Annotated in this window: 106 protein-coding genes, 1 tRNA gene, 3 rRNA genes, 1 pseudogene and 1 other annotated feature (1 of these 112 only partly in view); of the genes and pseudogenes, 48 read left to right on the top strand and 63 right to left on the bottom strand. The window is 53.3% G+C overall.

Going from position 1 to position 115,343, the window contains the following annotated elements; all coding sequences use genetic code 11:
- The 4 genes from M4I31_RS06575 to M4I31_RS06560 form a co-directional block, all read right to left on the bottom strand.
- Positions 1 to 942 carry the 5' portion of a bifunctional tRNA (adenosine(37)-C2)-methyltransferase TrmG/ribosomal RNA large subunit methyltransferase RlmN gene (locus M4I31_RS06575; RefSeq protein WP_085049324.1) on the bottom strand. The gene continues 225 nt to the left of window position 1, outside the view, so only the first 942 of its 1,167 coding nucleotides appear in the window; the start codon lies at positions 940 to 942; the stop codon falls past the left edge of the window.
- Between the two features lie 250 nt (positions 943 to 1,192).
- The gene (gene ndk / locus M4I31_RS06570) at positions 1,193 to 1,624 is read right to left on the bottom strand and encodes a nucleoside-diphosphate kinase (RefSeq protein WP_003037710.1); all 432 of its coding nucleotides are present in this window, start codon (positions 1,622 to 1,624) and stop codon (positions 1,193 to 1,195) included.
- Between the two features lie 149 nt (positions 1,625 to 1,773).
- Complete coding sequence (gene pbpC, locus M4I31_RS06565) at positions 1,774 to 4,086, bottom strand: peptidoglycan glycosyltransferase PbpC (RefSeq protein ID WP_085049323.1); 2,313 nt, start codon at positions 4,084 to 4,086, stop codon at positions 1,774 to 1,776.
- On the bottom strand, positions 4,087 to 9,021 hold the full coding sequence (locus M4I31_RS06560) for an alpha-2-macroglobulin (protein ID WP_085049322.1): 4,935 nt from the start codon (positions 9,019 to 9,021) through the stop codon (positions 4,087 to 4,089).
- 206 nt (positions 9,022 to 9,227) lie between these two features.
- Here M4I31_RS06560 and sseA point away from each other — a divergent pair, with 206 nt between their 5' ends.
- Positions 9,228 to 10,079: a 3-mercaptopyruvate sulfurtransferase gene (gene sseA / locus M4I31_RS06555; protein WP_085049321.1), complete on the top strand. Its 852-nt coding sequence runs from the start codon at positions 9,228 to 9,230 to the stop codon at positions 10,077 to 10,079.
- 339 nt (positions 10,080 to 10,418) lie between these two features.
- On the top strand, positions 10,419 to 10,547 hold the full coding sequence (timP, locus tag M4I31_RS06550; protein ID WP_312027932.1) for a small toxic inner membrane protein TimP: 129 nt from the start codon (positions 10,419 to 10,421) through the stop codon (positions 10,545 to 10,547).
- Positions 10,548 to 10,583: 36 nt separating this feature from the next.
- Here the strand turns inward: timP and sseB are convergent, their stop codons facing one another.
- The 11 genes from sseB to trmJ all read right to left on the bottom strand — a co-directional run bounded on the left by sseB (position 10,584) and on the right by trmJ (position 19,261).
- Positions 10,584 to 11,360, bottom strand: a complete 777-nt coding sequence (gene sseB / locus M4I31_RS06545; protein ID WP_085049331.1) for an enhanced serine sensitivity protein SseB — start codon at positions 11,358 to 11,360, stop codon at positions 10,584 to 10,586.
- A 70-nt stretch (positions 11,361 to 11,430) separates the two neighbouring features.
- On the bottom strand, positions 11,431 to 12,714 hold the full coding sequence (pepB, locus tag M4I31_RS06540; protein WP_085049320.1) for an aminopeptidase PepB: 1,284 nt from the start codon (positions 12,712 to 12,714) through the stop codon (positions 11,431 to 11,433).
- A gap of 61 nt (positions 12,715 to 12,775) precedes the next feature.
- Positions 12,776 to 12,976 carry a Fe-S cluster assembly protein IscX gene (gene iscX / locus M4I31_RS06535; protein WP_003037694.1) on the bottom strand — a complete coding sequence of 67 codons (201 nt, stop codon included), beginning with the start codon at positions 12,974 to 12,976 and terminating at the stop codon, positions 12,776 to 12,778.
- Positions 12,977 to 12,987: 11 nt separating this feature from the next.
- Entirely contained in the window at positions 12,988 to 13,323 is a 336-nt protein-coding gene (fdx, locus tag M4I31_RS06530) for an ISC system 2Fe-2S type ferredoxin (protein WP_003037690.1), read from the bottom strand.
- Between the two features lies 1 nt (position 13,324).
- Positions 13,325 to 15,175 (bottom strand): Fe-S protein assembly chaperone HscA, encoded by a 1,851-nt coding sequence (gene hscA / locus M4I31_RS06525; protein WP_085049319.1) that lies wholly within the window; start codon positions 15,173 to 15,175, stop codon positions 13,325 to 13,327.
- Between the two features lie 15 nt (positions 15,176 to 15,190).
- Positions 15,191 to 15,706, bottom strand: a complete 516-nt coding sequence (gene hscB / locus M4I31_RS06520; RefSeq protein WP_038642626.1) for a co-chaperone HscB — start codon at positions 15,704 to 15,706, stop codon at positions 15,191 to 15,193.
- 74 nt (positions 15,707 to 15,780) lie between these two features.
- On the bottom strand, positions 15,781 to 16,104 hold the full coding sequence (iscA, locus tag M4I31_RS06515; RefSeq protein ID WP_003037681.1) for an iron-sulfur cluster assembly protein IscA: 324 nt from the start codon (positions 16,102 to 16,104) through the stop codon (positions 15,781 to 15,783).
- Between the two features lie 20 nt (positions 16,105 to 16,124).
- Positions 16,125 to 16,511: a Fe-S cluster assembly scaffold IscU gene (gene iscU / locus M4I31_RS06510; protein ID WP_002913991.1), complete on the bottom strand. Its 387-nt coding sequence runs from the start codon at positions 16,509 to 16,511 to the stop codon at positions 16,125 to 16,127.
- 26 nt (positions 16,512 to 16,537) lie between these two features.
- Entirely contained in the window at positions 16,538 to 17,752 is a 1,215-nt protein-coding gene (gene iscS / locus M4I31_RS06505) for a cysteine desulfurase (RefSeq protein ID WP_032939471.1), read from the bottom strand.
- 112 nt (positions 17,753 to 17,864) lie between these two features.
- Positions 17,865 to 18,356, bottom strand: a complete 492-nt coding sequence (gene iscR, locus M4I31_RS06500; RefSeq protein ID WP_003037674.1) for a Fe-S cluster assembly transcriptional regulator IscR — start codon at positions 18,354 to 18,356, stop codon at positions 17,865 to 17,867.
- Between the two features lie 173 nt (positions 18,357 to 18,529).
- A complete protein-coding gene (trmJ, locus tag M4I31_RS06495) occupies positions 18,530 to 19,261 on the bottom strand; it encodes a tRNA (cytosine(32)/uridine(32)-2'-O)-methyltransferase TrmJ (RefSeq protein WP_069324453.1) in 732 nt (243 codons plus the stop codon).
- A 118-nt stretch (positions 19,262 to 19,379) separates the two neighbouring features.
- Here trmJ and suhB point away from each other — a divergent pair, with 118 nt between their 5' ends.
- A complete protein-coding gene (gene suhB, locus M4I31_RS06490; RefSeq protein WP_003835237.1) occupies positions 19,380 to 20,183 on the top strand; it encodes an inositol-1-monophosphatase in 804 nt (267 codons plus the stop codon).
- A 104-nt stretch (positions 20,184 to 20,287) separates the two neighbouring features.
- Here suhB and M4I31_RS06485 read toward each other — a convergent pair whose 3' ends face one another.
- Both M4I31_RS06485 and M4I31_RS06480 read right to left on the bottom strand, forming a co-directional pair.
- Positions 20,288 to 21,268 carry a nickel/cobalt transporter gene (locus tag M4I31_RS06485; RefSeq protein WP_085049318.1) on the bottom strand — a complete coding sequence of 327 codons (981 nt, stop codon included), beginning with the start codon at positions 21,266 to 21,268 and terminating at the stop codon, positions 20,288 to 20,290.
- Positions 21,259 to 21,897, bottom strand: a complete 639-nt coding sequence (locus tag M4I31_RS06480) for a DUF1007 family protein (protein WP_085049330.1) — start codon at positions 21,895 to 21,897, stop codon at positions 21,259 to 21,261. The genes M4I31_RS06485 and M4I31_RS06480 overlap by 10 nt, the downstream gene beginning before the upstream one ends.
- A gap of 417 nt (positions 21,898 to 22,314) precedes the next feature.
- On the opposite strand from M4I31_RS06480, the gene M4I31_RS06475 reads away from it, so the two are divergent.
- The 6 genes from M4I31_RS06475 (at position 22,315) to M4I31_RS06450 (ending at position 29,098) form a co-directional block, all read left to right on the top strand.
- Positions 22,315 to 23,298, top strand: coding sequence for an autoinducer 2 ABC transporter substrate-binding protein (locus M4I31_RS06475; RefSeq protein WP_038642638.1), 984 nt, complete (start codon positions 22,315 to 22,317; stop codon positions 23,296 to 23,298).
- Between the two features lie 103 nt (positions 23,299 to 23,401).
- Entirely contained in the window at positions 23,402 to 24,910 is a 1,509-nt protein-coding gene (locus tag M4I31_RS06470; RefSeq protein ID WP_069324450.1) for a sugar ABC transporter ATP-binding protein, read from the top strand.
- Positions 24,903 to 25,892: an ABC transporter permease gene (locus tag M4I31_RS06465; protein ID WP_038642642.1), complete on the top strand. Its 990-nt coding sequence runs from the start codon at positions 24,903 to 24,905 to the stop codon at positions 25,890 to 25,892. Before M4I31_RS06470 ends, M4I31_RS06465 begins: the two co-directional genes overlap by 8 nt.
- A gap of 1 nt (position 25,893) precedes the next feature.
- Entirely contained in the window at positions 25,894 to 26,847 is a 954-nt protein-coding gene (locus tag M4I31_RS06460) for an ABC transporter permease (RefSeq protein ID WP_038642644.1), read from the top strand.
- Positions 26,848 to 26,864: 17 nt separating this feature from the next.
- A complete protein-coding gene (locus tag M4I31_RS06455; RefSeq protein ID WP_085049317.1) occupies positions 26,865 to 28,502 on the top strand; it encodes an FGGY-family carbohydrate kinase in 1,638 nt (545 codons plus the stop codon).
- Positions 28,499 to 29,098, top strand: coding sequence for an SIS domain-containing protein (locus M4I31_RS06450; RefSeq protein ID WP_085049316.1), 600 nt, complete (start codon positions 28,499 to 28,501; stop codon positions 29,096 to 29,098). The genes M4I31_RS06455 and M4I31_RS06450 overlap by 4 nt, the downstream gene beginning before the upstream one ends.
- Positions 29,099 to 29,291: 193 nt before the next feature.
- On the opposite strand, the gene M4I31_RS06445 is transcribed toward M4I31_RS06450, so the two are convergent.
- Positions 29,292 to 29,678, bottom strand: coding sequence for a hypothetical protein (locus M4I31_RS06445; RefSeq protein WP_161668411.1), 387 nt, complete (start codon positions 29,676 to 29,678; stop codon positions 29,292 to 29,294).
- Positions 29,679 to 29,741: 63 nt separating this feature from the next.
- On the opposite strand from M4I31_RS06445, the gene csiE reads away from it, so the two are divergent.
- Positions 29,742 to 31,019: a stationary phase inducible protein CsiE gene (csiE, locus tag M4I31_RS06440; protein ID WP_038642650.1), complete on the top strand. Its 1,278-nt coding sequence runs from the start codon at positions 29,742 to 29,744 to the stop codon at positions 31,017 to 31,019.
- On the opposite strand, the gene M4I31_RS06435 is transcribed toward csiE, so the two are convergent.
- The 4 genes from M4I31_RS06435 to M4I31_RS06420 all read right to left on the bottom strand — a co-directional run bounded on the left by M4I31_RS06435 (position 31,014) and on the right by M4I31_RS06420 (position 37,871).
- A complete protein-coding gene (locus M4I31_RS06435; RefSeq protein WP_038642652.1) occupies positions 31,014 to 32,162 on the bottom strand; it encodes a 3-phenylpropionate MFS transporter in 1,149 nt (382 codons plus the stop codon). The genes csiE and M4I31_RS06435 overlap by 6 nt on opposite strands.
- 88 nt (positions 32,163 to 32,250) lie before the next feature.
- The gene (locus tag M4I31_RS06430; RefSeq protein ID WP_085049315.1) at positions 32,251 to 33,093 is read right to left on the bottom strand and encodes an aldose 1-epimerase; all 843 of its coding nucleotides are present in this window, start codon (positions 33,091 to 33,093) and stop codon (positions 32,251 to 32,253) included.
- The gene (locus tag M4I31_RS06425) at positions 33,093 to 34,532 is read right to left on the bottom strand and encodes a sugar porter family MFS transporter (protein ID WP_085049314.1); all 1,440 of its coding nucleotides are present in this window, start codon (positions 34,530 to 34,532) and stop codon (positions 33,093 to 33,095) included. The genes M4I31_RS06430 and M4I31_RS06425 overlap by 1 nt, the downstream gene beginning before the upstream one ends.
- A 72-nt stretch (positions 34,533 to 34,604) precedes the next feature.
- The gene (locus tag M4I31_RS06420) at positions 34,605 to 37,871 is read right to left on the bottom strand and encodes a DUF5107 domain-containing protein (protein WP_085049313.1); all 3,267 of its coding nucleotides are present in this window, start codon (positions 37,869 to 37,871) and stop codon (positions 34,605 to 34,607) included.
- A 114-nt stretch (positions 37,872 to 37,985) separates the two neighbouring features.
- Here M4I31_RS06420 and M4I31_RS06415 point away from each other — a divergent pair, with 114 nt between their 5' ends.
- On the top strand, positions 37,986 to 39,179 hold the full coding sequence (locus M4I31_RS06415; protein ID WP_085049312.1) for an ROK family transcriptional regulator: 1,194 nt from the start codon (positions 37,986 to 37,988) through the stop codon (positions 39,177 to 39,179).
- 3 nt (positions 39,180 to 39,182) lie between these two features.
- Here the strand turns inward: M4I31_RS06415 and hcaR are convergent, their stop codons facing one another.
- A complete protein-coding gene (gene hcaR, locus M4I31_RS06410; RefSeq protein ID WP_085049311.1) occupies positions 39,183 to 40,076 on the bottom strand; it encodes a DNA-binding transcriptional regulator HcaR in 894 nt (297 codons plus the stop codon).
- Positions 40,077 to 40,211: 135 nt separating this feature from the next.
- On the opposite strand from hcaR, the gene hcaE reads away from it, so the two are divergent.
- Genes hcaE through hcaD form a run of 5 tightly spaced genes read left to right on the top strand, consistent with a single transcriptional unit; the run spans position 40,212 to position 44,429 of the window.
- The gene (gene hcaE, locus M4I31_RS06405; RefSeq protein WP_085049310.1) at positions 40,212 to 41,573 is read left to right on the top strand and encodes a 3-phenylpropionate/cinnamic acid dioxygenase subunit alpha; all 1,362 of its coding nucleotides are present in this window, start codon (positions 40,212 to 40,214) and stop codon (positions 41,571 to 41,573) included.
- On the top strand, positions 41,570 to 42,088 hold the full coding sequence (hcaF, locus tag M4I31_RS06400) for a 3-phenylpropionate/cinnamic acid dioxygenase subunit beta (protein ID WP_085049309.1): 519 nt from the start codon (positions 41,570 to 41,572) through the stop codon (positions 42,086 to 42,088). The genes hcaE and hcaF overlap by 4 nt, the downstream gene beginning before the upstream one ends.
- Positions 42,088 to 42,408, top strand: a complete 321-nt coding sequence (gene hcaC, locus M4I31_RS06395) for a 3-phenylpropionate/cinnamic acid dioxygenase ferredoxin subunit (RefSeq protein WP_038642667.1) — start codon at positions 42,088 to 42,090, stop codon at positions 42,406 to 42,408. The genes hcaF and hcaC overlap by 1 nt, the downstream gene beginning before the upstream one ends.
- Positions 42,405 to 43,217: a 3-phenylpropionate-dihydrodiol/cinnamic acid-dihydrodiol dehydrogenase gene (hcaB, locus tag M4I31_RS06390; protein WP_085049308.1), complete on the top strand. Its 813-nt coding sequence runs from the start codon at positions 42,405 to 42,407 to the stop codon at positions 43,215 to 43,217. Before hcaC ends, hcaB begins: the two co-directional genes overlap by 4 nt.
- A gap of 9 nt (positions 43,218 to 43,226) precedes the next feature.
- Positions 43,227 to 44,429 carry a phenylpropionate dioxygenase ferredoxin reductase subunit gene (hcaD, locus tag M4I31_RS06385; RefSeq protein ID WP_085049307.1) on the top strand — a complete coding sequence of 401 codons (1,203 nt, stop codon included), beginning with the start codon at positions 43,227 to 43,229 and terminating at the stop codon, positions 44,427 to 44,429.
- A 78-nt stretch (positions 44,430 to 44,507) separates the two neighbouring features.
- Here the strand turns inward: hcaD and glyA are convergent, their stop codons facing one another.
- Complete coding sequence (gene glyA / locus M4I31_RS06380) at positions 44,508 to 45,761, bottom strand: serine hydroxymethyltransferase (RefSeq protein WP_032939458.1); 1,254 nt, start codon at positions 45,759 to 45,761, stop codon at positions 44,508 to 44,510.
- A gap of 326 nt (positions 45,762 to 46,087) precedes the next feature.
- Between glyA and hmpA the strand changes: the two genes are divergently transcribed.
- A complete protein-coding gene (gene hmpA / locus M4I31_RS06375) occupies positions 46,088 to 47,278 on the top strand; it encodes an NO-inducible flavohemoprotein (RefSeq protein WP_069324438.1) in 1,191 nt (396 codons plus the stop codon).
- Positions 47,279 to 47,379: 101 nt separating this feature from the next.
- On the opposite strand, the gene glnB is transcribed toward hmpA, so the two are convergent.
- From glnB to purL, 5 genes are all read right to left on the bottom strand, one after another.
- Complete coding sequence (glnB, locus tag M4I31_RS06370) at positions 47,380 to 47,718, bottom strand: nitrogen regulatory protein P-II (RefSeq protein ID WP_000717694.1); 339 nt, start codon at positions 47,716 to 47,718, stop codon at positions 47,380 to 47,382.
- 60 nt (positions 47,719 to 47,778) lie between these two features.
- Positions 47,779 to 49,113 (bottom strand): two-component system response regulator GlrR, encoded by a 1,335-nt coding sequence (glrR, locus tag M4I31_RS06365; RefSeq protein WP_304441077.1) that lies wholly within the window; start codon positions 49,111 to 49,113, stop codon positions 47,779 to 47,781.
- Positions 49,113 to 49,856 carry a two-component system QseEF-associated lipoprotein QseG gene (qseG, locus tag M4I31_RS06360; RefSeq protein WP_085049306.1) on the bottom strand — a complete coding sequence of 248 codons (744 nt, stop codon included), beginning with the start codon at positions 49,854 to 49,856 and terminating at the stop codon, positions 49,113 to 49,115. The genes glrR and qseG overlap by 1 nt, the downstream gene beginning before the upstream one ends.
- Before the next feature lie 22 nt (positions 49,857 to 49,878).
- Positions 49,879 to 51,309, bottom strand: a complete 1,431-nt coding sequence (gene qseE / locus M4I31_RS06355; RefSeq protein WP_123261017.1) for a two component system sensor histidine kinase QseE/GlrK — start codon at positions 51,307 to 51,309, stop codon at positions 49,879 to 49,881.
- 599 nt (positions 51,310 to 51,908) lie between these two features.
- The gene (purL, locus tag M4I31_RS06350) at positions 51,909 to 55,796 is read right to left on the bottom strand and encodes a phosphoribosylformylglycinamidine synthase (protein WP_085049304.1); all 3,888 of its coding nucleotides are present in this window, start codon (positions 55,794 to 55,796) and stop codon (positions 51,909 to 51,911) included.
- A 257-nt stretch (positions 55,797 to 56,053) separates the two neighbouring features.
- Here purL and mltF point away from each other — a divergent pair, with 257 nt between their 5' ends.
- Positions 56,054 to 57,604, top strand: coding sequence for a membrane-bound lytic murein transglycosylase MltF (gene mltF, locus M4I31_RS06345; RefSeq protein WP_085049302.1), 1,551 nt, complete (start codon positions 56,054 to 56,056; stop codon positions 57,602 to 57,604).
- 40 nt (positions 57,605 to 57,644) lie between these two features.
- Here the strand turns inward: mltF and tadA are convergent, their stop codons facing one another.
- Genes tadA through murQ form a run of 4 tightly spaced genes read right to left on the bottom strand, consistent with a single transcriptional unit; the run spans position 57,645 to position 61,106 of the window.
- Positions 57,645 to 58,142: a tRNA adenosine(34) deaminase TadA gene (gene tadA / locus M4I31_RS06340; protein ID WP_038642688.1), complete on the bottom strand. Its 498-nt coding sequence runs from the start codon at positions 58,140 to 58,142 to the stop codon at positions 57,645 to 57,647.
- Positions 58,143 to 58,199: 57 nt separating this feature from the next.
- Entirely contained in the window at positions 58,200 to 58,835 is a 636-nt protein-coding gene (yfhb, locus tag M4I31_RS06335) for a phosphatidylglycerophosphatase C (protein WP_038642689.1), read from the bottom strand.
- 3 nt (positions 58,836 to 58,838) lie between these two features.
- A complete protein-coding gene (locus M4I31_RS06330) occupies positions 58,839 to 60,203 on the bottom strand; it encodes a PTS transporter subunit EIIC (protein WP_085049301.1) in 1,365 nt (454 codons plus the stop codon).
- A gap of 9 nt (positions 60,204 to 60,212) precedes the next feature.
- Complete coding sequence (gene murQ / locus M4I31_RS06325) at positions 60,213 to 61,106, bottom strand: N-acetylmuramic acid 6-phosphate etherase (RefSeq protein WP_085049329.1); 894 nt, start codon at positions 61,104 to 61,106, stop codon at positions 60,213 to 60,215.
- A 117-nt stretch (positions 61,107 to 61,223) separates the two neighbouring features.
- On the opposite strand from murQ, the gene M4I31_RS06320 reads away from it, so the two are divergent.
- Both M4I31_RS06320 and M4I31_RS06315 read left to right on the top strand, forming a co-directional pair.
- Positions 61,224 to 62,072 (top strand): MurR/RpiR family transcriptional regulator, encoded by an 849-nt coding sequence (locus M4I31_RS06320; protein ID WP_085049300.1) that lies wholly within the window; start codon positions 61,224 to 61,226, stop codon positions 62,070 to 62,072.
- A 55-nt stretch (positions 62,073 to 62,127) separates the two neighbouring features.
- A complete protein-coding gene (locus tag M4I31_RS06315) occupies positions 62,128 to 62,388 on the top strand; it encodes a YfhL family 4Fe-4S dicluster ferredoxin (RefSeq protein WP_038642696.1) in 261 nt (86 codons plus the stop codon).
- On the opposite strand, the gene acpS is transcribed toward M4I31_RS06315, so the two are convergent.
- The 12 genes and pseudogenes from acpS to rseD form a co-directional block, all read right to left on the bottom strand.
- Positions 62,385 to 62,765 carry a holo-ACP synthase gene (gene acpS / locus M4I31_RS06310; RefSeq protein WP_038642698.1) on the bottom strand — a complete coding sequence of 127 codons (381 nt, stop codon included), beginning with the start codon at positions 62,763 to 62,765 and terminating at the stop codon, positions 62,385 to 62,387. The genes M4I31_RS06315 and acpS overlap by 4 nt on opposite strands.
- Positions 62,765 to 63,496, bottom strand: a complete 732-nt coding sequence (gene pdxJ, locus M4I31_RS06305; RefSeq protein WP_003838383.1) for a pyridoxine 5'-phosphate synthase — start codon at positions 63,494 to 63,496, stop codon at positions 62,765 to 62,767. Before pdxJ ends, acpS begins: the two co-directional genes overlap by 1 nt.
- A gap of 11 nt (positions 63,497 to 63,507) precedes the next feature.
- Positions 63,508 to 64,236 (bottom strand): DNA repair protein RecO, encoded by a 729-nt coding sequence (gene recO / locus M4I31_RS06300; RefSeq protein ID WP_038642700.1) that lies wholly within the window; start codon positions 64,234 to 64,236, stop codon positions 63,508 to 63,510.
- Positions 64,237 to 64,247: 11 nt separating this feature from the next.
- Positions 64,248 to 65,153 (bottom strand): GTPase Era, encoded by a 906-nt coding sequence (gene era / locus M4I31_RS06295; protein WP_042306656.1) that lies wholly within the window; start codon positions 65,151 to 65,153, stop codon positions 64,248 to 64,250.
- Positions 65,150 to 65,830, bottom strand: a complete 681-nt coding sequence (gene rnc / locus M4I31_RS06290; protein WP_003037579.1) for a ribonuclease III — start codon at positions 65,828 to 65,830, stop codon at positions 65,150 to 65,152. Before rnc ends, era begins: the two co-directional genes overlap by 4 nt.
- A gap of 269 nt (positions 65,831 to 66,099) precedes the next feature.
- On the bottom strand, positions 66,100 to 67,074 hold the full coding sequence (gene lepB / locus M4I31_RS06285; RefSeq protein ID WP_085048974.1) for a signal peptidase I: 975 nt from the start codon (positions 67,072 to 67,074) through the stop codon (positions 66,100 to 66,102).
- A 15-nt stretch (positions 67,075 to 67,089) separates the two neighbouring features.
- Positions 67,090 to 68,889: a translation elongation factor 4 gene (gene lepA / locus M4I31_RS06280; RefSeq protein ID WP_038642706.1), complete on the bottom strand. Its 1,800-nt coding sequence runs from the start codon at positions 68,887 to 68,889 to the stop codon at positions 67,090 to 67,092.
- A gap of 270 nt (positions 68,890 to 69,159) precedes the next feature.
- The gene (gene rseC, locus M4I31_RS06275; protein WP_042306646.1) at positions 69,160 to 69,624 is read right to left on the bottom strand and encodes a SoxR-reducing system protein RseC; all 465 of its coding nucleotides are present in this window, start codon (positions 69,622 to 69,624) and stop codon (positions 69,160 to 69,162) included.
- The gene (gene rseB / locus M4I31_RS06270; protein ID WP_038642710.1) at positions 69,621 to 70,577 is read right to left on the bottom strand and encodes a sigma-E factor regulatory protein RseB; all 957 of its coding nucleotides are present in this window, start codon (positions 70,575 to 70,577) and stop codon (positions 69,621 to 69,623) included. Before rseB ends, rseC begins: the two co-directional genes overlap by 4 nt.
- Positions 70,577 to 71,227: an anti-sigma-E factor RseA gene (gene rseA / locus M4I31_RS06265; protein ID WP_008785497.1), complete on the bottom strand. Its 651-nt coding sequence runs from the start codon at positions 71,225 to 71,227 to the stop codon at positions 70,577 to 70,579. The genes rseB and rseA overlap by 1 nt, the downstream gene beginning before the upstream one ends.
- A 31-nt stretch (positions 71,228 to 71,258) precedes the next feature.
- Positions 71,259 to 71,834 (bottom strand): RNA polymerase sigma factor RpoE, encoded by a 576-nt coding sequence (gene rpoE, locus M4I31_RS06260; protein WP_003037573.1) that lies wholly within the window; start codon positions 71,832 to 71,834, stop codon positions 71,259 to 71,261.
- A pseudogene (gene rseD / locus M4I31_RS06255) lies at positions 71,831 to 71,996 on the bottom strand (rpoE leader peptide RseD). Before rseD ends, rpoE begins: the two are co-directional and overlap by 4 nt.
- A gap of 263 nt (positions 71,997 to 72,259) precedes the next feature.
- On the opposite strand from rseD, the gene nadB reads away from it, so the two are divergent.
- Complete coding sequence (gene nadB / locus M4I31_RS06250; RefSeq protein WP_085048975.1) at positions 72,260 to 73,882, top strand: L-aspartate oxidase; 1,623 nt, start codon at positions 72,260 to 72,262, stop codon at positions 73,880 to 73,882.
- Here nadB and trmN read toward each other — a convergent pair.
- Positions 73,867 to 74,604, bottom strand: coding sequence for a tRNA(1)(Val) (adenine(37)-N(6))-methyltransferase TrmN (gene trmN / locus M4I31_RS06245; protein ID WP_085048976.1), 738 nt, complete (start codon positions 74,602 to 74,604; stop codon positions 73,867 to 73,869). The genes nadB and trmN overlap by 16 nt on opposite strands.
- Before the next feature lie 132 nt (positions 74,605 to 74,736).
- Here trmN and srmB point away from each other — a divergent pair, with 132 nt between their 5' ends.
- Positions 74,737 to 76,065, top strand: coding sequence for an ATP-dependent RNA helicase SrmB (gene srmB / locus M4I31_RS06240; RefSeq protein ID WP_038642718.1), 1,329 nt, complete (start codon positions 74,737 to 74,739; stop codon positions 76,063 to 76,065).
- A gap of 18 nt (positions 76,066 to 76,083) precedes the next feature.
- Here the strand turns inward: srmB and M4I31_RS06235 are convergent, their stop codons facing one another.
- A complete protein-coding gene (locus tag M4I31_RS06235; protein ID WP_161668238.1) occupies positions 76,084 to 76,980 on the bottom strand; it encodes a LysR family transcriptional regulator in 897 nt (298 codons plus the stop codon).
- 102 nt (positions 76,981 to 77,082) lie between these two features.
- Here M4I31_RS06235 and eamB point away from each other — a divergent pair, with 102 nt between their 5' ends.
- Positions 77,083 to 77,670 carry a cysteine/O-acetylserine transporter gene (gene eamB / locus M4I31_RS06230; protein ID WP_038642722.1) on the top strand — a complete coding sequence of 196 codons (588 nt, stop codon included), beginning with the start codon at positions 77,083 to 77,085 and terminating at the stop codon, positions 77,668 to 77,670.
- 78 nt (positions 77,671 to 77,748) lie between these two features.
- Here eamB and grcA read toward each other — a convergent pair whose 3' ends face one another.
- On the bottom strand, positions 77,749 to 78,132 hold the full coding sequence (grcA, locus tag M4I31_RS06225) for an autonomous glycyl radical cofactor GrcA (RefSeq protein ID WP_005121223.1): 384 nt from the start codon (positions 78,130 to 78,132) through the stop codon (positions 77,749 to 77,751).
- A 317-nt stretch (positions 78,133 to 78,449) separates the two neighbouring features.
- Here grcA and ung point away from each other — a divergent pair, with 317 nt between their 5' ends.
- Complete coding sequence (gene ung / locus M4I31_RS06220; RefSeq protein WP_042306632.1) at positions 78,450 to 79,139, top strand: uracil-DNA glycosylase; 690 nt, start codon at positions 78,450 to 78,452, stop codon at positions 79,137 to 79,139.
- A gap of 33 nt (positions 79,140 to 79,172) precedes the next feature.
- On the opposite strand, the gene M4I31_RS06215 is transcribed toward ung, so the two are convergent.
- Positions 79,173 to 80,252 (bottom strand): tRNA/rRNA methyltransferase, encoded by a 1,080-nt coding sequence (locus M4I31_RS06215; RefSeq protein WP_085048978.1) that lies wholly within the window; start codon positions 80,250 to 80,252, stop codon positions 79,173 to 79,175.
- A gap of 207 nt (positions 80,253 to 80,459) precedes the next feature.
- Here M4I31_RS06215 and trxC point away from each other — a divergent pair, with 207 nt between their 5' ends.
- The 5 genes from trxC (at position 80,460) to M4I31_RS06185 (ending at position 86,181) form a co-directional block, all read left to right on the top strand.
- Positions 80,460 to 80,879, top strand: a complete 420-nt coding sequence (gene trxC / locus M4I31_RS06210; protein WP_003037559.1) for a thioredoxin TrxC — start codon at positions 80,460 to 80,462, stop codon at positions 80,877 to 80,879.
- A gap of 69 nt (positions 80,880 to 80,948) precedes the next feature.
- On the top strand, positions 80,949 to 81,647 hold the full coding sequence (gene tapT, locus M4I31_RS06205) for a tRNA-uridine aminocarboxypropyltransferase (RefSeq protein WP_069324430.1): 699 nt from the start codon (positions 80,949 to 80,951) through the stop codon (positions 81,645 to 81,647).
- Positions 81,648 to 81,683: 36 nt separating this feature from the next.
- Entirely contained in the window at positions 81,684 to 84,344 is a 2,661-nt protein-coding gene (pat, locus tag M4I31_RS06200) for a protein lysine acetyltransferase (RefSeq protein WP_085048979.1), read from the top strand.
- 114 nt (positions 84,345 to 84,458) lie between these two features.
- Positions 84,459 to 85,814, top strand: coding sequence for a CDP-diacylglycerol--serine O-phosphatidyltransferase (gene pssA, locus M4I31_RS06190; RefSeq protein WP_038642732.1), 1,356 nt, complete (start codon positions 84,459 to 84,461; stop codon positions 85,812 to 85,814).
- 31 nt (positions 85,815 to 85,845) lie between these two features.
- Positions 85,846 to 86,181 carry a YfiM family lipoprotein gene (locus M4I31_RS06185; RefSeq protein WP_201746028.1) on the top strand — a complete coding sequence of 112 codons (336 nt, stop codon included), beginning with the start codon at positions 85,846 to 85,848 and terminating at the stop codon, positions 86,179 to 86,181.
- Here the strand turns inward: M4I31_RS06185 and M4I31_RS06180 are convergent.
- From M4I31_RS06180 to rluD, 8 genes are all read right to left on the bottom strand, one after another.
- Complete coding sequence (locus tag M4I31_RS06180) at positions 86,178 to 87,476, bottom strand: MFS transporter (RefSeq protein ID WP_061382224.1); 1,299 nt, start codon at positions 87,474 to 87,476, stop codon at positions 86,178 to 86,180. The two genes, M4I31_RS06185 and M4I31_RS06180, sit on opposite strands and share 4 nt — an antisense overlap.
- Before the next feature lie 414 nt (positions 87,477 to 87,890).
- Positions 87,891 to 88,006, bottom strand: a 5S ribosomal RNA gene (rrf, locus tag M4I31_RS06175).
- Positions 88,007 to 88,104: 98 nt separating this feature from the next.
- Positions 88,105 to 91,009 (bottom strand): 23S ribosomal RNA (locus M4I31_RS06170).
- A 210-nt stretch (positions 91,010 to 91,219) separates the two neighbouring features.
- Positions 91,220 to 91,295: transfer RNA gene (locus tag M4I31_RS06165), tRNA-Glu, on the bottom strand.
- Positions 91,296 to 91,380: 85 nt separating this feature from the next.
- A 16S ribosomal RNA gene (locus M4I31_RS06160) occupies positions 91,381 to 92,920 on the bottom strand.
- Together the 16S, 23S and 5S rRNA genes with 1 tRNA gene alongside form the textbook arrangement of a ribosomal RNA operon.
- A 416-nt stretch (positions 92,921 to 93,336) precedes the next feature.
- Positions 93,337 to 95,910 (bottom strand): ATP-dependent chaperone ClpB, encoded by a 2,574-nt coding sequence (gene clpB, locus M4I31_RS06155; RefSeq protein ID WP_085048920.1) that lies wholly within the window; start codon positions 95,908 to 95,910, stop codon positions 93,337 to 93,339.
- A gap of 129 nt (positions 95,911 to 96,039) precedes the next feature.
- On the bottom strand, positions 96,040 to 96,771 hold the full coding sequence (gene yfiH / locus M4I31_RS06150) for a purine nucleoside phosphorylase YfiH (protein ID WP_085048919.1): 732 nt from the start codon (positions 96,769 to 96,771) through the stop codon (positions 96,040 to 96,042).
- On the bottom strand, positions 96,768 to 97,748 hold the full coding sequence (gene rluD, locus M4I31_RS06145) for a 23S rRNA pseudouridine(1911/1915/1917) synthase RluD (protein ID WP_038642740.1): 981 nt from the start codon (positions 97,746 to 97,748) through the stop codon (positions 96,768 to 96,770). The genes yfiH and rluD overlap by 4 nt, the downstream gene beginning before the upstream one ends.
- Positions 97,749 to 97,879: 131 nt before the next feature.
- On the opposite strand from rluD, the gene bamD reads away from it, so the two are divergent.
- From bamD to pheA, 4 genes are all read left to right on the top strand, one after another.
- Positions 97,880 to 98,617: an outer membrane protein assembly factor BamD gene (gene bamD, locus M4I31_RS06140; RefSeq protein WP_005130417.1), complete on the top strand. Its 738-nt coding sequence runs from the start codon at positions 97,880 to 97,882 to the stop codon at positions 98,615 to 98,617.
- Positions 98,618 to 98,887: 270 nt separating this feature from the next.
- Entirely contained in the window at positions 98,888 to 99,226 is a 339-nt protein-coding gene (gene raiA, locus M4I31_RS06135) for a ribosome-associated translation inhibitor RaiA (protein ID WP_003031244.1), read from the top strand.
- Positions 99,227 to 99,328: 102 nt separating this feature from the next.
- Positions 99,329 to 99,454: a sequence feature (Phe leader region), on the top strand.
- A complete protein-coding gene (gene pheL / locus M4I31_RS06130) occupies positions 99,330 to 99,377 on the top strand; it encodes a pheA operon leader peptide PheL (protein WP_100250063.1) in 48 nt (15 codons plus the stop codon). Its footprint overlaps the feature before it by 48 nt.
- A 22-nt stretch (positions 99,455 to 99,476) precedes the next feature.
- Positions 99,477 to 100,637: a bifunctional chorismate mutase/prephenate dehydratase gene (gene pheA, locus M4I31_RS06125; protein WP_038642743.1), complete on the top strand. Its 1,161-nt coding sequence runs from the start codon at positions 99,477 to 99,479 to the stop codon at positions 100,635 to 100,637.
- Positions 100,638 to 100,679: 42 nt separating this feature from the next.
- On the opposite strand, the gene tyrA is transcribed toward pheA, so the two are convergent.
- The gene (gene tyrA, locus M4I31_RS06120) at positions 100,680 to 101,801 is read right to left on the bottom strand and encodes a bifunctional chorismate mutase/prephenate dehydrogenase (RefSeq protein WP_038642745.1); all 1,122 of its coding nucleotides are present in this window, start codon (positions 101,799 to 101,801) and stop codon (positions 100,680 to 100,682) included.
- A 10-nt stretch (positions 101,802 to 101,811) separates the two neighbouring features.
- On the bottom strand, positions 101,812 to 102,882 hold the full coding sequence (gene aroF, locus M4I31_RS06115; RefSeq protein ID WP_042313300.1) for a 3-deoxy-7-phosphoheptulonate synthase AroF: 1,071 nt from the start codon (positions 102,880 to 102,882) through the stop codon (positions 101,812 to 101,814).
- A 215-nt stretch (positions 102,883 to 103,097) separates the two neighbouring features.
- Between aroF and M4I31_RS06110 the strand changes: the two genes are divergently transcribed.
- The 4 genes from M4I31_RS06110 to M4I31_RS06095 all read left to right on the top strand — a co-directional run bounded on the left by M4I31_RS06110 (position 103,098) and on the right by M4I31_RS06095 (position 105,860).
- On the top strand, positions 103,098 to 103,472 hold the full coding sequence (locus M4I31_RS06110; RefSeq protein WP_038642749.1) for a DUF2799 domain-containing protein: 375 nt from the start codon (positions 103,098 to 103,100) through the stop codon (positions 103,470 to 103,472).
- Positions 103,473 to 103,630: 158 nt separating this feature from the next.
- Positions 103,631 to 104,149 carry a YfiR family protein gene (locus M4I31_RS06105; protein WP_038642751.1) on the top strand — a complete coding sequence of 173 codons (519 nt, stop codon included), beginning with the start codon at positions 103,631 to 103,633 and terminating at the stop codon, positions 104,147 to 104,149.
- A complete protein-coding gene (gene dgcN, locus M4I31_RS06100; protein ID WP_038642753.1) occupies positions 104,142 to 105,365 on the top strand; it encodes a diguanylate cyclase DgcN in 1,224 nt (407 codons plus the stop codon). The genes M4I31_RS06105 and dgcN overlap by 8 nt, the downstream gene beginning before the upstream one ends.
- A 12-nt stretch (positions 105,366 to 105,377) precedes the next feature.
- Positions 105,378 to 105,860 carry an OmpA family protein gene (locus tag M4I31_RS06095; protein WP_038642755.1) on the top strand — a complete coding sequence of 161 codons (483 nt, stop codon included), beginning with the start codon at positions 105,378 to 105,380 and terminating at the stop codon, positions 105,858 to 105,860.
- 234 nt (positions 105,861 to 106,094) lie between these two features.
- Here M4I31_RS06095 and M4I31_RS06090 read toward each other — a convergent pair whose 3' ends face one another.
- The 3 genes from M4I31_RS06090 to M4I31_RS06080 are packed head-to-tail and all read right to left on the bottom strand — an operon-like array spanning position 106,095 to position 108,361.
- Positions 106,095 to 107,144, bottom strand: a complete 1,050-nt coding sequence (locus tag M4I31_RS06090) for a site-specific integrase (protein ID WP_213199226.1) — start codon at positions 107,142 to 107,144, stop codon at positions 106,095 to 106,097.
- Between the two features lie 23 nt (positions 107,145 to 107,167).
- Entirely contained in the window at positions 107,168 to 107,506 is a 339-nt protein-coding gene (locus M4I31_RS06085) for a DUF2511 domain-containing protein (protein WP_103014762.1), read from the bottom strand.
- Between the two features lie 9 nt (positions 107,507 to 107,515).
- Positions 107,516 to 108,361: a phage repressor protein CI gene (locus tag M4I31_RS06080; RefSeq protein ID WP_043991250.1), complete on the bottom strand. Its 846-nt coding sequence runs from the start codon at positions 108,359 to 108,361 to the stop codon at positions 107,516 to 107,518.
- Between the two features lie 113 nt (positions 108,362 to 108,474).
- Between M4I31_RS06080 and M4I31_RS06075 the strand changes: the two genes are divergently transcribed.
- From M4I31_RS06075 to M4I31_RS06050, 6 genes are all read left to right on the top strand, one after another.
- A complete protein-coding gene (locus M4I31_RS06075) occupies positions 108,475 to 108,828 on the top strand; it encodes a hypothetical protein (RefSeq protein WP_001278192.1) in 354 nt (117 codons plus the stop codon).
- A 50-nt stretch (positions 108,829 to 108,878) separates the two neighbouring features.
- Positions 108,879 to 109,388, top strand: a complete 510-nt coding sequence (locus M4I31_RS06070) for a phage regulatory CII family protein (protein WP_001550177.1) — start codon at positions 108,879 to 108,881, stop codon at positions 109,386 to 109,388.
- Positions 109,389 to 109,395: 7 nt separating this feature from the next.
- Positions 109,396 to 109,596: a phage filamentation protein Fil family protein gene (locus tag M4I31_RS06065; protein ID WP_213199228.1), complete on the top strand. Its 201-nt coding sequence runs from the start codon at positions 109,396 to 109,398 to the stop codon at positions 109,594 to 109,596.
- Positions 109,560 to 109,898 (top strand): DUF5347 domain-containing protein, encoded by a 339-nt coding sequence (locus tag M4I31_RS06060; RefSeq protein ID WP_000963462.1) that lies wholly within the window; start codon positions 109,560 to 109,562, stop codon positions 109,896 to 109,898. The genes M4I31_RS06065 and M4I31_RS06060 overlap by 37 nt, the downstream gene beginning before the upstream one ends.
- A 67-nt stretch (positions 109,899 to 109,965) precedes the next feature.
- Entirely contained in the window at positions 109,966 to 110,193 is a 228-nt protein-coding gene (locus M4I31_RS06055) for a DUF2732 domain-containing protein (RefSeq protein ID WP_193630162.1), read from the top strand.
- The gene (locus tag M4I31_RS06050; RefSeq protein ID WP_213199229.1) at positions 110,193 to 110,417 is read left to right on the top strand and encodes a TraR/DksA family transcriptional regulator; all 225 of its coding nucleotides are present in this window, start codon (positions 110,193 to 110,195) and stop codon (positions 110,415 to 110,417) included. The genes M4I31_RS06055 and M4I31_RS06050 overlap by 1 nt, the downstream gene beginning before the upstream one ends.
- Positions 110,418 to 110,438: 21 nt before the next feature.
- Here M4I31_RS06050 and M4I31_RS06045 read toward each other — a convergent pair whose 3' ends face one another.
- Positions 110,439 to 111,032, bottom strand: a complete 594-nt coding sequence (locus M4I31_RS06045; RefSeq protein WP_170973594.1) for a hypothetical protein — start codon at positions 111,030 to 111,032, stop codon at positions 110,439 to 110,441.
- Between the two features lie 175 nt (positions 111,033 to 111,207).
- Between M4I31_RS06045 and M4I31_RS06040 the strand changes: the two genes are divergently transcribed.
- From M4I31_RS06040 to M4I31_RS06020, 5 genes are all read left to right on the top strand, one after another.
- Positions 111,208 to 113,289 (top strand): replication endonuclease, encoded by a 2,082-nt coding sequence (locus M4I31_RS06040; protein ID WP_312257641.1) that lies wholly within the window; start codon positions 111,208 to 111,210, stop codon positions 113,287 to 113,289.
- Between the two features lie 113 nt (positions 113,290 to 113,402).
- On the top strand, positions 113,403 to 113,585 hold the full coding sequence (locus M4I31_RS06035) for a hypothetical protein (RefSeq protein WP_000232650.1): 183 nt from the start codon (positions 113,403 to 113,405) through the stop codon (positions 113,583 to 113,585).
- A 3-nt stretch (positions 113,586 to 113,588) separates the two neighbouring features.
- Positions 113,589 to 113,822 carry a DinI family protein gene (locus M4I31_RS06030; protein ID WP_001222154.1) on the top strand — a complete coding sequence of 78 codons (234 nt, stop codon included), beginning with the start codon at positions 113,589 to 113,591 and terminating at the stop codon, positions 113,820 to 113,822.
- Between the two features lie 195 nt (positions 113,823 to 114,017).
- A complete protein-coding gene (locus M4I31_RS06025) occupies positions 114,018 to 114,227 on the top strand; it encodes a hypothetical protein (protein ID WP_103014768.1) in 210 nt (69 codons plus the stop codon).
- Between the two features lie 257 nt (positions 114,228 to 114,484).
- A complete protein-coding gene (locus M4I31_RS06020; RefSeq protein ID WP_231912254.1) occupies positions 114,485 to 115,156 on the top strand; it encodes a hypothetical protein in 672 nt (223 codons plus the stop codon).
- Positions 115,157 to 115,343: the final 187 nt, after the last annotated feature.

Here is a 115,343-nt window from a genome sequence, read left to right as displayed (position 1 = left end):
CGGGATCAGGTTGATCTTACACGGCGTATCTTTCAGCAGTTCAGCCAGTTGATGCGCGTGTTCGGTACCGTCATTGATGTGATCCAACATGACATACTCAATGGTCACACGACCCTGGTTGGCGTTGGATTTCTCCAGATAACGACGCACTGCCCCGAGGAACGTTTCGATATTGTACTTTTTGTTGATAGGCACAATTTCGTCACGAATTTCATCGTTCGGCGCATGCAGAGAGATCGCCAGCGCAACGTCAATCATATCGCCCAGCTTATCCAACGCAGGTACAACCCCTGAGGTGGAAAGCGTAACGCGACGCTTGGACAGCCCGAAACCGAAGTCATCCAGCATGATTTCCATCGCCGGCACCACGTTAGTCAGGTTGAGCAACGGCTCGCCCATCCCCATCATCACCACGTTGGTGATAGGACGAACACCCGTTGCTTTTACCGCACCGACGATTTTCGCCGCACGCCAAACCTGACCAATGATTTCCGACACTCGCAGGTTACGGTTAAATCCCTGTTGCGCCGTAGAGCAGAATTTACACTCTAATGCACAACCAACCTGTGAAGAAACACACAGGGTCGCGCGATCGTCTTCCGGAATATAAACGGTTTCAACGCGCTGATCGCCAACCGCGATAGCCCATTTGATCGTGCCGTCAGAGGAACGCTGCTCTTCCACCACTTCCGGGGCGCGAATTTCAGCGACTTCTTTCAGCTTGTTACGCAGCACCTTATTGATGTCAGTCATGTCATCAAAGTTGTCGCTGCAATAGTGGTACATCCACTTCATGACCTGATCGGCACGAAACGGCTTTTCGCCCATTTCTTTGAAGAATTCGCGCATTTGCGGACGGTTCAGATCCAGCAGGTTAATTTTTCCATTTTTATTTGGAACCGCAGGAATGACGACTTCAGAGGTGTTAACTAATTCAGACATAATTTTTTCCGGCCTCGTTGTTACACGTTGTGGCCCGTGGAGGGTTAAAAAGAAACGCCCCGGCAAGCGGTCTGCTCTTCCGGGGCGTTGCATTGTACAAAGTCTGGCGCAGGGATGCCACGTTTGCACGAAGCATTAGCGAAAATAATATGTAAAGAAAGAACGTAGGCCTGATAATACGCCTCGCGTCGCCATCAGGCAAAGCAGAGCCGGATGCGCAAACGCTTATCCGGCCTACAGGACGAGCTTATTAGCGCGTACGCGGGCAAACCTCGCCCTCACCGAAGAAATAGGCGATTTCGCGAGCGGCAGATTCAACGGAATCAGAACCGTGAGTCCCGTTTTCGGTGAAGCTGTCAGCGTAGTCGGCACGCAGGGTACCGGCCAGCGCGTTCGCCGGGTTGGTAGCGCCCAGCAGATCGCGATGACGCTGTACGGCGTTTTCGCTTTCCAGAACGGAAACAACGATCGGACCGGAGGTCATGAATTCAACCAGACCGTCAAAGAACGGTTTGCCGTCGTGCTCAGCATAAAAGCCACGCGCCTGCTCAACGGTCAGGTGCAGCATTTTAGTCCCTACAATCTTGAACCCTGCAGCTTCAAAGCGCGCAAAGATGCTCCCAATAACGTTTTTTGCCACCGCGTTTGGTTTAATGATGGAAAAAGTACGTTCAATAGCCATTGATAACCTCTGTAATATGTTCTGTTGTTGTCTATATAGATGTACGACCTGGCGCGGATTATAAAGAGCATCCCGGCAATTGACTATTGATGAAGGTAACATTTCTTTAAAATAAGATGAGTTTTAGCAACAAATACTCACCAACTGGTCTACTGCACCGAAAATCTCACCGTCGCCACCTGTCCGGCGTCATCCATCACCAGCAGTTGGTAATCCCCTTTGACCGTCAGACGTAGCGTCAGCTGACGCCCGCGCTCGTCCAGACGTTGTCCGTTAAGAAACCACCAGCGATCGCCTGTTCCACCGCTGGTTTGCACCGGCAATGAAGCCTCTGGAGAACCAGGTAAACGCTTCACAATCGCGCCATCGCGCAGACCTGTCAACTGCAACGGTAACCCGGGATCCTGCCCCAACGGCGGACATGTGGCAGAAACAGGCGGTAATCTCGCCCCACGGCGCTCTGATTCCGGCAGCCATGGTTCAAGCGGCAAGGGCCAGACGATAAGCGTCTGTTCGCGCGCCTGCGGGCAATCCGCCGCCACGCGTTTGCCCCCTCCGTCCAGCCAGACAGGGAAACGAATGCCGTTAACGCCTTCCTGCTCAGGTAATAACAGTGTTGGCGGCTGACTGCCATCCAGTAGCCAGGTTGCCAGACGGCGGCGACAGTTACTGTCTCCAGCCGCAAGAGATTGCCCGCCCGGCCAACATACCACGCCGCGGCTAACGGATTCAGGGCGGGGGTCTTCCGGCTGATTCGTCCCGCGAGAGAGCAGCAGATTGTTGACCTGATTGAGCACAGGTACGGCGCTGGCAAAGCCAAACTGCCCCACCACCGGCGTACCGTCGGGCCTGCCGGTCCAGATGCCAATCACATAACGGGCGTTAATCCCAATCGCCCACGCATCGCGATAGCCATAGCTGGTGCCCGTTTTCCACGCAAGAGGAACCACTCTGCTCAGTGCGTTATCCGGTAGCGGTTGTGCTTCGTCAGCCATAATCCGGCGAATAATCCACGCCGCGCCTGCCGACATCAGCGGACGCTCCAGTAGCGGGTCTGCCGGCTGCAGACGCAATTTACCCGCCTTCCCGTGGCGGGCAAAGGCGCTATACGCCGCCGCCATATCATCAAGCCTTGCCCCCGCCCCGCCTAAAATCAGCGACAGATTCGGCGCAGCCCCTGCGGGCAGATATAGCGGTAAACCGACGTTACGTAACGATGCGGCAAAACGCTTCGGGCCATAGGCTTCCAGAACCTGGACCGCAGGTAAATTCAGCGAACGTACCAGCGCCTCGCTCATACTTACCGGTCCGTGAAAACCACTGTCAAAATTCCCCGGTCGATAATCACCGGTTCGCCGTGGTACATCCTGCAACAACGAAGCGGGATGAATTAATCCGTCATCCAGAGCCAGACCATAGATAAACGGCTTCAGCACCGATCCCGGCGAGCGGATCGCATTCACCATATCCACATGACCAAAGCGGGAGTCATCATTCATATCCACTGACCCCACCCAGCCACGCACGCTCATATCGGTGTGATCGACCACAATCATCGCCAGCGAACTGCGCGCCGGCAATCGCCCTTTCCAGTTTTGCGCCAGCTCTTCGAGTTGCCGCTGCAACCCGGCGTCAAGGGTAGTCACGATTTTATCGCTGCGGCTTTTTCCCAGCATCATGCGCGAAAATAACGGCGCTAACTGCGGCATCTGCCTGGGGGCCAGCCAGACCGGCTCTTCGCGTGACTCCTGCACCTGTTTTGCGGACCAAATGCCCTGAATTGCCATACGTTCGAGCACTTTATTACGCGCCGCTTCAGCGCGCTCCGGCCAACGGTCCGGACGCAGACGGCTCGGCGCCTGTGGCAGCACAGCCAGCAATGCTGCATCGGAGTAGCTCAGTTGTGCAGGCGATTTGCCAAGATAGGCCCAGCTCGCTGCGCCCACGCCTTGCAGCGTGCCGCCAAACGGCGCACGGTTAAGATACAGCGTCAGAATGTCGCGCTTGGACAGATGCCATTCCAGTTGCAACGCGCGCCAGAGCTGGCGAAACTTGCCGCCAAAGGTGCGCGGGTGGGGATCGAGTAAACGCGCCACCTGCATGGTGAGCGTACTGCCGCCCGAGACGACACGCCCTGAGGAGAGGTCCTGCCATGCGGCGCGCAGCACTGAAAATGGATTGACTCCGGGGTGTTTCCAGAACCAGCGGTCTTCGTAATTGATTAAGGCCTGAAGGTAGCGGGGGGATACCTCATCAATCGTCACCGGATAACGCCAGATACCGTCCGTGTCGGCGAAGCGCCAGAGAGGCGTACCATCGTGCGCCACCACGACACGCGCGGGATCCACCTCATGAAGCGGCAGCGGCCAGATTTTGTCTGCCGCCCAAATCGCCATCACAAACACTAGCGCAACGGCTGCCAGCCAGAGCCCGCAGCCGCGTTTACCCAACCCGCGCATCATTTATGGTCTGACAATCAAAAGCCCCTCTGCCGCACTGGTTGCCCGCCACTGCGGAACATACATTGATTCCACCTGCGGGACGGGAACCTGATACGTTCCCGGTGTTACTGCTCTCGCCAGATAGACCAGCGTAACCGGCTGTCCTTCATTGACCGCCACCGCAGCGACAAAGCGATCGTCACGGAACTCAATATGCTGGATATCCGCCTGCTGCATCTGATTGAGCAGGTTCGCCACTTCGCTACCGCTATCCTGCAGACTGGCGCTGCCGTTCGCCAGATTTTGGTTTTCCAGCTCCAGTCCGGCAGGCAGTAAGTCGACGACCAGCGCATCCGGCACGTTCTGGCTGGCTTTAACGTCCAGCCAGACCAGCACCAGTTCGCCGCTGCGCAGAGAATCCAGTGATTTGCTGCTCCCGTCGAGTCCCAGGATCTGACGTTCAATATGCAGGACGTTGCTGGCAGGCGTCGGTGCGGTTTGCGGATAACCACTGACATCCAGACGCAGCCACAGCGGCAGATTACCGGTATTCGTGACGCTCAGCGTGGACAGCTCGTCGGCATCCAGATTCCGGGTTTGCGATTTATCACCTGCTAACGGCTGTTCAGAGAGTGATGTTTGCGCCTGCCACGTGCCAGGTAAATCCTGTAACGTACGCGCGGCAAGGAACAACGCATTATTTTCCTGAGTAGAGAGCCAGCGCTGACCAAAGGCCTGTTCTGACAATGTGTTCAGCAACGTATTCTGCTCTTCAGGTTTGAGCTTGTTCTCTTCCAGCAATGCCAGCATCAGCGCGTTGTCGCGTAGCTGACTGCCGTAATCCGCCATCCACTGTTGTGCATCGCGACGCGGAGTATTCAGCGCCAACGTAAGCGCCTGTTCACTGCGATTAGCATCGCCCATGTTTTTCAGCGCGATCCCCAGTTGCAACAGCGGCAAACCAGAAGCCGCCTGAGCGCGGCGCTCCCAGATTTCACGCAGTGCGCCAAGCGGGGCTTTTTGCTGACGAGCCAACACCAGCGCGGCATAGGCCTGTACAGCAAACCGGCTTGCAGACGAGTCATCGGTATAACGAATCGACATCATCCCCGGATCCTGCAAATAACGCAGCAGCCGCTCGTTCCCCCGGTTAATCACCTCAACCGGGACGCTGTAGCCTTGTTCGTTCGCGCGGACGAGGAAATCCATTACGTACGCGGTCAGCCAGTACTCTTCCGGCCCGTTCTTATCCCACAGCGCAAAACCGCCGTTATCGCGCTGCATTTGCAGTAAACGGGAAATGCCAATCTCTACTGCCGCACGGCGTTTTTCATCACTGTCGCCCGCGATACCTAATGCCTTCAGTTGCGCGGCATTGGTGTATAAAGAGGGGAACAACCCGCTCGCCGTTTGCTCAAGACAACCGTAAGGGTAAGCTTTCAGTTCACGGATGTAGCGCGCCAGATTCAGCGGCGGCTTACCGCTGAACAGCAATTGTCCCTGCATTGTCACAGGAGAGAAATTAGCCAACTCTTCGCCTGGCAGCTGCCAGGTTGCCCCCGGCTGGAGCGCAACGCCATTATTGACAGTTTGCGCGGGAAACGCCGGGCGCACGCCAATCTTCCACTGTTTGTGCTGCACAGGCAGCGTCTCCCCTGGCAGAGACAGACCGCTAATCTGCGCCTGAATTTCCCCCTCGCCAAAGCCTTCCCGCGCGCGCACCGGAATAAACAGCGTAGTCCGTACGCCTGGCGCCAGATTCACAGGCGCAAGATCTTGCCCTATCAGTTCCAGTAAACCGCTGGCCGCGAGGTTAATATTCAGCGTCTGTGGTTTATCGGTCAGGTTGGTCACGTCCAGCGTCAGGCGCGAAGTATCTCCCCCGGCCAAAAAGCGCGGCATGTTCAGTTCAGCAATCACCGGCGCGGCGACAATCACTTTGCTTTCGCTGCTGCCAAAGTCATCCGCCGTCCAGGCCTGCGCCATGACCCGCAGCTCGCCGTTGAAATCACCAATCGGTAACGTCACCGTACCTTCGCCCTGCTCGTTAAGCGTGACCGGTAACGCCTGTTGCGCCACGATATTGACGTGATTAACCGGAGGCTTACCGCCACGCTTTAACTCATCGCCATCGCCACCAAAGCGCAGCGCCGCCAGACGACCTTGCCCTTCGATGACCTGACCGTAGATATCATAAATATCCGCACCATAGCGTTTTTGCCCGAAAAACGCCTGCCAGGGGTCGGGCGTAACGTAATCAGTGATGTTCAACACCCCGCTATCAACGGCAGAGACCAGTACGTTAACCTGTTTTGGCACGTCGCCATTTTTAACGCTGGCTTTGATCTTGACGGTTAACGGCTGATTTGGGCGTATTTTCGCCGGACTTTCCAGCACCAGTCCCAGACGACGATTTTCATCGCCCAGTGGTAAATGCAGCAACCCAACCGCCCGTTTTGGCGTCGCCGAACGGGATTTGTCGCCAGGACGAACCACCAGCGCACTGAGATACAAATCGTGGCGATTCCAGGTTTTATCGACTGGAATAGTGAGGTCCAGACCATTCGCAGGCACGTCTATTTCTTGCCACCACAACGGTCCTGCGCTGGATTCTACCATCGCATAACCTTTGCCAGCCGCGGGGGCGGCAATATGCAACTTCATGGTATCGCCAGGACGATAGCCGGGTTTATCCAGTTTCAGGGTCACACGATCGGGGCGAACAGAGCCGCTGCCGTCGCTATTATCCTGCCAGCTATAACCCGCCCAGAAGCGCACGCTGCTCACCGCATCATTCGGCGCTTTTACTTCCAGACGATAGGCGCCCCACTCAACCGGGAAGCTCACTTTACCGGTTTCATCGGCCTTAAGATCCAGAGTCTGCTCACCTTCGATCAGATCTTTTTGATCAAACTGCGATTGCCAGCCCTCGCCTTCAGTCCAGTTCCAGTAATAATCACGACGTTCGCGGATCAAACGCACCTGCAAGCCGGACACCGCTTTTTTATTGCCTTGCGCATCGGCATAAACGATATCGAAAGCAGCATTGCTGTCTTCATCGACGATAGGCTGATTCACCGTGGTGTCAGTGCGATAATCATAAACAGCTTTCGCCGCAAACTGCGGTCGAATCCCCGGCAGCGTATCCGTAGGCCAGATGGCTTGTTCAACCCGACGCGTCACCGGGCGGCCACCCGACTCCAGCAGGCTGGCTTGCAACACCACCTGTAACGGGGAATGCGTCTCCTGCCACTGGCTGTTGGCGGTCACTTCACCGCGACCGTGATCGTCCAGCGTGAGCTGAACTTCATCGAGACTGCGGGAAAGGTTTTCTTCGGCAATATTACCAAACTGAAACCCCGGCAGTGTCTGCACCGCTTCGCGTAACGGGCGCAGGAAAAGCTGGCCTTGCAGAGCGTTGCCGTTGGCGGGCGCGCCGTACAGGTAGTAACCCACCACCGAGAATTTCACTTCATCAGTTGGCGCTACCGGCATTTTGCTGGCGGTGAGATTGAGCGCCATCCGCTCTGGCATAAAATCTTCAACGTGGAAATCCCACATCCGCGACTGGTTGTCGCCAGTATTGGCGCGAATATGCCACATACCGGTCGGCGCGCTGCTATCCAGCGGCCAGCTAAAGCGGTACAGACCGTTCTCCGGCTGGCTGACAACCGAGCGTAAAACCTGTCCGTCGGGCTTGACCACTTCCAGCTTCACCGGCTGGTCGGGCAACGTTTTACCGTCGCTGTCACGTAGTAATCCATTGAGGATCACCGTTTCACCGGGGCGATAGAGATCGCGCGGACCAAACATAAAGAACTGTTTGCTGTATCCCGGTGCGCCGGCAATATCAAACTCAGCCAGATCCAATGCCGGAAGTTTCAGGTCAAGCAGCGTAGTCTGCCCGTCTTTGCGGGCCAGCAATAAGGCAGCTTCTTTATCAGTCTTAAGCTGTACATGCCCCTGCGCGTCACTGGTGGCTTGCGCCAGCGTCTGCCCTTTTTCGTTGAGTAATGTGACGTCAATGCCCTGCTGCGCTGCGCCGTTTTCCAGACTCTGCGTAAAGATATCCAGTTGATTATGGTAACGATGCGCTGACACACCAATATCGCTGAGCGTAAACAGCGTCGCGGCATTACTGTAGTTGTATTTTCCGGCCTGATTCATCACCGCGATGTAAACACCAGCCTGCTGCAACGGTTTGATTTCGCTCAGCGGCAGCAACAGCTTTTCGCGAGTGTTGCGCGCAGGGTTGAGGTCAAAGCGTCCGGTATAGACCAGTTCCGCCATTTTCAGCAGATTATCGGATTCCCAGTTCGACAACGAATTGCGGTATTCCCACTGGCTGACAAACGCGCCGAGCGACTCTGGCTTCACGCGATAAAAATTCACATCCACACTGTTAACGTTGAGCGCCATCACCGGCAGCCCTTCAATCACTTTTCCCGGCAGTAGCGAACCGCGACTGGCGAACCCTACGCTCGGCTGGACGTCACGTGTGGTGATATTTTTTTCATAATCGATACCAAACGTCGCTTTATTCAGCGCCAGTAAATCACGCTCAATGGTAACCACCAGTTCCCGGTTAGGTTCGAGGTGCCGTAAGCGTAGCTCTTTCAGGTTTGGCGCCAGCTCCCAGGCACCATCGACTTTGCCGCTTTTTTTATCGACAACGTGCACTACGCGGGAAAAATCCTGTTCCGGATCGAGGGGAATGGAGAAGGTCAACACGAGCGTTGCCGCGCCGTCGAGCTGGACCTCTGAGGCATCTAACAGCGTCAGCGACTTGCCCTGACTTTGTTGCATCAGCTTCTCTAACTGGGTCTTGTCTTTTGCGGGCGCAGTCTGCGGAGCAGGTGCATCCGGCTTCGCAGCCGTCGTCGATTTTTCGTTATTATTATCACACCCGACAAGTGCCAGCATCAGCATGCAGGCCGCTACGCGTAAATGTTTCATTTTTCATCCCTGGCCGTAGTGGCCCGTTAGCTACGTAGAACAACTATTATGCGTTAGTTTTCAGGCTGTGGAAGCCAGTAAATGAACAACGTTGTCCTAATTTTCGTGATTAATGTGGATTCGCCTGACAAATCAGCCTCTTTTACTTGTCGCTTTGCACTAAACGTCCGACAATTTGCCAAAACCTGGTAAAAATGGAGATGCCTATGACCACCGCCTTCTTTGTCGCTGCCGACTGGCTTGCCGAACACATTGACGACCCGGAAATACAAATCCTTGATGCCCGGATGGCACCTCCAGGTCAGGAAGATCGCGATGTTGGCGAGGAGTATCGCGCAGGTCATATTCCTGGCGCCGTTTTTTTTGATATTGAAGCGCTTTCCGACCATACCTCGCCCTTGCCGCACATGATGCCGCGCCCGGAAGCCTTCGCTGTCGCGATGCGCGAATTGGGTGTTCATCAGGATAAACATCTGGTTGTCTACGATGACGGCAATCTGTTTTCGGCGCCGCGCGCATGGTGGATGCTGCGGACTTTTGGCGTCGAGAATGTCTCCATTCTGGCGGGCGGTCTTGCTGGCTGGCAGCGCGATGAGCTCATGCTGCAGGAAGGAAACGAGGAGTTACCCGAAGGCGAATTTAACGTCGCATTTACGCCTGAAGCCGTGGTGCGCGTCACCGATGTGCTGCTGGCAAGTCATGAAAAAACGGCGCAGATCGTCGATGCCCGCCCGGCTGCGCGTTTTAATGCCGAAGTTGACGAGCCGCGTCCAGGCCTGAAGCGTGGTCATGTACCCGGTGCGCTTAACGTTCCGTGGACAGAGCTGGTTCGTGACGGCGAACTCAAAACTACCGATGAGCTGGATGCTATTTTCTTCAGCCACGGCGTGAGCTTTGACCGCCCCATTATCGCCAGCTGCGGCTCCGGCGTAACGGCTGCCGTGGTGGTACTGGCGCTTGCCACGCTGGATGTTTCGAACGTCGCACTGTATGACGGGGCGTGGAGCGAATGGGGAGCGCGCAACGATTTACCGGTAGAACCATCTGAGGCTAAATAAAATCTGATTTACTCATCTTTTTCGCCCACAAAAAAACCGCCCAAATGAGCGGTTTTTTTGTGCCAGTCCGGTTCGCGGCCTTTCCAGCAGGCTATGTCACCATAGCAATGCAAGCGCGTCTCAGCAAACAAATACTCCCTTTTAAGGGAGCGAAAGTCAAGTTGATTAGCAGGGAAACTATTCAATATTTAGCGTATTATCTTCCCCGGCCCTTTCCGCCGTCTCGCAAACGGGCGCTGGCTTCAGGAAAGGATGTCCCATGGCCGTTTATGCAAGCGCGTCTCAGCGCTTGCTATCGCGGCATTATCGCCAGTGGTGCTGTCGTGATGCGGTCTTCGCATGGACCGCGCAATGAAGATACGATACTTCTGTATCGTGCTTGTTGTTTCTGGCGCGTTGTGTCTTCACGGGGATCGGGATTACCCAGGTAATTCCATACACGTGACGCTCAGCACCCAGGGCAAGTAAGCCTGGTAGCCGCCCTTCGGGGCGGCTTTCCTTCACTCAGATAATCCGGTTTTGTTTAAAGTCGCGCAGGAACCCGCCCCAGCGGCGTTCGTAGAACGGTGCGATATGCTCGGTGATAAAGTGGCTGACACCCTTCTCGCCTTTCTTCACCTGGCAAATATCAATCGGTTCATCGCCCGGCAATGTGTCGGTCGCGACGCTGCCCGCAGCGTGGATGATCTCTTCAATATCACCGTCAGCTTCAATCCCGATCAACAGGTTTGGCTGAGCTTCCGCACTTTCTTTGATTGAGCAGAGAAACGCGCGTTTTACCGGCTTGATGGTTTTAAACAGCGTGGTCAGCGAGTCGATCATCTGCGCTGGCGGTTCAGCGACTTCAGAGAGGATCAGCGATTCGCCGCCTTCCAGTACCTCTTGGGTGCTTAGCGGACTCCCCTCTTCACCGATCAGCAGACTGATTTCACGCGGCATAAACTCTTTGCCGGTCGGCAGTTTCGCGTTGAGAAACAGCGTTTCGCCGAGCGTCATTTCAAACAACGTACGCACCGGCATAACGACAAATGCTTGCTCATCTTCAACCGCCTGCTGCAGGGCCTCAAGGGAAGTAAAGAACGGGATCACGGTTGTGCCGTCTTCTTTTTCCCAGTGCTGAAGGTCGAGGGCGCTGTCTTCAACCACCGCCTCGCCTTCTGCAGCAGTACCCGGCACCCAGACGGTGGATTCAAGTAAAGTACGGAAAAATGCCGGTCGATGCGCAGGCTCTGTCGCCGCTTGTTCCAGCAACGTTTCTAATTCATTTTTTGTTTCGGACATAAGGATCACAAATTGGATGAATACATGTAGGCCGGATAAGCGTAGCGCCATCCGGCAATACAGTCATGAATTATGCGGTCAGCAGATTCGCGATGGTGCGCACACCCAGACCGGTTGCGCCCGCAGACCACTGCTCAACTGGCGCTTTGCGATAAGTTGCAGAGCAGTCGATGTGCAGCCAGCCTTGCTGGTAGTTTTCCACAAAATGAGACAGGAAGCCTGCTGCAGTGCTCGCACCCGCCGGATAGGCCGCACTGCCGGTGTTATTCAGCTCGGCAAAGTTAGACGGCAGCTGACTACGGTGGAACTCAGCCAACGGCAGACGCCAGAACGGCTCGTTTTCTTGTGCCGCGCTTGCCAGCAGACGGGCAGCCAGCTTGTCGTCAAAGCTGAACAACGCGTGATAATCGTTACCCAGGGCGGTTTTCGCGGCACCGGTCAGTGTAGCTGCATCAATAATCAGCTCCGGTTTTTGCGCGCTGGCGTCGATCAGACCATCCGCCAGCACCAGGCGTCCTTCCGCATCGGTATTCATCACTTCCACTTTTTTGCCGTTGCGATAGTGAATAATATCGCCCAGCTTAAAGGCGTTGCCGCTGATCAGGTTATCCGCACAGCACAGGTACAGCTTCACACGCTTGTTCAGACCACGGGTGATGGCAAACGCCAGCGCGCCGGTAACCGTTGCCGCACCGCCCATATCGGACTTCATTGAGTCCATAAATGCGCTTTGCTTGATGCTGTAACCGCCGGAGTCAAAAGTAATGCCTTTGCCAACCAGACAGGCGTAAACCGGGGCTTCTTTGTCGCCAGTCGGGTTGTAGTCCAGCGCCAGCAGCACCGGAGGACGCTCAGAACCGCGCCCCACGGTATGCAGTCCCATGTAGTTCTGCTCACGCAGATCTTCACCTTTGGTGATGCGGTAAGAGACGTTATCGCAGGCAACAGAGCACAGCAGGTCGACCGCGCGCTGCGCCAGTTGTTCCGGGCCCAGTTCTTCCGCCGGGGCGTTAATGGTATCGCGCACCCAGTCAATAATCTTCAGACGGTTATCCAGCTCTTTGCGCTGTGCTTCGTCAAGGGTAGCCCACTCAACTTTGCGACTGCCTTTCGGTCCTTTATAACCCTGCCAGAAAGCCCAGCTGCGTTCGGTATCCCAGCCTTCACCGTCCAGTTGCACATGTTTAATACCCAGGCCGTCGATTTTACGCGCGGCGCGCTGGATAAGGCCGAGGTCATCTTTTCCGTTCAGGTGCAGGGTAATGCCTTCATTATTAATGCTGTATGTTGCCTTTTCACCCCAGCGGGCATCGGCAGGTTGCGTGGAAAGCGTAATTTTCATGGCTTCTGTCATTTTATTTATCCTTATTTTCGCGCATACAGGAAAACGGGCCACCCGTGGGCAGCCCGTTGACTTATTCGGCTTCGTCCAGCCAGACCAGTAAAATGGCCTCAAGGATTTTTTCATTCGATGCCTGTGGATCATCATCGAACTCTTCCAGGTCACAGATCCATTGGTGCAGATCGGTGAAACGAACGGTCTTGGGATCGAGATCGGGGAAGGCGTCGTACAGCGCTTCACCGATTTCACGGCTATCGGTCCACTTCAGTCCCATACTACCCTCTGTTAATGCTCACGTGCATGATTGATTGTGTAACGTGGGATTTCGACCACTAAATCGTCCTCGGTTACCCGCGCCTGACAGCTTAAACGGCTCTCCGGCTCCAGGCCCCAGGCTTTATCCAGCATGTCGTCTTCTTCTTCCGTGCTTTCCGGCAAAGAATCAAAACCTTCACGTACGATGCAGTGACAGGTCGTACAGGCACAGGATTTTTCACAGGCATGTTCAATCTCGATACCGTTACGCAGGGCAACGTCGAGAATGGTTTCGCCAGTCTCAGCTTCCAGAACTGCGCCATCGGGACAGAGATCCTGATGAGGCAAAATAACAATCTTTGGCATATTAAACCTCGTCCACGGAATGGCCTTTCAGCGCGCTACGGACGCATTTGTCCATGCGGCGAGCGGCGAATTCCTGGGTTTGTTTGTCTACGTTTTTAATGGCTTGTTCTATCGCGTCAACATCGTCACCCTGCGCAACCTCGCTCAAGTGCGCGGCGGCGGTGTCGATAGCCTGACGCTCTGCGGCGCTTAACAGCGCGGCATCAGCGTTCAGCGCACCGGATAAGCTTTCCAGTACACGTGCCGCTTCGACTTTCTGTTCTGCCAGCATACGGGCTTTGACGTCCTGCTCGGCAAAACTCATCGAATCCTGAATCATGGAGGCGATTTCACCGTCGGTCAGACCATAGGACGGTTTGACCTGAATGGAGGACTCAACGCCGGTGGATTTCTCCATAGCGGTGACGCTCAGCAGCCCATCGGCATCCACCTGAAAGGTCACACGGATATGCGCGCCGCCTGCTGGCAGCGCAGGAATACCGCGCAGCGCAAAGCGCGCCAGTGAACGACAGTCCTGCACCAACTCACGCTCGCCTTGCATCACGTGGATGGACATCGCGGTCTGGCCGTCTTTAAAGGTGGTAAAGTCCTGCGCACGCGCCACCGGGATAGTGGTGTTACGCGGGATCACTTTCTCCACCAGGCCGCCCATGGTTTCAAGGCCCAGGGACAGCGGAATGACGTCCAGCAGCAGCATTTCGCTGTCTGGTTTATTCCCGACCAGAATATCCGCCTGGATTGCCGCGCCGATAGCGACCACTTTATCCGGGTCGATAGAGGTCAGCGGCGTACGGCCAAAAAACTCACCAACGCGTTCACGTACCAGCGGCACGCGGGTTGAACCACCGACCATCACCACTTCCAACACATCCTGCGGCTCAACGCCCGCATCTTTCAGCGCGCGACGGCAGGCCAGCAGCGTACGCTTAACCAGTGCGGAAATCAGTTCATTGAAGGTTTCACGGGTGATTTCACCCTGCCATCCCGCCACGTTAACCGTTACAGAATCGGCGTCGCTGAGCGCAATTTTCGCCGCAATGGCGGCATCCAACAGTTCACGCTGTACGCGGTTGTCGCTGCGATCGGCAACCCCCGCCTGCTCGCGAATGTAATCGGCGAGCAGATGGTCAAAATCATCGCCGCCGAGCGCGGAATCACCGCCGGTCGCCAGCACTTCGAACACGCCGCGGCTCAGGCGCAGAATAGAAATATCAAAGGTACCGCCGCCAAGGTCATAGACTGCGATCACGCCTTCCTGACCGGAGTCCAGGCCATAAGCGATCGCCGCAGCGGTCGGCTCATTCAGCAGACGTAATACGTGCAGACCAGCCAGGCGCGCGGCGTCTTTGGTTCCCTGACGCTGTGCATCGTCAAAATATGCCGGAACGGTGATCACGACGCCGTCCAGTTCACCGGACAGCGATTCGGTTGCCCGCGCGGCCAGCGCTTTCAGAATATCAGCGGATACGCGCACCGGATTAAGTAAACCGGCAGCGGTTTCAATCATCGGCAGGCCGTTTTCACTGGCCTGAAACGTATAAGGCTGATGCGGATAGCGCGCCTGGATATCCGCCAGAGAGCGGCCCATCATGCGTTTTACCGAACTCACGGTATTGGCCGGGTCAAGGGCGGCATTGGCGCGGGCATCGTAACCGACAGAGTAGCCCTGCGGCTGATAGTGAACCACTGACGGCAACAGGTGGCGACCTTCGTGGTCTGCCAGCGTTTCGGCCTGGCCGCTGCGTACGGTTGCAACCAGGGAGTTGGTAGTGCCTAAATCGATACCTACCGCCAGACGACGCTGGTGCGGCGCGGCGCTCAGACCAGGCTCACTAATTTGTAATAAGGCCATTTTCGCTTCCGGAAATTAAAAATCGAGCAGTTTTTCTTCGAGTTGTTCTGCACTGCTTCGCAGTTTATCGAGAAAACGCAGCTTACGCACGGTATCCGCCGCCGCGTCCCACATCTCGTTATCCAGCTGTTCAACCATCAGTTGATGGCGACTTTCAAACATTTTTTTCACGCGCTGGATAAAACTTTCCAGTCGCGATTCGTCTTTCGTCTGCTCGATCTCGTCAAGCTCTTCCCGCAGTTCCAGTTGCTCCATCAGGAACGCGGTATCACGCACCGTGTGCTGCTCATTGCGAATATCAAAACCGTGTAAAGACAATAAGTATTCGGCGCGCATCAAGGGATGACGCAGCGTTTGCCAGGCCTGGTTAATGGTGGCGGACTGCGAAACCGCAGCAAGTTGTTCCGCCTGAGAACCGCTGGCGAATTTATCAGGATGATACTGACGTTGGAGATCCTGAAAACGGATCGTCAGGGCCTGGAGATCAATAGGATATTGAGCGGGTAATCCGAAGAGAGTGAAGTAATCCATAACTATCTCAGGGGTAGCCTGTTAGAACAAACCCCACACGTAAAATCATGCGTGTGGGGTTATCGGTGAGCGCGTTATACGTGGAAGCTTTCGCCGCATCCACATTCGTCTTTCACGTTCGGGTTAGTGAACTTAAACCCTTCGTTCAGACCTTCTTTGACGAAGTCTAACTGCGTACCGTCGAGAAATTGCAGGCTCTTACCGTCGACCACAACTTTAACGCCTTTGTCTTCAAACACGGTATCTTCAGCCGCCGGCTCGTCAACAAATTCCAGTACATAGGCCATACCTGAGCAGCCGGAGGTTCTCACGCCCAGGCGCAGGCCAAACCCCTTACCGCGGTTAGCCAGGAAGGTATTTACACGCGCTGCTGCACTGTCGCTTAAGGTAATCGACATAATAAAACCTCAACTCTTAATTATTTTGCTTCACGTTTGCTTTTGTAATCCGCAATCGCGGCTTTAATCGCGTCTTCAGCCAGGATAGAGCAGTGAATTTTCACCGGTGGCAGTTCAAGCTCGTCGGCGATATCGGTGTTTTTAATCGCCTGTGCTTCGTCCAGCGATTTCCCTTTTACCCATTCGGTAACCAGAGAGCTGGAGGCAATGGCGGAACCGCAGCCGTAAGTCTTGAAACGCGCGTCTTCAATGATACCCTCATTGTTGACTTTGATCTGCAACTTCATCACGTCGCCACAGGCCGGTGCGCCGACCATGCCGCTACCCACGTTCTCGTCGCTGTTGTCAAAAGAGCCCACGTTACGTGGATTCTCGTAGTGATCGATAACTTTTTCGCTGTAAGCCATGTTGAATTCTCCTTATTGGTGCCGAATTAGTGATGTGACCATTCAATACTGTTCAAATCCACGCCCTGTTTGAACATTTCCCACAGCGGAGAAAGGTCGCGCAGACGGCCAATGGAGTTGCGAACCAGATTGATGGCGTAGTCAATCTCTTCTTCGGTAGTGAAACGACCTAAAGAGAAACGAATTGAGCTGTGTGCCAGCTCGTCGGTCATACCCAGCGCGCGCAGCACATAGGATGGCTCCAGGCTTGCTGAAGTACATGCAGAACCGGAGGATACCGCCAGGTCTTTCAGCGCCATAATCAGCGACTCGCCTTCAACAAAGTTGAAGCTGACGTTGAGAATGTTCGGTGCGCCCTGTTCGAGATCGCCGTTCAGGTACACTTCTTCCATGTCCTTCACGCCGTTCCACAGACGGTTACGCAGACTGCGCAGACGCGCCATCTCGGTTTCCATCTCTTCTTTCGCGATACGGTACGCTTCACCCATGCCAACGATCTGGTGGACAGGCAAAGTACCGGAACGCATGCCGCGCTCGTGACCGCCGCCGTGCATCTGCGCTTCGATACGAATACGCGGTTTACGACGCACGTACAGCGCGCCGATACCTTTCGGACCATAGATTTTGTGGCCGGAGAAGGACATCAGGTCAACTTTCAGTTGGCTCAGGTCGATAGGCAGTTTGCCCACGCTCTGAGTGGCGTCAACGTGATAGATGATGCCGCGCGCACGGCACATTTCACCGATAGTCGCGATATCCTGCACCACGCCGATTTCGTTGTTCACGTGCATGATGGACACGAGGATAGTGTCGTCACGCATTGCCGCTTCAAGTTCTTTCAGGTCGATAATACCGTTACGCTGTGGGGCGAGGTAAGTGACTTCAAACCCTTCGCGCTCCAGCTGACGGCAGGTATCCAGCACGGCTTTGTGTTCGGTTTTGCTGGTGATGATGTGCTTGCCTTTTTTCTGATAAAAGTTGGCTGCACCTTTAATCGCCAGGTTATCGGATTCCGTCGCACCGGAGGTAAAGACGATTTCACGCGGATCGGCACCGACCAGCTCAGCGATCTGATTACGGGCGATATCTACCGCCTCTTCAGCATGCCAGCCAAAACGGTGTGAACGGGAAGCTGGGTTACCAAAGTTTCCGTCCAGGGTCAGACACTGCATCATTTTCTCGGCAACACGCGGGTCCACCGGCGTGGTTGCGGAGTAATCGAGATAGATCGGTAATTTCATTGCTCTATAAACTCCGTACATCGCTTCAATGCAAGGAACCAGGCAACCGGCTGGATGTACGACCGAGTTAACGGGGCGTTTAACACCCCGGCCTGATTCTAAAATACTTTTATTATGCGCGTAACTTAACGTCGATCGCGTCTTGAGCACGATTAGTGCGTGGAGCGTCATGCGTGTGCTGGCGACCAGACACATCCAGGACTTCCTGATTATTCACCAGTTCGCCCAACGTAATGTTGTTGAGGAACCCGGTCAGACGATCGCTCAGATCGCGCCACAGCGCATGGGTCAGGCATTTATCGCCGCCCTGACAACCGCCTTTGCCCTGGCAACGGGTCGCATCTACAGACTCGTCGACAGCGCTAATGACTTCACCTACTGCGATGCTGCCGGCATCTTTACCCAGCAGATACCCGCCGCCTGGTCCACGTACGCTTGAAACCAGACCGTTTTTACGCAAACGGGAAAACAGCTGCTCCAGATATGACAGGGAAATTCCCTGACGTTCAGAAATATCAGCCAACGGTACCGGGCCCGTTTCTGAGTTGAGCGCAACGTCCAACATTGCGGTCACGGCATAACGCCCTTTTGATGTCAGTCTCATGTCTTACTTAGCCTCAAACTCGCCCCTGCCCGGGGTTTTTTATTGTAAAATGGGGGTATTGCATAGCAGGGGCAAGTCTGACATTCCCGACTAAATCAGTCAACTATTTACTTGACTAATTTAGTCAGGTATTTAACCTTCAGTGCCGTTTTCACTTACAGGAGGCGTTTCGCTTACTTGCCTTTATTCTGCTGTTCGATAGATGCCAGAATCCCGCGCAGGATATTCAGCTCCTGACTCTCAGGACGCGCACGCGTAAACAGACGGCGCAGCTTGTTCATCACTTGTCCCGGATGGCCTTCGCGAATAAACCCGGTCGACAGCAGCGTTTGTTCCAGATGACCGTAAAAACGCTCTAAATCATCCACCAGCGGATACTCAGCTTCTTCGTATTCGACGCTCTTATCACCTTCCTGCGTCGCCAGCCAGGCCATGCGGACTTCATAAGAGATAACCTGCACCGCCATCGCCAGGTTGAGCGAACTGTATTCCGGGTTCGCGGCAATGGCGACGTGATAATGGCATTTTTGCAGTTCTTCGTTGGTCAGGCCAACGCGTTCACGACCAAATACCAGCGCCACCGGCGTATTCGCCGCTTCAGAGACGCTTTTTAAGCCGCATTCACGCGGGTCCAGCATCGGCCACGGCAACGTACGGGAACGCGCGCTGGTGCCTACTACCAGACTACAACCCGCCAGCGCTTCATCGAGGGTATCGACGATCTGCGCGCTGCCGATCACATCGCTGGCGCCTGCCGCCAGGGCGATGGCCTGCGAGTCCGGTTTGACCAGTGGATTAACCAGCCACAGATTGGTTAAACCCATGGTTTTCATTGCACGGGCCACAGAGCCCATGTTGCCAGTGTGAGAGGTTTCCACCAGCACAATTCGAATATTTTGCAGCATTGTATTTCTTCGGCTAAAGATTATTCGGGCATATTATCATAAAACGAAGACATATTCCGAACTCGCTGCTATACTCTGCGCCGTTTTCCCGTTCTTTAACATCCAGTGAGAGAGACCGATGCATCCGATGCTGACCATCGCCGTGCGCGCAGCGCGCAAGGCGGGTAATGTAATTGCCAAACACTACGAAACGCCAGACTCTGTAGAAACCAGCCAGAAAGGCAGCAATGATTTCGTGACTAACGTCGATAAAGCCGCCGAAGCGATTATTATCGAAACGATTCGCAAATCTTACCCACAGCACACCATCATCACCGAAGAAAGCGGTGAACATGTTGGTGAAGATTTGGATGTTCAATGGGTTATCGATCCACTGGATGGCACCACCAACTTCGTAAAACGCCTGCCGCACTTCGCGGTATCTATCGCAGTACGCATTAAAGGCCGTACTGAGGTTGCCGTTGTTTACGATCCAATGCGTAATGAACTGTTCACCGCAACCCGCGGTCAGGGCGCGCAGCTTAACGGTTACCGTCTGCGTGGCAGCACGGCTCGCGATCTGGACGGCACCATCATTGCCACCGGCTTCCCGTTCAAAGCGAAACAACACGCCGCTTCTTACATGAAAATCCTTGGCAACATGTTTACCGAATGCGCTGACTTCCGCCGTACCGGTTCTGCCGCGCTGGATCTGGCCTACGTTGCCGCAGCCCGCGTTGACGGTTATTTCGAAATTGGTCTGCGCCCGTGGGATTTCGCCGCAGGCGAGCTGATTGCGCGTGAAGCTGGCGCCCTGGTGTGCGACTTCACCGGCGGGCATAACTACATGGCGACCGGCAACATCGTTGCAGGTAACCCGCGCGTAGTGAAAGCCATGCTGGCTAACATGCGTGACGAACTGAGCGACGCGCTGAAGCGCTAATTGTTTGATGCCTGATGGCGGCTAGCGCCTTATCCGGCCTACCAGGGAAGTTCCCCGTAGGCCTGATAAGCGAAGCGCCATCAGGCATTCATCCTACAACAGTGCTAAAACGGTCTTATCCCTCGCCCCACCGGCACCGCGCTCATCCACATCACCACCGCTGCCGCAATTAATACCGTGCCCCCGGCTAACGCCAGCGTCGTCCAGCCAATCTGTCGCCACAGCACCGGCGCTTTATGCCCGCTAAGTCTCACCGCCAGCGAGCGGAAACTGTGTACCAATAAAGCCAGTGACGTAATCGTCAAAGAGGTGCCCGCCGCCATGGCCAGCGCCGACGCCATGCCCCAGCTAAAGACGCCAATCACTTTGCTGAACAGCAGCACCATGATGGCCCCGGAGCATGGGCGCATCCCCATAGACAGAATAATCATCAGCCGGGCGCGCCAGTCATCACCGCTTTGCAACTGTTCCGGCTGCGGTAAATGCTGATGCCCGCAGCCACAGCCGTCGTGATGCACATGGCGCGGCATGAAGGCGGTAAACGTTGGCCGCTTTAGCAATAAGCGCAGTTTTTTCAGCGCCCGCCAGCACAGCAGCAGGCCTAACACGCCCACCAGCACATAACTCCCTCTCTCCAGCCAGAAGCTGCTCATATGCAGCTGCCGCGCAGGCAACTGCAAGACGGTGAGCACGATAATCACCAGACCAATCGCGACCAGTCCTTGTAATAAAGACGACGCCAGCGTCAGGCCGATACTGGATTTGAGTTTTGACGGGTGCGTCGCAAGCCAGGTAGTAATCACCACTTTTCCATGTCCCGGCCCCAGCGCATGCAGAACGCCGTAGAGAAAACTAAACAGCAGCAGCGATCCCCCTGCCTGGGTCGGACTGGCAGCAACCGCTTTCAACAATCCGCTCATCTGTTGGTTTACTTCGCGCTGCCAGACGATGCTTTTCATCATCACCTGCGGCCAGGCCAGCCATAGCCAAAGTATGCCGCCTGCCGCCAGCAGCAAAAATAGCGCCAGCGGCCACAGCGTGAGCCAGCGACGTCCGGTGGGTCGTGGTTGATAAACTACTGACATTGCAGCGTTACCGTTTGTGCGAACTGTTTACCCAACTCCATATCCTCCGGCGGGGCGTCTTCTTTATCCAGCGACTGCGCAAAGATCAGCGTTTGTTCATTCGGCGTCGGGGTGTGTACTGAAATACGGCATTGCTGGCTAATGGCCTGCCCCAGCATGGCGTCGCTGTCCTGGTCATAGCTCATATCCACGTAGTAGGTCGGATCGAAGGTTGAAATGGTATATTTTTGACCACTCAGCGGCTGTGGTTCAGCTAAGGGTAGAACGAACGTCAGCACCGCCTGATGTTCCTCACGTTCCATGCCGTATTCCGTCGGCCTGTTTTTAAACTTTACCTTTTGCCCTTCATGCCACACTTCAGTGAAATAATGCTGCCCAAGCACATTCGCCATCACTTCCGCCGCCAGTTTTTTCCAGATCTCCGAGCCAGGTTTAGCATTCCCCGCATCGTAAAGCAGATCTGCCGAGGTGATTTCATCCATCGTCCAGCGCATTTTCAGCGCCACGAACTGATTATTCTCGCTCACTATCTCGGTTTTCAAATGGATAAAGCTGTGGGGATGCGCGCCTGCGCCAAAGGACAGGACAGCAAGAAACAACGTTACAATGATGTGCTTAACACGCTGCATGACTTCTCCACGATAAAAATCCAGGCCGCCAGAAATAATGGTGTGTTTGGCGAAAGAGTGCTGAGGATAACATTGAACGAAAAAATGTTGAGCCCCCTTTTCCGGTATCGATTCAGTTCTCAATTTCGACAATTCTTTCTCCAGCAACACCCGTCTGAATCCCTTTTCGCCGCCACAATTTATGCAAAATGATAATAAATTGTTAATTAAAAGTTTTATTTTAATTATTAATTAACAATAATTTTGCTGGTATGGATATAAAACCCCATGAATTTAACCAATATTTAACCATTAATTTTCTTTAAATTTACAATGACGGACATAGATCACATTCACGGAACTTATGATTCATTCCCTCTTCCATTCGTAGTTAACTTCACCCCGTGACATGTCCTGCCCCCTACGAAAGGTACAACTATGAAATTCAAACTCGCATTACTCAGTGCAACCCTGGTTTCTGCATGCATGTTGTCCGGCACGTCCTTTGCGGCGGAAAAATATGAAATTGCTGTGGTTGCCAAAGTCACCGGGATTCCGTGGTTTAACCGGATGGAAACCGGCGTTAATGAAGCAGCAAAAAAACTGGATGTGAATGCTTACCAGACCGGGCCTTCCACGCCGGATCCGGCTCAACAGGTGAAAGTCATTGAGGATCTGATCGCCAAAAACGTTAACGCGATCATCGTGGTGCCGAATGATGCCAAAGTCCTTGAGCCGGTGCTGAAAAAAGCGCGCGATAAAGGCATCGTGGTGCTGACGCACGAATCCCCGGACGAGCAGATTGGTCAATGGGATATTGAAACCATCGACAGTGAAAAATATGCGCAGGCTAACGTCGATGAATTAGCGAAAAGTATGGGCGGTAAAGGGGGTTATGCCATCTATGTCGGTTCGCTGACGGTACCGTTGCATAACGCGTGGGCCGATTTTGCGATTAAGTACCAAAAAGAAAAATATCCCGAAATGTTCGAGGTCACTTCACGTCTGCCGGTCGCGGAAAGCATCGATAAATCCTACGCCACCACGCTGGACCTGATGAAAACCTATCCGCAGATGAAGGGCATTATCGGCTTCGGCTCGCTGGGTCCAATCGGCGCGGGTCAGGCGGTGCAGAAAAAACGCGCCAAAGATAAAATCGCCGTCGTCGGGATCGCCATGCCTGCACAGGCTGCGCCGTACCTGATGCGCGGCGATATCAAAAAAGCGCTGCTGTGGGATCCAAAAGACGCGGGATACGCGCTGGTAACGGTGGCCGATCAACTGTTGCAGGGTAAAGAAGTGAACGCCGATTTGAGTATTGATGGTTTAGGGAAAGCCGATATCGACACGGAGAAGAAAGTGATCCGCTTTAACAAGATCCTCGAAGTCACCAAAGACAACGCACAATCACTCGGTTTCTAAGGCTTTAGCCGACACCAGGGAACCTTAACGCCGACCGTCTGGTCGGCGCTATCAACCAAACTAACACTTAGCGTCCATGCGGACGTGCGCAGGGGTATTGTCCATGACAGACACCACCGCATTTATCACTCTTGAGAATATCAGCAAACAATTCCCGGGCGTGCTGGCGCTGGATAACGTGAATCTGACGCTGAGAAAAGGCGAAGTTCACTGTCTGGCGGGTCAAAACGGCTGTGGTAAAAGCACCATTATTAAAGTGATCTCTGGGGTGTATCATCCGGAAAAAGGCGCGCAGATTTTACTCGATGGTAAATTATTCCATCACCTGACGCCGCAGCTTTCTTCCCATTATGGTATTCAGGTTATTTATCAGGACCTGTCGTTATTCCCTAACTTTAGCGTCGCTGAAAATATCGCGGTCAACCGCTATCTGCCCGGTGGCGATATCTGGGTACGCCGTGGCGCGATGAAACAGCAGGCGCTGGCCGCCATGAAACGCATCGGCGTGAACATCGATCCCGATAAAAAAGTCGAAAAACTGTCGATTGCCGACCGGCAACTGGTCGCCATTTGCCGCGCTATTGCCGCCGATGCGCGTCTGGTGATTATGGATGAACCCACCGCTTCGTTAACCCGCCAGGAGGTCAATGGTCTGCTGCGGGTCGTCAACGAACTGAAAGCGGCCGGGATTTGCGTGGTGTTTGTCAGCCACCGTCTGGATGAAGTGATGGAAGTGGCGGACCGTATCAGCGTGATGCGCGACGGCAAACTGGTAGGAACATACCCAGCCAGCGAACTCGACAGTCACGAACTGGCCTTCCTGATGACCGGACAACGCTTCCACTACAGCCCGCTGCCGGAAAGACCCGCTATTGAGCAAGAGCCGCTGCTCGAGCTACGCAACCTCAGCCGCCGGGGGAAATATCAGAACATCAATTTATCGCTACATAGCGGTGAGATTGTCTCCATTGTCGGTCTGCTGGGTGCCGGTCGCACCGAGCTTTGCCTCAGTTTGTTCGGCATGACCCATCCGGAAAGCGGCGAAATGCGCATTAACGGTCAGCCGGTTACTCTGCGCAATAACCATGACGCCATCAAACACGGGATCGGCTATGTCTCAGAAGATCGCCTGACGCAGGGGTTGATCATGGAGCAGTCGATCTATGACAACACCATCGTCACGGTGTTTGACCAACTGCATACCGGCAGCGGTCTGCTCGATCATCGTAAAGCGCAAAAGCTGGTCGCCGATTTGATCCGTGAGTTGAACATTAAAGTCTCCGATCCGCATCTGCCGGTCAAAACGCTCTCCGGCGGTAATGCCCAACGCATTGCCATTGCCAAATGGGTGGCAACCCATCCGCGCATCCTGATCCTCGACTCCCCTACCGTCGGCGTGGATATCGCCAACAAAGAGGGGATTTACCAGATAGCCCGCGATCTGGCGGAACAGGGAATGGCGGTACTAATGATTTGCGATGAAATCCCGGAAGCGTATTACAACAGCCATCGTGTGCTGGTGATGCGCCGCGGCAAACTGGTGGCGGAATTTAATCCTCATCACTGCCGTGAAGAGGAGATTGCTGAAGTGGTCGAGGTAATCAATGAATAGTCTGCGTCTCTCCCGTTTAATCGGGCAACATGAATTCTGGCTGGGCCTGCTGGTCGTGGCGCTCGCCGTCGGGCTGAGCGTCAGTACCGATGAGTTCCTGTCGCTGGGCAATCTCACAGATGTCGCCACCAGTTACGCGATTCTCGGCATTCTCGCCTGCGGGCTGTTTGTGGTGCTGATTTCCGGCGGGATCGACATCTCATTTCCGGCGATGACAGCGATTGCCCAGTATGCGATGGCCAGTTGGGTGATCGCTCACGGCGGCAACTTCATACTGGCTTTAACCATCGCAATGGCGGTAGGTCTGCTGCTTGGGCTGATTAATGGCTTCCTGGTGTACTGGCTGCGCGTTCCGGCGATCATCATTACCATCGCCACGCTAAACGTCTACTACGGCCTGCTGGTTTATGCCACCAAGGGTACCTGGCTGTACGGCTTCCCGGACTGGTTTATGAACGGTATCAACTGGTTGTCGTTCACCGCGACAGACGGCTACGACTACGGTTTAACCCTGCCCCTGCTGTGCCTGGCGGCGGTGATCATCTTTACCGCCGTACTGATGAACTATACCCGTCTTGGCCGTCAGGTTTACGCCATGGGCGGCAACCGCGACGCGGCCTCGCGCCTGGGGCTGAATTTGCTGAAGCTGCATTTCTACGTCTATGGCTATATGGGCATTCTGGCAGGCGTTGCCGCCGTGGTTCAGGCGCAAATCACCCAGTCTGTTGCCCCCAATTCCCTGCTCGGCTTTGAGCTGACGGTGCTGGCGGCGGTCGTGCTCGGCGGCACCAGCATGAGCGGCGGGCGCGGTACGTTAACCGGAACGCTACTGGGTGTTGTGCTGCTGGCGTTCTTGCAAAATGGTCTGACGCTGCTGAGCGTCTCCTCTTACTGGCACACCGTGTTCAGCGGCGCCATTATCCTGGTCAGCATTAGCGCCACGGCCTGGAACGAAAAACGTAAACTGGCAAGGGAGCTTTGAGATGAAAACAATCGCCAGATTTTTACCCGGTGATGCCATCATTCGTCTGCAATGCGTCATTATTGTGGTCGTCGCCCTGGTCTTCTCGGCCCTGCTCGGCAGCCGTTTTTTCAGCGTCGCTAACTTCCAGTCGATCGGCTCGCAGTTGCCAATCCTCGGCATGCTGGCCCTCGGGATGGGCATGACCATGCTGACCGGCGGCATTAACCTGTCGATTATTGCCGGTGCGAACGCCTGCTCGCTGGTGATGGCGGCGATTATCGTCACCCACCCGGATAACCCGCTGTTTCTGGCGCTGGCGTTGATTGCAGGCGCAGCGGTGGCGGTGGCTATCGGCACGCTCAACGGCGCTTTAATTGCCTGGGTCGGCGTCTCGCCTATTCTCGCCACCCTCGGCACGATGACGCTGATCTCGGGGCTGAATATTTTGCTCTCCAACGGGACGGTGATTTCCGGCTTCCCGACCGCCATTCAATACCTTGGTAACGCGACGATTGCCGGTATTCCGGTGGCACTGCTGCTCTTTTTCCTCGTGGCAATCCTGCTGTGGGTGCTGCTGGAGCACACCACGCTTGGGCGCAGCCTGTATCTCGTCGGTTCCAATGAGCAGGCTACCCGCTACAGCGGTGTGAATACCGTACGAGTACAAATTTCGGTGTACGTTATTTCTGCCCTGCTCGGCTGGGTCGCCGCCATTCTGATGATGGCGAAATTCAACTCGGCCAAAGCCGGATACGGTGAATCCTACCTGCTGGTCACCATCCTTGCCTCCGTGCTCGGCGGTATCAATCCGGACGGCGGCTTCGGACGCATTATCGGCCTGGTACTGGCGCTGATTGTGCTGCAAATGCTGGAAAGCGGCCTTAACTTGCTGGGGGTCAGCAGCTATCTGACGATGGCGCTGTGGGGCGCGGTGCTGATCCTCTTTATCGCATTACAGAATCGTAAAGCCTGATTTCAGGAGAAAAAATTATGGCAAGTTACTTTATTGGTGTGGATGTCGGAACCGGAAGCGCCCGCGCTGGCGTGTTTGATCTCAACGGCAGAATGGTCGGTCAGGCCAGTCGGACCATCGAAATTTACCGTCCGCAGGCCGATTTTGTTGAGCAGTCTTCCGATAACATCTGGCAGGCTGTGTGTAACGCGGTACGCGATGCGATTAACCAGTCGGATATCAATCCTATCCAGGTGAAAGGTCTGGGCTTCGACGCCACCTGTTCATTGGTGGTGCTGGATAAAGAAGGCAACCCGCTGACCATCAGCCCTTCCGGGCGTAGTGAACAGAACATTATTGTATGGATGGACCACCGCGCCATTACTCAGGCCGATCGCATTAACGCCCTGCATCATCGGGTGCTGGACTATGTGGGCGGTATTATCTCCCCGGAAATGCAAACGCCAAAACTGCTGTGGCTGAAGCAGCATATGCCCAATACCTGGGCTAACGCCGGTTACTACTTTGACCTGCCTGATTTCCTCACCTGGCGGGCAACGGGCGATGACACGCGCTCATTGTGCTCGACGGTGTGTAAATGGACCTATATGGGTCATGAAGATAAATGGGATGCCAGCTATTTCCGCCAGATTGGGCTGGAAGATTTGCTGGAGCACGATGCCGCCAAAATTGGCCGTTACGTGAAGACCATGGGCGAACCGCTCGGCCATGGGCTGTCAGCGCGCGCCGCCAGCGAAATGGGACTCATCCCCGGCACCGCGGTCAGCGTATCAATTATTGATGCCCACGCCGGTACGCTCGGCACGCTCGGCGCCAGCGGCGTTTCTGGCGAGGTGCCGGATTTCGACCGTCGTATCGCACTGATTGGCGGTACCTCCACCGGACACATGGCGATTTCCAAAGAGCCGCGTTTTATCGGCGGCGTCTGGGGGCCTTACTACTCTGCCGTGTTACCGGAATACTGGCTCAACGAAGGCGGACAGTCGGCTACGGGGGCGTTAATCGACCACGTAATTCAGTCGCATCCGTGCTACGACACCCTACTGGCGCAGGCTAAGTCCCAAGGGCAGACCATTTATGAAGTGCTGAATGCGTTGCTGCGTAAAATGGCCGGTGAGCCGGAAGATATCGCCTTCCTGACCCGCGATATGCATATCCTGCCCTATTTCCACGGCAACCGCTCGCCGCGCGCCAACCCAACGCTTACGGGTGCAATCACCGGACTTAAGCTGTCGCGCACGCCGGAAGATATGGCGCGACAGTATCTGGCGACCATCCAGGCCATTGCCCTCGGTACCCGGCATATTATTGAAACGATGAATCAAAGCGGCTACACCATCGATACGATTATGGCCAGCGGCGGCGGCACGAAAAACCCGATCTTCGTTCAGGAGCATGCCAACGCCACCGGCTGCGCGATGCTATTGCCGGAAGAGAGTGAAGCCATGCTGCTGGGCGGCGCCATGATGGGAACCATCGCCGCAGGCGTTTTTGACTCCTTCCCGGAAGCGATGTCGGCGATGAGCCGGATTGGTAAAACGGTCACCCCGCAAACCAACCGTATTAAGCAGTACTACGATCGCAAATATCGGGTATTCCACGAGATGTATCAGGATCATATGAAATATCGCCAGTTGATGCAGGAGGAGGCATGAGTAACTCATGGTCTCAAGCCACCGGCGTATTCCAGATCTACAGCGATGCCCTTGCGGGACTGGGACAGCATCTGACTGAGCCGGTCTGGCAGTCGCTGATGGCGGAACTGCGCGGATGCCAGGGGAAAATCGTCGTTACCGGCGTCGGCACCTCCGGCATTGCGGCGCGTAAAGTCGCGCATATGCTCGCCTGCGTGGAGCGCCCGGCGATTTATCTCAATGCCACCGATGCGGCGCACGGCGATCTGGGTTTTTTACGCGCCGACGACCTGGTTATTATGCTGTCGCGCGGTGGCAATTCGGATGAACTTACCCGGCTGCTGCCTGGGCTGGCGGCGAGAAATGTGCCGATCCTGAGCGTGACGGAAAACGCCAATTCGGCCATCGCTAAAGCGTCGAGGCTGGTGATTTCCACCGGCGTACAGCGTGAGGCCGACCCGCTGAACATGCTGGCGACGACCTCAATTCTGCTGGTACTGGCTATCTTTGACGCCGCCTGCGCCTGTCTGATGAGTGAAAGCGGCTACTCAAAGGAGACGCTGCTGGCGGTGCATCCCGGCGGCGATGTGGGATTAACGCTGCGCCGTGGGCAGTAACGCCAGGCATCTGTTCCGGAGGTGATAAATCTGTTGCCTCCGGCGTATTGTTACGTTCACCGTATGTTTTTCACTTCTCTGAAACGATTACTCCCAGTGAACGTGTTAAGGGTACTATCGCCGTACCCTTAACAATCCCGGCTCCCGGCGGGAAAATTGCCACTTCGTGGTTCCCTCCGCTTATTCCTCCAGGCTACCGGGCCGGGCGCGAGGTAGCGTCCTTGCAAAGCGCGCCCTGAGCCAGCATCCATGCTGGCTCTCCCGGCCTTACGGAAACACGTCGGCAATTTTCAGCCGGACCAGCCCACACCTGACCACCTGTATTTTTATTTGAAAATATCTGAACAGCGAAACGGATATAGCTAAAAGCAAGAGCGCTGAAGCGCCCCCCGTCCGGAATCACATGTTCTCCATAATGTTTAACAGACATGCAGTACATCTCTACCAGTTCTTTTATATGTAAACTAAAGATAAAACCGTGAAAAAGTGGATTAACGCGCTGCGTTTCACTACCGCTATCTGTTCCGCACGTTAAAAATTCTGTGACGCTCCCCAGCATTCCTGGCGTAAAGCTTTCCATTCCGCAAATCTATGCGCAAACTTTAACTATTCTTATCAAACATACTCACGGGAGATTCTACAGATGATGTCAACGCTCGCCCCGCCATCTGTACTTTCCGCTCCCCAACGCCGTTGCCAGGTACTGCTGACGCTTTTTCTGCCGGGGCAGATTGCTACCGCGCAGACCTTCAGCAGTCTCAATGGCGTCGATGATGCCACCGTTCAGGAGGATATCATTGGCGCGGGGCTCGAAATCCAGCGCTATCATCGGCTCGCCATTACTTCCGCCCAGAATGGCGGCTATACGATCGAAGGCGCCCCGCTGAACCAGCGGCTGTGCCTGTTGCATTGGCTGCGCCGTGGCCTGCGGATCTGCCCGACGTTTATCACGCAACATTTCACACCCACATTGAAAATGGCGCTTAAACAGCAGGGCATAGCGCGCACGTTGTATGATGACACCAATCTGCATGCGCTGATTAACCTCTGCTCCCGACGCTTGCAAAAACCCTTTGAGTGCCGTGATATCCAGTTCCTGCGGCTGTTTTTACAATACTGCCTGCTGCAACATCACGCGGGGATCACCCCGGAGTTTAATCCGCTCCAGCAGCGCTGGGCGCAATCCTGCGCGGAGTATGCGCTCGCTGAGGAGATTGCCCGCCACTGGCAACGTCACGTCATGCAAAGTGCGCCGCCGGGCGAATCGCTGTTTATGGCATTGCTGTTCTCAATGATTCGCATCCCCGATCCCATCCGCGATAACCACCAGCAGGATCGCCGTTTGCGTCTGGCTATCGCGCGGCTGGTGCTGCGTTTTCGCGAGTATGGCAACGTTCGCTTCAGCGATGAACAAGGGCTGAACGACCAGCTGTATATCCACCTTGCCCAGGCCCTGAACCGCAGTTTGTTTGCCATTGGTATTGATAACACGCTGCCGGAGGAGTTCAGCCGACTTTATCCCCGGCTGGTTCGCACCACCCGCGAGGCGATACACGGATTCGAAGCGGAATACGAAGTGCAATTTTCAGAAGAAGAGATCGGTCTGGTAGCGGTGATTTTCGGTGCCTGGCTGATGCAGGAGAAGGATTTGCACGAAAAGCAGATTATCCTGCTGACCGGCAGTAATGAACAACTCGAAGCGCATATTGAACAGCAGCTACGCGAACTGACGCTACTGCCGCTCAACGTAAAACATATGCCAATGCAGGACTTTCAAAAAGAGGGTGCGCCGCGCGGCGTAACGCTGATCGTCACACCGTACACTACGCCGCTGCCGCTGTTTTCACCGCCGTTGATTCATGCGGATCTGGCGCTGACGTCTCACCAGCAGCAGCAGATCCGCAAAATCCTCGAATCATAACGTCGCAGGCTGCGCCACCACTTTCGGGCGCAGCACGATAGCCGGTAGCGCCACCAGCGCCATCACCCAGAATACGCCGCTGCCCAGGTTTTGGTACAGGTAGCCAGCGAAAACGGTCATGATGGCGATACTGCCGCCCATCGCTATCGCGGAATAGACCGCCTGTAAACGAATCACTTCGCTTCCCTGTCGCGCCGCGATATAGCGCATTGCCGCCAGGTGGCAGACGGTGAAGGTACCGCAGTGCAGGATCTGCACCACAATCAGCCACGGTAGTTCGGTGCTCCAACCCATCAGCCCCCAACGCGCCACGCCGCAAACGGCGGAAAGCAACAGCAGATCGCGGGCGCTAAAGCGGCGGAACAGCTTGTGGCTAAGCGCGAAGATAATGACTTCCGCCACCACGCCCAATGACCATAAATAGCCCACCGCCGAAGCGGAATAACCAGCAGACTGCCAGTAAATGGCGCTAAAACCGTAATAGGCGGCATGCGCGCCCTGCAGCAGACTCACGCAGGCAAGAAAACGCCAGCTTTGCGTTATTAACGCGCGCCATGCGGGCCATCCCGCACTCTCCTGCTGACGGTTTTCACCAGCTGGCTGCACGCTCGGACGAATCATCATGCCCAGCAGCATTGAGGCGACGCCAAGCGACAGCAGAATAAGGATCACCCGATAGTCAAACAGGCTCACCAGCTTACCGGTCAGCGCAGAGCCAATCACAAAGGCCACGGATCCCCACAGTCGAACCCGCCCATAATCCATGGTTATCTGTTTTTGCCAGGTGTTAGCCAGCGCGTCGGTCAGCGGCACCAACGGTGAGAAAAACAGGTTAAATCCGACCATCACCACCATCAGCCACGCCACGTTGGTCCCCGCCCAGAAGGCCAGCGCAAACACCAATGTCAACAGAGCCAGAATACGTAAAGCGGTAATCAGACGAGAGGGATCGCTCACGCGCGGCGCAATCAGCAAGCTACCGAGAAAACGGGCAATCAGCCCCGCGCCCAGCAGTAAACCAATGGTTTCCGGCGTCAGCCCCAACCCTTCGAGCCAGACGCTCCAGAAAGGCAGAAAAATACCGTAGCTAAAGAAATAGGTGAAATAACCGAGCGCCAGCCAGCGCGTGGAATGCAAAGCCATGAATCCCTCCCGTTTGGAGACGGTAGTCTGGCGATAAACTCTGGCTGGCGCAAGAGACCATTAACAGGCAGATAACATGATTTTCGCCCTATTCGACACAAATTTGCATCGCAAAATGACAGCGTTCTCCCTGCGCTAAAACCTGCAATCCCGGCTGCCCCTGCATGTGGTGGGCATTCACCGGATGCGTCTGCGGCTCCAGGCACAGGAATGGTTCACCCGACATTCTGAACAGCATCAGCCACGGAGTTTGCGCTAAAATCGTGACTTTCATCACATCGCGCTGAATAACGGCCCGCCCGCTCCAGCCAGAATAACCCACATTCAACCAGGCATCTTCACCGTATTGCGCATGCATAAAATCCGCTGCGGGTGGAATATCACTTTGCCAGTCCAGTGGCAGATGCTGTTCCCCCTCCGGCCAGTAGCCGCTGGCAGTGAACTGGGCCGTACTGTACGTATCAAAGGCGAAAAACGGATGGAACCCGCAGCCATAGATCATCGGTCGTTCCCCGCAATGGGTGAGCGTCAATGAAGCATGCAGGCTCGACGCTTCCAGTTGGTAGCAAATCTGCGCCGTATAGTCGTAGCCACAGAGATGCCAACTGCGCAACTGTAGCAAACAACCGCTTGGTGTCGCGGTGATAACCCGCCAGCGCTGCAGCCAGCCGTCACCGTGCAGGAAGAAGTGTTCATCCGCCTCATGGTGCGGTAGCACAACCTCTCCCCCACGTAGCATAAAACGGTTGCCCGCCACCCGGTTTGCCACCGGCAGCATCGGGAACAGGCCGCAATCACCGGGCTGCTGACCATGACCTTCACGTAATATTGCCCGTTGATGTTGTAACGAAACCAGACTCAATAGCGAACCGCCCTGCGGATCTACGCACATCCGTAGATGTGCGTTTTGAAGCATCAGCAGAGAATTCATTAGCGGGTGCTTCGTTGTTGGCTTGATGCGCCAACTTTCGTATGCTGCGCCGCCAGCTGTTCCTCCAGCGCTTCCAGCGTCACGCCTTTGGTTTCCGGCACATTACGCAGAATATAGATAAAGCCCATCGCGCAAATCACACCGTAGAGCAGGAAGCTTCCCGATGCGCCCAGACTCGCATTCAGCAGTGGGAAGGTATAGGTCAGCAGGAAGCAGGCAATCCACAACGCCAGCGTGCCGAGCGACATCGCTAACCCGCGAACACGGTTGGGGAAAATTTCGGACAGCAGCACCCAGGTTACCGGGGCCAGCGTCAGGGCGTAAATGGCGATCGCCGCCAGCACCAGTACCAAAACCGGCCAGCCCAGAATGCCCAACCCGTATGCCCCGGCAATGAGTATGTAGATAACCGTCAGCCCTGATGCACCAAACAGCATCAGTTTACGACGCCCAATTTTGTCCACCAGCGGCAGAGCGGCAAGGGTAAAGACCAGATTGATGATCCCGGTCGCTACGATCGATTTTAACGTGCCGTTGATGTCGAATCCGGCAGAAGCAAATATCTCCTGCGCATAGTTGAAAATAACGTTGATCCCACACCACTGCTGGAACACTGCCAGCACCATGCCAATAATCACTATCGGTTTGATCTGCGGTTGTAACAGTGATGACCACGCGACCTTGTGGTTATCTTTTTGTAGCGTATGTTCAATCTCTTTCAGCGTTTGCCCGGCATATTCCGCCGAACCAATGCGCTGCAGCATGGTGCGCGCACGTTCGGCTTTTCCTGCCTTCACCAACCAGCGCGGCGATTCAGGGACAAAGAACATCAGCACCAGGAAAATTACCGCGGGCACTAATTCAGCGCCAAACATCCAGCGCCAGCCCGTCTGACCGTTCCAGCTTTCCACAATCGCCTGCTGCGTAGCGCCTGTAGCGACAGGTTCGGCAATCATCAGGTTGATAAGCTGCGCCGCCAGGACGCCAATGACGATGGTGAGTTGGTTAACGGCAACAAAGCGACCACGCTTTTCCGCCGGGCTGACCTCAGCGATATACAGCGGGCTTAGCGCGGATGCCAGACCAATCCCCACGCCGCCAACGATGCGATAGACAACAAACATGTCAAAATTGCTGGCAACTGCTGTTCCCCAGGCTGAAGCGCTAAAAAGGATTGCCGAGAGAATCAGCGGCATCTTTCGGCCAAACTTATCGGCACACCAGCCGGAAATCAGCGCACCAAAGATACAACCAACCAGCGCCGAGCTCATCGCCCAGCCAGATTGCGCCGGATCGGTAATCGAAAAATAAGCTTCATAGAAGGGCTTTGCCCCGCCGATCACCACCCAGTCATAGCCAAACAGTAAACCACCGCAGGCGGCAACCAGGCAGATAGTCCAGACGTAACCAATCTTTAAATGTGTCTGCGCGTTATTCATTATGATTCCTCTTTCAGGGAAACGCAGGGGACAGAAGGTTTCGGGTGAGATTGCCCCCACCCGTTTCGGGTATTACTGGAACAGCCTTACGTTAATGGCGTGACGCAGCAGTAACGCTTTGTCATGCGCCGGATTGAGTTGCAGAAGCTCATCAAGATCGCGCTGGCAAGCAGAACTATTTCCCAGCCCCAGATGCCCAAGCGCATTGATAAACAGGCAGTGTTGCTGGTGTTTTGCTTGTGCTGAGGTATCCAGCACCACCAGATCGGGCAGCGATACGGCAAAGAAATCGACATCCGGGACGTTGTCGCGATGCGACTCAACCCATTGCAGGAAGCTGTTGAACAGAGCGTCCGCCTGTGCATCATCGCCGAGTTTTCTCTGCGCCATACCCTGCCAGAAGAGATAGTCCACCGGCTGGTCGTTGTAGTAACGTCCGGCATCCAGTGAGCTACCGCCACGCGTGGCACGGGAGAAATAGCGCCGGGACTCCTCGAAATGCCCCTGCTGCTGGGCGCAATAACCCAGCAAATACCAGATGTCATTATCCGTTTGCCCAGGCAGGCGCCCCTCTCCAAGGTTTTGCGGGTAGTGCAGCGCCTGTTGCAGTTGCGTGATGGCGGTTTGCGGGTCGCCCGACTGAACGGCCTCCAGTGCGCGATGCATCTGATTCAGTAGATATTGCCCGGTGGCTTTACCTTCTCCCCCTTCCCACGGATGAAATACACGCTCACGTAAGATTGCCGCAGCCTCGTCGTAGCGCCCCAATCCATTCCACAGACTAAGCAGTTCCACCGTCAGATCGTCACGATGGAAGACAATATCTTTGCTGGCTTCCAGTCGTTGCAAACGCTGTTCAGCCGGTTGCGCCATCAGCTTTTTGAGATAGTCGAGTTCGAACAGGAAACGGGCATTTTGCGGCTCCAGTGCTACGGCCTGCGACAGATACTGCATCGCCTGCTGTGCATCGTGCTGTTTGTTCCAGGCATAGATACCCAATAAGCGATGCACTGGGGCAAAATCCGGCTCCTGCGCAAGGGTAAATTGCCAGCAGGAGACCGCCTCGTCATAGCAGCGTTTGCTGTACCAGAAACAGCCGAGCAAATAGCGGGCAAAAGCGCTCTGCTCGAGGGTTTGCAGCATCTGTACTTCATCCAGCGTATTGGGAAAACGGACGCGATTTTGCAGACACTTACGCGCTCGTTCGATGAAAGGTTGCGGATTGTCGCTCAGCGAAGCGCGCCACAGCATCGGTAGCGTTTCCTGGCTGTCGAGCAGTTCCAGCACGCCACGGGCAGCATCTTTTTGCCCCAATGCGATCAACCAGCCAGCCAGTTCACACGCGTTGGTACCGCGCCGCCCGGTAATCGAGATTAGCGCCTGTGCAGCCGCTTCATCCTGACAAATAGCCCAGCGTGCATAGTGCAGGGTGTAACTCAGCGGATAATCAACCAGCTGTTGGCGAATGTATTCCAGCGCTTGCGCATTGCGATCAAGCTTAGCCAGCGCCAGCGCTTTCAGCCCCATCGCCAGGTTATTACTGCCGTTAAAACGCAGGCTCTGCTCGACTTTTTCCAACGCGCCGGCATAGTCCTGACGTTTCATCGCCAGGCGCGCTAACGACCAGAAAGCCGCATCCCGGCAGTTGCCGCTCCAGCTCGCCTTATAATAATTATCCCAGGCGCTTTCATCGTCGCCCTGGCGTTCCTGCGCGGCGGCCAGCAGCATACTCGCCTCGCCATCACGTGGATTCTTATTGAGCTTGTGCGCCCGTTCCAGCGCCTTGCCCGCGCAATGGGCTGCTAATGCCCAGTCCGCGCGGTTTAGCGCCAGCGTCCCCAAAGCCACATTATTGCGATAATCAAGCGGGTCGACTTCCAGCGCGCGGCGGTAATAGTCCTCGGCATAGCGGCTGGCGTGGTTGTACTGCTCCAGATGCTGACCAATAAAATAGAGTTCATCGGTATTAGCAAGCGCTTCTGGCTGAGCTGGCGCGCTGGCCGCCGAGGGTAGTGGTAACTCTTGCGCCATGTGCTCTTCGTACTGTAAAAGCGTGGAGCCATCGGCGCGAGTGACGGTCATCGTTACCCGGGCATGGCCATTGTCAGACACATCGGCTAACCAGCTCTGCCCCGGCTCAAGGGTGAGTGTATTCTCAAAGAACGGCTCCCCGTGTGCCGCAAGCGTAACCTGAACATCGCGTAGCGGCGCTATCGCATAAACGCCCACTGAAAGTTGGCTTCCCTCACGCACCAGCCGAAGCGCCAGTTGCGTGCTGGCGTTTTGCACCATGCCTAGTTCGCTGTAGGGCAGGAAGTTTTGCACGAAAACTTTCTCTTCGTACGGCGCAAGCCAGGTGAAATCCGGTTGGTTATCGGTAAAGACCCCGGTCATCAGTTCGATATACGGACCGTTGTCATCAGTGAGATTACGATCCCAGGCAACGCCAAAGTCGCCGTATCCCCAGGTCCACTGTTTTTTCCCCGGCGAAACATGGTGGTCCGCCACGTGCAGTAATCCACCGCGTTCGCCGTGGTGCCAGGCGCCGACAAAGTCATAATCCGATTTTTCCGCCATATAAGAGGTCGGAACGGGTACGTTTTTGTAGCGAGAGATATCCACACCCGCCGAGTAATCCACTTTGTAGTAGGTGCCAGTAGCGACAGGAAACGCTGAAACATCGCGCTTGCCGTGGTCGAATACCGCGGTTACATCCGGCGGAAACACGCTCTGATGATCGTCGCCGCCTTTCACCGCCGGATTCGCCCACCACAGGAAGTGGCGCGGCGTGGCGTTACCGTTAAACACCTTCCCGGTTATTTCGATCAGCGCGCGCTCTGGATACAGTGTGAATCCGGTCATCACCTGTAAACCACGCATGGGTTCAACCTCCCCCATCCACACGGTATATTCACCCTGCTCGCCCTGCTGTTGCGTAAAATCAACCGGCATAAAGGTGGTTGGACGATGATGCTGCGGCCAGTTGAACTCAATGCCGCCAGAGATCCATGGCCCAAGCAGGCCAACCAACGCTGGTTTCACCACTTCGTTGTAGTAGACGAAATCACGTTGCTGCACTTTGTCATACGCACGATGGATACGTCCGCCTAATTCCGGCAGCAGCATGATGCGAATGAAGTCATTCTCCATCCACACCGCCTGATAGTCGCGCATTTCACGCTTGCCGGTCAGGGTATCAATCACGCCGTAGGGATAAACCGCACCAGAGGATCCCTGATACACCCTTTTCTCCAGAAACATCGGGTTAGCGTCTTCTTCACCCACCGTCCACGTTGGGAGGGTGATCGTTTCCTGCCAGACTTTAACTGAACCGTACATGCCGCTCTCCACTCAATAAACAAAAGTAAAAATTTAACCTGAGGCTATTCTGCGGCAGTTAAGTGGCGTTAAAATGCGCAATGCTCACGCAATATAGTAAAGGGAGTTAAGTGTATGCAGCGTTCGGGATTCAATAACGCCAGGGTGCGTCAGGCAAATAAACAGATCTTTTTGTCGCATCTATGGCGGGAAAAACAGCTTAGCAAGTCGCAGTTGGCGCAGCTGACCAGTCTGTCGATCCCGGCGGTCAGCAATATTCTTGAAGAGCTGATGGATGAAGGGAGAATCAGCCATTCGCGAGAGACGTTAAGCCAGCGCGGTTTGAGTAGCGGCAGTTATCATTTGCCAGAAACAGGCGCCTGGACGCTCTGCATCAACGTCACCCCCACCAGCATCACCAGCCAACTGGCGGACGCGCGTCTGGTGGCCGTCGGCGACTGGCGCCATGAGGTCATTAATCCTGATACGCCAAAAGCGCTGCTGACAGCATTGGCGGCACACTGGCGAGAATACCGTCGGCAATTTCCAGAGGTTACGATTAATCTGGCACTGGGCGTGCACGGCCAGGTTGATCCGATTACCGGCGCATCAAAAACCATGCCTCAGGCTCCGTGGAAAACACCGGTGGAAATAAAATACCTGCTTGAGGAAATGCTTGGTGTGCAGGTCCGGCTGGACAATGACTGCGTGATGCTGGCGCTGGCGGAAAAGTGGCAAAATCCGGCGGCTAACGGTGATTTTTGTGTGATTAACGTTGATTACGGCATTGGCTCATCGTTTGTCATTAACGATAACATCTGGCGGGGCAGTTTGTACGGCAGCGGTCAGATTGGCCATACAATAATTGATCCGGACGGGGTTGCCTGCGACTGTGGCCGTTATGGGTGTCTGGAAACGGTGGCGTCATTAAGCGCACTGAAAAAGCAGGCTCGCGTGTGGATGAAATCGCAACCGACATCCCTGTATGATCCCCAAACGCTGACGACCGACCAGCTTATTGATGCCTGGAGGCACGGAGATGTTCGCATTCAGGCGTGGGCCGAACATGCCGCCAGCGCCATTGGCCTGAGTCTGTACAATTTTCTAAATATATTAAATATTAATCAAATCTGGCTGTATGGTCGTAGCTGCGCCTTCGGCGAGAGCTGGCTCAATACGCTGGTGCAGCAAACCGGATTTAATCCGTTCGATCATGGCGATAACCCACGAGCCCGGGCAACGCAGATCGGTTTCGGTAAGCTTAATCGCGCTCAGCAACTGATGGGCATCGGCTATCTGTATGTCGAGTCGCAGCTTAGCGAGCTGTAGTCGTTAATCCACAACGCTCACGGCTAAACGTTCATGCACCGTGGCGATAAAGTCGGTCAGCGCCGGTTTCAGCGCCCCCTTTTTCCACGCCATCAGCAGCGCAATGGTTGGAACATCGCCAACAATAGGGCGAAAAACCACCTGCCCGGTATTAAAATTATTCATATAACCGGGTATCAAAGTCACCCCCAACCCCATGCTGACCAGGTTCATGGTCACCAGAATATTGGTCGCCACCTGCACGATATTGGGCTGGCTTTTTTGCTGCTGAAACCAGTTTTTGACAATCATCGCTAACGCGCCGGAATAGGCCGGATCGGTACTGACAAAATTGACGCCGTGTAGTTGCTGTGCCGATATCGCTTTCTCATTAGCGAGCGGATGATTCACCGGTAACACCACCACCAGCGGCTCATGAATCAGTTCCAGATAATCCAGTTCCGGGCTGTAAACCGGATGACGCATTAAGCCAACGTCCAGCTCTCCGCGCAGGATCTTCTCCTCCTGCTCGGTGGTGATCAAACTGACCAGTTCAATATGCGTATCTGGTTGTTTTAAACGAAACAAAGGCAGCACTTTGGGCAACAGATTTACCTCTGCGGAAGGGACAAAGCCGATGGCGAAATGGTTATCTTCCTGCACCGTTTTACGGGCGCGAACTTTGGCATTTTCCGCCTGCTCGAGGATAACCAACGCATCCTGTAAAAAACATTCACCTGCTGCCGTTAACGCAACTTTGCGCTTGTCCCGCACCAGCAAGGGAACCCCCACACAGGTCTCCAGATCGCGGATCTGACTGCTTAACGAGGGCTGAGAGGTATGCAGTTTTTCTGCCGCCCGGGTGAAATTCAGCGCCTGCGCCACCGCCACAAAATAGCGTAAGTGCCTCAGTTCCATGCCCTTCTCCTTGTTATCGAAAAAATGTCTCAACTGGTAGAAATTTACTATTTCACAGATTGATAACTAACCAGCAACATCCTTAGGGTACAAAAAAAGAAGGTCAATACATCTTAGCTTTCAGGATTAAAAAATATGACCATACCCTCAAATTTAGACATCTACCGACTGATCGACACGCAAAACGGTCGCGTAACCCCACGTATTTATACCGACCCTGAAATTTACCAACTGGAGCTGGAACGCATCTTCGGACGCTGCTGGCTGTTTCTCGCCCACGAAAGCCAAATCCCCAAACAGGGCGATTTCTTTAACACTTATATGGGCGAAGACGCCGTGGTGGTGGTGCGCCAGAAGGACGGCAGCATCAAAGCGTTTCTCAACCAGTGCCGCCACCGCGCGATGCGCGTGAGTTATGCCGACTGCGGTAACACCCGCGCCTTCACCTGCCCGTATCACGGCTGGTCATACGGCATTAACGGCGAGCTGATCGACGTGCCGCTGGAGCCGCGCGCCTACCCACAAGGGTTGTGCAAATCCCACTGGGGGCTGAACGAAGTGCCATGCGTCGAAAGCTACAAAGGGCTGATTTTCGGTAACTGGGATACCACCGCGCCGAATCTTCGCGATTATCTTGGCGACATCGCCTGGTATCTCGACGGAGTGCTGGATCGCCGTGAAGGCGGCACTGAAATCGTCGGCGGCGTACAGAAGTGGACCATCGACTGTAACTGGAAATTCCCCGCCGAACAGTTCGCCAGCGACCAGTATCACGCGTTGTTCAGCCACGCCTCTGCCGTACAGGTATTGGGCGCGAAAGACGACGGCAGCGACAAACGCCTGGGAGACGGTCAAACCGCCCGCCCGGTGTGGGAAACCGCCAAAGACGCGCTACAGTTCGGCCAGGATGGACACGGCAGCGGCTTCTTCTTTACCGAGAAACCGGACGCCAACGTCTGGGTCGACGGCGAAGTCTCCAGCTACTATCGCGATACCTATGAAGAGGCGGAGCAGCGTCTGGGTAAGGTTCGTGCACTGCGTCTCGCCGGTCACAACAATATTTTCCCCACGCTCTCCTGGCTGAACGGTACCGCCACGCTGCGCGTCTGGCATCCGCGCGGGCCGGACAAAGTCGAAGTATGGGCGTTCTGCATCGCCGATAAAGCCGCCTCTGATGACGTCAAAGCCGCTTTTGAAAACAGCGCCACCCGCGCCTTCGGCCCGGCAGGGTTCCTTGAGCAGGACGACTCGGAAAACTGGTGTGAGATTCAAAAACTGCTCAAAGGCCACCGGGCACGCAACACCAACCTGTGCCTGGAGATGGGTCTCGGCCAGGAAAAACGTCGTGAAGACGGCATTCCGGGGATCACTAACTACATCTTCTCGGAAACCGCCGCCCGCGGCATGTATCAGCGTTGGGCCGATTTATTAAGCAGCGAAAGCTGGCAGGAAGTGCAGGAAAAAACCGCCGCATACCAGCAGGAGGTGATGAAATGAGCGCGTTAGTCTCCCCTGAGCTGCATCACCGCATCAGCCAGTTCCTGTATGAAGAAGCGCGTCTGCTGGACGACTGGCAGTTCCGCGACTGGCTGGCGCAGCTGGATGACGACATTCGTTACACCATGCGCACCACGGTCAATGCTCAAACCCGCGACCGCCGCAAAGGCATACAGCCGCCGACCACCTGGATTTTCAACGACAATAAAGACCAGCTTGAGCGCCGTATCGCGCGGCTGGAAACCGGCATGGCGTGGGCCGAAGAGCCGCCTTCCCGCACTCGCCACATGATCAGCAACCTGCAGGTGAGCGAAACCGACCAGCCGGACGTGTTCGCCGTGCGCCTGAACTATCTGCTGTACCGCGCACAAAAAGAGCGTGACGAGACGTTCTACGTCGGCACGCGCATGGATAAAGTCCGTCGTCTGCCGGGCGACGAATGGCGCTTACTGGAGCGTGAGATCGTGCTCGATCAGGCGGTGATCACCTCCCACAACCTGAGTGTACTGTTCTGATGAGCCGCATATTTGCCTGCTCCGCCACGGAGCTACCGGAGGGGGAAGCCCTCCGGCTGGAAACCTCTCCCGTCATCGCGCTGTTTCACGTTGGCGGTGAGTTTTATGCCATTAACGATCGCTGTAGCCACGGTAACGCCTCGATGTCGGAGGGCTATCTGGAAGACGACGCCACGGTGGAGTGCCCGCTGCACGCCGCCAGCTTCTGCCTGAAAACCGGCAAAGCGCTGTGCCTGCCCGCCACCGATCCGCTCACCACCTATGCGGTGCATGTGGAAGGCGGCGAGGTGTTTATTGATTTACCCGAGGAGGCCAGATGAGCGATTTACGCGATAACGTTGTGTTTATTACTGGCGGCGGCTCCGGGCTGGGGCTGGCGCTGGTAGAACGCTTTATTGAAGAAGGTGCGAAAGTCGCCACGCTCGAGCTGTCCGCGGCGAAGATTGCCAGCCTGCGCCAGCGCTTTGGTGAACACGTACTGGCGGTGGAAGGCAACGTGACCTGCTATGCCGACTACCAGCGCGCGGTGGATCGGATCCTCACCACCTTCGGCAAGCTGGACTGTTTTATCGGCAACGCGGGTATATGGGATCACAACGCTTCGCTGGTCAATACGCCCGCCGAGGCGCTGGAAAGCGGCTTCCACGAGCTGTTTAACGTTAACGTGCTGGGCTATCTGCTGGGCGCCAAAGCCTGCGCCCAGGCATTAATCGCCAGCGAAGGCAGCATCATCTTTACCCTGTCTAACGCCGCATGGTATCCCGGCGGCGGCGGGCCCCTGTATACCGCCAGCAAGCACGCGGCCACCGGGTTGATTCGCCAGTTGGCCTACGAACTGGCGCCTAAGGTGCGGGTGAACGGTGTCGGCCCATGCGGCATGGCGACCGATCTGCGTGGCCCGCAGGCGCTCGGTCAGAACGATACCTCGATTATGCAGTCGCTGACGCCGGAGAAAATTGCCGCCATTCTGCCGCTGCAGTTCTTCCCAGAACCGGCAGATTTTACCGGCCCGTACGTGATGCTGGCGTCACGGCGCAACAACCGCACGCTGAGCGGCGTGATGATCAATGCCGACGCCGGTCTGGGGATCCGTGGGATCCGCCACGTCGCGGCTGGTCTGGATCTGTAAGGAGTCATCATGAGCGAACAGATTATTGCCATCATCGGCGGCGGCCAGGCGGGAGCGATGGCCGCCGCTGCGCTACGTCAGCAGGGGTTTAGCGGACCGTTACACCTCTTTTCTGACGAGGCTCACCTGGCCTACGAGCGCCCGCCGCTGTCAAAAGCGATGCTGCTGGACGATAACCCGCAGCTTCAGCCGGTTCTGCCCGCCAACTGGTGGCAGGAACACAACGTACAGTTGCATCTGGGCGTTACGCTACGCGAGATTGATCGCGCCTCGCGTACGTTAACGCTCGCCGATGGGCAAACCTACCGCTGGACTCAGCTGCTGCTGGCTACCGGGGCCGCCGCCAGACCGCTACCGCTGCTGGATGCGCTGGGCGAGCGCTGTTTTACCCTACGTCATGCGGGAGATGCCGAGCGTCTCCGGGCTGCGCTACAGCCAGGAAAATCGATCGTGATTGTCGGCGCGGGCACCATTGGCCTGGAGCTGGCGGCCAGCGCCACCCAGCGCGGCTGCCGGGTGACGGTGGTCGAACTGGCATCAACGGTGATGGGCCGCAATGCGCCTGCGCCGGTGCGCGACTATCTGTTAGCCCGCCATCAGCAGGCCGGGGTGAGAATGCTGCTCAATAGCGCCATTGAGCACGCTGAAGCGGGAGAATTTCTCACGCTCACGCTGCAAAACGGCGAATTACTGAAGGCCGATGCGGTGGTTTACGGCATCGGCATCGTGGCGAACGATACGCTGGCCCGCGACGCGGGGCTGGAAACGGCCAATGGTATTATTGTCGATAGCGCCTGCGCCACCTCCGACCCGGTCATTTTCGCCGCCGGTGATGTGGCGCTCACTCGCCAGCCGGACGGTTCGTTAAAGCGCATAGAAAGCTGGGAAAATGCCAACTGCCAGGCGCAAGTTGCCGCTGCTGCTATGCTCGGTTTACCCCTGCCAGAAGCCACGCCGGGCTGGTTCTGGACCGATCAATACAGTGATAACCTGCAATTTGTTGGTGAAATGCAGGGAGAAAATTGGCTCGTACGTGGCGATCCTGATGCGCAGAAAGCAATATGGTTTAGTTTGCAGAATGACGTTATTGTCGGCGCAGTGACGTTGAACCAGGGCCGGGAAATGCGCTTATTGCGGAAATGGATTCAGGCTAAGAAAAAGCCGCCAGTGGCAGCTTTAGTCGATGAAACAATCTTGCTTAAGTCACTATAACTGGCGGATGTCTCTTCGTTTATCCGGCCTACAGGTAACTCACCTGTAGGCCGGATAAGGTCCAGCAATCAATATGACTTACGCGTAAACCGGGAAGCGTGCGCAGATATCCAGCACTTTACCTTTGATGCGCTCAATTACCGCTTCATCATTGATATTGTCCAGAACATCACACATCCAGCCAGCCAGCTCTTTCACTTCCGCTTCTTTAAAGCCACGGCGAGTGACAGCCGGAGAACCGATACGGATACCGGAAGTCACAAACGGGCTCTTCGGATCGTTCGGTACGCTGTTTTTGTTCACGGTGATGTTAGCACGACCCAGTGCAGCGTCGGCTTCTTTACCGGTCAGGTTTTTATCAACCAGATCCAGCAGGAACAGGTGGTTTTCAGTTCCACCGGAAACCACTTTGTAGCCGCGGTTCAGGAACACTTCCACCATCGCTTTGGCGTTTTTCGCAACCTGCTGCTGGTAAACTTTGAACTCTGGCTCCATCGCTTCTTTCAGCGCCACGGCTTTCGCCGCAATCACGTGCATCAGCGGGCCGCCCTGCGCGCTTGGGAACACGGCGGAGTTCAGTTTTTTGTACAGCTCTTCGTCACCGCCTTTCGCCAGGATCAGGCCGCCGCGCGGACCCGCCAGGGTTTTGTGGGTGGTGGTGGTCACAACGTGAGCGTGCGGAACCGGGTTCGGGTAAACGCCAGCGGCAATCAGACCGGCAACGTGCGCCATGTCGACGAACAGGTATGCGCCGATGCTGTCAGCGATTTCACGCATTTTTGCCCAGTCAACCACGCCGGAGTAGGCAGAGAAGCCACCGATAATCATTTTCGGTTTGTGCTCTTTGGCCTGCTTAGCCATGTCTTCGTAGTCAATTTTACCGGACTCATCAATGCCGTAAGGAATGATGTTGTACAGTTTGCCGGAGAAGTTAACCGGGGAGCCGTGAGTCAGGTGGCCGCCCTGCGCCAGGTTCATACCCAGCACGGTATCGCCCGGCTGCAGCAGCGCGGTGTAGACAGCGAAGTTAGCCTGAGAGCCAGAGTGCGGCTGTACGTTAGCGTAGTCAGCGCCAAACAGCTCTTTAGCGCGATCGATAGCCAGTTGCTCAACGATATCAACGTACTCGCAACCGCCGTAGTAGCGCTTGCCCGGATAACCTTCAGCGTATTTGTTGGTCAGCTGAGAACCCTGCGCCTGCATTACACGCGGGCTGGTATAGTTTTCGGAGGCGATCAGTTCGATGTGCTCTTCCTGACGTACTTTTTCCTGCTCCATAGCCTGCCACAGTTCGGCATCATAATCGGCAATGTTCATTTCACGCTTTAACATCCGCATCTCCTGACTCAGCTAACAAGTAAATTTTGGCCTGAAAAGGCAGTCTTCCAGGACTTCGGCCAACAGTATAACCGAATCATTCTTCGATAACAGGTCTTGACAAAGGATTTTACGCAAACGATTACCTTCACGGCACACAAGGCTTTGGAGAACAAAGGTCTGCTGAATTTCAACGGATTTCTTTTCAGGTTTGTGATGCAGATTTTTCACGATGTAACCTTTACAACGCAAAGTTACAAAGAACCATTTACAATGCAGGGGTATTTTTTATAAGATGCATTTGACATACATCATTAAAGTTTCAGATAAAGGAAGACCGTATGCTTGACGCACAAACCATCGCTACAGTGAAAGCCACCATTCCCCTGCTGGTTGAAACAGGTCCGAAGCTGACCGCCCATTTCTACGATCGCATGTTTACGCATAACCCAGAGCTGAAAGAAATTTTCAACATGAGTAACCAGCGCAATGGCGACCAACGTGAAGCGCTGTTTAACGCCATTGCCGCGTATGCCAGCAACATCGACAACCTGCCAGCGCTGTTGCCAGCCGTTGAGAAAATCGCCCAGAAACATACCAGCTTCCAGATTAAACCAGAGCAGTACAACATCGTAGGAAGTCACCTGCTGGCCACGCTGGACGAAATGTTCAGCCCGGGCCAGGAAGTGCTGGATGCGTGGGGCAAAGCATACGGCGTGCTGGCGGGCGTGTTTATTAACCGTGAAGCGCAAATCTACAGCGAAAACGCCAGCAAAACCGGCGGTTGGGAAGGTACGCGTCCTTTCCGTATCGTGGCGAAAACGCCGCAAAGCCGCGCGATTACCAGCTTTGAGTTTGAACCCGTCGATGGCGGTGCAGTGGCGGAATACCATCCGGGTCAATACCTGGGCGTCTGGCTGAAGCCGGAAGGTTTCCCGCATCAGGAAATCCGTCAGTATTCGCTGACCCGTAAGCCAGATGGCAAAGGCTACCGTATTGCCGTGAAGCGCGAGGACGGTGGTCAGGTTTCAACCTGGCTACATAACCACGCCAATGTCGGTGATGTAGTTCACCTGGCCGCGCCAGCAGGGGATTTCTTTATGGACGTCGCGACCGATACGCCGGTGTCGCTGATTTCCGCAGGCGTGGGCCAAACGCCGATGCTGGCGATGCTGGATACGCTGGCGAAAGCTCATCATACGGCGCAGGTTAACTGGTTCCACGCGGCGGAAAATGGCGATGTACATGCTTTCGCCGATGAAGTAAAAGAACTCGGCAAAACGCTGCCACGCTTTAGCGCACATACCTGGTATCGTGAGCCAAACGAAGCCGATCGCGCGAAAGGTGCGTTTGATAGCATTGGTCTGATGGATCTGAACAAACTGGAAGGGGCAATCAGCGATCCGGCGATGCAGTTTTATCTGTGCGGCCCGGTCGGCTTTATGCAGTTCGCCGCGAAGCAACTGGTCGGTCTGGGCGTGAAAAACGAGAACATTCATTACGAATGCTTCGGCCCGCATAAAGTATTGTAATGTATTACGCGAGTAGGCCGGATAAGGCGTTTACGCCGACATCCGGCAATCATTCTGCCTGATGCGCTACGCTTATCAGGCCTACAAATTAACGGCGCGGCTTAGATTGCCGCGTCGTCTTCTTCACCGGTACGAATACGAATAACGCGCGCCACGTCGAAAACAAAAATCTTACCGTCACCGATTTTACCGGTCTGTGCGGTACGAATAATGGTGTCAACGCAGGTATCGACGATGTCGTCGGGAACCACAATTTCAATTTTTACCTTCGGCAGAAAATCTACCATGTATTCCGCACCACGGTATAACTCGGTATGGCCTTTCTGACGGCCAAACCCTTTCACTTCTGTCACAGTCATACCGGTAATGCCGACTTCAGCCAGCGCTTCACGGACGTCGTCCAGCTTGAAAGGTTTAATAATCGCATCAATCTTTTTCATGCTATTCCTTGAAAAGGTCGCCTGTCTTTTGATCGAATAAAGCTAACATAATCCGCAGATTTATTCTTTGAAATCGTTTGCATCCAGCTCATGGCGAGAAAGCAACTTGTAGAACTCGGTGCGATTGCGCCCCGCCATTCGCGCCGCGTGGGTCACATTGCCTTTTGTGATTTGCAATAGTTTGCGCAGGTAGTTAAGTTCAAACTGATTGCGCGCTTCAACAAAAGTCGGCAGCGCGGTGTTCTCCCCTTCCAGGGCCTGCTCCACCAGCGCATCGCTGATAACCGGCGAAGAGGTCAAGGCCACGCACTGCTCAATCACGTTGACCAACTGGCGTACGTTGCCCGGCCAACTGGCGGTCATCAAACGCTTCATGGCATCGGTCGAGAAGGCACGCACGAAGGGTTTGTGCCGTTCAGCAGACTGTCGCAGCAGGTGGTTTGCCAGCAGCGGAATATCTTCCGTACGCTCGGCAAGCGCTGGGATCTTCAGACTAACCACGTTGAGGCGATAGTACAAATCTTCACGGAACTCGCCCCGCGCCATCGCTTTAGGCAGGTCGCGGTGGGTAGCCGATATAATGCGCACATCAATGTCTATATCGCGGTTACTGCCCAGCGGCCTGACCTTGCGTTCCTGTAAAACGCGCAGCAATTTGACCTGTAACGGCGCGGGCATATCGCCAATCTCATCAAGGAACAGCGTCCCGCCTTCCGCCGCCTGAAACAGGCCCTCGCGATTGCTTACCGCACCGGTAAAGGCGCCGCGCGCATGACCAAACAGTTCGGATTCCAGCAGCTGTTCCGGTAACGCGCCGCAGTTAATAGCAATGAATGGCTTGTGGCTGCGCGGGCTGGCGTTATGAATCGCCTGGGCAAACACCTCTTTCCCGGTTCCGCTTTGACCGTTAATCAATACGCTCACATCCGATTGCGCTACCATCCGCGCCTGTTCTAACAGACGCAGCATCAGCGGGCTGCGGGTGACGATAGACTCACGCCAGCTGTCATCAGTGGCTGGCGCAGACTGTTCCAATGCGCCATCAATCGCGTGGTATAACGCGTCTTTATCGACCGGCTTGGTGAGAAAACTGAATACCCCTTGCTGCGTCGCGGCAACGGCGTCAGGGATGGAACCGTGAGCAGTGAGGATGATAACCGGCATTCCAGGTTGTACTTTCTGAATTTCAGTAAACAGCTGCATGCCGTCCATTTCATCCATACGCAGATCGCTGATAACCAGATCCACTTTTTCGCGGTTCAGCACCCGTAACCCTTCCTGCCCACTTTCGGCGGTTACAACGCTGTAACCTTCGCTGGTCAGTCGCATACCGAGCAATTTCAACAGGCCCGGATCGTCATCCACCAGCAGCAGATGTGCGGGCTTACGGCTTATCATGGTGTGACCTCATCGGCAGATGGCGCAGTGCCATCCTCGTTATCAGGCGTGGTGAGTTTATCATTCCCGTGCGGCGCGTCAGGATTGTAGCTGCCGGCAGGTTTGCGCGTGGAAAGCTGACGTTCTATATCGGTCAGATTCTCCAGCTTACGGGTTGTGAGATCGAGCTGGGACTGCAAATGCTGCTGCTGTTGACGCAGCGTGTCCAGATCGCTGTCCGATGTTTGCTGGAGTTTACTGTAGCGCATACGCTCTTCGGCAAGCTGCAGTTGTAGCGTTTGGCTGCTGAGCCAGACCTGATACAGCGGTCTGACTTGCGGCGGAATTTGCGGACTTAATACCTCGAGGCGCGTAACAGCCTCCCGCCTTTCAGGTGGCGTAATGTTAGCGTTATCAAGCAGAATCCCGCGTCTGAAAGCCCCCTGCCAGGTATCTGGCATCATCATACTGGCTTCACTGCGCGCCTGTACCGGCATCAGGCGATTGGCGCAATCCATAGCCCGCAGCCAGTACAGTGGGTTTGTCTCTGTAGGCTGGCTCGTCAGGGACCAGATATCCGTACACTCGGTTGCAAGATAGTCCGCCAGTTGGTAAGGCGGAATTTTCTCCTGAGAGGGGTCGCCAGTAACATGATTCACCGCGTTCGGCACGCACCCGGCCAGCGCCAGACACGGCAGGCTCATAAGCAAGACTCGACGGAAAAAATGTCGTTTAAGCATTCGGAAAACAACGTGTGGCATACTCACCAGACTTAGGTTTATTTTAGTGATTTTTTGCAGCAGATAGGGGCAATTCTATGCGAAAACAAACGCTTTGCGCATGGTCATCAACCAGATACAGTTTGCCTCGCATACGGCGGATGCAATCTCTGGCAATGCTCAGCCCCAACCCGCTTCCTTTTACCGCCCCTTTTCGCTGATGGCTACCCTGGAAAAAAGGCTCGAAGATCATGGTCTGTTCTGCTTCTGGAATCGGTGTGCCTGTATTCGTTATATCGATGTATACCGTTGAGCCATGCAAACTGCTGCGAATCCAAATGTTACCGGATTCAGCGCCATAGTGCACCGCATTGGAATAAAGATTGTCCAGCACGCTCATCAACAGCATCGGTTCCGCCAGGCAGGTGTTCGCCTCAAGCGCTACCTCAGTATGTATCATTTTGCCGCGAGCAGGCAGGCTATGTGCAGAAACAACGCTTTCAACCAGCGGCGCGATGTCCACACTCTCAAGCTCAACCTCGTCATCCGCCAGTTTGCGGTTGTAATCAAGAAGTTGCTCAATCAGCTTTTGCAGGTTACGGCTGCTGTCATCCAGAATACCGACCACCTCTTTTTGCTCCGGCGTAAGCGGTCCAACGACCTGATCGGCCAGCAACTCCGTCCCTTCGCGCATGCTCGCCAGCGGCGTTTTCAGCTCATGGGAAAGATGACGTAAAAACTGATGCCGTTGCGACTCAAGCCAGGAAAGACGTTCGCTCAACCAGATAATGCGCTGACCGACAGACCTCAGCTCACGCGGCCCGGTAAATAATACGCTGTCGCCCAGCGAGCGCCCTTCCCCCAGCCGATTGATCATCCTTTCTATGCCCTTCACCGGGCCGATAATCATACGAGTGAACAGCAGTACCATCGCCAGGCTGACGAGAAACAGCACCAGCGCCTGCCAGCCGAAGAACTGCCCACGTTCGGCAATTTCCTGCTGTAGCTGCTGGCCACGAGAAAAGACCACGGTGCGCGTCGCCTGTACCATCTCGGTATTGGCATTCGCGAACGCTTCCAGCCGGGCTGCCGCTACGCTATCTGGACCGCTGTTATTGCACTGTAATTGCGCGAGGTCGTTGAGATCCTGACGTAACGCCTGATAAAGCTTGGTATCCGGCAACACGCCCGCATGCGCATCCAGCATGTCGCTATAGCGCTTACGCTGACTCTGGTAGACCTTTGCCAACGTTGAGTCATCAAGCACACAATACTGCCGGTAGCTACGCTCCATCTCCAGCGCGGCGTTGGTCATCGCCTCACTGCGTCTGGCGTCAATCAGCGTGGTGCGGTTGGTCAGCGCCGCCTGCGCGCTCAAGGCATTCAGGCTTTGCCACGCCTGCCAGGCCAGAACTAACAACGGCAGCAGAATCAGCAAGAATGCCAACATAACCAATTGACGTAAAGATCGGGGGAAAACTGACCAGCGCTTCAAGGCGTTACTCTCAATGGACAGGAATAGCTTGATGCTAACTGAGGGGAACGCCAGATACAACAAAGCCGGGATTAACCCGGCTTTGTTGTGGAATAAGGCGGTGCCTAACTCGACGTTTCGCCCGGAGGTTGATATGAGCCATGCTAATATCAGATGTTGGACGGCAGGCACCTTGTTGTGCGTCATTCGAAGTTTATGTAGCGCTTCCCGAAGGGGCTGACATAAGAAGGTGAATGAGCCACTGGTTAATATTATGCAGCATCTGTGCCAATATTCAAAACACTTTGTTAACACAATGATAGATATGAAGAATATCGTTGTTCATGCAAAAAATGGTTCTGCCTGTTTTTTGCACTTTCTGTCGCCAATCAGCAACAGCTGTAGCACTCAAAAACAAAACCATTATAAATCATATAATTAAATGTCTCTTTTTGACGACATCGTCACCCCACCCATGTCGGGATTTCCCGACACTTTAATTTTGTGGCATAAGCACTGAGTTTATTGCCGGATGGCGGCGTAAACACCTTATCCGGCCTACAAAGAGACAGACAAAAAAAAAGCCCCTCGCAGGAGGGGCTTAATGGCTATCGGGCTAATTAACCGAGCTGTTTGCGCGCGTTGCGGAAAATACGCATCCACGGGCTGTCTTCGCCCCAGTTTTCCGGGTGCCAGGAGTTAGCCACGGTGCGGAACACACGTTCCGGGTGCGGCATCATAATGGTGACGCGACCATTTTCAGTGGTAACGGCAGTAATACCGTTCGGCGAACCGTTCGGGTTCGCCGGGTAGGTTTCGGTCACCTTACCGAAGTTATCAACGTAGCGCAGCGCCACCAGGCCTTTGCTCTCAAGCTGAGCCAAATGCGCGTCGTCACGCACTTCCACACGGCCTTCACCGTGAGAAACGGCAATCGGCATCATCGAACCAACCATGTCGGAGAGCAGTAAAGACGGGCTTTGCGTCACTTCGACCAGGCTGAAGCGGGCTTCAAAACGATCGGAGTGGTTACGCACAAAGCGCGGCCACAGGTCGCTTCCCGGGATCAGTTCACGCAGGTTAGACATCATCTGACAACCGTTACACACGCCCAGCGCCAGCGTTTGCGGGCGATGGAAGAAGGTTTCAAACTCATCACGGACGCGGTTGTTGAACAGAATCGACTTCGCCCAGCCCTCCCCGGCGCCGAGCACATCACCGTAAGAGAAGCCGCCACAGGCTACCAGCGCCTGGAAATTCCCCAGACCGATACGTCCGCCCAGCAGATCGCTCATGTGCACGTCGATAGCATCGAAGCCCGCACGATGGAAAGCGGCCGCCATCTCGACGTGGGAGTTAACGCCCTGCTCACGCAGTACAGCGACTTTAGGACGTGCGCCGGTGGCGATGTACGGGGCAGCAACATCTTCGTTGATATCGAACGTCAGTTTAACGTTGAGGCCAGGATCGGCGTCGTTGGTTTTAGCGTCGTGTTCCTGATCGGCGCACTCCGGGTTGTCGCGCAGACGCTGCATCTGCCAGGTGGTTTCTGCCCACCACATACGCAGGGTAGTACGGCTTTCGCTGAACACCGGCTGTCCGTTAGCGGAGAGAGTGAAGCGGTCGCCTTCCACGGCTTTGCCGAGGTAGTGTACGCAGTCTGCCAGGCCGTTGGCCGCCAGAATGGCTTCCACCGCGTCACGGTCAGCGGCGCAAACCTGGATCACCGCGCCCAGTTCTTCGTTAAACAGCGCTGCCAGACGATCGTCGCCCAGCGTGCTGATATCAGCCTCAATACCACAGTGCCCGGTGAAAGCCATTTCCGCCAGCGTCACCAGCAAGCCGCCGTCGGAGCGATCGTGGTAAGCCAGCAGCTTGCGCTGTGCGACCAGCGCCTGCATGGCCTCGTAGAAGCCTTTCAACTGCGCCACATCACGTACGTCGGCCGGTTTGTCGCCCAGTTGGCGGTAAACCTGCGCCAGCGCGGTCGCGCCGAGTGCGTTGTGGCTCAGACCAAGGTCAATTAACAGCAGGGCATTATCTTCAGTAGAGAGCTGCGGAGTAATGGTGTGGCGCACGTCTTCCACGCGGGCAAAAGCGGTGATCACCAGTGACAACGGCGAGGTCATTTCGCGCTGTTCGTTGCCTTCCTGCCAGCGGGTCTTCATCGACATGGAGTCTTTACCCACCGGAATGGTCAGGCCAAGCGCCGGACATAATTCTTCCCCGACGGCTTTTACCGCTTCGTATAACCCGGCATCTTCACCCGGGTGACCCGCAGCCGCCATCCAGTTTGCGGAGAGTTTAATGCGTTTGATGTCGCCAATCTGTGTTGCCGCAATGTTAGTCAGCGCTTCACCTACCGCCAGACGGGCAGAAGCTGCGAAGTCCAGCAGAGCGACTGGCGCACGTTCGCCGATAGACATCGCTTCACCATAGTAGCTATCAAGACTGGCGGTGGTCACCGCACAGTTAGCCACCGGGATCTGCCACGGCCCGACCATCTGGTCACGCGCCACCATACCGGTAACGGTACGGTCGCCGATGGTTACGAGGAAGGTTTTTTCCGCGACGGTCGGCAGATGCAGTACGCGGTTCACCGCATCGGCAATCGAGATTTCGCCACGATTCAGGGCATCACCCTTCGCTTTCAGCGTCTGCACGTCGCGGGTCATCTTCGGCGTTTTGCCCAGCAACACGTCCAGCGGCATATCGATCGGCTGGTTGTCGAAGTGGCTGTCGCTCAGGGTCAGATGCTGCTCTTCGGTGGCTTCGCCAATCACCGCGTACGGCGCGCGCTCACGCTTACACAGCTCGTCAAACAACGGCAACTGGTCAGCGGCCACCGCCAGCACGTAGCGCTCCTGGGATTCGTTACACCAGATTTCCAGCGGGCTCATACCCGGCTCGTCGCTCAGGATATCGCGCAACTGGAATTTACCGCCGCGACCGCCATCGCTTACCAGTTCCGGCATGGCGTTGGACAGACCGCCCGCGCCGACGTCGTGAATAAACAGAATCGGGTTGGCATCGCCCATCTGCCAGCAGCGGTCGATAACTTCCTGACAACGGCGTTCCATTTCCGGGTTATCGCGTTGTACGGAGGCGAAGTCGAGATCGGCATCAGACTGACCGGAAGCCATAGAGGATGCAGCGCCACCGCCGAGGCCGATGTTCATCGCCGGACCGCCGAGGACAATCAGCTTCGCGCCGACGACGATCTCGCCTTTCTGCACGTGATCGGCGCGGATGTTGCCGATCCCTCCCGCCAGCATGATCGGCTTGTGGTAGCCGCGCAGCTCTTCACCGTTGTGGCTGTTAACCTTCTCTTCGTAAGTTCGGAAGTAGCCGGTCAGCGCCGGGCGACCAAATTCATTATTAAACGCCGCGCCGCCTAATGGCCCTTCGGTCATGATATCCAGCGCGGTAACGATACGGTCCGGCTTACCAAAGTCTTCTTCCCATGGCTGTTCAAAGCCCGGAATACGCAGGTTGGAAACGGAGAAGCCCACCAGCCCGGCTTTCGGCTTCGCGCCGCGCCCGGTTGCGCCTTCATCACGAATTTCACCGCCGGATCCGGTTGCCGCGCCCGGCCACGGAGAGATGGCGGTCGGGTGGTTGTGAGTTTCTACCTTCATCAGGATATGGGCTGGCTCCTGATGGAAATCGTAGCGACCGGTTTTGTGGTCGGCAAAGTAGCGCCCCACTTCAGAACCTTCCATCACCGCGGCGTTGTCTTTATAGGCGGACAGCACGTGGTCCGGGGTGGTTTCAAAGGTATTTTTGATCATCTTAAACAGCGACTTCGGCTGCTGTTTACCGTCGATAACCCAGTCGGCGTTAAAAATCTTGTGGCGACAGTGCTCAGAGTTGGCCTGCGCGAACATGTACAGTTCGATGTCGTTCGGGTTGCGCCCCAGTTTGCTGAACGCGTCCTGCAGATAGTCGATTTCATCCTCCGCCAATGCCAGGCCGAGACGCACGTTGGCGTCAATCAGCGCCTGACGGCCCTCATCCAGCAGATCGACGCTGGAGACCGGCGCAGGCTGGTGATGCGCAAAGAGTTTTTCGGCATCGTTTAGCGCAGAGAAAACCGTTTCCATCATGCGGTCGTGCAGTACGTCGGCAACCTCCTGCCACTGCTCCGCAGTCAGCGTAGAAGCTTCTACATAGTAAGCAACGCCACGTTCCAGACGGCTAATCTGTTGTAGGCCGCAATTGTGGGCAATATCAGTCGCTTTAGAAGACCACGGGGAGATGGTGCCCGGACGAGGGGTGACCAGCAGCAATTTGCCCTCAGGAGCGTGGCTGTGAAGAGCAGGACCATATTTCAGCAGGCGTGCAAGCTGCGCGTGCTCATCTTTATTCAACGGTGCGTTCAGATCGGCAAAATGGACGTACTCGGCGTAAATATTGTGGACCTGGAGGTTGGCAGCCTGAAAACGTGCCAGCAGTTTGTTAATACGGAATGCAGACAGTGCAGGTGAACCACGCAGAATTTCCATCATAAGTCTCTCGTCTTCTAAGCTTTCGGTGTGCCCAAGTGGGGGAAACGGGCGGTATTATAAAGAATCTACCGCGCCGACGAAACCGTTTGCGTCGAAATAAAATCGCGGCCTCGTCTTATCATCAAATGCGGTCTGTTTTCTGAATAAGTTGCCAACTGACGCAAGTTTAAGCAAAATGCCGCTCATTAATGACGACTTCACTTCTTAAACAACACTACAGCAGGCAGAGACAACGTACGGTTCAGAGAATTAACTAATTGAAAAAATTAAAGATTAATTATCTGTTCATCGGCATATTAACGCTGTTGTTGGCAGCGGCCCTCTGGCCATCTATTCCCTGGTTCGGTAAAGCCGAAAATCGTATCGCCGCCATTCAGTCGCGGGGAGAACTGCGCGTCAGTACCATTGACTCGCCATTAACTTATGCGACCCTCAACGGCAAAAAATTCGGTCTGGATTATGAACTGGCCCAGGCGTTCGCCAACTATTTAGGCGTGAAATTAAAAATCACCGTGCGCCAGAACATCAGCCAGCTGTTTGACGACCTGGATAACGGTAATGCCGATCTGTTAGCCGCAGGTCTGGTGTATAACAGCGAGCGGGTGAAAAATTACCAGCCCGGCCCGACCTATTACTCGGTGTCACAACAGCTGGTGTATCGGGTTGGGCAATATCGCCCACGAACCCTGGCTAGCGTGAATGAAAATCAGTTGACTATCGCCCCGGGGCATGTGGTTGTTAACGATCTCCAGCAGCTAAAAGAGAAAAAATTTCCCGACCTGAGCTGGAAAGTGGATGACAAAAAGGGCACCACTGAACTACTTGATGATGTCATCGCCGGTAAGCTGGATTACACCATTGCCGATTCCGTCGCCATCAGCCTGTACCAACGCGTACACCCAGAGCTGGCCGTCGCGCTGGACGTCTCCGATGAACAGCCGGTGACCTGGTTTAGTCGTCTGGACGATGACAATACGCTGGCCGCTGCCCTGTTGGATTTCTTTAATTCCATGAACGAAGAGGGTTCCCTGGCAAGACTGGAAGAGAAATATCTTGGGCATGGCGATGATTTTGACTATGTCGACACCCGCACCTTTTTGCGCGCCGTAGACAGCGTGTTGCCAGACCTCAAGCCGCTGTTTGAGAAGTATGCGCAGGAAATAGACTGGCGACTGCTTGCCGCGATCTCTTATCAGGAGTCGCACTGGGACGCGCAGGCCACTTCTCCGACCGGCGTACGCGGACTGATGATGTTGACCAAAAATACCGCCCAGAGTCTCGGGCTGACTGACCGTACCGATGCCGAACAGAGCATCAGCGGCGGCGCGCGTTATTTGCAGGATATGATGAGTAAAGTGCCGGATACCGTCCCGGAAGGAGAACGGATCTGGTTTGCGCTTGCCGCCTACAATATGGGTTATGCGCATATGCTGGACGCGCGGGCGCTGACGGTCAAAACCAAAGGCAATCCGAATAGCTGGTCCGATGTAAAACAGCGTCTACCGCTGCTCAGCCAAAAGCCGTATTACAACAAGCTGACCTATGGCTATGCGCGTGGTCATGAAGCCTATGCCTATGTGGAAAATATCCGTAAATACCAGATAAGCCTGGTGGGATATCTGCAAGAAAAAGAAAAGCAGGCGCAGGAAACGCAGCAACTGGCGCAGGATTACCCGGCGGTGTCGCCCGCGGAGTTATTAGGTAAAGAGAAATTCCCGCTTTCCGCGTTTCTGTCTCAGACGTCGTCAAACTACCTGACGCACTCCCCTTCCCTGCTGTTTTCAGCGCAAAAGAAAGAGGAAAAGTAGTCTTATCGGCCTGATAAACATCAGGCAATCAGACCGGCATTTACGCATTGGCGGATTTTTTCAGGGCTTTAATTTCCTGACGACGCATACGAAAGAAATCGCTGAGCAGCGTGGCGCATTCATCCCGCAGGACTCCCTCTGTCACTTCAACCCGATGATTCATTCCAGGGTGATGTAGCACGTCAATTAATGAACCCGCCGCCCCCGTTTTCGCATCGCGCGCGCCAAAAACCACCCGGCCGATACGGCTGTGCACCATCGCGCCAGCGCACATCACGCACGGCTCCAGAGTGACGTACAACGTGGCATCCAACAGACGGTAATTTTGCAGCACCAGGCCGCCCTGACGCAGCGCCATAATTTCAGCGTGGGCCGTGGGATCATGGTGACCAATCGGCCGGTTCCAGCCTTCGCCAATGACGCGGTTATTATGCACTAATACTGCGCCCACCGGGACTTCACGCTCATCCCAGGCGCGCTTTGCCAGCGTTAAAGCATGACGCATCCAGTATTCGTGGCTAAATTCAACTTCAGACAAAGGGGGTAACTCCAGTAATCAAAGCGGGCGCATTATACACAGACGCTATCGTTTACTCTATTCGAGTTGTTGCAGTTCCCCACGCGGCGTGACGCGCCAGCGATGCTGGCAAAAAGAGAGCAGCGGGTTGTCCTGCTTACTGTCGCTATAACCACTATAAAGTTGCAGCGGCGCGCCAATCTGACGTTCCAGCTGTGTCACTTTCTCATGCCCCAGACAACGCAGAGGCAGCACCCAGCCACCGTATCCTCGCGCCATTTTACTGGCGATCAGATTGACGCGCGGTAGCCACGGTGTATCAAAGTAAACCTGCTCCACCAGCGACTGTGGGGAGCCGGTGATAAGCCAGATGTCGGCGTCAGAACTTAACAGATAAGTGGTCAGCCGCTGCTGTACGAGCGGAAACGCCGTCACGTTATCGCGAAACCAACGTACAAAATCGGCCTGGTGCGCTTTCAGACGCGCCTCGCTACGACCAAAAGTGCATCCCCACAACAGCAGGCTCATTGGCCAGCGGGCCGCGCGTCCTTTTATCAACAACGCCAGCGCAATCACCGGTAACAGAGGCAGCACAAGCAGCACGTTCAGCGGCTGACGACGCAGCAGATAACGTATAAAACTCCCGAACATATCCTGCTGATGTAACGTGCCATCCAAATCAAAAAAGACAACGCGGCGCTGGTGATTGGTCAAACTTTATTCCTCTGGATCGTTGAACCCCAATAGCCAGGTAAACAGAAACCCGGCAATAACTGCTACCAGATAGCCTAACAGATAGAACATCACTTTTCCGGCAACAATCGTTAATGCCAGCGGTAATCCTGAGATACCAAAGGTGATAACCGTCGCCACTTTCCAGTAGCTTATCAGCGCCCCGCCTACCGCTCCGCCAAGACAGGCACCGATAAACGGCTTACCCAACGGCAGCGTAACGCCAAAAATCAGCGGTTCGCCAATCCCCAACAATCCAACCGGCAACGCCCCTTTGATCACCTTTTTTAGTCGTGCGTTGCGGGTTTTCATCAGCACCGCAATCGCTGCACCGATTTGCCCAACTCCCGCCATTGCAAGGATTGGGAAGAGCGCGTTATAACCATGCGCCTGCACCAGTTCGACGTGGATAGGCACTAACCCCTGATGAAGTCCGGTGAGCACCAGCGGCAGGAAGGTTCCCGCCAGTATAGCGCCGACCAGAAAACCGCCGCGATCGATAGCCCAGGATGCGCCGTGAGCGATAGATTCGGAAATCCAACCGCCCAACGGTTGCAGCGCCACTATCGCAATAGCCCCGGTAATAATGGTGGTCAGCAGTGGGTTAAGGATCAGTTCCAGTGATTCCGGCAGCAGTTCACGGAATTTGCGTTCGATCCAGCACATCAACGCTACCACCAACAGCACGGCGATTACCCCGCCGCGCCCCGGCTGCAGCGTTTCGCCAAACAGGGTAATTTGCGCCAATTGCGGACTGGAGAGGATCCCCGCCATCACTCCGCCCATCGCCAGAGAACCGCCAAAGACTTTAGCGGTATTCACCCCGACCAGAATATTCATAATGGCAAACACGGCGCTGCCAAATATGCCCATCAGTCCAAGTAAATTCGGATAGTGGGTCGCAAAATCCCCGACGATATCCGGTCGCTTAAGGATGTTAATAATGCCGGTAATTAAACCGGAGGCGATAAACGCCGGAATAAGAGGGATAAAGACGTTCGCCAGCTTACGCAGCGCATCGCTCATCGGCGCTTTGTATTTCGCTTTAGCCGCTGACTTCGTGCGCTCGATATCATGCGCATCGGTGCGCTCGCCGCCATCGGCAATCAAGGCGCGCATAGCATCCACCACCCTGGCGGCTTTACCGGGACCGACGATGATCTGGTGCTGCGCGCCCTGCTTCACGTAGCCGCTGACGCCGGACAGTTGCTTGAGTCGGGATACATCGAGCTGAGCCTCATCCCGGACTTCCACCCTGACACGGGTCATACAGTTTTCCAGGCGCAGAATATTTTTCTCTCCGCCAACGCCCAGCAGAATGTCGCTGGCCAGCACCGCCGTCTTATCCATATACACCTCTTAGTGTTCTAACGCCGCGCGTAAAAAACCCTGGTGAGCGGCAAGCTTTTCGCGGGCGGCAGCGGCGTCCAGGCCGGTGAGCGCCATTAAAATGGCGGGTTTAACCTCAAAGTCAGTCTGCTTTAACAGCGCTTGCGCCTGCTCACGCGCAATGCCAGTGGCCTCAACCACCATGCGACACGCCCGATCGACCAGTTTGACGTTGGTTGCCTGCATATCCACCATCAGGTTCTGATACACCTTGCCAAACTTCACCATCGCACCGGTGGAGATCATATTGAGCACCAGTTTTTGCGCAGTGCCGGATTTCAGTCGTGTTGACCCCGTCAGGGCCTCCGGCCCTACCACAGGGGAGATGGCAATATCCGCTTCATGAGCAATAGGAGAGTCCGGATTGCAGGAAATCGCCACCGTTGTACAGCCTACCGTCCTGGCATATTTCAGCCCACCAATCACATACGGCGTACGACCTGAAGCCGCCAGACCAACCACCAGATCCTCTGGGGTAAGGTTGAGCGTACGCAGATCGTCTTCACCTAACTGCGGGTTATCTTCCGCGCCTTCAACCGCCTTCAGCAACGCGCCCGGTCCTCCGGCTATCAGGCCAACCACCAGACCGTGCGGTACGCCGAAAGTCGGTGGGCATTCAGAGGCATCCAGCACGCCAAGACGCCCGCTGGTACCCGCGCCCATGTATATAATGCGTCCGCCCGCTTTAAGCGCATCAGCCGCCGCATCGACCGCTCGCGCAACTTCAGGAAGAGTGGCTTTTACTGCTTGTGCTACCAGCGTATCCTGTTGATTAAAACGATGAACCAACTCCAGCGTGGAGAGCGCATCAAGATCCATGGTCTGAGGGTTACGGGTTTCTGAAACTAATGCACCGAGATTCATTTTTTGGTCCTTAGGAATTTTTAATTCATAATAATCTGTCATAATGGAATATTATATTCATCCAGGCGAGGGAAATTTTGTTTTGTAATCGCCATCACGTTTTCGCCAGGAGACAGCATGAACTGTTTAATTCGCATTCGTCAGCGTTACCCGGATCTCGCGCAAAGCGATAAAAAACTTGCGGATTATCTCCTTGCTCAACCAGATACCGCGCGTCATCTCAGCTCACAGCAGTTAGCCTTCGAAGCGGGCGTCAGCCAGTCCAGCGTGGTGAAGTTCGCGCAAAAATTGGGCTTTAAAGGTTTTCCGGCACTGAAACTGGCGATTAGCGAAGCGCTGGCCAGTAATCCCAACCCCCATTCTGTCCCGGTGCATAACCAGATTCGGGGTGATGACCCGATGCGTCTGGTGGGCGAAAAGCTGATTCAGGAGAACGTGGCGGCGATGCATGCAACGCTGGATATTAACAGCGAAGAAAAACTGTTGGAGAGCGTCACGATGTTGCGCTCTGCCCGACGTATTATTCTGACCGGTATTGGCGCATCGGGTCTGGTCGCGCAGAACTTTGCCTGGAAGCTGTTGAAGATAGGTTTTAACGCGGTAGTCGAACGTGATATGCACGCCCTGCTGGCGACGGTGCAGGCGCTTTCACCAGGCGATTTGTTGCTGGCTATTTCGTACACCGGTGAGCGCCGCGAACTTAATCTGGCGGCAGATGAAACGCTGCGTACCGGGGCCAAAATTCTCGCCATCACCGGATTTACGCCCAATGCCCTGCAGCAACGTGCAAGTCATTGTCTGTATACGATTGCCGAGGAACAGGCTACGCGCAGCGCCGCGATCTCCTCCACCCACGCGCAAATGATGCTCACCGATTTACTGTTTATGGCGCTGGTGCAGCAGGATCTGGAGCATGCCCCGGAACGCATTCGTCACAGCGAAGCGCTGGTAAAAAAACTGGTCTGAGCAAAGAATGCGCGTATAATGCCCGCCCGATTTGTGATGTTTTGAGAGTTTCCTGATGGCCCTGTTAATCACTAAAAAGTGTATCAATTGCGATATGTGCGAACCTGAATGCCCGAATGAGGCGATTTCGATGGGTGACAGCATTTACGAGATTAACAGCGACAAATGTACGGAATGCGTAGGCCATTACGACACGCCAACCTGCCAGAAGGTGTGCCCGATCCCCAATACTATTTTGAAAGATCCGGCACATTTAGAGAGTGAAGAGCAGTTGTGGGATAAATTCGTCCAGATGCATCACGCGGACAAAATCTAACTTTCAATAATCACCGTGGCGCAGGCGTAGTGACGTTCATCGGCCAGCGTCACATGCATATGGGCGACGCCGAGTTTTTCCGCCAGGTTTAACGCCTCCCCCCATAACCGCAGACGCGGCTTACCGAGCTCGTCGTTGAAAACCTCAAACTGGTTGAATGCCAGGCCGTTGCGGATACCCGTACCAAAGGCTTTTGCTGCCGCTTCTTTAACCGCAAAACGCTTCGCCAGAAAACGCACCGGCTGCTGATGCGTCTCCCAGATTGCCCATTCGTTGTCGCTGAGCACGCGTCTTGCCAGACGGTCACCGGAGCGGGAGATCACCGCTTCAATGCGGGCAATCTCCACGATATCCGTACCTAATCCCAAAATCGCCATTAGCCACGCGCTTCCAGCATCAGGCGTTTCATTTCTACTACCGCGTCTTTCAGACCGCTCATCACTGCGCGTCCGATAATGGCATGACCGATGTTCAGTTCGTGCATTTCAGGGATCCGCGCGATGGCTTTAACGTTGTGGTACGTCAGGCCGTGACCCGCATTCACCTTCAGGCCAAGGCTTGCGGCAAAGGTCGCTGCTTTGGCGATACGCGCCAGTTCGCTGGCCTGTTCCGCGTCAGTTTTCGCATCAGCGTAACAGCCGGTGTGAATTTCAATAAACGGCGCGCCAACTTCAGCAGCGGCTTTAATCTGTTCTTCGTCGGCATCGATGAACAGCGAAACCAGAATGCCAGCATCCGCCAGGCGTTTACAGGCGTCGCGCATTTTGTCGCGTTGACCGGCGACGTCCAGACCACCTTCGGTAGTAACTTCCTGACGTTTTTCCGGCACCAGGCAGCAAAAATGCGGCTTCGTCTCAACGGCAATGGCCAGCATCTCTTCGGTTACCGCCATTTCCAGATTCATACGGGTATCCAGCGTCTGGCGCAGAATACGCACGTCTCTGTCGGTAATATGGCGACGGTCTTCACGCAGATGTACGGTAATGCCGTCTGCGCCCGCCTGTTCAACGATAAACGCCGCCTGAACCGGGTCCGGGTATGCGGTGCCGCGTGCATTACGTAAAGTGGCAATGTGGTCAATGTTGACGCCTAACAGTAATTCAGCCATGACAATCCTCGTTAATCATTTTTAATTTTTACTGCGCGTTTTGGCATAAATTGCCGGAACAGTTCCCGGCTTTTTAACGGCTTACCACCAAGATACGGCTTTAACGCCATGCGGGTAAAGCGTTTCGCAGCGCGAAGCGTATCAGCATCCGGAAATTCACGCGACTCAAGCGCTTTCAGATGGCGTCCGGTAAAGGTGGCGTTATCAATCACTACACTTGCGATAAATCCTTTCTCTTCCCGATAGCGATAGGTCATGGTGTCATCTACCGGCTCACCGCTACCCGCGCAGTGGGTAAAATCCACGCCATAACCCAGATGACCGAGTAAAGCCAGTTCAAAGCGACGCAAGGCAGGCTCTGGCGAACCCGTCGCGCCTGCCAGCGCCTGAATACAGTTCAGGTAGTCGAAAAAGAGTTCAGAAAAGCGGGTCTCGTATTCAAGCACGCGTGAGATAAGCTCGTTGATATACAGACCGCTGTACAACGTAATACCGCTTAGAGGGAGTGCCAGAGAGACGGCTTCGGCGCTACGCAAGGTTTTGACCTCACCACGTCCACCAAAGCGAAGCAGTAACGGCGTAAAAGGCTGGAGGGCGCCTTTAAGATTGGAACGTTTGGAACGCGCGCCTTTGGCTACAAGGCGCACGCGGCCCGATTCTTCCGTGAAGACGTCCAGTACGAGGCTGGTTTCGCTCCACGGGCGGCTGTGCAGGACAAAAGCGCGTTGCCAGCCCTCCATCGGGGTTATTCTCAGAGATCGTCGCCGTAACCGAGGCTGCGCAGCGCGCGTTCGTCATCGGCCCAGCCGGATTTCACTTTCACCCACAGTTCAAGGTGAACAGGCGCTTCGAACATCTCCTGCATGTCTTTACGCGCTTCAATACCGATGGTTTTAATTTTGGCCCCTTTGTTGCCAATCACCATCTTCTTCTGCCCTTCACGTTCGACAAGGATCAGACCGTTGATATCGTAGCCGCCGCGCTCGTTAGAGATAAAACGCTCAATCTCAACGGTGACGGAGTACGGCAGTTCAGCGCCCAGAAAACGCATCAGCTTTTCACGGATGATTTCAGAGGCCATAAAGCGCTGAGAACGATCGGTGATGTAATCTTCCGGGAAGTGATGAATTGCTTCCGGCAGATGCTTGCGTACGATACCCGCAATGGTATCAACATTCAGACCGGTCTCGGCAGAGATCGGCACGATGTCGAGAAAGTTCATCTGGCTGGCCAGGAACTGCAGGTGCGGCAGCAGATCGGCTTTTTCCTGAACGTTATCGACTTTGTTCACCGCCAGAATTACCGGGGCTTTACCATCACGCAGCTTGTTGAGCACCATTTCGTCGTCCGGCGTCCAGCGAGTGCCTTCCACAACGAAAATCACCAGCTCAACATCACCAATCGAGCTGCTCGCCGCCTTGTTCATCAAGCGGTTAATGGCTCGTTTTTCTTCCATATGCAGGCCCGGGGTATCAACATAAATCGCCTGATACGCGCCTTCGGTATGGATGCCAACAATACGGTGACGAGTTGTCTGAGCCTTACGAGAGGTAATAGAAATCTTCTGCCCAAGCAGATTATTCAACAAGGTGGATTTGCCAACGTTCGGGCGGCCGACGATGGCAATAAATCCGCAGTAAGTTTTATCGATGCTCATTCCAGCTCCAGTTTTTTCAACGCCTGTTCGGCGGCAGCCTGCTCAGCCTTACGACGGCTCGAACCTGTGCCAACCACCGGTTCACTCAGGCCGCTGACCTGGCAGTGGATAGTAAATTCTTGATCGTGAGCTTCACCACGGACCTGCACCACCAGGTAGGACGGCAGCGGCAGGTGGCGACCCTGCAAATATTCCTGCAGGCGCGTTTTCGGATCTTTTTGTTTGTCGCCTGGGCTAATTTCATCCAGACGGGTTTGATACCAATTCAGGATCAGTTGTTCAACGGTTTGAATATCGCTGTCGAGGAAGACGCCGCCGATCAAAGCTTCAACGGTGTCCGCCAGGATCGATTCACGACGGAAACCGCCGCTTTTCAGCTCGCCTGGCCCCAAACGTAAACATTCACCGAGGTCAAACTCACGGGCTAATTCTGCCAGCGTATTACCGCGAACCAGCGTCGCGCGCATGCGGCTCATATCACCTTCATCCACACGCGGGAAACGGTGATATAACGCATTAGCGATGACAAAGCTCAAAATAGAGTCGCCTAAAAATTCTAAACGCTCGTTATGTTTGCTGCTGGCGCTACGGTGAGTTAATGCCTGCTGCAACAGCTCCTGATGATTAAAAGTGTAGCCCAGCTTCCGTTGAAGCCGATTAATTACGATGGGGTTCATGCGATACCAATAAATGAATGCGTCAACAATTCAGCACACGAAACAGACCTGATATACGCCATTCACTTAGCCATCTGGCATCGTCTGAATGCTTTTGTATACAAACCAACGCTGTTTCGTGTGCCGTGGCAACCTGTCGGTGCCAACCTAAAACTTCGGGGGAATATTCTATACACAACGACAAGGGATGTCGTTAGTCTGAGGGAATTTATCCGAGAAATAATTCACGTTGTCGCCATAATGACGACAACGTGAACGATTATTAGCAATTAATGAATACCACCAATACGGCTTAAACGCACGCCGGTCGGCCATTCACCCTCTTGCTTGTCGAAACTCATCCAGATTGCAGTCGCTTTACCCACCAGATTCGCTTCCGGCACAAATCCCCAGTAACGGCTGTCCGCGCTATTGTCACGGTTATCACCCATCATGAAGTAGTGTCCCGGTGGGACGATCCAGGTCGCTAGCTGCTGGCCAGGCTGACGGTAGTACATCCCTACCTGATCCTGCGCGATTGGCACGGTCAGAATGCGGTGCGTTACCTCACCGAGCGTTTCTTTACGTTCGGTGAGGCGAATACCGTTCTCTTTCGTTTCGTTCAACGGAACTTCAAAGAAACCGCTGGTCGCTTCCCCGCCGTTGCGACGAGCAAAGGTCTGCACAAAATCACTTGGCTGAACATCAGAGTAGGTTACCGGCAGCGCATTTTCACACGCCTGACCGGAGCTGCAACCAGGCTGAATAGTCACCTCTTTCGCCACCGGATCGTACGTCACTTTGTCTCCCGGTAAACCGACAGCGCGTTTGATGTAGTCCAGACGTGGATCTTCCGGGTATTTAAACACCACGATATCACCGCGTTTCGGATGGCCGGTTTCGATCAATGTTTTCTGGTAAATCGGATCTTTAATCCCGTAGGCGAATTTCTCCACCAGAATAAAGTCGCCAATCAACAGCGTCGGCATCATCGAACCTGACGGGATCTGGAACGGTTCATAAATAAACGAACGCACCACCAGCACGATAGCTAATACCGGGAAAACGGATGCGCCAGTTTCCAGCCAGCCCGGCTTAGGGGCCACTTTTTTCAGCGTTGCTTTATCCAGTGAATCACCTGCAGCAGCTTGTGCTGCTGTCTGACGCTCCCGGCGTTTTGGCGCGAAAATGAATTTATCTACGCACCATAAAATGCCCGTCACTAGTGTGGCAATCACCAGAATCAGGGCAAACATGTTCGCCATGCCAACTCCTTAAGATTATTTGCTGTCTTTACCGACATGCAGAATGGCGAGGAACGCTTCCTGCGGCAGTTCGACGTTACCGATCTGCTTCATGCGCTTTTTACCCTCTTTCTGTTTTTGCAGCAGCTTTTTCTTACGGCTGATGTCGCCACCGTAGCATTTCGCCAGAACGTTTTTACGCAGTTGCTTCACCGTTGAACGCGCGATGATGTGCGTGCCGATGGCCGCCTGGATCGCGATATCAAACTGCTGGCGCGGGATCAGATCTTTCATCTTCTCGACCAGCTCACGGCCACGGCTCTGGGAGTTGTCGCGGTGAGTGATCAGCGCCAGCGCATCGACACGTTCGTTATTGATGAGGACATCAACACGCACCATGTCAGACGCCTGGAAGCGTTTGAAGTTATAGTCCAGCGACGCATAGCCGCGGGAGGTCGACTTCAGGCGGTCGAAGAAGTCGAGTACCACTTCCGCCATCGGAATTTCATAGGTCAGCGCGACCTGGTTACCGTGATAAACCATGTTGGTTTGTACGCCACGTTTCTCGATACACAGCGTGATGACGTTACCAAGGTAAGCCTGCGGCAGCAGCATGTGACACTCGGCGATCGGCTCGCGCAGTTCGTAGATGTTGTTCAGCGGCGGCAGCTTGGACGGGCTATCGACGTAGATTGTCTCCTTCGCCGTGGTTTCCACTTCGTAAACTACGGTCGGCGCGGTAGTGATCAGATCCAGATCGTATTCACGTTCCAGACGTTCCTGAATGATCTCCATGTGCAACAGGCCGAGGAAGCCACAGCGGAAGCCAAAGCCCAGCGCGGTTGAGCTTTCCGGCTCATAGAACAAGGAAGCGTCGTTCAGGCTCAGCTTGCCGAGCGCATCACGGAAGTTTTCGTAATCGTCAGAGCTGACCGGGAACAGACCTGCATAAACCTGCGGTTTCACCTTCTTGAAACCTGGCAGCGCTTTCTCTGCCGGGTTACGCGCAGACGTTAAGGTATCACCCACCGGGGCGCCAAGGATGTCTTTAATCGCACAAACCAACCAACCTACCTCGCCGCATTTCAGCTCGGTACGGTCAACCTGTTTCGGCGTGAAGATACCCAGACGGTCAGCGTTATAAACCTGACCGGTGCTCATCACTTTAATCTTGTCGCCTTTACGCATGGTGCCGTTTTTAATACGCACCAGCGAAACCACGCCCAGGTAGTTATCGAACCAGGAGTCGATGATCAGCGCCTGCAATGGGCCTTCCGGATCGCCTTCCGGCGGCGGAATGTCGCGCACCAGACGTTCCAGCACGTCGGTCACGCCCACGCCGGTTTTCGCCGAGCAGCGTACTGCGTCGGTGGCGTCGATGCCGACGATATCTTCAATTTCTTCCGCTACACGCTCAGGGTCAGCGGCTGGCAGGTCAATTTTGTTCAGTACCGGCACCACTTCCAGATCCATTTCCATGGCGGTGTAGCAGTTGGCCAGCGTTTGCGCTTCTACACCCTGCCCGGCGTCAACCACCAGCAGTGCGCCTTCACAGGCGGCAAGCGAGCGGGAAACTTCATATGAGAAGTCGACGTGGCCCGGTGTGTCGATAAAGTTAAGCTGATAGGTTTCACCATCAGATGCTTTGAAATCGAGCGTCACGCTCTGCGCTTTGATAGTAATACCGCGCTCACGCTCAAGATCCATCGAGTCGAGAACCTGCGCTTCCATTTCACGGTCAGACAGGCCACCGCAGATCTGGATAATACGGTCAGACAGCGTCGATTTACCGTGGTCGATGTGAGCTATGATTGAAAAGTTACGTATGTTCTTCATATAGAGTAATTATTGTGCCTTACGCCCGCCTGAGCAGGCTCTGAGAAGTCGCTGATCTGAGCTTAACGTCTGTTTAAGTGAAACGCCGCATTCTACACTACAACGCTGAGGCGAGGAAACGTTCATAGAGCAAGGATAGCGGGAACTGGAAACAACCTTACAAAGTCGGTGAAACTTTTGCCGGATGGCAGCATAAACGCCTTATCCGGCCTACGCCTGCATCTGAAAACGCGGTAGGCCTGATAAGCACAGCGCCATCAGACAAAGATATCACTGCTGGGTTTCAACGCGAATAAGATCGGGCGGGAGGGCAACGTTCAGAATGACCGGCTGCCAGGCTTCACGTTCAGCAAGCTTACGGGAATATCCGCGGGCGATCAGGAATCCGCCCACGCCACCCAGTACAGCCCCGCTTAAAGCTGCCAGGTCGGAGCCAAACAGCACCTGGAACAGCGCCGCGAAAAGAAAGAGCCCCGCCAGCGGAGACATATAAACCAGCATCGCCGATCCCAACAGGCTCCTCTCGGCAATGCCCAGCTCAACTTTTTGACCAGGGGCCAATGGCTCATCGCTGGGTACCACAATAGTGTGCGTGGTCTGCGGTCCAAGTTTATTCAGCACGCGGCTCCCGCACCCGGCCCGGGAAGCACAGCTGCTACATGACGCTTTCACATCACAGCTAACCGTCGCGAGACCATTTTGCCAGGAAACGACTGTCGCCCACTCTTTGATCATTGTGCGGCCCTGAACTTAATATTGTCCGCGATACGCTTCGCCGTTTGTGGCGGCAGTTCGCCCACTATCGTAATTTCCGCGTTATCACGCACGCTGGTGCTGACCGTTCTACGCCCGGTTCGCAGCAGTTGATCGGTGCTGTTTTGCGTCGCACGGTTTACGTTCACGGAGAAACTGAACAGGCCATCCGAATAAAGGCGTGATTCAATCGGCATGTTATCCATGGTCGGCAGCGGACGTCGACTGCTGGAGACTTCACTAAAGCCTTGCGGCACCCATGACGGACTCCAGTTGAAGTTGGTTTTTTCACCCGCGGGAACCGACAGCAACGGCGGTAGATTGGCTTTCGCCAGCGTCTGCATGCTGTCGCTAACGCCGTTGTTTACGGTAAAGGCGATGACGCGGAACTGTTCCAGCGTTTCGCCATCACGATCGAGAAGATCGACACGCATCGGTAGCTTGGTTTCGGTGTCCATCCAGACGATATAGCTGTAACGGGTGCCGTCACGAGCGACAACGCGGATCACTTCACAGAGCCGATCGGCAATGCGAGTGCGGCCTACTGAAATAAAATCATAGTAGGGTGCAAGGCGTTTGAAGTCGGTATAAATCAGGGATGGCAATGAATCAACGATATAGTCGCCGTTCAGCGTGAACGGTTCGAGCCCAGGCTCGAAATAACTTATTTCATTGCCGCGTTGCACCACTTCCCGGCGCGGTCCATCCAATTGCAACAACTGCGCTAACGGACGGTTATCCTGGCGGGCATGGCGATAACGTAGGGATTCAACACCCTGTTTATTGATGCTGACAAATGACAGCTCATAGGTTAGCGACTGGCTGGCCAGATTCATCTGCTGCAACAACGCCCCGGACGCAGGATTGGCCGAGGCGTTTACAGAGAAGAACAGGCTACCAGCCACAAGTGACATGGCAAACCAAAGTTGCTTCATTACTGCGATTGCGTTCCTAAAGTTTGAATTCCTGGCACCTGCACAGCGGCTTGCTGTGTTTGCGCCTGCTCAAACTGAAGCTGTTCAGAGTGCAGTCGACGTTGCAGTTCGTAATCCTGCAACATGGCATTAATACGACGACGCTGCTCCTGTACCTGCTGCTGCTGACCGCCGCTGGCTGTCGCGTCAGAAGGTACACCCAAGCTTACCGGACTGGCTTTACCCATCATCGGTAATGTATTAAATACCGGCGTTTCGGGCTGCTGGGACGTTTCAGATTGACCGTTATAGTGCTGGACGCCAACAATAACTGCAAGTGATACACACGCGGCCACCCCCATTTGGGTAAGCTGCGCGGCCCACGGACGCATTTTCTTCCAGAATGGCATTTTCTGCCACTGGTGCGGAGCTGGCTGGGCCTCAGGAATCAATGGCGCCGTCTGACGTACTGGCTCATCCTGGATGGCAGCCATTACGCGGGCGGAAATATCGAAATGGAGAACGTCGGCGGTATCACCTCGCATGGAATCGCGAATAAGGTGATAACTCTCCCAGGTTTTTTGCATTTCCGGGTCGTGAGTCAGCTCTTTAAGCAACTCAGTATCCAGCGTTTCGCCATCCATTAAAGCGGAAAGTTTTTCTTTCTGCATGCCTAATACCTTTTCCAGTATCCCGCTATCGTCAACGCCTGATAAGCGGTTGAACTTTATTATCAATAGCTTCCCTCGCTCGGAAGATACGTGAACGCACCGTACCTACCGGACAATCCATGATAGCGGCTATCTCTTCATAGCTCAGGCCATCCAGCTCCCGCAAGGTTATTGCCATGCGTAAATCTTCCGGGAGGGACTCAATAGTTCGGAAAACTATCTGTCTCAGTTCTTCTGACAACATTAAGTTCTCAGGGTTCGAAATTTCTTTCAGTGCACCGCCACTTTCGTAGTTTTCTGCTTCAATCGCATCTATATCACTGGAAGGTGGACGACGCCCCTGAGCGACCAGGTAATTCTTCGCTGTATTGACTGCGATACGATACAGCCAGGTATAAAAAGCACTATCCCCCCGGAACGAGTCCAGCGCACGATAGGCCTTGATAAATGCTTCTTGTACTACATCGGGTACATCGCCCGACGGTACATAGCGAGAAACCAGACTCGCCACCTTATGCTGATAGCGGACTACCAGTAGGTTAAAGGCTTTCTGATCTCCCTTCTGGACCCGTTCTACCAGGACCTGGTCCGTTAACTGCTCGCTCATCCGAGGTAAAGTCTCCCCAAACCAAATTTCCACGCGCTGTCGAAACGCCACTCCATAAGCTTCACTATGAGCAAGCAAATGCTTAGAGTGCTCAAGTTTCGTAAAGTTCCGTTACGCATTTGTTTTTTGTTTGTCATGTTGTAGACAGGTCTTATCTCTCATTATAAGTCTACATAACCCGATCAACGCACTATCTGTAAGAAATGCCCATTTCACCGCTTGCAGAGTAACCCAACGGCCACTTTATTTCATCACATAATCTGATGCTAACGGCCTGCTTCACAAAATAATTTTGCTCATTTCGGCCTCGTCATACTTTTTCTTTCATGTTTAGCCATTGCAACACATTTAAAAATAAAACGTGCAGCAACGCGTATTCTGGTGCTATTGTGAGCAAACAATGTTTAGTAAATTAAACAAAAATTATGAATACAACTCCTGAATTATCCTGTGACGTGCTGATCATTGGCAGCGGAGCTGCCGGACTCTCGCTGGCGCTGCGGCTGGCTGAGAAACATCAGGTTATTGTACTGAGCAAAGGTCCTGTTAGCGAAGGCTCGACGTTTTATGCTCAGGGTGGTATTGCCGCGGTTTTCGATGAAACCGACAGTATCGACTCCCACGTTGAAGATACGCTGGTTGCCGGGGCCGGACTTTGCGATCGTCATGCGGTAGAGTTTGTCGCCAGCAATGCCCGCACCTGTGTGCAGTGGCTTATCGATCAGGGTGTGTTATTTGATACGCAGGTTCAGCCCAACGGTGAAGAGAGTTATCACCTGACCCGTGAAGGCGGTCATAGTCATCGACGCATCCTGCATGCTGCGGATGCTACCGGTAAAGAAGTCGAAACCACCCTTGTCAGCCAGGCGCAAAATCATCCTAACATACAGGTTCTGGAGCGCAGTAATGCCGTCGATCTGATTGTCTCTGATAAAATCGGCCTGCCGGGAACGCGTCGGATTGTTGGGGCCTGGATCTGGAATCGTAATAAAGAAGCTGTCGAAACCTGCCATGCGAAGTCAGTGGTGTTAGCTACCGGCGGCGCGTCAAAAGTGTATCAGTACACTACCAATCCGGATATCTCCTCGGGGGACGGGATTGCGATGGCCTGGCGCGCGGGATGTCGTGTCGCCAATCTTGAATTTAACCAGTTTCATCCAACGGCGCTGTATCATCCGCAGGCGCGCAATTTCCTGCTGACCGAGGCGCTGCGTGGCGAAGGCGCGCACCTGAAGCGCCCGGACGGCTCGCGCTTTATGCCCGATTTTGACGAGCGTGGCGAACTGGCTCCCCGCGATATCGTCGCCCGTGCCATTGACCACGAGATGAAGCGTCTGGGCGCTGACTGCATGTTCCTCGACATCAGCCATAAACCGGAAGCATTTGTTCGTCAGCATTTCCCGATGATTTATGAAAAACTGCTGGGACTGGGCATCGATTTGACCAAAGAGCCGGTCCCTATCGTTCCTGCCGCGCACTATACCTGCGGCGGTGTGATGGTTGATGACTTTGGCCGCACGGATGTCGACGGTCTGTATGCCATCGGCGAAGTGAGCTATACCGGCCTGCATGGCGCCAACCGTATGGCGTCGAACTCATTGCTTGAGTGCCTGGTTTACGGCTGGTCAGCCGCTGAAGATATCGACAGGCGAATGCCTTACGCACGCGGTGTCAACACACTTCCCGCCTGGGATGAAAGTCGTGTGGAAAATCCGGATGAGTTGGTGGTGATTCAACATAACTGGCATGAGCTGCGCTTATTTATGTGGGACTACGTCGGTATTGTGCGTACGACTAAGCGCCTGGAGCGCGCGCTGCGCCGTATCACCATGCTGCAACAGGAAATCGACGAGTATTACGCCCATTTCCGCGTGTCGAACAATTTGCTGGAACTGCGCAACCTGGTGCAGGTTGCCGAGCTGATTGTACGCTGCGCAATGATGCGCAAAGAGAGTCGGGGCCTGCACTACACGCTGGATTATCCTGAACAACTTCCCGAATCAGGCCCGTCCATCCTCTCGCCGCTAAGTCATCACATAAACAGATAAAACGCCTGGGTCAGCGCCGTGTAACCTTCAGAGTAACGTTGGTCTGGCCCACGGATAACCAACCTGTCGCTAAAGCACTCCCCGGCCTGCGGGGAGAATGCCAACAATACACGATGTGGTAGCCGGGCCTCAGTTTCTGCCACATCCGTACGTAAACGCAAATGCCAGCCCATACTTAATGCCTGCTGGGTAAAGGCGTTACCAATTTGTTCCGGCAGCACGACACAAAAAAAACCATCTTCTGTAATACTCCCCGCCGCCAGCGCCAGCAATGCTTCATGATCGAGCGCGGTCGTGTAACGTGCCTGCTCGCGCTGCGGCGTGGCGCATTCCACTCCCTGTTCATAATAAGGTGGATTGCTGATAATCAAATCAAAACGCACGGTCTGGCGTGGTATCCATTGCTGCGCATCTGCTGTATGAACGCTGACGCGATGCATCCACGGAGATTGCGCGATGTTCTCCTGCGCCTGCTGCGCGGCGTCAACATCAAGCTCCACGGCGTCAATGATGACATTTTCATCAGTACGCTGGGCCAGCATCAACGCCAACAGGCCGCTCCCAGTACCAATATCCAGGATCCGTTTTACGCCCGCAACGGGGGCCCAGGCCCCTAATAAAATACCGTCCGTTCCGACTTTCATCGCACAACGATCATGCGCCACAAAAAACTGCTTAAATGTAAATCCATTACGTCTAAGTACGGATGTAGACTGGGGCATGGAGAACAACCTTCCTGGGGAAAAAAGACGATAACATAGGATAAAAACAATACCTGAGAAGCTATATCCATACAAACAGATGAAGATTGCAGCCGTAACGTCTATAATCAGCGCCCCACACAGAGGTAGAACATGACTGTAACGACTTTTTCCGAACTTGAACTCGATGAAAGCCTTCTGGATGCCCTCCAGGAAAAAGGTTTCACTCGCCCGACCGCCATTCAGGCTGCCGCCATTCCGCCTGCGCTCGATGGCCGTGATGTACTCGGTTCTGCGCCGACAGGCACCGGTAAAACGGCGGCATATTTGCTGCCAGCGTTGCAGCACCTGCTCGACTTCCCGCGCAAAAAATCTGGCCCACCGCGCATTTTAATTCTGACGCCAACGCGCGAACTGGCGATGCAGGTTGCCGACCACGCCCGTGAACTGGCGAAGAATACGCATCTGGATATCGCCACAATTACCGGCGGCGTGGCTTACATGAACCATATGGAAGTCTTTAGCGAAAACCAGGATATCGTGGTCGCCACCACCGGTCGCCTGCTGCAATACATCAAAGAAGAGAATTTCGACTGCCACGCGGTTGAAACGCTGATCCTCGATGAGGCAGACCGTATGCTGGACATGGGCTTTGCCCAGGACATCGAACATATCGCCGGTGAAACCCGCTGGCGTAAGCAGACGATGTTATTCTCTGCCACGCTGGAAGGCGACGCGATTAAAGATTTTGCCGAGCGCCTGCTGGAGGATCCGGTTGAGGTTTCGGCGGATCCATCGACCCGCGAACGCAAGAAGATCCATCAATTTTACTACCGTGCCGATGACATCGAGCACAAAACGGCTCTGCTGATCCATCTGTTAAAACAGCCAGAAGCGACCCGTTCGATTGTTTTTGTACGTAAGCGTGAGCGTGTGCACGAACTGGCAGGCTGGCTGCGCCAGGCTGGCATTAATAACTGCTATCTCGAAGGCGAGATGGTACAGATCAAGCGTAACGAAGCGATCAAACGCCTGACCGATGGTCGTGTGAACGTACTGGTTGCGACCGATGTTGCCGCTCGCGGGATCGACATTCCTGATGTTAGCCACGTGTTTAACTACGACATGCCGCGCAGTGGTGATGCCTATCTACACCGCATTGGCCGTACCGGCCGCGCTGGCCGTAAAGGTACCGCGATTTCTCTGGTTGAAGCGCACGACCACCTGCTGCTTGGTAAAGCGAGCCGCTATATCGACGAACCGCTGAAGGCGCGCGTTATTGACGAACTGCGTCCGACAACTCGTGCGCCAAGTGAGAAATCTAACGGCAAGCCGTCCAAGAAAGTGCTGGCGAAGCGCGCCGAGCAAAAAGCCAAAGAAAAAGAGAAACCGCGCGTGAAGAAACGTCACCGCGACGCCAAAAATATCGGCAAACGTCGTAAGCCGAGCGGAACGGCTCCCCAGCAGTCCGACAAAGAGTAAAACCGTATGCCGGGCCGTTTAGCCCGGCATTTTTTCATGCGTCGCAAAGCTCTCTTCAATACACTCAATAAACGCCCGCATCGCCGGGCTAACGACTTTCCCAGCATGGTAACCGCACAATGCTGTAATTAACTCCGGCTGTTCGCTGAACGGTAACTCAACCAATTCCCCTGAACGGAGCTCCTTCTCAACGGCAAAACGCGGCAAAAAACTGACGCCAAGATTTGCCGATACGCAGTGCTTGATGCTCTCAATACTCCACAACTCAATCGTATTTTCCAGCGTAATATGACGCTTACGCAGTAGCCCTTCGAAGCGTTGTCTGAAAATACATTGCGGTTCATTAATGATAAAGCTGCAGGGAATGTGCTGGTGATGCCGGGTGAAATCAACGTGCTGCAGCAGAGGCGACGCAACCAGCGCCAGTGACTGATCGCCCAGCGGTATCATCTCAAGTGCATCATCATTACCAACACGATAAAACACGCCCAGATCAACCTCATCACCGAGCAACGCATCGCGAATGACATAGCAGTTGAGCGACTGTAAGGACAACCGCACATGAGGCGCGCGTTGTTTAAATCGCTGTAGAACCTGCGGCATTTTATACGCCAGCAGCGTTTCGCCGGTCGCAACGCGTAGATCGCCGCTCGGCTGCGCATCCTGCTGCGCTGACTGACGAATCGATGCCATCACGCGGGTCAGGTCGTGTATATGCGGCATCAACCGTTTGCCCTCACTGGTGAGACACATTCTGCGGCCAATTTTTTCGAACAGCTGCACCGAAAGCTCTTGCTCAAGCTGCTGAATATGAAACGTCACGGTCGATTGCGTACAACAAAGCTTTTGTGACGCCCGCAGGAACGACCCCTCTTCCACCACCGTTTTTAACGTAATAAACCGACGTAAATCCATCCGCACCAACCCATCGAAAATATCGAACTCAGAATGCAAAAACATTCATTTTTTTAAATGTTTTGACTCGGGTACTGTCTACCAAAACAGAGGAGATAACAAGTGACCCCCATACTTTTAAGTGCATTCTGGACCTATACATTGATTACCGCGCTAACCCCCGGCCCAAATAACATCCTTGCGCTCAGTGCTGCGACGTCACACGGTTTTCGCCAGAGCACGCGCGTGCTTGCCGGGATGAGTCTGGGCTTTTTAATCGTCATGCTGATATGCGCCGGGATTTCGTTTTCGCTTGCCGCGATGGATCCTGCCATCATCCACTGGCTCAGTTGGGCAGGCGCGGCATATATCTTGTGGCTGGCATTGAAAATCGCCACCAGCCCGGCGGCAAACGATAATTTGCAGTCCGAACCGATCGGCTTCTGGGCGAGTTTTGGCTTGCAGTTTGTTAACGTCAAAATCATTTTGTACGGCATTACCGCGTTATCCACGTTCGTACTGCCCTATACGCAGGATGCACACTGGCTGATTGGGGTGAGTATTCTGCTGGCGCTGATCGGCACCTTTGGTAATGCATGTTGGGCACTAGCAGGCCATCTTTTTCAGCGCCTCTTTCGCCGTTACGGCCGACAGTTGAATATCATTCTGGCGCTGCTGTTAGTGTATTGCGCAGTACGAATTTTTTACTAACGGATATAAAAAAGCGGAAGACGCGCTGGCATCTTCCGCTTTTGATTCTCTGCTAAACGGGGTTATTCCCCGCGAGCCTTACAGGCTCTCAGTAAAGGTACGAGCAATAACATCGCGCTGCTGTTCTGGGGTCAGAGAGTTGAAACGTACCGCATAACCAGAAACACGGATGGTCAGCTGCGGATATTTTTCCGGATGCTTAACCGCATCTTCCAGCGTTTCGCGACGCAGAACGTTCACGTTCAGGTGCTGACCACCTTCCACGCGAACTTCCGGCTGTACGTCTACCGGCACTTCACGGTATTCGATTTCACCCAGTTTGCTGACGGCAACGACGTCATCCGCATTGAAACCTGCTTTCGCAACGATGCAGCGTGCTTCGCCTTTTTCGCTGTCCAGCAGCCAGAAAGAGTTCAGCAGGTCGTCGTTTGCAGCTTTAGTAATCTGGATACCTGTAATCATTTGATGCCTCCCCGGCAAAATTATTTGATCTCGGTTGGCCGTCATCCGGCCAATTGGTAAAACCATTGTTGCTTGAGTGTATATATACCCCTCACACACCCTTGAATCTTTGATTTAAATCAATAAAAACCACACATGAAAAGTGGTGATAGGTTGATTTTATTGTTTTACATCAACTTACGCCACGTACACAGCTAAACTTTTTACATAAATTTTCAACTATCTTTAAGGCCCATGCCGTTGAGAAACGTACAGAATTTTGCGACGTGGTAAGAAGCAGTTAAGCTAGAGAGATTGAAAATTCGCAGGAGAGCGAGATGGCCACCGAATTAACCTGGCACGATGTGCTGGCAGATGAGAAACAGCAGCCTTATTTTGTTAACACGCTACATACTGTCGCTGGCGAGCGTCAGTCGGGTATGACAATTTACCCGCCGCAAAAAGATGTGTTTAACGCTTTTCGCTTTACCGAACTTGGCGACGTGAAAGTCGTCATCCTGGGGCAGGATCCTTACCACGGTCCAGGCCAGGCACACGGTCTCGCGTTCTCTGTTCGTCCGGGTATTGCCACTCCCCCCTCGCTGCTGAACATGTACAAAGAGCTGGAAGCGACGATTCCTGGCTTCACGCGCCCAACTCACGGTTATCTGGAAAGCTGGGCACGTCAGGGGGTACTGTTACTGAATACCGTACTCACCGTCCGCGCCGGTCAGGCACATTCGCACGCCAGCCTGGGGTGGGAAACCTTCACCGATAAAGTCATCAGCTTGATTAATCAGCATCGCGAAGGCGTCGTATTCCTGCTCTGGGGTTCACACGCACAAAAGAAAGGCGCGATTATTGATACCCAACGTCACCATGTGTTGAAAGCGCCGCACCCGTCACCGCTCTCCGCGCATCGTGGTTTCTTTGGCTGCAATCACTTTGTACTGGCTAATGAATGGCTGGAACAACGAGGTGAAAAACCGATTGACTGGACGCCGGTGTTACCTGCAGAAAGTGAGTAAAAAAATGCCAGCGATTCGCTGGCATTTTTATTATCAGGCTTTGTTCTGACGCCACCACTCCGCGAGCAGTACGCCGGTTGCCACAGATACGTTGAGCGTTTCAACGTTACCCGTACCGTCAATCGCCACGCACAGGTCGTCACTTGAGCATGCCGCTTCCGGCAGCGCTTCACGCTCACGCCCTAATACCAGCACCATTTTTTCCGGCAGCGTGGTAGTAAACAACGGTTTGCCTTTCACGCTTGAGGTCATCACTACCGTGTAACCTGCCTTACGGAAGTCGTCCAGCACATCGACAATGCTGTCACCGGTGATCGGCTGAACATGCTCTGCGCCACCTTCAGCGGTACGGATTGCCGCACCTGATTCCAGCAGCGCCGCATCCTGTACCACCACGCCTTTCACACCAAAGTGGGCGCAGCTACGCATCATTCCGCCCAGGTTGTGCGGGTTAGCGATGTCTTCCAGAGCCAGTACGCAGTCCTGCGCCCCAGCCTGACCCACCCACTGCTTAACGGTGGTACCGTTACGTTTTTTGATCAGGAAACAAACACCGCCATGGTGCTCAGTACCGGAGGCTTTCGCCAGCTCAGCTTCATCAACCACATGGTAGGCTTTACGGTTTGCCGCCATCCAGCGTAATGCTTCTTTAAAGCGCGGGGTGACGCTCTGCACGAACCAGGCGCGAACAATAGCGTCCGGACGACTCTGGAACAGAGCCTGACAGGCATTTTCACCGTAAACGCGGGTTTCTTCCGCGCGCTGACGACGTAAGACTTCAGGATCGATAAAACTCTTGCCGCTAATGCCACCATGATCGGCTTTATCCTCAGCATCATCATTCGGTGCGCGGGACACGGTACGCCATGGTGAATCTTCACGTCTGCGATCGCGTTCTGCATCGCGGTCACGACCACGTTCACGGCCGCGTTCGCTGTTCGGACCCTTTCTGTCATCACGGGCAGGGCGACGACCGCCTTCGGCTCGGGAAGTACCGGGGCGTCCGCCGCCTTTACCAGTACGTGGATTTTGGGTGCGTTTATCCGAGTCATCGTCACTGCGGACGTACATCACTTTGACCTTGCCGTTTTTGTTCTTCAGTTCGTCGCTCATGTTTTTCTCCACCTGCTCTGCGCGAAGCGCGCAGATTACCCGATGTGCACGTCGTTAGCCATTATTTCATTTAAAAGCTAAGGACTATTGTACTCATTGAATAAAACGCATTGTTGTTTAGAACAGACTCCCCGATAATATGTAACATAATAGAAACATACTGGCGTCACTGCCATGAAGTCCACACTACTCATCCAGAGGTTAGTTATGAATACCGTTTGTACCAGCTGCCAGGCTATCAACCGCATTCCCGACGATCGTGTCCAGGAAGCGGCTAAATGCGGACGCTGTGGTCACGACCTGTTCGATGGGGAGGTGATCAATGCGACCGGTGAAACACTGGATAAACTGTTAAAAGACGATCTCCCGGTGGTGGTTGATTTTTGGGCCCCCTGGTGCGGACCATGCCGTAACTTTGCCCCAATTTTTGAAGATGTCGCGGAAGAGCGTAGCGGTAAAGTACGTTTTGTTAAAGTGAATACAGAAGCCGAGCGTGAGCTCAGCGCCCGCTTCGGCATCCGCAGTATTCCGACCATCATGATCTTCAGAAAAGGTGAAATCGTCGATATGCTTAATGGCGCCGTACCTAAGGCTCCGTTTGATAGCTGGCTTAACGAATCATTATAATCTCTGCGGGGCGCATCTTGTGCCCCGTTTTCACCTCTGCGACAATAGCGTTTTTCAACGTGTTCCCCCATGACCGATAACGCAGTTCTTCAGTTACGCGCTGAGCGCCTCGCGCGCGCCACGCGTCCTTTCCTCGCCCGAGGTAACCGTATTCGTCGCTGCCAGCGCTGCCTGCTGCCGCTAAAGCTCTGCTTATGCGCAACGTTAGTACCGTCTGAGGCCAAAAGCCGTTTTTGTCTGGTCATGTTTGATACAGAGCCGATGAAGCCCAGTAACACGGGACGTTTAATCGCCGATATTTTGCCCGATACCGCGGCTTTTCAGTGGTCACGCACCGAACCGCCGCAGGCGCTGCTTGAACTGGTCAAAAATCCTGATTACCAGCCGATGGTGGTATTCCCGGCTTCCTATGCGGGCGAAGAGCGCGAAGTGATTTTCACGCCGCCGACCGGCAAACCGCCGTTGTTTATTATGCTCGATGGCACCTGGCCGGAAGCGCGTAAAATGTTCCGCAAAAGCCCGTACCTCGACAACCTGCCGGTGATCTCCGTTGATTTATCGCGCCTTTCTGCTTATCACCTGCGTGGTATTCACGCCGAAGGGCAATACTGTACTGCCGAAGTCGCCATCGCTTTGCTGGATCTGGCTGGCGATAGGCAAGCTGCGGAAGGGTTAAGCGATCACTTCACTCGCTTTAAAACCCGTTACCTGGCAGGAAAAACTCAACATCAGGGAAGCGTCACAGCAGACTCGACAGAAAGCGTTTAAAATCATTCGGTCACTGGTGTCATTAAGGAAGCCGATATGAGTCAACGTGGTCTGGAAGCACTACTGCGACCGAAATCCATTGCGGTGATTGGGGCGTCGATGAAGCCTAACCGCGCGGGTTACCTGATGATGCGTAATCTGCTTGCCGGCGGTTTCAATGGGCCAGTTCTACCGGTGACGCCCGCCTGGAAAGCGGTATTGGGCGTACTGGCCTGGCCCAATATCAGCAGCTTGCCTTTTAGCCCCGACCTCGCCGTGTTGTGCACCAATGCCAGCCGTAACCTGGCATTGCTCGAAGCGCTTGGCGAGAAAGGCTGTAAAACCTGCATTATTCTTTCGGCTCCCGCGGCCCAGCATGCAGAACTGCTGGCCTGCGCCTCACGCTATAAAATACGCCTGCTGGGTCCCAACAGTCTGGGACTTCTCGCCCCCTGGCAGGGACTTAACGCCAGCTTTTCCCCCGTCCCGATTAAGCGCGGCAAGCTGGCTTTTATCTCTCAATCCGCCGCCGTATCCAATACCATACTCGACTGGGCACAGCAGAGAGAAATGGGCTTTTCTTACTTTATCGCGTTGGGTGACAGCCTGGATATCGACGTTGATGAGCTGCTGGATTACCTGGCGCGCGACAGTAAAACCAGCGCAATATTGCTCTATCTCGAACATTTGAGCGATGCCCGGCGCTTTGTCTCTGCCGCCCGTAGCGCCGCGCGCAATAAACCCATTCTGGTGATTAAGAGTGGCCGCAGCCCGGCAGCGCAGCGTTTACTGCACACCAGTGCAGGGATGGACCCAGCCTGGGATGCGGCTATTCAGCGCGCCGGTTTATTACGCGTGCAAGATACTCACGAGCTGTTCTCGGCGGTCGAAACCCTGAGTCACATGCGCCCGCTGCGTGGTGACAGACTAATGATCATCAGTAACGGCGCCGCACCTGCCGCACTGGCATTGGATGAGCTATGGTCGAAGAATGGCAAACTCGCCACGCTGAGTGAAGATACCTGCCAGAAATTACGCGATGCGCTACCAGCCCATGTTGATATCGGCAACCCGTTGGATCTTCGTGACGACGCCAGTAGCGAACACTATGTAAAAACGCTGGATATTTTGCTCACCAGCCAGGACTTCGACGCGCTGATGGTGATTCATTCGCCCAGCGCCGCCGCCCCCGGGACCGAAAGCGCGCAAGCGTTGATCGAAGCAGTAAAGCAGCATCCTCGAGGGAAATTTATCTCCATACTGACCAACTGGTGTGGGGAGTTTTCTTCCCAGGAAGCCCGTAGGCTATTTAGCGAAGCAGGGGTGCCCACCTACCGTACACCGGAAGGAACCATCACCGCATTTATGCATATGGTTGAGTATCGGCGTAACCAGAAGCAACTGCGAGAAACGCCTGCGCTACCGGACTACCTGACCACGAACACCGCCGAGGCGCATAATCTGTTACAGCAGGCGATTGCCGAAGGGGCCACATCGCTGGATACCCATGAAGTACAGCCGATTTTACAAGCTTATGGCTTACACACGCTCCCGACCTGGATCGCCAGCGACAGCGCGGAAGCTGTGCATATCGCAGAGCAGATCGGCTATCCGGTGGCGCTCAAGCTGCGTTCCCCTGATATCCCGCATAAATCGGAAGTTCAGGGGGTAATGCTCTACCTGCGTACGGCAACAGAGGTACAGCAGGCCGCGAATGCGATTTTTGATCGGGTGAAAATGGCCTGGCCGCAGGCGCGTATCCACGGTTTATTAGTGCAAAGCATGGCGAATCGCGCTGGCGCTCAGGAGCTTCGCGTCGTCGTTGAACACGATCCGGTATTTGGCCCACTGATTATGCTGGGTGAAGGTGGGGTTGAGTGGCGACCAGAAGAGCAAGCCGTGGTGGCATTGCCGCCATTGAACATGAATCTGGCGCGTTATCTGGTTATCCAGGGGATCAAAAATAAGAAGATCCGCGCTCGTAGCGCACTACGCCCACTGGATATCGCCGGACTAAGCCAGCTTCTGGTGCAGGTATCCAACCTGATCGTCGATTGTCCGGAAATTCAGCGTCTGGATATCCATCCGCTGCTGGCCTCCGCCGGTGAATTTACCGCGCTGGACGTCACGCTGGACATTGCCCCTTTCACGGGCGATAACGAAAGCAGATTGGCTGTACGCCCCTACCCTCATCAGCTTGAAGAGTGGGTTGAGTTGAAGAACGGCGAGCGCTGCCTGTTCCGCCCCATTTTGCCTGAGGATGAACCTCATCTGCAGCAGTTCATTTCTCAGGTAACCAAAGAAGATCTTTATTATCGCTATTTTAGTGAGATCAACGAATTTACCCATGAAGATTTAGCCAATATGACACAGATCGACTACGATCGTGAAATGGCCTTTGTCGCTGTGCGTTGTAGAGATAATCATGAAGAGATCCTCGGCGTGACGCGAGCTATCTCGGATCCTGATAACGTAGATGCCGAGTTTGCCGTCCTGGTTCGTTCTGATCTCAAAGGACTTGGACTGGGTCGCCGATTGATGGAAAAATTAATTGCCTATACCCGAGATCACGGACTTAGACGTTTGAATGGTATTACGATGCCAAACAATCGCGGTATGGTCGCCCTGGCCCGGAAACTCGGGTTCGTTGTTGACGTCCAACTCGAAGAGGGGATTGTTGGGCTAACGCTTAATCTGGCCCAATTTGAGGAATCGTGAGTAAGGTACTGGAAATGTTGACCACATTAATGGGTACTGGTGGTATCATTGCCCGCTTATGTCGTCTGCATAGCACAGAGGACCCTTCAATGAACAGAGAAGAAATGCACTGTGATGTTGTCAAAATTTAAGCGTAATAAACATCAACAACACCTTGCCCAACTACCCAAGATTTCTCAGTCAGTTGATGATGTAGATTTCTTTTATGCTCCCGCTAATTTCAGGGAGACTCTGCTGGAAAAAATCGCCAGCGCGACGCGACGGATCTGCATTATTGCGCTGTACCTGGAACAGGATGACGGTGGCAAAGGCATACTCGACGCGCTCTATGCGGCAAAACGGCAGCGTCCTGAACTGGATGTCCGGGTGCTTGTCGACTGGCACCGAGCCCAGCGCGGGCGCATTGGTGCTGCGGCATCTAATACCAATGCTGACTGGTATTGCCGCATGGCGCAAGAAAACCCCGGTATCGATATTCCTGTCTATGGCGTGCCGATTAACACGCGCGAAGCCCTTGGCGTTCTGCATTTCAAAGGCTTTATCATCGATGACAGCGTCCTGTATAGCGGCGCCAGCCTGAACGATGTTTATCTGCATCAGCATGATAAATATCGCTACGACCGTTATCAGCTGATTCGCAACGCGCAAATGGCCGATATCATGTTCAATTGGGTGGCGCAAAACCTGATGAATGGTCGCGGCGTTAATCGTCTTGATGATATCAATCGCCCTAAAAGCCCGGAAATTAAAAACGACATCCGCTTGTACCGTCAGGAACTGCGCGATGCGTCATTCCATTTTCAGGGAGATGCGGATAATGAACAGCTTTCTGTTACGCCTCTGGTTGGACTCGGAAAATCCAGTCTGTTAAATAAGACTATTTTCCACCTCATGCCCTGCGCAGAGCACAAACTCACAATTTGTACCCCTTATTTCAATCTGCCCGCCATACTGGTGCGCAATATCATTCAGCTGCTGCGTGAAGGGAAAAAGGTCGAAATCATTGTCGGTGATAAAACCGCCAACGACTTTTATATCCCGGAAGATGAGCCTTTTAAAATCATCGGCGCGCTGCCCTATCTGTATGAAATTAACCTGCGCCGTTTCCTGAGCAGACTGCAATATTATGTGAATACCGACCAGTTAGTCGTGCGCTTATGGAAAGATGATGACAACACTTATCATCTGAAAGGTATGTGGGTTGATGATAAATGGATGCTGCTCACCGGCAACAACCTTAATCCTCGAGCCTGGCGTCTGGATCTGGAAAATGCCATCCTTATCCACGATCCTAAGCAAGAGCTGGCGCCCCAGCGCGATAAAGAGCTGGAGCTTATCCGCACGCATACCACCGTGGTTAAGCACTACCGCGACCTGCAAAGCATTGCTGACTATCCAGTCAAAGTGCGTAAGCTGATCCGTCGACTACGCCGTATTCGTATCGACAGATTAATTAGCCGTATTCTGTAACCAAAACCCCGTCACTGACGGGGTTTTTCATATGGAGGCAACGGTGCGCCTGTTTATTCTTACCAGTATCCTGGCTATTTCTGGCTGCAGCCACATGGCAAACGACCGCTGGAGCGGACAAGACAAAGCTCAACATTTTATTGCCTCCGCCATGCTTGCCGCAGCCGGTAACGAATATGCCCAGCATCAGGGTAACAACCGAGATCGCAGTGCGGCTATTGGTTTGATGTTCTCAGTCAGCCTGGGCGCATCGAAAGAGCTGTGGGACAGCCGCCCCGCTGGGAGCGGCTGGAGCTGGAAGGACTTTGCCTGGGATGTTGCGGGCGCCTCAACCGGCTATGCAGTCTGGCAACTGGCGCATCATTAGAGGCGCAGCCCTTTCCCCTTCCCATGCAGCATCAGCGATACTAAAAATGCGACAACTGCCAGCGCGGTAACGTACCAGAAGAATGTGGTTTCCATACCGATGGATTTCAGCGATAAGGCAACATATTCGGCTGAACCACCAAACAGAGCATTCGCCACCGCATAAGATAACCCAACCCCCAGTGCGCGCACCTGCGCCGGAAACATCTCAGCCTTCAGAATGCCGCTGATGGACGTATAGAAACTCACGATCAACAAGGCGCACATTACCAGAGCAAACGCCATATACGGAGACGTCACGTTTTGCAATGCAGTCAAAATGGGAACGGTGAAAATCGCAGCTAATGCGCCAAAGCATAGCATGGAAGTACGTCGGCCAATTTTATCTGACAAAGCGCCAAACAATGGTTGCACCAGCATGAACACACACAGTGCCGCCGTCATAATCCCGCTGGCTACGTTGGCATGCATACCTGCGGTATTAACCAGGTACTTCTGCATATAGGTTGTGAAGGTGTAAAAACACAGCGAGCCAGCAGCAGTAAAGCCAAGCACCATGATGAAGGCTTTGCGATTACGCCACAGACCTTTCAGAGAGCCCGCTTCTTTCAGCGCGCGAACGTCCTGTTTCGAGGTTTCATCCAACTGGCGACGCAGCCATAGCGCGACAATAGCTAACACGGCTCCCAGCGCAAATGGAATACGCCACCCCCACTCTCTGAGCGCTGAATCTTCTAAGGTTTGCTGTAAAATGACCACAACCAGTAATGCCAATAGCTGCCCGCCAATTAACGTTACGTACTGGAATGAAGCATAAAAACCTTTCTTACCTTCAATGGCCACTTCACTCATGTAGGTAGCGCTGGTCCCGTATTCGCCCCCGACAGACAGTCCCTGAAATAGTCTGGCCAGTAGCAATAGCGCAGGAGCCCAGGTACCGATGGTTTCATACCCCGGAAGACAAGCGATCACCAGCGATCCCATACACATCATACAAACTGACAGCAGCATGGATTTTTTGCGCCCGTGCTTATCAGCGATGCGACCAAACAACCAGCCGCCAATTGGTCGCATCAGAAAGCCTGCGGCAAAAACGCCGGCAGTCTGTAAGAGTTGCGTAGTGGTGTTTCCTGATGGAAAAAAGATATGAGCAAAATAGAGAGAGCAGAAAGAATAGATATAGAAATCAAACCATTCGACCAGATTCCCTGATGATGCTCCGACAATCGCCCAAATACGACGGCGGGTATCGCCGTCTGTCAGCGTCCCGTTCTCAGTTACACTGCTATCAGCCATTAGAATTATACCCCTGCCAAGGATCGCGTGAATTTATCAATGCTAGTTGTGTCTTTTTTGGTAAACCAAATGTTATATAATTGTTATAATTAATTATGCGATATAAGTCACGGTTTTAATTAGCACAGAAAGGATTCAGATATGTTCGAGGGGATAGAGTTGGAGGTCGCATAAGGCGACAGGTTTCATTTCGTACAGACGCAAAAAAGCCCATCCGGCAGGACGGGCTTTTGCACTTGTTTGATGCCTGGCAGTTTATGGCGGGCGTCCTGCCCGCCACCCTCCGGGCCGTTGCTGCGCAACGTTCAAATCCGCTCCCGGCGGATTTGTCCTCCTCAGGAGAGCACTCACCGACAGACCACAGATAAAACAAAAGGCCCGGTCTTTCGACCGGGCCTTTTGTTTTTATTTGATGCCTGGCAGTTCCCTACTCTCGCATGGGGAGACCCCACACTACCATCGGCGCTACGGCGTTTCACTTCTGAGTTCGGCATGGGGTCAGGTGGGACCACCGCGCTACAGCCGCCAGGCAAATTCTGTTTATTAACCCGCTTTTCGCCGGTTAATCTTATCTGTATCAGGCTGAAAATCTGTCTTCTCAAATCCGCCAAAACACCTTCGGCGTTGTAAGGTTAAGCCTCACGGTTCATTAGTATCGGTTAGCTCAATGTATCGCTACACTTACACACCCGACCTATCAACGTCGTCGTCTTCAACGTTCCTTCAGGAGACTCAAAGTCTCAGGGAGAACTCATCTCGGGGCAAGTTTCGTGCTTAGATGCTTTCAGCACTTATCTCTTCCGCATTTAGCTACCGGGCAGTGCCATTGGCATGACAACCCGAACACCAGTGATGCGTCCACTCCGGTCCTCTCGTACTAGGAGCAGCCCCCCTCAATTCTCCAGCGCCCACGGCAGATAGGGACCGAACTGTCTCACGACGTTCTAAACCCAGCTCGCGTACCACTTTAAATGGCGAACAGCCATACCCTTGGGACCTACTTCAGCCCCAGGATGTGATGAGCCGACATCGAGGTGCCAAACACCGCCGTCGATATGAACTCTTGGGCGGTATCAGCCTGTTATCCCCGGAGTACCTTTTATCCGTTGAGCGATGGCCCTTCCATTCAGAACCACCGGATCACTAAGACCTGCTTTCGCACCTGCTCGAGCCGTCACTCTCGCAGTCAAGCTAGCTTATGCCTTTGCACTAACCTCCTGATGTCCGACCAGGATTAGCTAACCTTCGTGCTCCTCCGTTACTCTTTGGGAGGAGACCGCCCCAGTCAAACTACCCACCAGACACTGTCCGCAACCCGGATTACGGGCCCACGTTAGAACACCAGCCATTAAAGGGTGGTATTTCAAGGATGGCTCCATGCAGACTGGCGTCCACACTTCAAAGCCTCCCACCTATCCTACACATCAAGGACCAGTGTTCAGTGTCAAGCTATAGTAAAGGTTCACGGGGTCTTTCCGTCTTGCCGCGGGTACACTGCATCTTCACAGCGAGTTCAATTTCACTGAGTCTCGGGTGGAGACAGCCTGGCCATCATTACGCCATTCGTGCAGGTCGGAACTTACCCGACAAGGAATTTCGCTACCTTAGGACCGTTATAGTTACGGCCGCCGTTTACCGGGGCTTCGATCAAGAGCTTCTCCTTACGGATAACCCCATCAATTAACCTTCCGGCACCGGGCAGGCGTCACACCGTATACGTCCACTTTCGTGTTTGCACAGTGCTGTGTTTTTAATAAACAGTTGCAGCCAGCTGGTATCTTCGACTGATTTCAGCTCCATGAGTAAATCACTTCACCTACATATCAGCGTGCCTTCTCCCGAAGTTACGGCACCATTTTGCCTAGTTCCTTCACCCGAGTTCTCTCAAGCGCCTTGGTATTCTCTACCTGACCACCTGTGTCGGTTTGGGGTACGATTTCGTGTTACCTGATGCTTAGAGGCTTTTCCTGGAAGCAGGGCATTTGTCACTTCAGCACCGTAGTGCCTCGTCATCACACCTCAGCGTTAAAAGGTACCGGATTTACCTGGAACCTCCGCCTACATGCTTAAACCGGGACAACCGTCGCCCGGCCGACATAGCCTTCTCCGTCCCCCCTTCGCAGTAACACCAAGTACAGGAATATTAACCTGTTTCCCATCGACTACGCCTTTCGGCCTCGCCTTAGGGGTCGACTCACCCTGCCCCGATTAACGTTGGACAGGAACCCTTGGTCTTCCGGCGTGCGGGTTTTTCACCCGCATTATCGTTACTTATGTCAGCATTCGCACTTCTGATACCTCCAGCAGCCCTCACAGGCCACCTTCAACGGCTTACAGAACGCTCCCCTACCCAACAACACATAGTGTCGCTGCCGCAGCTTCGGTGCATGGTTTAGCCCCGTTACATCTTCCGCGCAGGCCGACTCGACCAGTGAGCTATTACGCTTTCTTTAAATGATGGCTGCTTCTAAGCCAACATCCTGGCTGTCTGTGCCTTCCCACATCGTTTCCCACTTAACCATGACTTTGGGACCTTAGCTGGCGGTCTGGGTTGTTTCCCTCTTCACGACGGACGTTAGCACCCGCCGTGTGTCTCCCGTGATAACATTCTTCGGTATTCGCAGTTTGCATCGGGTTGGTAAGTCGGGATGACCCCCTAGCCGAAACAGTGCTCTACCCCCGAAGATGAATTCACGAGGCGCTACCTAAATAGCTTTCGGGGAGAACCAGCTATCTCCCGGTTTGATTGGCCTTTCACCCCCAGCCACAAGTCATCCGCTAATTTTTCAACATTAGTCGGTTCGGTCCTCCAGTTAGTGTTACCCAACCTTCAACCTGCCCATGGCTAGATCACCGGGTTTCGGGTCTATACCCTGCAACTTAACGCCCAGTTAAGACTCGGTTTCCCTTCGGCTCCCCTATACGGTTAACCTTGCTACAGAATATAAGTCGCTGACCCATTATACAAAAGGTACGCAGTCACACCCGAAGGTGCTCCCACTGCTTGTACGTACACGGTTTCAGGTTCTTTTTCACTCCCCTCGCCGGGGTTCTTTTCGCCTTTCCCTCACGGTACTGGTTCACTATCGGTCAGTCAGGAGTATTTAGCCTTGGAGGATGGTCCCCCCATATTCAGACAGGATACCACGTGTCCCGCCCTACTCTTCGAGTTCACAACATGTGCATTTTTGTGTACGGGACTATCACCCTGTACCGTCGGACTTTCCAGACCGTTCCACTAACACACATGCTGATTCAGACTCTGGGCTGCTCCCCGTTCGCTCGCCGCTACTGGGGGAATCTCGGTTGATTTCTTTTCCTCGGGGTACTTAGATGTTTCAGTTCCCCCGGTTCGCTTCGTTAACCTATGTATTCAGTTAACGATAGTGTGACGAATCACACTGGGTTTCCCCATTCGGAAATCGCCGGTTATAACGGTTCATATCACCTTACCGGCGCTTATCGCAGATTAGCACGTCCTTCATCGCCTCTGACTGCCAGGGCATCCACCGTGTACGCTTAGTCGCTTAACCTCACAACCCGAAGATGTTTCACTTCTGATTGCGAAAATTTGAGAGACTCGAACACACCGCTTTTCATTTCCTGTTTACGGAGAAATGAAACAGTGTGTCGTTTCAATTTTCAGCTTGATCCAGATTTTTAAAGAGCAAATATCTCAAACATCACCCGAAGATGAGTTTTGAGATATCAGGGCACGCGTCTTTCACTCACGAACCAGCAAGTGGCGTCCCCTAGGGGATTCGAACCCCTGTTACCGCCGTGAAAGGGCGGTGTCCTGGGCCTCTAGACGAAGGGGACACTGAAGTCTCAATCGCAAGACGCCTTGCTATTCACTTTTCATCAGACAATCTGTGTGAGCACTGCAAAGGTCGGTTCTTTAAGGTAAGGAGGTGATCCAACCGCAGGTTCCCCTACGGTTACCTTGTTACGACTTCACCCCAGTCATGAATCACAAAGTGGTAAGCGCCCTCCCGAAGGTTAAGCTACCTACTTCTTTTGCAACCCACTCCCATGGTGTGACGGGCGGTGTGTACAAGGCCCGGGAACGTATTCACCGTGGCATTCTGATCCACGATTACTAGCGATTCCGACTTCATGGAGTCGAGTTGCAGACTCCAATCCGGACTACGACATACTTTATGAGGTCCGCTTGCTCTCGCGAGGTCGCTTCTCTTTGTATATGCCATTGTAGCACGTGTGTAGCCCTACTCGTAAGGGCCATGATGACTTGACGTCATCCCCACCTTCCTCCAGTTTATCACTGGCAGTCTCCTTTGAGTTCCCGGCCGGACCGCTGGCAACAAAGGATAAGGGTTGCGCTCGTTGCGGGACTTAACCCAACATTTCACAACACGAGCTGACGACAGCCATGCAGCACCTGTCTCAGAGTTCCCGAAGGCACCAAAGCATCTCTGCTAAGTTCTCTGGATGTCAAGAGTAGGTAAGGTTCTTCGCGTTGCATCGAATTAAACCACATGCTCCACCGCTTGTGCGGGCCCCCGTCAATTCATTTGAGTTTTAACCTTGCGGCCGTACTCCCCAGGCGGTCGACTTAACGCGTTAGCTCCGGAAGCCACGCCTCAAGGGCACAACCTCCAAGTCGACATCGTTTACGGCGTGGACTACCAGGGTATCTAATCCTGTTTGCTCCCCACGCTTTCGCACCTGAGCGTCAGTCTTTGTCCAGGGGGCCGCCTTCGCCACCGGTATTCCTCCAGATCTCTACGCATTTCACCGCTACACCTGGAATTCTACCCCCCTCTACAAGACTCTAGCCTGCCAGTTTCGGATGCAGTTCCCAGGTTGAGCCCGGGGATTTCACATCCGACTTGACAGACCGCCTGCGTGCGCTTTACGCCCAGTAATTCCGATTAACGCTTGCACCCTCCGTATTACCGCGGCTGCTGGCACGGAGTTAGCCGGTGCTTCTTCTGCGAGTAACGTCAATCACTAAGGTTATTAACCTTAATGCCTTCCTCCTCGCTGAAAGTACTTTACAACCCGAAGGCCTTCTTCATACACGCGGCATGGCTGCATCAGGCTTGCGCCCATTGTGCAATATTCCCCACTGCTGCCTCCCGTAGGAGTCTGGACCGTGTCTCAGTTCCAGTGTGGCTGGTCATCCTCTCAGACCAGCTAGGGATCGTCGCCTAGGTGAGCCGTTACCCCACCTACAAGCTAATCCCATCTGGGCACATCCGATGGCAAGAGGCCCGAAGGTCCCCCTCTTTGGTCTTGCGACATTATGCGGTATTAGCTACCGTTTCCAGTAGTTATCCCCCTCCATCGGGCAGTTTCCCAGACATTACTCACCCGTCCGCCACTCGTCACCCGAGAGCAAGCTCTCTGTGCTACCGTTCGACTTGCATGTGTTAGGCCTGCCGCCAGCGTTCAATCTGAGCCATGATCAAACTCTTCAATTTAAGTTTGATGCTCGTGAATTAAACTTCGTAATGAATTACGTGTTCACTCAGAGACTTGGTATTCATTTTTCGTCTTGCGACGTTAAGAATCCGTATCCTCGAGTGCCCACACAGATTGTCTGATAAATTGTTAAAGAGCAGTGCCGCTTCGCTTTTTCTCAGCGGCGCGGGGTGTGCATATTACGCTATCCCGCTTCAGAGTCAAGCGTTTATTTACGCTTTTCTCCGCTGACCCGGCGGCGTGTAATCCGTTGTTCCGTGTCAGTGGAGGCGCATTATAGGGAGTTATTTCAGGCTGACAAGTTAAAAATACAAAAAACTTATCAAACGATTACTTTTCACTCAACTCTTCTATTTTTGCCTGGTTTTTAAACAAAAACGAGCCCCGCAGGGCTCGTTTATTATCGTTTTGTGACTTACTGCACTGCCACGATACGGTCGTCGTTCACTTCCAGGCGAATGGCTTTGCCAGGAATCAGCTCCCCAGACAAAATTTGCTGCGCCAGCGGGTTTTCGATCTGTTGCTGGATAGCGCGTTTCAATGGACGCGCGCCATATACCGGATCGTAACCATTCGCGCTCAGCAGTTTGAGCGCTTCGTCTGAGATATGGATTTCATAGCCACGCTCTTCCAGACGTTTATACAGACGCTGCAGTTGGATCTGAGCAATAGAAGCAATGTGCTGCTCACCCAACGGATGGAATACCACAACCTCATCTATACGGTTGATAAATTCCGGACGGAAGTTATGGCTCACAACGCCCAGCACCATATCCTTCATGTGGCTGTAATCGAGCTCGCCAAAACGTTCCTGGATCAGATCCGACCCCAGGTTCGAAGTCATGATGACCACCGTATTACGGAAGTCGACCGTTCTCCCCTGCCCATCGGTCAGACGACCATCGTCAAGCACCTGCAGCAGAATGTTGAACACATCCGGATGCGCTTTCTCCACTTCATCCAGCAGGATGACGGAGTAAGGACGACGGCGCACTGCTTCAGTGAGATAACCCCCCTCTTCGTAGCCGACATATCCCGGAGGCGCACCGACCAGACGAGACACCGAGTGTTTCTCCATAAACTCGGACATATCGATACGTACCATTGCATCGTCACTGTCGAACATAAAGTTTGCCAGCGCTTTACACAGTTCGGTTTTACCGACACCGGTCGGCCCAAGGAACAGGAATGAACCAATCGGACGGTTCGGGTCAGACAGCCCAGCACGGCTACGGCGAATCGCGTTAGATACCGCTTCAACCGCTTCGTTCTGGCCAATCACACGGCTGTGCAACTCCTGCTCCATACGCAACAGTTTTTCCCGTTCGCCTTCCAGCATGCGGGCAACCGGGATCCCCGTCCAACGCGCCAGCACTTCAGCAATTTCTGCATCGGTCACTTTGTTACGCAACAGACGCATAGTTTTACCTTCCGACTGGGTAGCGGCTTCCAGCTGTTTTTCCAGCTCCGGGATTTTACCGTACTGCAGCTCGGACATCCGCGCCAGGTCGCCCACACGACGCGCCTGCTCGATGGCGATCTTCGCCTGCTCCAGCTCAGCCTTAATCGTCTGAGTACCGGAGAGCGAGGCTTTTTCCGCTTTCCACTCTTCTTCTAACTCAGAATACTGGCGCTCTTTGTCGTCCAGTTCTTCGTTGAGCATATCAAGACGTTTTTTACTCGCCTCATCAGACTCTTTCATTAATGCCTGCTGTTCCAGTTTGAGCTGGATAATACGGCGGTCGAGTCTGTCCAGTTCTTCCGGCTTGGAGTCAATCTGCATACGAATGCTGGATGCCGCTTCATCGATCAGGTCGATGGCTTTATCCGGCAACTGACGGTCGGCAATATAGCGGTGAGACAGCGTCGCTGCCGCAACAATCGCCGGGTCAGTGATCTGCACATGGTGGTGCAGCTCATAACGTTCTTTCAGACCACGCAAAATGGCGATGGTGTCTTCTACTGAAGGTTCGGCCACAAACACTTTCTGGAAACGGCGTTCCAGCGCCGCATCTTTTTCGATGTACTGACGATATTCATCGAGCGTGGTTGCGCCTACGCAGTGCAGTTCCCCACGCGCCAGCGCCGGTTTTAGCATGTTCCCGGCGTCCATGGCGCCATCGGCTTTACCCGCGCCAACCATGGTATGCAGCTCATCAATAAACAGAATGACGTTGCCTTCTTGTTTAGAGAGATCGTTCAGCACACCTTTTAAACGTTCTTCAAACTCGCCACGATATTTTGCCCCGGCCACCAGCGCGCCCATATCCAGCGCCAGTACGCGGCGGCCTTTTAAGCCTTCCGGCACTTCGCCATTGATAATACGCTGCGCCAGTCCTTCAACGATGGCGGTTTTACCGACGCCAGGTTCACCAATCAACACCGGGTTATTTTTAGTACGACGTTGCAGCACCTGAATGGTGCGGCGAATTTCTTCATCACGACCGATAACCGGATCGAGCTTGCCCTGTTCGGCGCGTTCGGTCAGATCGACGGTATATTTTTTCAAGGCCTGACGTTGGTCTTCAGCTCCCTGATCATTCACGCTTTCACCTCCACGCATTTGTTCAATTGCCTGAGTGATATTGGCGGTCGTCGCCCCTGCTGATTTTAATAAATCGTTCAGCGTACCGCGTGACTCAAGCGCCGCCAGAACGAACAGTTCTGACGAAATAAAGTTGTCCCCTCGTTTTTGCGCCAGCTTGTCGCAAAGATTCAGTACACGCACTAGATCCTGAGAAGGCTGCACATCACCGCCGGTACCTTCTACCTGCGGCAAGCGGCTCAACGCCTGGTCAATGGCTGTACGTAACTGGCCGGCATTAATGCCAGCAGAGGTTAATAAAGGACGTACCGATCCCCCTTCCTGATTCAGCAAGGCGCTCATTAGATGAAGTGGTTCGATGAATTGATTGTCGTGCCCCAATGCGAGTGACTGGGCATCGGCAAGAGCAAGCTGGAATTTATTAGTAAGACGATCCAGACGCATAACTCCTCCCATAACAGGTCAAAATTGCTACTGGAGATTAAATGAGGTCATCCCTCAATTATTCAAGGTGAATGACCTGAATTATGTGAAAAGAAAATTACACGTACCGGATCGTCTTGATTCTTTAGGTTATATCAGCCAAATAAAACTTGCCATACGACCCGTGGTATTGTCGCGACGATAAGAGAAGAAAGTCTCACTTTCGCTGAAGGTGCACCGGTCACCGCCGTAGAGGTGCGTCACGCCGACATTTGCCAGACGCTGGCGCGCAAGCTGGTAGATATCCGCCAGATATTTGTCTGCGCGCGGTACAAATGCGAGGTCCGCCTGCGGATCATGCGCCATGAACGCTGCGCGGACTTCTGGCCCCACTTCAAACGCGTTCGGGCCAATCGCCGGGCCTAGCCAGGCAATAATGTTTTCAGGTTTGTCGGCAAAACACGCCACCGTCTCTTCCAGCACACCGGCGCATAATCCGCGCCAACCTGCATGGGCCGCCGCGACTTCCGTACCTGCACGATTACAAAATAGTACGGGCAGACAGTCCGCCGTCATCACCGCACACACGGTGCCTGGCGTATTGCTGTATGACGCATCCGCACGTTTGGAGGAGTACGGCTCGCCCGTCAGTTTCAGGACCTCCTTACCGTGGACCTGTTCCAACCAGACTGGCTTTGAAGGCAGATTGCCCGCAGCAAACAGTCGTTTGCGGTTCTCTTCGACATGCTCCGGGTTATCGCCGCAATGGGCGCCCAGATTCAGCGAATCATAAGGCGGCATACTGATACCGCCAATACGGGTAGAACTACATGCCGCAACACCTTGCGGTAGCGGCCACTGCGGGACAATTAGCTTACTCATAACCAGGCAATATCATCCTTATGTTCTTCGAAATCAGCGCGCATCACTTCAATCAGTTCCACCATATCTTGCGGAATTGGCGCATGCCATTCCATTTCGATACCGGAAATCGGGTGATACAGACGCAGCATGGTCGCGTGCAGCGCCTGACGGTCGAACTTACGCAATACGGAAATAAATTCGTCAGAAGCGCCTTTTGGTGGACGCGGACGACCACCGTAGACCGGATCTCCCACCAGCGGATGAGTGATATGCGCCATGTGCACGCGGATCTGGTGCGTACGTCCGGTTTCCAGACGCAACCGCAGACGCGTGTGCACACGGAAGTGTTCCATAATACGATAGTGCGTCACCGCCGGTTTACCCATCGGGTGTACCGCCATGTGTGTACGCTTGGTCGGGTGACGGCTAATCGGCTCTTCAACGGTTCCACCCGCTGTCATATGACCAATCGCCACGGCTTCGTACTCACGGGTAATTTCACGCAGCTGTAATGACTCCACCAGACGCGTTTGCGCCGGAACGGTTTTTGCCACCACCATTAATCCGGTCGTGTCTTTGTCCAGACGATGGACGATACCCGCGCGAGGAACATCCGCAATTGGCGGGTAGTAATGCAGCAACGCATTCAATACCGTGCCATCAGGATTGCCTGCGCCCGGATGCACCACGAGGTCACGCGGTTTGTTGATAACAAGAATATCGTCATCTTCATACACGATATCCAGCGGGATATCCTGAGGCTCAAAACGAACCTCTTCGTCAATTTCTGCATTGATGGAGACCTGCTCTCCACCCAACACTTTTTCTTTCGGTTTATCGCAAAGATTGCCATTTACCAGCACGCGCTGGTCGAGGATCCATTCTTTTATGCGCGATCGCGAATAATCAGGGAACAATTCGGCCAAAGCCTGATCTAAGCGTTGACCGAGCTGATTTTCGGAGACTGTTGCGGTGAGTTCTACTCGTTGTGCCATAAACTGCTTCTTTGTTTAACGTTGGGTTTTACGGCTTTGCCGTTTAATATAGTGTGCTATTGTAGCTGGTCTTAACCGGGAGCAGGAACAGAGAATCTCCCGTAAAACATTTTGAGGAAAGTCAAAACGTCATGACGCGCATGAAATATCTGGTGGCAGCAGCCACGTTGAGCCTGTTTTTGGCGGGTTGCTCTGGTTCAAAGGAAGAGGTGCCCGATAATCCGCCAAATGAAATCTACGCGACTGCTCAGCAAAAGCTGCAGGACGGTAACTGGAAACAGGCAATAACGCAATTGGAAGCGTTGGATAACCGTTATCCATTTGGACCGTATTCTCAGCAGGTGCAATTAGATCTCATCTACGCCTACTACAAAAACGCCGATCTGCCACTTGCTCAGGCTGCCATCGATCGTTTTATCCGTCTTAATCCGACACACCCTAACATTGATTATGTCATGTATATGCGTGGCCTGACCAATATGGCGTTGGATGATAGCGCACTGCAAGGATTCTTTGGGGTTGATCGCAGCGATCGCGATCCACAACATGCCCGAGCTGCGTTTAATGACTTTTCCAAACTGGTACGTGGCTATCCTAACAGCCAGTACACCACTGACGCCACTAAACGTCTGGTGTTCCTGAAAGATCGTCTGGCGAAGTATGAATACTCCGTTGCGGAATATTACACTGCCCGTGGCGCATGGGTGGCGGTGGTAAACCGTGTGGAAGGCATGCTGCGCGACTACCCGGATACCCAGGCAACGCGTGATGCTCTGCCGTTAATGGAAAACGCTTATCGCCAGATGCAAATGAATGCGCAGGCAGAAAAAGTAGCGAAAATCATTGCCGCCAACAGCAGTAACACCTGATTTACCTCAGAATGCAAAACGGCAGCCCCAAGGGCTGCCGTTTTTTTATCCGTTTACGCCATAACTGAAGCGGTTTAGCTCCAACGCATCTCATCAAATATGGCCTGCTTTCTGCTATTCCTCAAGTAAAAAATCGCTTGTTCCTGCGGTGCCTCACAAAAAGGTTTTCTTGACAAAAAGCGACAAAATAATGTGATTTAAATCACGCATTTTGACATTAGGAACGGTATGCTGGAATCACCAAGACGGGAAAGACAAGAGGTAAAATTTATGACAATGAACATTACCAGTAAACAAATGGAAATTACTCCGGCAATTCGCCAGCATGTCGCAGACCGTCTCGCCAAACTTGAAAAATGGCAAACTCATCTGATTAATCCACATATCATTCTGTCTAAGGAGCCACAGGGTTTCATTGCTGATGCCACCATCAATACACCGAACGGACATCTGGTCGCCAGCGCAAAACACGAGGATATGTACACCGCAATTAACGATTTGATCAACAAGCTGGAACGGCAGCTCAATAAAGTGCAGCACAAAGGCGAAGCCCGTCGTGCAACAACTTCAGTCAAAGACGCCAACTTCGTCGAAGCAGAAGAAGAGTAGTCCCTTACATTGAGTGTATCGCCAACGCGCCTTCGGGCGCGTTTTTTGTTGACAGGGTGAAAACAGTACGGGTACTTTACTGACGTAGCCAAAGGAAAATTACATGAAACTTGTCCCGTTCTTCTTCGCATTCTTTTTTACCTTCCCCTGAATGGGAGGCGTTTCGTCGTGTGATAAAGAATGCGAAGACGAACAATAAGGCCTCCCACAACGGGGGGCCTTTTTTATTGATAACAAGAAAGGCAACACTATGACATCGGAAAACCCATTGCTGGCGCTGCGCGATAAAATCAGTTCGCTGGATGAAAAATTACTGGCCCTACTGGCTGAACGGCGTGGGCTGGCCGTAGAAGTCGGTAAAGCTAAACTGCTTTCACATCGTCCGGTACGTGATATCGACCGCGAACGCGATCTGTTAGACCGGCTGATTCAGCTTGGCAAAGCGCATCATCTCGACGCGCACTATATCACCCGCCTGTTCCAACTGATTATCGAAGACTCCGTCCTGACGCAGCAGGCACTGCTCCAGCAACATCTGAACAAAATTAACCCCCATTCCGCGCGCGTCGCCTTCCTTGGGCCAAAAGGCTCATACTCACACCTCGCCGCACGTCAGTACGCTGCCCGTCATTTTGAACAATTCATTGAAAGCGGCTGCGCGAAATTTGCCGATATCTTTAATCAGGTCGAAACCGGACAAGCTGACTATGCGGTGGTCCCGATTGAAAACACCAGCTCCGGTGGGATTAACGACGTCTACGACCTGCTGCAGCACACCAGTCTGTCTATCGTTGGCGAGATGACTATTACGATTGACCACTGCGTACTGGTATCCGGCACAACCGATCTCGAGACCATTGATACGGTATACAGCCACCCGCAGCCGTTCCAACAGTGCAGCAAGTTCCTGAGCCGTTACCCACACTGGAAGATTGAGTACACCGAAAGCACCTCAGCGGCGATGGAAAAAGTTGCACAAGCTAACTCACCGCGCGTAGCCGCACTGGGGAGCGAAGCCGGAGGCGTACTGTATGGTTTGCAGGTTCTCGAGCATATCGAAGCTAACCAGACACAAAACATTACCCGCTTTGTGGTGCTGGCACGCAAGGCTATCAATGTTTCCGACCAGGTTCCGGCTAAAACTACGCTGCTGATGGCAACAGGCCAACAGGCCGGTGCGCTGGTTGAAGCGCTGCTGGTACTGCGTAACCATAATCTGATAATGACTAAACTGGAGTCACGCCCGATTCACGGCAATCCATGGGAAGAGATGTTTTATCTTGATATCCAGGCCAATCTGGAATCCCCCCAAATGCAAAAGGCGTTAAAGGAATTGGGGGAGATTACGCGTTCGATGAAGGTGCTGGGATGCTACCCGAGTGAGAACGTGGTGCCGGTCGATCCGAGTTAACGTGACAATGCCGGATGGCGCTAAGCTTATCCGGCATCTTACTTAAGGACGGCTGTCATTCGCCTGGCGCAACAAAGTACGGCTTTCGCTCTGGAAGCGTTTCGCATAATCGCCAAACCAGTGCTCCACCTTACGGAAGCTGTCGATAAACGCTTGCTTATCGCCCTGCTCCAGTAAACCAATCGCCTCACCAAAACGTTGATAGTAGCGTTTGATCAGCGCAAGGTTGCTCTCAGACGACATAATGATATCGGCATACAGCTGCGGATCCTGGGCAAACAGGCGTCCAACCATCGCCAGTTCAAGGCGGTAAATCGGCGAAGAGAGCGCCAGCAATTGTTCCAGTTGCACGTTTTCTTCCGCCAGGTGCAGACCATAGGCGAAGGTCGCAAAGTGACGCAAGGCCTGAATAAACGCCATATTCTGGTCGTGTTCAACGGCGCTGATTCGATGCAGCCGCGCGCCCCAGACCTGAATCTGTTCCAGGAACCACTGATAGGCTTCCGGCTGACGTCCATCACACCAGACAACCACCTGTTTTGCCAGACTGCCGCTGTCCGGACCAAACATGGGATGTAATCCCACCACCGGACCATCGTGCGCTGCCAGCATCGCCTGTAAAGGACCATTTTTCACCGATGCCAAATCGACCAGGATACAGTCAGACGGCAGACGCGGTAATTTAGCGATCACCTGCTCGGTGACGTGGATCGGCACGCTGACGATCACCATGCCTGCATCAGAGACGATCTCCGACGCGCGATCCCAGTCCTGCTGTTCCAGGATCCGCACCTGATAACCTGACAGAGTGAGCATTTTTTCGAAAAGACGCCCCATCTGACCACCGCCGCCGACGATCACTACCGGTCGTAGGGAAGGACAAAGCGTTTTAAATCCTTTGTCATTTTCACTGGAGTAGGACTCGCGCATAACCCGGCGCAGCACATCTTCAATCAGATCCGGCGGTACGCCAAGGGCTTCCGCTTCCGCGCGGCGTGAAGCCAACATAGAGGCCTCCCGCTCCGGCACGTAAATCGGCAGCCCAAAGCGGCTTTTTACTTCACCGACTTCGGCAACCAGCTCCAGGCGGCGTGCCAGCAAATCCAGCAGCGCCTTGTCGACTTCATCAATTTGATCGCGTAATGCGGTCAATTCAGCAACCATAACCAACCTCTTATGCTACACGCGCCGACAGCTGGCCGTTTAAATCCTGGCTAATTTCACGCAGTAGCGCATCCGTCATTTCCCAGCTAATGCATGCATCAGTTACGGACACGCCGTATTTCATTGCGCTGCGCGGCTGTTCGGAAGACTGGTTGCCTTCATGAATATTACTTTCAATCATCAAACCAATGATCGAGCGATTGCCATCTTTGATTTGCGCAATCACGGATTCAGCCACGGCAGGCTGACGGCGGTAATCTTTATTGGAGTTACCATGACTGCAATCTACCATCAGGGAAGGTCTTAGTCCCGCCTGTTCCATCTCTTTTTCGCACTGGGCAACATCTGCCGGGCTGTAGTTCGGCGCTTTGCCGCCACGCAGGATCACATGACCGTCCGGATTGCCCTGAGTTTGCAGCAGCGCTACCTGCCCTGCCTGGTTAATACCGACAAAACGGTGTGACTGCGCCGCGGCACGCATGGCGTTGATCGCGGTGGCCAGGCTGCCGTCAGTGCCGTTCTTAAAGCCAACCGGCATCGAAAGACCAGAAGCCATTTCACGGTGAGTCTGTGATTCCGTGGTACGCGCACCGATTGCCGACCAGCTAAACAGATCGCCCAGGTACTGCGGGCTATTAGGATCCAGGGCTTCAGTTGCCAGCGGAAGTCCCATATTTACCAGTTCAAGCAGCAACTGACGCGCAATTTTCAGTCCAGCTTCAACATCAAAAGAGCCATCCATATGAGGATCGTTAATTAACCCTTTCCAACCAACGGTAGTACGGGGTTTTTCAAAATAGACGCGCATCACCAGGTAGAGGTTATCGCTGACCTCTGCGGCAAGGGCTTTAAATCGACGAGCGTACTCAATTGCCATTTCAGGATCGTGAATGGAGCACGGACCACATACCACCAGCAGACGCGGATCGCGACCGGAGATAATATCTGAAATGGTTTTACGCGACTGGGCGATTTGCGCCTCTTGTGCCTGGCTCAGCGGAAATTCAGCTTTCAGCTGTTCCGGAGTCATCAGAACCTGTTCGTCGGTAATATGTACGTTGTTCAGCGCGTCTTTTTGCATGATGGTGATCCTGGTTAGCTCGTTTGCGATAGTTGATCCTCAGCGAGGAGGAAATAACGATATCACAACAGGTAAAGATTTCAATCCATAATCCGTAAATTTTAATTTACATCGCGCTATTAGGCACTAAATAAAGCCTATCTGAGTGTATATTTAAATTTACGCCATCCTGATATCAGATCCACTATGCTTAAAAAAACGCGGGAGCACAGGCAATGAAGCAACTCATCAGCACCTTATTAATACTACTTCTTAGCGGATGTCAGATAGACCCCTATACTCACGCCCCTACCTGGACTGGCACCGACTGGTACGATGCCGGGATACGCGATGCCATTTCAGGCTATGCGGTTAAAGATAATGAAATTCTTGCCGACAATTACAATGATCCAGAAGTCGATCGTACGGAATATCTTAAGGGTTACGCCGAGGGACAACGTAAAACCTGCCAGCAGGATTTTGTTTACGCCAGGGGTCTGGCCGGGAAAACCTTTCCCCCAAGTTGCGATACTGTCGAAAATGTTGACCAGTTACACAACGCCTGGCAAAAAGGGGCAAACGAAGGTAATGCCGCTATAAGATTAAATTAAACAATAACTTATATTTTATATGCACATAAGATTTAACTTAAATTATCCATAGCTTTATACCCGGAATAATGACGACTTAGGAAAATAATGTTATTTTGTCTCAAACAATCTTGAGTGTATTTCGACGCTTTACGGCAACCGCTGGTAGGTAACTATTCATGAGCTATTCTTACCGACTCATACTTCTACTGGCACTGCTCCTGACCGGATTACCGCTGTACGCCCAGAGCGTTACGGAAGAAGCAAAATCTGTACGCGCGATGGTTTCCGGCATCGTCAGTTATACACACTGGCCTGCACTTTCCGGGCCACCAAAACTGTGTATTTTCTCTTCATCGCGTTTTTCCAGTGTACTGGGAGATACCAGTACTGGTGCTTTACCCTATCTTCCCGTCATCATTCGTACGGAACAAGAAATATTAGTTTCGCAGTGTGATGGTTTTTATTTTGGAAAAGAATCCCCTGGTTATCAGGTGGAATTAAAGAATAAATATCCGACAAAGGCACTGTTATTAATCGCTGAACAGAATCCCGAATGCGTTATTGGCAGTGCCTTTTGCCTCATAATTAAAGATGAAGATGTGAGATTTTCCGTAAATATGGATTCCCTTTCACGCAGTGGCGTAAGGGTCAGTCCAGACGTATTGATGCTTGCACGGAATAAAAAGCATGGATAAGGGCCATTCTCCCATAACACGCCCGACGTTTAAGCGGACATTACGGCGTATCAGCATAATCAGCGTCCTGGTCACCATGACGTTGATCTGGCTACTGCTTAGCATTTCCTCCGTGCTGGCATTAAGACAGTATGCGCAAAAGAACCTGGACCTGACCGCAGCCACGATGACTCGTACACTTGAAGCTGCATTAGTCTTTTCTGACAGTGTTGCGGCAACAGAAACTCTGGCGGCGCTAGGGCAACAAGGGCAGTTTTCCGTAGCGGAAGTGCGTAATAAAAATCAGAACGTGATCGCCACCTGGCGCTATGACGCGCAGGACACCACTGAAAAGATCAGCGGTTTGATCAGCCACTGGTTGTTTCCGCAACCGGTCACACAGCCCATTTTGCATAATGGCAATGTTATTGGTGAAGTGCGCCTGACTGCCCGCGATAGCGTGATCAGCCATTTCATTTATCTGTCGCTGGCCGTTCTTACCGGATGCATTCTGCTGGCATCAGGCATAGCATTAATGCTCACTCGCTATTTGCACAATGGCGTAGTAGAAGCCCTGCAAAATATCACCGAGGTGGTACATGATGTCCGTACCAACCGTAACTTTTCACGACGTGTTTCAGAAGAACGTATCGAAGAATTTCATCTTTTTGCCCAGGATTTTAATAGCCTGCTGGACGAGATGGAGGAATGGCAACTTCGGTTGCAGGCAAAGAACGCTCAGCTTTTGCGTACCGCGTTACATGATCCTCTGACAGGACTGGCAAATCGCGCCGCATTTCGCAGCAGCATTAACGCCCTGATGAACGACGATGCTGCCCGCAGCAGTTCTGCATTGCTATTCCTTGATGGTGATAATTTTAAATTTATTAACGATACCTGGGGCCACGCAGCGGGCGACCGTGTCCTGATTGAAGTTGCAAAAAGGCTGTCCGAGTTTGGAGGTGATCGACATCACCCCTACAGGCTTGGCGGCGATGAGTTTGCCATGGTGCTGTATAGCGTTCACTCAGAATACGAAGTTCAGCGTATCTGTGCCGCACTGTCACAAGCGTTTAACCGACCTTTTGACCTGCACAATGGTCATCTGGCAAGCATGACACTCAGCATTGGCTTTGCGCTGACGTGGGAACATGCCTCTGCCGAGAAATTACAAGAACTTGCCGATCAAAATATGTATCAGGCCAAACATTTGCGTTCTGAACGCATTATTAAATAAGGAATTACACACATGTTAAAACGCCTATTTTCACCGTTTTTTCTGCTTTTACTGATTGTGGCAGGCTGTCAGGCACCTCAGGGAAAATTTACCCCAGAGCAAATTGCAGCTATGAAATCGTACGGATTTAGCGAAGTTTCAGGAGACTGGTCTCTTGGCCTGTCTGACAATATCCTGTTTGATAAAAACGACTATAAGCTACGTCCGGAAAGTGAAAAGCAGATTCAGGAAATGGCATCCAAACTGGCTGCTACCGGGCTAAACCATGCTCGTCTGGATGGTCATACGGATAACTACGGCGAAGACAGCTACAACGAGGCTCTGTCGCTCAAACGCGCGAATGTCGTGGCTGATGCCTGGGCACAAGGCGCTAATATTCCCCGTACCAATCTGACCACCCAGGGACTCGGGAAGAAATACCCTATCGCCAGTAACCAGACCTCTAAAGGTCGTGCTGAAAACCGCCGTGTCGCGGTCGTCATCGCCACACCGTAATCATCCCCGGCTGACTGTATCCAGAGAGTATGTAAAGTCCCCCGGCAGTCAGTCTGTTCCCATCAGTAAATATCGCGATAAAAAAAGGGCCAGCCTTTCGGCCAGCCCTTTTCTAACAGGATGTCGCTTGCGCGAATCTTAGTTAAGACGCTCCTATTAACACCCCATAGCAAACAAGCACTTACCATATAAAACAACTAGTTAAAGTAATTTTTAATGCAATGAATTGCAGTGCTATGCAACCTCTGCCGCCATATTGTCGCCAACATACAGCGATAACGGATTGAGGGTGACAGCTTGTTCAAGGTGGTCAGGAGCAAAGTGTGCATACTTCATTGTTTCTCGAATATTGGCATGCCCGAGAATTTTCTGCAGCACCAGTATATTCCCGCCGTTCATCATAAAATGCGCACCAAAAGTATGACGCAAAACGTGCGTCTTCTGCCCTTCCGTCAATTCAATATTCGTTAGTTTGAGCATCTTTTTAAATTCCTGATAGCAGGGTTTAAACATTCTGCCTTGACGTTCGGACAACTCGTCGTACAGCCATTTAGGGATAGGAACTGTGCGATTCTTCTTACCTTTGGTTTTGGTGAACGTCAGTTTATATGGAGAAAGTTGCGGGCGGGTCAATCTCTCCGCTTCCCCCCATCGAGCGCCGGTTGCAAGGCACACCTTAACAATCATGGTGAGGTCTTCTTTGCCGTATTGCTCGCAGGCTCGAAACAGCTCAGGGAGTTGAGACAAAGTCAGCCATGACATTTCCTTCTCAGCTTCTTTAAAGACACGAATGCCATCAAGCGGATTAGGTAGACTCCATTCCCCTAACCGCTTTAGCTCATTGAAAACAGCTTCTAAATACTGCTGTTCACGGTTCACGGTTATCGGTTTGGCGATCCATTTTGTAGGGTCTTTGTGATATCCATTATCTATTTCGCCACGAAGCCGTTTATCACGATAGTGAGCCCAATCTTTAGCAGTAAGGCGGGATGCGATAGGGTCACCAAGACCATTACATACAATCTGCAATTTAGCCAATCGTGACTTACTTGCAACTAAAGCCTGTCCATGCAGATTATGCCAAAGCTGGATTATCTCACTTAAGCGCCGCCGGTCTTCTTTCTTGCCAAGCCACGGCTTATCCTCACTCTCACTTTTCGTAAATGCTTCGAATGCCTCGGCCTCACCTTTGGTATTGAATTGCCGACGTATACGCCGCCCTTCCCTACCATTTGGATAAAGCTCGCATAACCATTTACCATTTTTTTGCTTACTTACTGTCATAGCTACACCGAGGCCAAATATTTTTATTCACATAGCGCTATGGCTTCACTGAAAACCGGACCAATATCAGCGCGTTCTAATGGATCTGTAGGGTCTTTTTTTAGCACTTCTTTTAAATCTCGCCCTTCCATTTTTCCAGACTTGACGGCGTTCTTAGCCATGCCGCTTAGGGGATAGCGTTCATCCGTATCAGTGTCATAAACAAAAACGTAGTGACTATTTACACATGATACTTTTGCATGCTCAAAGGTCAGCGGCCATTTATCACCAAAAGATTTACTATCAATCTCTTTAAACTTCTCAGCGGCTAAGGCTGAGGAAGAAAGTGCGATACAGACCATCAAAAATAAAAACTTTTTCATTACTGCTCCTTAAACATGCTTTTCCAAAGTAAAAATAACCGCACCTGATGGTGTGATATCTGAGAGATTACATTCAAACTCAGCAGACTTATTTGATAACCTGACCTTTCCACCTGGCAACCTGATTACGTCAAAAACATCGAGTGCGCCATCAATACCAATAAGCCAGCGACCATTTCCTATCTTCGAGTTAGAACTATCAACAAGCCAAGATGTGCTCACACCATCGATAAACACTAAATCATCAGTATTTGACGGAGCCATAGATATATCAGGAGTCCAGCGTCCGATATCTTTGAGTTCGCCCGCCTCGAGGCGGCACTTTCTAATCGTTAAAGCATTTGCCGGTTCACCATCATTACTATTACGCATTTGGCCTTTTCCGGTAGATAACCATTCTAACGATACGCCAGTATCAAGGGCGCAAGTGACAACCACGTCACCGGGGAAAAAATCGCGTCTAACCCAAGTGCTTATAGTGCCGGAAGATATACCTAATAAATCGCCAAGCTCTTTTTGCAGAGTAAAACCATACGCATCGAGAATCCGACGCAGAACCGCCCTCCCTCCATTTGCCATGATTTCATCATAGAGTTGCTTTCCTTTGAGTTTAGCTTTCACCACCTCAAATCTTGCATTTGCAAGCTCACCATTAATTAGCCATCGCAGGTCAGCCCCCGTATCAAGAGCACACTCAACGAAAACGTTGCTTGGGATTACGTTTCTTGCAAGCCAACTACTCACGTTGTTTGCATGTATACCAAGCCTTTCGGCTAGTTCCTTTTGCTGCTTAAAGCCGTATGCAGAAAGGACTCGTTCCAATGCGGCAGGCGCATTAACATCATTTTTAGACATATCACACCAACAATAATTTTGTTTACAACCAAAATTTAGCGATCTATATTGGTGCTCATCGACCAAGATGCACACCACTGCACTACATTTCAAACAACAGGAGATAATGCGATATGTCAGATGCAAAATCAATCCCGCTGCATGACGCACAAAACTTACAAAATCAAACTGTATTGCTAGACGCTGGTCAGTTCAACGCGCTTGTAACCATGATGCAGCTATCCATGCAAAACATGATTCGTACAGCGATGTTAGACACCATGTCAGTAAAAGACTTCGCCGCCGCCCGTGGCGTTAGCGAGCGTCTGGTCTGGCAATGGATTGATGAGGGCGTCCTTCTCAAAGCTCCCACCAAAGATGTTACCAGCAAAGAAAAAGCCGCTAAGCGTAGCCGCACCCTTATCAACGTCAAAGCATGGCGTGACAAACTGACCCAGCAAGCTATCGATTGCCGTTATATCAACTAACAGTCATCGCTTAACTGAACTTGATTTTGCAAGTTAAAGGGAGTTACAGCATGTTAGATTTTCGTGTTTCGTCACATGCGCACTTTGACGAGGCCTGCAGAAAATTCGCAGCTACTCATAACGTGAAAGAACTAGCGAATAAAGCCGGAATCAAGCCGCATACGCTTTACAACAAACTCAACCCAGAACAGCCGCACCAGTTAACGCCGCGTGAAATCTGGACACTGACAGACCTGACCGAAGACTCGACTCTCGTCGATGGTTTTCTGGCGCAGATCCATTGTCTGCCATGCGTACCGGTCAACGAGCTGGCAAAAGAGAAATTGCAATCCTACGTCATGCACGCAATGAGTGAACTAGGCGAACTGGCAAGCGGTGCAGTTTCCGGCGACCGCCTCACGCCAGCCAAAAAACAAAACATGATTGCTAGCGTAAATGCGGGGATTCGCATGTTGTCATTATCGGCAATGGCGCTGCATGCACGCCTGCAGACTAATCCCGCTATGTCGAGCGTAGTCGATACCATGAGCGGTATTGGCGCATCGTTTGGTCTGATTTGAGGTGCATATGCTGAAAAGTGAACCCTCATTCGCGTCTCTGCTCGTTAATCAAAGCCCCGGCATGCATTACGGCCACGGCTGGATCGCAGGTAAGGACGGCAAGCGCTGGCACCCGTGCCGCTCACAGGCTGATTTACTGGCTGACCTGTCCACCAAAAAACAGGGGAAATCATGGCTATCGAAGCTGTTTCCGCAAATGTTCCGCTAAAGGCGGGCGAGCGTCTGGCTGGTCTCAATCACATAGCTGAATTGCGCGCGAGATATTGGGGGGATAGCTGGAAAGAGGTTGAGCGTTTTGTCGATGATATGCGCGATAAACGCGATCCACAATTTGAAGAAAATACTCGGGCGCTGGCCGCTATTTTCTTTCTGGCAAAAATACCGGCGGCTCGTCATGAGCTCGAATTAAGTGAGCTGACCACTGACGAGAAAAAGGCGCTTATTACAGCGATGAATCATTTTCGTGCAGTGGTGAGTTTATTTCCCAAACGGCTAACCATGCCGAATTAATCCAAACAGAAATTTAATGGCGTAAACCCGCAGGGCTTCTTATTGCCCGAAATCAGGAGAGTTAATTATGCGTAATACCGAAACCCGTAGTTTTAACACTGATAGTGATGCGCTGGCCGTATTGCTGACCGATGCAAAAAAAGAAGAGCGTAAAGACCGCGCGCTCGCTGTTTCCATCCGTCTTGAGGCGCTGGCTATCCATATCACCAAAGAGGGTATGAGCGGCAACGAAGCTGCAGAATTGCTGCGCCGTGAAGCAGCCCGCTTTGAGAATGAATCACAGGAGCTGCACTAATGGCCGACACAATTGATTTAGCCCAGCAGCGTGAGCAGGAAGACCGCGAGCGCTACATCAATGAAGCGCGCAGCCGTATCACTGCGCCTTCCCGTTTTTTCTGCGAAAAATGTGGCACACCAATCCCGGAAGCTCGCCGCATCGCGATTCCGGGCGTGGATTTGTGCGTGACCTGCCAGCAGGTTGAAGAGCTGAAAGCAAAACACTATCGGGGGGCAATATGACTACCCGACCACTAAGCCAGCTCAAGAAAGCGGCGTGTATTTGGGATAAAGCCCATCAAAGCATCTCGGCGTTTTGGCTGCGTCAGCATGCCACATCCAAACAGGGTGAATGTCACCCGAAAGAATCGAAGCTACAAATTTTGAAAAAACTTCGGGAACAGCAAAAAGCTCAGTCGACATCGGTAAATGCTGGGGATTTCCAGAGCGAAAAAACTCAACAGTCTGCCGAACACAGCGAGCCGACACATGAATATCTGTCGATAGTTCTTCCCAGGTCTGCCAGTCATCCTGTGGAGATACTGGGGTATCCAAATAACGTCGATTTAAAATTTGTAAGGCGTGCCGAACATGTGTTGACCATTCTTCGCGTGGTTTCCAGCTATGTGGACAATTCCACTCAATTTTCCGACCTAGCTCACGCCGACCACCTATTGAAAGAGGTAGCCGGTCTGCTATGTGGCATTGAGTGTCAGCAAGAAAAGCATCGCAAATGCCCAGCATGTCGGATGCGGAAATGATCTTCATTGGTTCTTTCGTAGCTTCGAAAGGCGTCACCTCTGTAATCAAATCAACATAGCGGCGTTGGGTGGGATCTTCTTCAGTGAATAAAGTCATAGACACTCCTGTCTCAGCAAAAGCTACGGGTGAGATTGATTATGCCTTTGTATGGAATTTTCCAAAACAGGCAATAGCCAGCCCATATCTCACCTATGACCAACAGCATCGCCGCGACCGCATGTTCGCGGCTTTGCTGCATGCGAGAAAAATGCTTTCCCTCCAGCCTGAGTGCGTGCGTTTTGATGTTTATCGAACCGCTGCAATGCTGGAGCAAAATCAGGGCAGTCAACGAGCCAATGCTTTTTTAATCAGCTTCTGCAAAAAGGCATTGCCGCGTCTTGAACTGGTCGCCAAAAAATATGAGTGTGCAGGCATCAGCAGCGATGTATCAGGCGCTGTTTTCGGTGGTCATTTCGATACGAAATATATGCAGTATCTGGCATCACGTATGGTCAATATGGTTGCCAGATACAACCGCCTCCCGGATATGTCGCGTGCCGACATTGACTTGCTGGCTGCTGATGTCGCTAATTTTATTCGTGCTGAACTGGCGGAACATGATGACGCTGATTCAGATTTCGGCGAGCTGGCGACATTACATGGCTGGTACATGCGCGCCGGACTAATTGCGCTGCAATTTGGTGTTACTCCTCCTCATTGGGCGGGACTGACAACAAAATACTTTGACCAGGACAAAGCGGCACCAGCAATCATGCGCATGTTTAATGATGTCTGGTGGCGCGGTCGTTTACGTCGCATTGCGGCTGCATGGCGCGAACATCTGCAAATTGCAGTCGGCAATGTCAGCAAAAAACGACACGCATACGCGAGTAAAAACTGCGTGACCGACTGGCGCGAGCAGAAGCGCCGCACGCGTGAATTTCTTAAAGGACTGGAACTCGAAGACGAAGACGGCAACCGCATCAGTCTGATTGAAAAATACGATGGCTCGGTTGCTAACCCTGCAATACGTCGCTGTGAGCTGATGACCCGCATCCGTGGGTTTGAAAATATCTGCAATGAGCTCGGTTATGTCGGTGAGTTTTACACTCTGACTGCACCGTCTAAATATCACGCCACCACCAAAGCGGGATACCGTAACAGCAAATGGAACGGTGCCAGCCCGTCGGACACGCAGAGTTATCTCACCAGCCTTTGGGCGCGCATACGCGCCAAGCTACACCGGGAAGAAATCCGCATTTTCGGCATCCGTGTTGCCGAGCCTCATCACGACGGGACGCCTCACTGGCACATGCTTATGTTTATGCTGCCGGAAGACGTTGAGCGTGTGCGCCTCATTATTCGCGATTATGCGTGGGAGGAAGACCACCACGAACTGAAAAGCGATAAAGCCAAAAAGGCACGCTTCCATGCCGAAGCCATTGACCCAGAAAAGGGCAGCGCTACCGGCTATGTCGCTAAATACATTTCCAAAAATATCGACGGCTATGCTCTCGATGGCGAAACCGATGACGAAAGCGGTGAGCTCCTAAAAGAAACAGCCCCCGCTGTTTCAGCATGGGCGGCGCGCTGGCACATCCGGCAATTTCAGTTTATCGGCGGTGCGCCTGTGACGGTCTACCGTGAGTTGCGTCGTCTCGCTGATACCGAGACCGCGCACGGCTTGAGTATTGAGTTTGCCGCCGTTCATGACGCCGCTGATGCCGGTGATTGGGCTGGGTATGTCAATGCGCAGGGTGGTCCGTTTGTCCGTCGTGATGATTTGCAGGTGCGCACGCTGTATGAACCGCGCGCCGAGTTTAACCAGTATGGTGAGGAAACCGTCTGCATCCGTGGCGTGTACGATTCCGCTGTTGGGGCTGGCACTCCGATTTTAACCCGGTTAACGCAGTGGAAAATTGTGCCGAAGCGTGCCGTTGATTTGGCCGTTGACGTTAAGGGCGCTCCTGCGCCCTCTCGGAGTTCTGTCAATAACTGTACGGGGAGCGAAAGCGATCCACCGGAACTCGATTTTTCAAAACCACTGAGTCGACGTGAAAGACGAGAACTGACAAACCGGCTCAGGAAGCAAAAGCCACAAATGCGGCGAAAATTCATTCACGGAACGAATGAGCAAAATGCAGTTGTAGCGAAAATTATCGACGAGATACATCTGACAACCGGCATCACTATCAGCCGGGGAGAAGCCCTGCACCTGATGGCCGGTGGTAAAAGTTGTTTTGATGGCAAATGGCTACGCGGAACGGCCAAAGGAGAAATATTCTCAGCAGCACCATCACATCAGGCTAAGGCTAGAAAAATCCTTTATCGTGTTGCTGCGATGGCTGAGGCATCAAAACCAATGCCTGAGTAATTCATATCCATATCATGCACATACAGCCATCACCCTATTCATTTTTTTCTTCCCATCTTTTACCAATACGTGATACTGTATAAATATACAGTATACCCTATGGGAGGGATTTCATGGTTGGCGAACATTTCAGCCGAACGCAGCAAAAGTGGGCTTGTGTGCAATTTATCGCCGAGGTATCTCTGATTGCAAACTGCAAGCCATCAGACTTAAAGCTCGCGCTCACTCTCATTGCAGACCTAGCAAACAGCGAAAATAACGAAACCGAAGATGATATTTTTTATAAGGCTGATTAGATTATGAGAATCAATATCACATTGGATAAAGAGCAAAAAATTAGTCAGGCAACGTTGGATGCACTTGAGGCTGAGCTGTACCGCAATCTTCAACCTATTTACCCAAAGACTGCTATCCGCATTCGCAAGGGCTCCGCAAATGGCGTTGAGCTAAGCGGTTTGAAACTGGACGAAGATAAAAAAAGAGTAATGGAAATCATGCAGCAGGTATGGGAGGACGATAGCTGGCTGCATTAACAAACGCCGCCGGTGCTGAAACTTGCTTTCAGTGTTGGCGGGGTTGAACAACTCGCAGCGCGAGGCGTTAGTTATGCCTTTCAAAGTTTCTAGTTGTGTTATTGGGTACACATTCGTGATGAATGGGGCGTTACCCTGGAGGATTTTATAGTGGCTTTTCGACGGCACTGAATAAAATTCATTAAGGGCGATAATATGCATCGACTACCAAGCGAAATTCCGCAGCACGAAATTGAAAGCATAAAACTGATGGCTATCGTTCATCGTCTGCAGACGATAATGGTCAATGAGAATCTTACGCCAACGGAATTGGTCGGGTGTGCAGAAATAGTCAGGGATAACTACGATAAGCTGAGCGCTATCAGCAGGCCGACACAATACGCACCGCCACCATGTCGACGATAGCGAACGCCGTCGGCCCTAAAACTCGCTTTCGGTACTGGTGGGTTGAACAACGAGCCACTCTAGGTGTTAGCCTGTTCCGTAGAGATTCACCCCAACCGGCACTATAAAAGCCGATTTTTGTGTGTTCAATCTAAAGGATGGGGTCTGACATCCCATCATCAGATTTGTGTTATTTTAGTGCTACTCATTCGTCATTAGACATTGTAAGGGCAATGTATATGAAACCAAGCACACACTGCGTTTATTGCGGTGTTCTCATGAACAAGATTGAAAATCATCCCCACTGCCGCTCAGTTGAACACATGATTCCGCAAGTTTCAGTCTCCATTCATAGAACCAACGGCGAAGGTGATTTCTATGTATGCAAAAAGTGTAATGGCGATAAAAGCCGAATTGACGAGGTGTTAGGTGTCATTTGCCGCATGGTAGGAGAGCACTCAACGGGCAGCTTTGATGCTGTTAATAAATTCCATAATGCGCTTAAAAGAAAAGACTCAAAATTTCGTGAAGCATTCCAAAGCGTTAGGCATACAAAAAAAGGTGCGCAGATAACATTACCCCTAAATGGCAAGGAGATTTACCAATACGGCACCTGGTTAGCCAAAGGCGTATTTTTCTTAGAATATGGGCAATTGTTGACTGTAGATAAATTAATTTGGATTAATATCGTTCGCCACGACGAAGTAATCGCCATTAAAGAAATGTATAGAAATCAACGTGGTTCTGAAGCATTTGATGATTTATCGAAGAATAGCAACATTCCAAATATTAATGGAGAGTCGTTTCTGATTGTTGGCCAGGATGCTCGAGAAATGTTTATTTGCTTCAATAGAGTAATGATGTTTCATATAAAGATTCTGGATAGAACATTTATTAATCAAAAAAAATGCAAAAAAGCCCTACTCAATCTTGAAAAAAGGGTTCAATAAGATAAATAAGATGTAATGAATGTGTGCATGCTGCTGCATTTTTTTGCATGCGTTGATCCAACCGCCAAAACATAAGGGGTACCGCTAGTAGCTTAGCTAAAGAGAGGTCATGCAACTGCATTAAAACCGCCCCATAAAGCGGGCAGGCGTGGCGGGGAAAGCATTGCGCGCAGCACACACTTGCAAT

Origin of the sequence: Citrobacter sp. XT1-2-2 (assembly GCF_023516235.1) — a bacterium.
Lineage (GTDB): Bacteria > Pseudomonadota > Gammaproteobacteria > Enterobacterales > Enterobacteriaceae > Citrobacter > Citrobacter werkmanii.
The sequence above is the reverse complement of the archived record's forward strand: the minus strand, read 5'-3'. Positions and strand labels throughout refer to the sequence as shown.

Excerpts from the sequence above, each read along its gene's own strand:
- ndk (WP_003037710.1), bottom strand. The coding sequence starts at position 1,624 with ATGGCTATTGAACGTACTTTTTCCATCATTAAACCAAACGCGGTGGCA.
- pbpC (WP_085049323.1), bottom strand. The coding sequence starts at position 4,086 with ATGATGCGCGGGTTGGGTAAACGCGGCTGCGGGCTCTGGCTGGCAGCC.
- M4I31_RS06560 (WP_085049322.1), bottom strand. The coding sequence starts at position 9,021 with ATGAAACATTTACGCGTAGCGGCCTGCATGCTGATGCTGGCACTTGTC.
- sseA (WP_085049321.1), top strand. The coding sequence starts at position 9,228 with ATGACCACCGCCTTCTTTGTCGCTGCCGACTGGCTTGCCGAACACATT.
- timP (WP_312027932.1), top strand. The coding sequence starts at position 10,419 with ATGGACCGCGCAATGAAGATACGATACTTCTGTATCGTGCTTGTTGTT.
- sseB (WP_085049331.1), bottom strand. The coding sequence starts at position 11,360 with ATGTCCGAAACAAAAAATGAATTAGAAACGTTGCTGGAACAAGCGGCG.
- pepB (WP_085049320.1), bottom strand. The coding sequence starts at position 12,714 with ATGACAGAAGCCATGAAAATTACGCTTTCCACGCAACCTGCCGATGCC.
- iscX (WP_003037694.1), bottom strand. The coding sequence starts at position 12,976 with ATGGGACTGAAGTGGACCGATAGCCGTGAAATCGGTGAAGCGCTGTAC.
- fdx (WP_003037690.1), bottom strand. The coding sequence starts at position 13,323 with ATGCCAAAGATTGTTATTTTGCCTCATCAGGATCTCTGTCCCGATGGC.
- hscA (WP_085049319.1), bottom strand. The coding sequence starts at position 15,175 with ATGGCCTTATTACAAATTAGTGAGCCTGGTCTGAGCGCCGCGCCGCAC.
- hscB (WP_038642626.1), bottom strand. The coding sequence starts at position 15,706 with ATGGATTACTTCACTCTCTTCGGATTACCCGCTCAATATCCTATTGAT.
- iscA (WP_003037681.1), bottom strand. The coding sequence starts at position 16,104 with ATGTCGATTACCTTAAGCGACAGTGCAGCAGCGCGTGTAAATACCTTC.
- iscU (WP_002913991.1), bottom strand. The coding sequence starts at position 16,511 with ATGGCTTACAGCGAAAAAGTTATCGATCACTACGAGAATCCACGTAAC.
- iscS (WP_032939471.1), bottom strand. The coding sequence starts at position 17,752 with ATGAAATTACCGATCTATCTCGATTACTCCGCAACCACGCCGGTGGAC.
- iscR (WP_003037674.1), bottom strand. The coding sequence starts at position 18,356 with ATGAGACTGACATCAAAAGGGCGTTATGCCGTGACCGCAATGTTGGAC.
- trmJ (WP_069324453.1), bottom strand. The coding sequence starts at position 19,261 with ATGCTGCAAAATATTCGAATTGTGCTGGTGGAAACCTCTCACACTGGC.
- suhB (WP_003835237.1), top strand. The coding sequence starts at position 19,380 with ATGCATCCGATGCTGACCATCGCCGTGCGCGCAGCGCGCAAGGCGGGT.
- M4I31_RS06485 (WP_085049318.1), bottom strand. The coding sequence starts at position 21,268 with ATGTCAGTAGTTTATCAACCACGACCCACCGGACGTCGCTGGCTCACG.
- M4I31_RS06480 (WP_085049330.1), bottom strand. The coding sequence starts at position 21,897 with ATGCAGCGTGTTAAGCACATCATTGTAACGTTGTTTCTTGCTGTCCTG.
- M4I31_RS06475 (WP_038642638.1), top strand. The coding sequence starts at position 22,315 with ATGAAATTCAAACTCGCATTACTCAGTGCAACCCTGGTTTCTGCATGC.
- M4I31_RS06470 (WP_069324450.1), top strand. The coding sequence starts at position 23,402 with ATGACAGACACCACCGCATTTATCACTCTTGAGAATATCAGCAAACAA.
- M4I31_RS06465 (WP_038642642.1), top strand. The coding sequence starts at position 24,903 with ATGAATAGTCTGCGTCTCTCCCGTTTAATCGGGCAACATGAATTCTGG.
- M4I31_RS06460 (WP_038642644.1), top strand. The coding sequence starts at position 25,894 with ATGAAAACAATCGCCAGATTTTTACCCGGTGATGCCATCATTCGTCTG.
- M4I31_RS06455 (WP_085049317.1), top strand. The coding sequence starts at position 26,865 with ATGGCAAGTTACTTTATTGGTGTGGATGTCGGAACCGGAAGCGCCCGC.
- M4I31_RS06450 (WP_085049316.1), top strand. The coding sequence starts at position 28,499 with ATGAGTAACTCATGGTCTCAAGCCACCGGCGTATTCCAGATCTACAGC.
- M4I31_RS06445 (WP_161668411.1), bottom strand. The coding sequence starts at position 29,678 with ATGGAAAGCTTTACGCCAGGAATGCTGGGGAGCGTCACAGAATTTTTA.
- csiE (WP_038642650.1), top strand. The coding sequence starts at position 29,742 with ATGATGTCAACGCTCGCCCCGCCATCTGTACTTTCCGCTCCCCAACGC.
- M4I31_RS06435 (WP_038642652.1), bottom strand. The coding sequence starts at position 32,162 with ATGGCTTTGCATTCCACGCGCTGGCTGGCGCTCGGTTATTTCACCTAT.
- M4I31_RS06430 (WP_085049315.1), bottom strand. The coding sequence starts at position 33,093 with ATGAATTCTCTGCTGATGCTTCAAAACGCACATCTACGGATGTGCGTA.
- M4I31_RS06425 (WP_085049314.1), bottom strand. The coding sequence starts at position 34,532 with ATGAATAACGCGCAGACACATTTAAAGATTGGTTACGTCTGGACTATC.
- M4I31_RS06420 (WP_085049313.1), bottom strand. The coding sequence starts at position 37,871 with ATGTACGGTTCAGTTAAAGTCTGGCAGGAAACGATCACCCTCCCAACG.
- M4I31_RS06415 (WP_085049312.1), top strand. The coding sequence starts at position 37,986 with ATGCAGCGTTCGGGATTCAATAACGCCAGGGTGCGTCAGGCAAATAAA.
- hcaR (WP_085049311.1), bottom strand. The coding sequence starts at position 40,076 with ATGGAACTGAGGCACTTACGCTATTTTGTGGCGGTGGCGCAGGCGCTG.
- hcaE (WP_085049310.1), top strand. The coding sequence starts at position 40,212 with ATGACCATACCCTCAAATTTAGACATCTACCGACTGATCGACACGCAA.
- hcaF (WP_085049309.1), top strand. The coding sequence starts at position 41,570 with ATGAGCGCGTTAGTCTCCCCTGAGCTGCATCACCGCATCAGCCAGTTC.
- hcaC (WP_038642667.1), top strand. The coding sequence starts at position 42,088 with ATGAGCCGCATATTTGCCTGCTCCGCCACGGAGCTACCGGAGGGGGAA.
- hcaB (WP_085049308.1), top strand. The coding sequence starts at position 42,405 with ATGAGCGATTTACGCGATAACGTTGTGTTTATTACTGGCGGCGGCTCC.
- hcaD (WP_085049307.1), top strand. The coding sequence starts at position 43,227 with ATGAGCGAACAGATTATTGCCATCATCGGCGGCGGCCAGGCGGGAGCG.
- glyA (WP_032939458.1), bottom strand. The coding sequence starts at position 45,761 with ATGTTAAAGCGTGAAATGAACATTGCCGATTATGATGCCGAACTGTGG.
- hmpA (WP_069324438.1), top strand. The coding sequence starts at position 46,088 with ATGCTTGACGCACAAACCATCGCTACAGTGAAAGCCACCATTCCCCTG.
- glnB (WP_000717694.1), bottom strand. The coding sequence starts at position 47,718 with ATGAAAAAGATTGATGCGATTATTAAACCTTTCAAGCTGGACGACGTC.
- qseG (WP_085049306.1), bottom strand. The coding sequence starts at position 49,856 with ATGCCACACGTTGTTTTCCGAATGCTTAAACGACATTTTTTCCGTCGA.
- purL (WP_085049304.1), bottom strand. The coding sequence starts at position 55,796 with ATGATGGAAATTCTGCGTGGTTCACCTGCACTGTCTGCATTCCGTATT.
- M4I31_RS06330 (WP_085049301.1), bottom strand. The coding sequence starts at position 60,203 with ATGGATAAGACGGCGGTGCTGGCCAGCGACATTCTGCTGGGCGTTGGC.
- murQ (WP_085049329.1), bottom strand. The coding sequence starts at position 61,106 with ATGAATCTCGGTGCATTAGTTTCAGAAACCCGTAACCCTCAGACCATG.
- M4I31_RS06320 (WP_085049300.1), top strand. The coding sequence starts at position 61,224 with ATGAACTGTTTAATTCGCATTCGTCAGCGTTACCCGGATCTCGCGCAA.
- M4I31_RS06315 (WP_038642696.1), top strand. The coding sequence starts at position 62,128 with ATGGCCCTGTTAATCACTAAAAAGTGTATCAATTGCGATATGTGCGAA.
- acpS (WP_038642698.1), bottom strand. The coding sequence starts at position 62,765 with ATGGCGATTTTGGGATTAGGTACGGATATCGTGGAGATTGCCCGCATT.
- pdxJ (WP_003838383.1), bottom strand. The coding sequence starts at position 63,496 with ATGGCTGAATTACTGTTAGGCGTCAACATTGACCACATTGCCACTTTA.
- recO (WP_038642700.1), bottom strand. The coding sequence starts at position 64,236 with ATGGAGGGCTGGCAACGCGCTTTTGTCCTGCACAGCCGCCCGTGGAGC.
- era (WP_042306656.1), bottom strand. The coding sequence starts at position 65,153 with ATGAGCATCGATAAAACTTACTGCGGATTTATTGCCATCGTCGGCCGC.
- rnc (WP_003037579.1), bottom strand. The coding sequence starts at position 65,830 with ATGAACCCCATCGTAATTAATCGGCTTCAACGGAAGCTGGGCTACACT.
- lepB (WP_085048974.1), bottom strand. The coding sequence starts at position 67,074 with ATGGCGAACATGTTTGCCCTGATTCTGGTGATTGCCACACTAGTGACG.
- lepA (WP_038642706.1), bottom strand. The coding sequence starts at position 68,889 with ATGAAGAACATACGTAACTTTTCAATCATAGCTCACATCGACCACGGT.
- rseC (WP_042306646.1), bottom strand. The coding sequence starts at position 69,624 with ATGATCAAAGAGTGGGCGACAGTCGTTTCCTGGCAAAATGGTCTCGCG.
- rseB (WP_038642710.1), bottom strand. The coding sequence starts at position 70,577 with ATGAAGCAACTTTGGTTTGCCATGTCACTTGTGGCTGGTAGCCTGTTC.
- rseA (WP_008785497.1), bottom strand. The coding sequence starts at position 71,227 with ATGCAGAAAGAAAAACTTTCCGCTTTAATGGATGGCGAAACGCTGGAT.
- rpoE (WP_003037573.1), bottom strand. The coding sequence starts at position 71,834 with ATGAGCGAGCAGTTAACGGACCAGGTCCTGGTAGAACGGGTCCAGAAG.
- nadB (WP_085048975.1), top strand. The coding sequence starts at position 72,260 with ATGAATACAACTCCTGAATTATCCTGTGACGTGCTGATCATTGGCAGC.
- trmN (WP_085048976.1), bottom strand. The coding sequence starts at position 74,604 with ATGCCCCAGTCTACATCCGTACTTAGACGTAATGGATTTACATTTAAG.
- srmB (WP_038642718.1), top strand. The coding sequence starts at position 74,737 with ATGACTGTAACGACTTTTTCCGAACTTGAACTCGATGAAAGCCTTCTG.
- M4I31_RS06235 (WP_161668238.1), bottom strand. The coding sequence starts at position 76,980 with ATGGATTTACGTCGGTTTATTACGTTAAAAACGGTGGTGGAAGAGGGG.
- grcA (WP_005121223.1), bottom strand. The coding sequence starts at position 78,132 with ATGATTACAGGTATCCAGATTACTAAAGCTGCAAACGACGACCTGCTG.
- ung (WP_042306632.1), top strand. The coding sequence starts at position 78,450 with ATGGCCACCGAATTAACCTGGCACGATGTGCTGGCAGATGAGAAACAG.
- M4I31_RS06215 (WP_085048978.1), bottom strand. The coding sequence starts at position 80,252 with ATGAGCGACGAACTGAAGAACAAAAACGGCAAGGTCAAAGTGATGTAC.
- trxC (WP_003037559.1), top strand. The coding sequence starts at position 80,460 with ATGAATACCGTTTGTACCAGCTGCCAGGCTATCAACCGCATTCCCGAC.
- tapT (WP_069324430.1), top strand. The coding sequence starts at position 80,949 with ATGACCGATAACGCAGTTCTTCAGTTACGCGCTGAGCGCCTCGCGCGC.
- pat (WP_085048979.1), top strand. The coding sequence starts at position 81,684 with ATGAGTCAACGTGGTCTGGAAGCACTACTGCGACCGAAATCCATTGCG.
- pssA (WP_038642732.1), top strand. The coding sequence starts at position 84,459 with ATGTTGTCAAAATTTAAGCGTAATAAACATCAACAACACCTTGCCCAA.
- M4I31_RS06185 (WP_201746028.1), top strand. The coding sequence starts at position 85,846 with ATGGAGGCAACGGTGCGCCTGTTTATTCTTACCAGTATCCTGGCTATT.
- M4I31_RS06180 (WP_061382224.1), bottom strand. The coding sequence starts at position 87,476 with ATGGCTGATAGCAGTGTAACTGAGAACGGGACGCTGACAGACGGCGAT.
- clpB (WP_085048920.1), bottom strand. The coding sequence starts at position 95,910 with ATGCGTCTGGATCGTCTTACTAATAAATTCCAGCTTGCTCTTGCCGAT.
- yfiH (WP_085048919.1), bottom strand. The coding sequence starts at position 96,771 with ATGAGTAAGCTAATTGTCCCGCAGTGGCCGCTACCGCAAGGTGTTGCG.
- rluD (WP_038642740.1), bottom strand. The coding sequence starts at position 97,748 with ATGGCACAACGAGTAGAACTCACCGCAACAGTCTCCGAAAATCAGCTC.
- bamD (WP_005130417.1), top strand. The coding sequence starts at position 97,880 with ATGACGCGCATGAAATATCTGGTGGCAGCAGCCACGTTGAGCCTGTTT.
- raiA (WP_003031244.1), top strand. The coding sequence starts at position 98,888 with ATGACAATGAACATTACCAGTAAACAAATGGAAATTACTCCGGCAATT.
- pheA (WP_038642743.1), top strand. The coding sequence starts at position 99,477 with ATGACATCGGAAAACCCATTGCTGGCGCTGCGCGATAAAATCAGTTCG.
- tyrA (WP_038642745.1), bottom strand. The coding sequence starts at position 101,801 with ATGGTTGCTGAATTGACCGCATTACGCGATCAAATTGATGAAGTCGAC.
- aroF (WP_042313300.1), bottom strand. The coding sequence starts at position 102,882 with ATGCAAAAAGACGCGCTGAACAACGTACATATTACCGACGAACAGGTT.
- M4I31_RS06110 (WP_038642749.1), top strand. The coding sequence starts at position 103,098 with ATGAAGCAACTCATCAGCACCTTATTAATACTACTTCTTAGCGGATGT.
- M4I31_RS06105 (WP_038642751.1), top strand. The coding sequence starts at position 103,631 with ATGAGCTATTCTTACCGACTCATACTTCTACTGGCACTGCTCCTGACC.
- dgcN (WP_038642753.1), top strand. The coding sequence starts at position 104,142 with ATGGATAAGGGCCATTCTCCCATAACACGCCCGACGTTTAAGCGGACA.
- M4I31_RS06095 (WP_038642755.1), top strand. The coding sequence starts at position 105,378 with ATGTTAAAACGCCTATTTTCACCGTTTTTTCTGCTTTTACTGATTGTG.
- M4I31_RS06090 (WP_213199226.1), bottom strand. The coding sequence starts at position 107,144 with ATGACAGTAAGTAAGCAAAAAAATGGTAAATGGTTATGCGAGCTTTAT.
- M4I31_RS06085 (WP_103014762.1), bottom strand. The coding sequence starts at position 107,506 with ATGAAAAAGTTTTTATTTTTGATGGTCTGTATCGCACTTTCTTCCTCA.
- M4I31_RS06080 (WP_043991250.1), bottom strand. The coding sequence starts at position 108,361 with ATGTCTAAAAATGATGTTAATGCGCCTGCCGCATTGGAACGAGTCCTT.
- M4I31_RS06075 (WP_001278192.1), top strand. The coding sequence starts at position 108,475 with ATGTCAGATGCAAAATCAATCCCGCTGCATGACGCACAAAACTTACAA.
- M4I31_RS06070 (WP_001550177.1), top strand. The coding sequence starts at position 108,879 with ATGTTAGATTTTCGTGTTTCGTCACATGCGCACTTTGACGAGGCCTGC.
- M4I31_RS06065 (WP_213199228.1), top strand. The coding sequence starts at position 109,396 with ATGCTGAAAAGTGAACCCTCATTCGCGTCTCTGCTCGTTAATCAAAGC.
- M4I31_RS06060 (WP_000963462.1), top strand. The coding sequence starts at position 109,560 with ATGGCTATCGAAGCTGTTTCCGCAAATGTTCCGCTAAAGGCGGGCGAG.
- M4I31_RS06055 (WP_193630162.1), top strand. The coding sequence starts at position 109,966 with ATGCGTAATACCGAAACCCGTAGTTTTAACACTGATAGTGATGCGCTG.
- M4I31_RS06050 (WP_213199229.1), top strand. The coding sequence starts at position 110,193 with ATGGCCGACACAATTGATTTAGCCCAGCAGCGTGAGCAGGAAGACCGC.
- M4I31_RS06045 (WP_170973594.1), bottom strand. The coding sequence starts at position 111,032 with ATGACTTTATTCACTGAAGAAGATCCCACCCAACGCCGCTATGTTGAT.
- M4I31_RS06035 (WP_000232650.1), top strand. The coding sequence starts at position 113,403 with ATGGTTGGCGAACATTTCAGCCGAACGCAGCAAAAGTGGGCTTGTGTG.
- M4I31_RS06030 (WP_001222154.1), top strand. The coding sequence starts at position 113,589 with ATGAGAATCAATATCACATTGGATAAAGAGCAAAAAATTAGTCAGGCA.
- M4I31_RS06025 (WP_103014768.1), top strand. The coding sequence starts at position 114,018 with ATGCATCGACTACCAAGCGAAATTCCGCAGCACGAAATTGAAAGCATA.
- M4I31_RS06020 (WP_231912254.1), top strand. The coding sequence starts at position 114,485 with ATGAACAAGATTGAAAATCATCCCCACTGCCGCTCAGTTGAACACATG.